We start from the raw sequence: 108,767 nt of genomic DNA on the forward strand, positions 1-108,767 counted from the left end.
CTCCAAGGTGGGTCCGACGCCGCTATTCCGGCCAGGTGATCATGGGAATGATCTTCTCGTCGCAAGCGTCATCGACGATCCGCCGCTCCAGCCGGTAGGCAAACCCGTCGAACCGCCAGGTCTCATGGGTGAAGCAATCGCCCAGACCGCGCCCCTTGTAGAAACTGTCGAGCACCCGCGTGTCGCCTTCGATCCCCCAAAGCGCCAACTCCGGCTCCGCCGCACCTTCCGGATCGACCGCCGCCAACCGCACCGGCGCCACACCATCCAGCTCCGGCCCCAGCAGATAGACCTGCGAACCGACATTATAGGCCGCCGTCCAGCATAGCTGCGACAGCACACGAACCTCCGGATGGCCCTCGATCTCCTGCGGCCCCGCCTCATTGTCCAGCACTCCGGGCAAGGGCCCGTCGCACATCTCTTCGGTGATCTTGCGCGCCTCAGCCTGCAAGGCCTCCCAGTCGGGCTGATGCAGCATGAGCCTGCGCGTGCCCATGCGCCCCTGCTGCTCCTCCGCCCAAAGCATCGCTGCCTTGATCCCGGCCAGAGACACGCCCTCGCTGAATCCCTCCGACTCATAGGCGATCTCAAGGGTATTTCCGTCGAGCAGCGGTGTCGGGAAGGCCATTGCCCTGTCTTGCTGCCAGCCCATGGCGACCCCGTCGATCAGTATGGCGCCCTCGTCCACCATCGCCCAATCGCGAAAGCTCAGCACCCAGTCGCCACTCTCATGGCCCCGCATCAGAGACAGGACCGGATAGGCCCGTGGGGTGAGTGTGCAATACTCCGGCCCGCAATGCGCCTGCCATTGCTTCGCCGTCTCGGCCCGCAGCGCCCCAGGCAGGAGCATCGCGGCACTCAGAAGCATGCGCAGAGAGGTGAAAAATCTGACACCGGAAACCATCGTTAACCCTTTTTGCAACACAGACAAAGGAAAGCCGCCAGAGATGTCCCCGCGCTTTCACTGTCACTTTTGCCAGACCGGGCGACGCGCGCCAAGGACCTCACGCGCCCCGCGTCGAAAGCTTGCGACTGATCTCCGCCAGAACGCCGAGGCAAGAGGCGGATACCCAGCTTCCTCCAAGCATCACGAACCCCATGAATATCTCGTATTCTGCATCATATCCCCCTTGCGCCGCCGAAACGATCAGAGCAACCGCCGCCAGACTCCCCAGAATCCCCACCGCCCAGGCGGTCACATAGGCAATATCGGTGAACAGGCCATGTTTGACTTCCGCCTCGCCATTCTCTGCCTGCGATTGCCGGGGTTTGGGCAGGTATTTATTAGCGGGATCGTTCTGTTTGCTCATGGTTCAACTCACATTTCAAAATAACATCTGCGACTTCAATCTCCGTGCGCCGCACCAATCTACAGGTCGACACTCAAAAAGATACGAAAAAGCCGCCCACGGGGATCATCCCCGGGGCGGCTTTCTCATTCCAATCCTCTGATCTCCCAGAGAACTTCGATCAGAGCAATTCGATCTTGTAGCTCTCGATCACCGTGTTCGCCAAAAGCTTTTCGCACATCTCGGTGATGGTCGCTTCCGTCGTGCCCTCGGCCAGATCCAGCTCGATCACCTTGCCCTGACGGACCTCGTTGACGCCCTCGAACCCAAGCGCACCAAGCGCGTGTTGCACGGCGGCACCCTGCGGGTCCAGAACACCGTTTTTCAGCATGACAAAGACGCGGGCTTTCATGAAGTCGTTCCTCTCACTGGTCCATTCACCGGACTATTCGTGGCTTTCAATTGATGATCTTGGGCGTGTCGGCGTCTTCGATCGGACCGTTCGTCGGCAGAACGCCGAGACGACGCGCCACTTCGGTGTAGGCATCGGTCAGCGAGCCGAGATCGCGACGGAACACGTCCTTGTCGAGCTTCTGGTTGGTCTCGATGTCCCACAGGCGGCACGAGTCCGGCGAAATCTCGTCGGCCACGATCAGGCGCATGTAATCGCCATCCCAGACCCGACCGATCTCGATCTTGAAATCCACCAGACGGATGCCGACGCCATACATGACGCCCGACAGGTAATCGTTCACACGCAGCGCCAGCGCCACGATGTCGTCGAGATCCTGTTGGCTCGCCCAGCCGAAGGCGATGATATATTCTTCCGGCACGAGCGGGTCGCCCAGAGCGTCGTCCTTATAGGAGAACTCGATGATCGGACGCGGCAGGCGGATGCCTTCCTCAAGCCCGAGGCGCTTCGCCATCGAGCCCGCGGCATAGTTGCGCACGATCACTTCGAGCGGCACGATCTCGCACTGGCGGATGAGCTGCTCGCGCATGTTGAGGCGTTTGATGAAGTGGTTCGGAATGCCCAGAGCGGTCAGACCGTTCATGAAGAACTCGGAGAGACGGTTGTTCAACACGCCCTTGCCCTCGATGGTCGCGTGTTTCTGCGCGTTGAACGCGGTCGCGTCATCCTTGAAATACTGCACCAGAGTGCCCGGTTCCGGACCTTCGTAGAGCGTTTTCGCTTTGCCTTCGTAGATTTTCTTGCGGCGCGCCATGGGGCCTCCAAAGCTGGTGGGGCCGGGAATCATTACGACCGGCCACTTCAAATGCGCTCTTTAGGGCAAGGCAACGCCGGGGGCAAGGTGGGCGCGACCCTCTGCAACAGGAGTTCTGCGTCACGGGCGCCCCGGATCGCCCAAAGTTTAAACAGAATATTGATCTACATCCTTGTCCGGCCCCGCCCGCGACGGCATAATCCTAAACAAGAGGTTAAAGAGGAGGAGCCTGCCATGACCACCTTCGACGAACGCGAAGCGGCCTTCGAGAGCAAATATGCACATGACACCGAGCTTCAGTTCCGCCTGGAGGCCCGTGCTGATCGCAAACTTGCGCAATGGGCGGCCGAGAAACTCGGGAAATCCGCCAGCGAGATCGACAGCTACACCGCAGAGGTGATCCGTGCCGATCTCAAAGAATCCGGCCCGGAGGACGTGATCGCTAAGGTCACCGCCGATCTCGGCGCCAGTGCCACCGCCATGGACGTGCGCGAGAAATATGCCGGCTTCCTGGCCGAAGCCAAAGCCGAACTGACCGCCAGCTAAGCCCCGGCGACACCAGTAATATCACCAAAGCCTCACCTCAAAGTGACAGGCGCAAGGGTCCGTGTCCCCATACGGACCCTTGTTTTTCTCCGCACATCTCCGACATGTTCAAGACACCCGCCTCCAGCTCCGGCCCAACGTCCCCCAAGGACAAAGGCCCCGGCAGAGGACTGGCAACTGTGCAGAGATCCTCGCCCGACCTCGTCATAGTTCAAGCGGCCGCCAAGAAACGGAGACACAGCTTTTGACGGACCGCAGGACAAGATATGAGCGCGGCATGCCCCTCGCCTTTCTCTGATGCTTCAGTGTAAAGGCGTGACGCTTTAATCGAATCTTGGGAAAGCGCGCTTATGCCTGCAAGGACCGCACACGGGGGACATCCGCCTGCGGCTCCGAAACGGCCCAGAAGAGGAGCACGGGTCCGATGCAACACAGTCCGATCGAGATCGAGAAAACCCTCGACCTGCCGCAAGCCCCGGACGCGCCGCCCCCTCAGGCGCAGCCCGCAGATCCTGCGGGCCTGCGCAAACTCATCGGCAAACAGGCCCTGCCGCTGGCCGTCATGCTGTTTTTCGGCTGGCTTCTGTGGGAAAAGGTCGCACATCTCGACATTCACGCCGTGCTCGCCACTATCGCCGGTATCGCCCCCCTGCAATGGGGCATGGCCGCCCTCGCCACGTTGGGCAGTTTCTGGGCCGTCGGCCAATATGACCGTGTGCTGCACGCCCAGCTCGGCACCGGCATTTCCGACCGCGCCGCGCGCAAAAGCGGCATCGTCGCCATCGGGCTTGCGCAATTTCTCGGCTTCGGCGCGCTCACCGGCACGCTGATCCGCTGGCGCATGCTGCCCGAACTGACGCTCTGGCAGGCCGCGCGCCTCTCCGCCGCCGTGGCGCTCTCCTTCCTTGCGGGCTGGGCCGTGGTCGCCGCCGCCGCCTTGATGTTCTTCCAACCGGAACTGCCCTGGATCAAGACCCTCGCCACAGGCGCGATCCTGTTGGCCGCCACCATGGCGATCCTGTCGATCTACCCGCCCCGCCCGCTCGTGCGCGTCCCCTGGCCGTCGCTGCGCACCATGGCCACCGTGATCGGGCTGGCCGCCATCGACACGATCTTTGCCGGTCTCGCGCTCTATGCGCTGCTGCCCGAACATCTGCACCTGCCGCTCGGGCACACGATTTCCGCCTATCTGTTCTCGCTCGGCGCCGGTCTCATCGCCTCCACCCCCGGCGGTCTCGGGCCGTTCGAGGCGACGCTCACCTCGCTTCTGCCCGATGTGCCGCTGGAGCCGCTTCTGGGCGCGGTGGTGGCCTTCCGTCTGGTCTATTACGTCATTCCGGCGTCGATCTCCGCGCTCGTCATCCTGCGCGGGCCGCGCAAAAGCAATCTCGCGCAAGAACCGAAACTGGTCAAAACCGACCCCAAGCCCTTCCTGTCTCCCCAGATCGAAGTCCAGATCTTTGCCGCGCCCCGCGCCGAGGCCGGGTTGCTCAGAACCCGCGACTTCTCGCTTCTGACCGCCAGCGATGGCACCGGCCTCGGCCTTGCCGCGCCCATCGGTCAGTCGCTCGTCATGCTCTCCGACCCGCTCGCCGCCCGCGCCTGTCCCTCCGCCACGCGCGAGGCGCTGGCCCGCGCCGCCGCCCGTCGCTACCGCATGCCCGCGATCTACAAATGCGGTGCGCGCATGGCCGCCTCCGCCCGCGCCGCCGGCTGGCGGGTCCTGCCGACCGCGGAAGAGGCCTGGCTGCGCCCCTCTGAATTCTCCCTCGACGGCTCGAAATACCGCCAGCTCCGTCGCATTCTGCGCAAAGCCGAAGAGGAGGGCATCCGCACCACAGAGGCCAGTCATCACGATCTTCCGCTCGACCATATGGACCGCGTCGCCGCCGAATGGCTCCAGTTGCGCGGTCGTGAGCGCGGCTTTTCCATGGGCACATACGATCGCGATTACATCTCGTGCCAGCGCGTCTTCCTCGCCTGGCAGGGCAGCAACCTCGTGGCCTTCGTCAGCTTTCACGAAAGCCGCAACGAGATGACCCTCGATCTCATGCGGTTCGGCCCCGCCGCCCCCGACGGCACGATCCAACTCCTGATCGCCGCCGCCATTGAGAGAGCCCGGGAGCAGGGCGTGCCGCGCCTGTCTCTGGCTGCCGTGCCGTGGCAGGGCGAGGACAGCGATCCGCTCATCCGGCGTCTGCGCGCGAAATTCCTCGCCCGCTCCGGCGCCGCCGGTCTGCGCCGCTTCAAAGCCGCCTTCGCGCCGCATTGGGAAACCCTCTATCTCGTCGCGCCTTCCCGCATCGCGCTGGCGGTCTCCGCCATGGATGTGCTGCGCCGGGTCACCGCGCCGCCGCCGAAGCCCACCGGCAACCCGATGAAGGCCGCCCGTTTCGCCACCCACAGCACCCTGCGCCTCTCGCGCCTGTTCCCCGGCCGCCACCGCTGAGTCAGGCCCCGAACGCCAATGTGTGCCGTGCCTCATGATCTTTATGACCTGATTGAATTTGATAAATCGGGTCAGACGTGGCACATCAGCCCAAACGCCCGGCGGTCTCCCGTCAGGGCGCACTCCTTTTGACCCCGCGCGCATCCTCGCGCCGCAAAACTCCGGAGGCCTCATGACCGACGCCCTGACCAAACTTCTCGAGACCCGCGACTGGCTGATGGCCGATGGCGCGACGGGCACGACGCTGTTCAACATGGGCCTGTCCTCCGGCGACGCGCCGGAACTCTGGAACGTCGACAAGCCGGAGAACATCGAAAAGCTTTACCAAGGTGCCGTCGATGCGGGCTCCGACATCTTTCTCACCAACTCCTTCGGCGGCACCGCCTCGCGCCTGAAACTCCATGGTGCAGAAGACCGTGTGTTCGAGCTGAACAAAGCCGCCGCCGAGATCGGCCGCAAGGTTGCCGATGCGGCGGGCCGCCCGGTGATCGTCGCGGGGTCCATGGGCCCGACCGGCGAGATCATGGAGCCGATGGGGCCGCTCTCCTACGAGCGCGCCGTCGAGATGTTCTATGAGCAGGCCAAGGGTCTCAAGGCGGGCGGCGCCGACATCGCCTGGATCGAAACCATTTCCTCGCCCGACGAATACAGGGCCGCCGCCGAAGGTGCCGCCAAGGCGGAGCTGCCGTGGATCGGCACCATGAGTTTCGACACGGCGGGCCGCACCATGATGGGTGTCACCTCGACCGAACTGTCGAACATGGTCGAGAAGCTGCCGACCCCGCCGATTGCTTACGGCGCGAACTGCGGCGTCGGTTCTTCCGATCTGCTGCGCACCGTTCTGGGCTTTTCCGCACAGGGCCATGACCGCCCGATCATCGCCAAGGGCAACGCCGGCATCCCCCGCTATGTCGATGGCCATATCCATTACGACGGCACGCCCGAGCTGATGGCCGAATATGCTGTGATGGCGCGCGACGCCGGAGCCCGCATCATCGGCGGCTGCTGCGGCACCACGCCCGAGCACCTCAAGGCCATGAAGCACGCGCTGGAAACCCGCCCGCGCGGGCCGCGCCCGACGCTCGAAGAGATCGCCGAAAAACTCGGCGGCTTCTCCTCCGCCTCGGACGGCACCGACGACAAGGGCCCGGCCAAACGCGAACGCTCCGGGCGTCGCCGCCGCTGAGATCATGTCGGATCTGCGGTCAAAACAGAGAGAGCTGGTCGCCCGGTTTCGGCGGCACGGCAAAGAGGTCGGTCCTGAGACCCGGCCCCTTTCGCGCAAGCCCGGTGCGGGTGAGCGCGATCTCAAAGCGTTTGGCCATCAGCTCCGCCCATTCGCCCTCGCCCTTCATCCGCTTGCCGAAGCGCGGATCGTTGAGCTTGCCGCCGCGCAACTCGCGCACCCGGTTCATCACCCGTTTGGCGCGATCCGGCACATGGGTTTCAAGCCACTCTTCAAACAGGGGCGCGACCTCCAAAGGCAGCCGCAACATGATGAAGGCCGCACTGCGCGCACCATGTGCCGCCGCTGCCGTCAGGATCGCCTCCAGCTCGTGATCGGTCAGCGCCGGGATCATCGGGGCCGCCATGACATGGGTCGGAATGCCCGCATCGCTCAAGGCGCGGATGGTCTTGAGACGCCGCGCGGGCACCGGCGCGCGGGGTTCCATCTGCCGCGACAGGCGCGAGCCGAGCGTGGTGATCGAAATCCCCACCTGCACCAATCCCTTGCGGGCCATGGGCGCCAGAATGTCGATGTCGCGCTCGATGAGCGTGCCCTTGGTGGTGATCGTCAGCGGGTGATTGTGATCGCGCAGCACCTCCAGAATGCCGCGCATGATCCGGTCGCGCGCCTCAATGGGCTGATAGGGATCGGTGTTCGTGCCCATAGCGATGGGCGCAACCTCGTATCCCTTGGCCGAGAGTTCGCGGGCCAGAACCTCCGCCGCGCCAACCTTCCGAGTCAGCCGGGTTTCGAAATCGAGACCGGCGGACAGGCCAAGATAGGCATGCGTGGGCCGGGCGAAACAATAGGAACAGCCATGCTCACAGCCCCGATACGGGTTGATCGAGCGGTCGAACGGAATGTCGGGACTGTCGTTGCGGGTGATGATCTTCTTCGGGCGCTCGTCCACCGTGGTGGTGCCCAAAGTCTTCGCCTCGACCTCCGCGTCCCAGCCGTCGAGAAAGGTCTCGCGCGCCAGCCGTTCGAACCGGCCGGAGGCATTCGACCCCGCCCCCCGCGCTTTCGGCACAAGGCCGAGCGGGAGCGTGTCGGAAAAGAAAAACGTGGATTCGTGGCTCATGCTGCGACACTAGAACAAAATGAGAACATTTGCCAAGAGCGCCTGAACGCGACCGGCACGATTTGCCTGATGAAAGGAAACGCCCATGTCTGATGAAGACGATCTGATCCTCTCTGAACTCGATGACGGCGAGCTGACCGAACAGATGATGGACGACCTCTACGACGGTCTCAAGGACGAGATCGAAGAAGGCGTCACCATCTTGCTCGACCGCAAATGGACGCCCTATGACATCCTGACCAAGGCTTTGGTGCCCGGCATGGCCATCGTCGGCGACGATTTCCGTGACGGCATCCTTTTCGTCCCCGAAGTGCTGCGCGCCGCTCAGGCAATGAAGGGCGGCATGGCGATCCTGAAACCGCTTCTCGTCGAAACCGGCGCGCCGAAAATGGGCAAGATGGTCATCGGCACCGTCAAAGGCGACATCCACGACATCGGCAAGAACCTTGTTGCGATGATGATGGAGGGCGCGGGTTTCGAAATCATCGACCTCGGCATCAACACCGAGGCTGAAAACTACATCGGCACCGCCGAGCGCGAAGGCGCGGACATCATCGGCATGTCGGCGCTTTTGACCACGACCATGCCCTATATGAAAACCGTCATCGAAAGCTTGAGCGAAAAGGGCCTGCGCGACAAATATATCGTGCTCTGCGGCGGCGCGCCTCTGAACGAGGAATTCGGCCGGGCCATCGGCGCGGACGCCTATTGCGACGATGCGGCGATTGCCGTGGAAACCGCGAAAAAACTCGTGCATGCCCGGCACAATCAGCTGTGAGCGACATCTCCCGGATAAGCGGCGAGGCCCTGACCGATGCAAACCTGCGCGATCGGGGCTTCGCACAGACCGGCACAGGCAAGACCCTCGTCATCGCCTGTGGTGCGCTGGCGCGTGAGGTCTTGGCGATCATCCGGCTCAACGGTCTGGATCACCTGACGCTCACCTGCCTGCCCGCCATCCTGCACAACGATCCGTCGAAAATCCCCGCCGCCATTGAGCGCGCGATTGACGAACACCGTGCGGATTACGACCGCATCCTCATCGCCTATGGCGATTGCGGCACCGGCGGGCTGTTACAGGCGTTGTGCGACAAAAAGGGCGTCACCATGATCGACGCCCCGCATTGCTATGCGTTTTTCGACGGGATGGACCAATTTCCTGACCGCGACGAGCCCACGACCTATTACCTCACCGATTTCCTCGCGCGCCAGTTCGACGCTTTCGTCTGGAAACCCTTGGGCCTCGACCGCTACCCGGACCTGCTTCACGCCTATTTCGGCAATTACGAGAAACTCGTCTATCTGGCGCAAACCGACGATCCGGCCCTCACCGAAATCGCCAAAACCTGCGCCGCACGGCTTGAACTGCCTCTTGAGCGCCGTTTCACCGGCTATGGCGATCTGGACCGCTTCCTGCGCACCTGACGACGTCCCGAACCCAGCGTTTCCTTTGCTGCAAAATACTCGAAAACGGCGTCAGGGTCGCTCTCCGCCTTCGGCTCAGACCGCTCGCTCCGCCGTCTCCATGATGCGTTGCACCATCGCCCGCAAGCCGTTCGAGCGCTGCGAAGACAGGTGCTCGTCAAGCCCGAGCCGCGCCAGTTCCGCATGGGCGTCCGTCGCCAGAACCTCCTTGACCGTCAGCCCAGCGAACAACTCATGCAGGATCGCGATCAGCCCCTGCACGATCATCGCATCCGACGCGCCCTGAAACTCGAACTTGCCATCCTCGATGGTTGGCACCAACCACACCTGCGAGGCACAGCCCTCGACCTTGGTCGCAGGCACTTTGAAGGCGTCGTCCAGCGGCGGAAAGGCCTTGCCCATCTCGATCACATGGCGATAGCGGTCTTCCCAATCGTCGAGAAACTCGAAGGCTTCGACAATCTCTTCAAACTCTTCGCGCGCCATGATCCACTCCTTGAACCGCTCCTGTCGTCCCGCAAATCCTTACGCGCTCACCCGGAAAAGGTCCAGCACAGCAACCTGCCCTTTTCAACCTGCCGCTTTTCGGGTAGCCCTTTGGACGTGGACGTGAAAGGGAGAGGCCGATGCGGCGTCAGGTGATCATTTCAGGGCTGGTTCTGTCGCTTCTGGCGGGCTGCGCCACGGTGAAAGAGTCGCGGTTCAACCCGCTCAACTGGTTCGGAAAATCCGAACCCGTCGCGGTCGATGCGAACGGCCAGCAGGTCGTGACGATAAAATCCCTCGCCCCGCGCAAAGGCTACCCGGTCTTCGTCGACACCCGGCCGCTCGCCCCCACGATCAGCGACGTTCAGGTCGTGCAATCCGCCTCCGGCGCCATCGTGACCGCCACCGCCGCCCTGCCCTCCACCGGCTATTTCGATGCCGAACTGGTGCCCGTGGCCTCGGAGCGCGCCGACACGCTGGTGCTCGAATTCCGCCTGCGCACCCCAGAAGGTGCCGCCCCTGCCGGCACAAGCGCCCAGCGCAGGATCACCGCCGCGCGTTCGCTGTCTTTTGACGCCATCGCAGGCATTCGCACCATCATCGTCAAGGGTGCGGACGGCGCACGTCAGGTGCGCCGCTGAACGGCCCCGAACCGCTTTGACAAAAGCAGAAACCCGGACCATCTTGGCCTCAAATCAAAAGTGAGGCGCGCATATGTCCGGATTTCCCCGCAAGATCATCATCGACACCGACCCCGGCCAGGACGACGCCATGGCGATCCTTCTGGCGCTCGGCTCGCCCGAAGAGATCGACCTTCTGGGCATCACCGCCGTCGCCGGAAACGTGCCGATTGCGCGGACCTCGGAAAATGCCCGCAAGATCTGCGAAGTGGCCGGGCGGCCCGACGTCAAGGTCTTCGCGGGCTGTGACCGCCCCCTCGCACATACGCTCGTGACCGCCGAACATGTCCATGGCAAGACCGGGCTCGATGGCATCGAACTGCCCGTCCCGACCATGCCGTTGCAGGCGCAACACGGCGTCGATTTCATCATCGAAACGCTGCGCTCGGAGCCCTCCGGCACGGTGACGCTCTGCCCCATGGGGCCGCTCACCAACATCGCGACCGCGTTTGAGAAAGCCCCCGACATCGTCGCGCGAGTGCAGGAAGTGGTGCTCATGGGCGGGGCCTATTTCGAAGTGGGCAACATCACCCCCGCCGCCGAATTCAACATCTATGTCGACCCGGAAGCCGCCGAAATCGTGTTCAAATCCGGCGTCAAACTCACCGTCATGCCCTTGGACGTGACGCATAAGGTGCTGGTCACCGCACCGCGTTTGCAGGTCTTCAAGGACTTCGGCAACCATCTCGGCGATGTGGTCGCGGGCTGGCTCGATTTCTTCGAGCGGTTCGACATCGAGAAATACGGCTCCGAAGGCGGCCCGCTGCACGATCCGACCGTGATCGCCTGGCTGATCCGGCCCGAGCTGTTCTCCGGTCGCCTGATCAATGTCGAGATCGAGACCAAATCCGATCTGACGCGCGGCATGACCGTTGCGGATTGGTGGGGCGTGACCGACCGGCCCGCAAATGCGATGTTCATGAATGAGGCCGATGCGGAAGGCTTCTTTGCGCTTCTGACCGAGAGGGTGCGACGTTTGGCCTGACCTGCCGAGTATTTGGACAGCAAAGGAAACGGACTAGATAAGCCCCATGACCCAATTCGACAATTCCTACGTCCGCCTGCCCGATCGTTTCTTCACCCGCATCGCGCCGGAGCGCGCACCTGCGCCCGAAATGGTGCTTTGGAACGCCGATCTCGCGGCGCATTTGGGCGTCGCCGATTGGGATGCGGAGATTTGCGCGGGCAATGTCATTCCCGACGGCGCCGATCCGATTGCGCAGGTTTACGGCGGTCATCAGTTCGGCAACTGGTCGCCGCAGCTTGGCGACGGCCGCGCGGTGATGCTGGGCGAGGTGGTCACGGACAAGGGGCGGTTCGACATTCATCTCAAAGGCGCGGGGCGCACACCCTATTCGCGCAATGGCGACGGCCGGGCGTGGATCGGGCCGGTGCTGCGCGAGTATATCGTCAGCGAATTCATGCATGCCGTGGGCGTTCCCACGACCCGCGCCTTGGCCGCCGTCAGAACCGGCGGGCGGGTTCAGCGCGAGCGCGCCTATCCCGGCGGCCTTCTGGTGCGCGTTGCGGCCTCGCATATCCGCGTCGGCACGTTTCAGTATTTCACCGCCCGCGAGGATTATGAGGCGGTCCGCCTCCTGACCGACCACGCTCGCGCCCGGCATTTCCCGCAGGCCACGAATACGATTGAGTTCTATCAGGAGGTGGTGCGCGCACAGGCACGGCTCATCGCCACATGGATGGGCCTCGGCTTTGTCCACGGCGTGATGAACACCGACAATATGGCCGTCTCCGGCGAAACCATCGACTTCGGTCCCTGCGCCTTCATCGACGGCTACAGTCCAAAAGCGGTCTACAGTTCCATCGACACCCATGGGCGCTATGCCTATGAGCAACAGCCGAGCATGGCGCATTGGAACCTCGCCCAGCTCGGCTCCTGTTTCGTGCCGCAGCTCGAAGACGAGCTTGGCGGACAGCAACAGGCGATTGATGCGCTGACCGAGGTGCTGAATTCCTTCCCCGGTCTCTATCAGGCGGAATGGCGTAAGGTCTTCGGAGCCAAGCTCGGCATTGCGGATGCCCGCGAAGACGATTTGCCCCTGATCCAGGATCTGCTCGGGATGATGGCCAAGGACGGCGCGGATTTCACCAATACCTTCCGCGGCTTGCTCGACGGTTCCGCGCGCGACTGGATGCTGGACCGGGAGATATTCGACGACTGGTCCGCACGCTGGCAGGCGCGCCGCAGCCCCGACTGGCAGGACATCGCCGCCAAGGCCACCCCCGCCGTCATCCCGCGCAATCATCGCATCGAAGAGGCGATTCAGGCGTCTCTTGCGGGCGATGACAGCAAGGCGAAACGTCTCGCAGAGGTGCTGTCGCACCCGTTCGATCTTGCGGAGGCGGATCGCGATCTGGGACTGCCACCGCGCGAGGATCAGATGGTGCACATGACCTTCTGCGGCACCTGAGCGTCACGCCCGGCGAAACACGCCGGGATAGTCGCGCACCAACCCGTGCTCATCGACCTCGATCTCGGCGGCAAACCCGCTGGAGAGTCCTTCATAGAGATACCGCTCCGGACCGAGGCAGGTGTAGCGCTGCGCCACCTTGCGCGGCAGGAAGCGCCCGACGCCCTCCCCCGGCGGCGGCACATAGGCCACCTCGATCTCCCGGCTCTCTCCCTCGGCCAGTCCGAGACGCCGGATCGGCAGCATGTTCGTCGCGGGGGTCACGGCGATGTCGACATCGAGACAGCCCGCAAGCGCCGGCAGCGCCTCGTCCCGCGTCGTGTCACGCCAATGGCCCTCTCCGTCACTCGTCACATGAAGCTCAGGCCCGCCGACGTATCTGACCCAGACTTCACGGGTGTGAAACGCCGCATCGGCCGCGACCATGTATTGCGCCGCATAGGCCGGAGACTGCCCGCCGCTCAGCGCCGCAGTGAGCACCGCGCCCTGAGCATCGACCAGAAGATGGCAATGCTCCATTCCCTCCGCCTCCCAGGCGTTCCAGCGAACCGCAATACGTACTGACATGAGGGCCTCCCTGGGGCTTATTTGTCCCGATATTTCGTGAAAAATTTTCCATTGCGCTGGATAAAATCACGGATCAGCCCGGCGAAAGGCGCGCGCCGGTCGCGTTTGAGATAGATCACCCCGGACAGTGCTCCGATCAGCCCGCCGCCCGCATCGACGATCAGATCCCACATCGTATCCTGAAGCCCGGATTTCTGCATGTTGGTGCCGAACATCTGGTCCATGGAATATTCGAAAATCTCCCAGAGCGCACCGATCGACATGGCAAAGCTAAAGGCAAACAATCCCATCGCCCAGGGCGGTGCGGCATAGCGGTCGCCCTGAAACAGCATGAAGATCGCCACGAACCCGACAAGACCGAAGCCCAGCGCCGAGCCGCCGTGCAGCACCACATCCCACCACCAGTAGCGATAGTAGAAATCGTCCACCTCGCCGAGAAACAGCGTGGCGAAGAGAAACAGCACGATCCCGGCCATGAAGCTGCGCGGGATGTAGATCCGGAACCGCCGCGCGAAGGCCATGGGCAAAAGCGTCAGCCCGAAAGTGCCCAGCGCGATGAAGGCCGTCGAATAGGGGCCCGTCACCAATGAGACGACGAATTCCGAAAGCAGCGCCAGCCACACCAGCCGCATAACGATCGGCTCTTGACGAAATGTGCGGAAAAACTGACGCATCTGGCCTCTACCGGGGGTGAAATGCCGACATTGTGCACCTATCTTAACCGCATGCAACCCAAAGTGGAAACAGGCGCTCTGAGGCTGGCCTCCTATAACCTGCGCAAATGTCGCGGCACGGACGGTCGGCGCGCGCCCGGTCGCATCCTCGACGTGATCAACGGCATCGGCGCCGATGTGGTGGCCCTGCAAGAAGCCGACCTGCGCCTTGGCCCCCGCCCCGCCGCCCTGCCCGCGCGGATGATCGAGAGCCACACCGATTTCATCGCCCTGCCCGTCAACACCTCGCCCGTCTCCGTCGGCTGGCACGGCAACGCCATTCTCGTGCGCAAAAGCGCCACCGTCGAGGCCGTGCATCGTCTCGACCTGCCGGGGCTCGAGCCGCGCGGCGCGGTGGCCGTCGATCTGCCGGACCTGCGCGTCGTCGGCGTGCATCTGGGGCTCTTGCGCAGTTTCAGGCAAAAGCAACTCCACGCCATCCGCGCCCATCTCGACGCCCTCGATGCCCGACCGACCGTGATCCTCGGCGATTTCAACGAATGGTCCCAAACGCAGGGCCTCGATCCGCTGAAAGACGCCTTCGAGATCACCGCGCCGGGTCGCTCCTTCCACGCCAACCGCCCGATGGCCGCGCTCGACCGCATCGCGTTTTCCGACCGGATCGAGATGCGTGACGCGGGCGTCGTGCAGACCGTGCTGTCGCAGCGCGCCTCCGATCACCTGCCGGTCTGGGCCGATCTGCGCCTGCCTGCGCCCTGACCGTCGCAGTCTCCCCTTTTCCTGACGCGTCAGAGTGCTACACAGGGCGGGATTATCCTTCCCGTGAGCCATTGCCATGACCGTTTTGCAACTCGCCTCCCTGCTGATCGTCCTCGCCGGCGCCTTCGGTGCGATCAACTACCTGTTCCTGCGTCTGCCCAGCACCATCGGCATTCTCGTTGTCTCGCTGGTCACCTCTCTGGCGATCATCGGCGTCGATTTCCTGTTTCCCAACACCGTGTTCGAAGAGGAAATCCGCGCCACGGTGCAGGCCTTCGATTTCACCGACACGCTTCTGGAGGGCATGCTCGGCCTCTTGCTCTTCGCGGGCGCGCTGCATGTCAAACTCGAAGACCTCAAGGACCAGTGGCTCCCCGTCATCCTCATGGCGACGCTCGGCGTGGCGCTGTCCACAGCCGTCGTCGGTATTGGGTTTTCCTGGCTCACCGGCATGCCTCTTTTGATCGCGCTGACCTTCGGCGCGCTGATCTCGCCAACCGATCCGGTGGCGGTTCTGGGTGTGCTCAAGGACGCGAACCTGCCGAAAAGCCTCGAGACCAAAATCGCGGGCGAAAGCCTGTTCAACGACGGTGTCGGTTACGTGGTCTATCTGATCCTCGTCGGCCTTGCCTTCGGTGCTACGTCCTCGGGGCACGGCGGCACGGGGGGAGAGGACAACATGGCGCTCGTCGTTGGCAAGCTGTTTTTCCGCGAGGCCGTGGGCGGCGCCGTTCTGGGTCTCGTCCTCGGTTGGCTCACCTTCCGCGTCATGCGCATGATCGACGATTATTCGCTCGAAGTGCTGATCACTTTGGGCCTTGCATTTGGTGGCTACGAACTTGCCGTGGCCTTGGGTGTCTCCGCCCCGATCATGGCGGTCTGTGCCGGGCTTCTGATCGGCGATGTCGGCACGAAATACGGCATGTCGGAAGAGACCCGCAAATATGTCGCCGCCTTCTGGACCATGGTCGACGAGATCCTCAACGCCGTCCTGTTCCTGATGATCGGGTTCGAGGTCTTCGCCGTGGTCTTCGACATGGTCACCATCAAGGCCGCCGCTTTCGCCATCGTGCTGGCGCTCGTCGCCCGGCTGATCTCCGTCGTCGTCCCCGCAATGCTGTTGCACAATGTCTCGCCGTTTTCGCGCGGCGCGGTGCCGATCATGACATGGGGCGGGCTCAAGGGCGGCATCTCGGTGGCCCTCGCCCTCTCCCTGCCGGACAGCGAATGGAAACCCGTGATCCTTGCCGCCACCTATGTCATCGTCGTCTTCTCGATCATCGTGCAGGGCCTGACCGTCGCGCCGCTGGCGAAACGTGTGGGCCGTGAACCGGAGCTTAAGATTTGACCCGCTATCTGACCTATGACGTCTTCACCGACCGGCCGTTTGGCGGCAATCCTCTGGCCGTGGTGCCGGAGGCCACCTCTCTCCCGGAAGATCAGCTTCAAAAGATCGCCCGCGAATTCAACTATTCCGAAACGGTCTTCCTTTATCCGCCGGAAGATTCGGCCAACACCGCGCGTCTGCGGATTTTCACGCCGACGATGGAAGTGCCCTTTGCCGGTCATCCCACCATCGGCGCCGCTGTGGCGCTCTCCGAGATGGGCCATGGACCCGATCTCCGCCTCGAACTCAAGGTCGGGCTGATCACGGCGCAGGCCGAAAACGGCAACGCACGGTTCACCGCCCGCCAGCCGCTCGAAACTCTCGCGCATCCGGATGCGGCGCTGGTCGCCAGTGCGCTCGGGCTCGAGATGGCGGATTTCAAGAGCGCTCCGATCATGGCCGGCATGGGGCTGGCGTTCACCTTCACCGAACTGACAACGCGGGAAGCCCTGTCGCGCATCGCCACCGATCTCGCGCATTTCCGTGCGGGCCATGCACGCTATCCGATGGGGCTCGATTTCGCGCAGGCCCCTTACTGGCGTGACGGAGAAACCGTGCATCTGCGCATGTTCGCACCGCTCGACGACATTCCCGAGGACCCCGCCACCGGATCGGCGGCGGCGGCACTTGGGCGGTTGCTGTTTGAGGCGACGAGAGAGGATTTGTCCTTCGAGATCCATCAGGGCGACGACATGGGCCGCCCCTCGCGCATCACCGTTTCCGTGGATGCCGGGAGCGTCACCATCGGTGGGCAGGCCATTCGGATGATGGAAGGGGCACTGGTGTTCTGAGGTGATCTTTCGGTTCGTATAGCCGACCTCTTCCCGCATCCTTCTTATGTCGGCGGGCCTCTCTGCACGCTCTCAGTCTTCTGATCATCGCGCCACTCTTCCACGTCCGCGCGGCTCTGTTTCGGCTCCCTCTGCGCCACGCGCTTCCGTTTCAGAAAGTCCTGTGTCTCGTCCCCCTTTCCACGCCTTCCACGTCCTAAGCGTCTCAAAAGGGGTCCGACAAAAGTCCGACGCAAAGCCGACGCTTTGCCGACAGGTGGTTTACGCCCTCAGACGCCCCTCACTGCGCCCCTTTGAGGATCAGTCGCGCGGTGGTGGTAAAAGCCACCTCCGCATTGGATTGCTCGTAGATCCCGCGGACATCTTCGGGCAGATCGTCGAAAAATGCCGGGCGCGGCACCGCCAGTTGCGCCGCGCCCTGAAGCGCGACGACCAGCGCATGGACGAGCTCGAACGCCTCCGTGCTGCCCATCGCCCGCGCCACGGCCATCTCGGTCGCAAGCCGCATCCCCTCGCCGCCCACCGCACGTTTGGTGGCGATCAATGTCTCCTCGCTCAGGTTCGCCTCGATGATCGTGGTCAGCCGCGCCATCAGCGGCAGGAACAGCGGCACCGCCTGTGCTTCCCGCATCATCGCGTCGATCAGCGCCGCGTCGTCCTCGAGATAGGGGATCACCGCCGAGACATACTCGGTCAACGCCTCGACAAAGAGCTGCGCGAACAGCTCTTCCTTGGTTTTCACGTAGAGATAGAGCGTCCCCTTGGCCAGCCCCGCACGTTTTGCAAGCCCCGCCATGGTCACCCCGTCGAACCCCGATTCGTCGATCATCTCTCGTGCTTCCGACAATATAAATGACCGGCGGTCAGTTTTTTCCGCCTTTGTGCGCGCTCTTTTCTTTTTTTCGACCAAAGACATAGGCCTTTACCTCTCTTTCGCTCGATCTTTGCGCTTTACAAATGACCGTCGGTCATTAATTAAATGACCAATGGTCACTTATTGCACACCTCCCCTTCACAAGTCAAAGAAAGCCCATCCGATGTCCAGCCCGTCCCCCGTTGCGAGATCCACCGACCCGAAAGTCATTCTCGTCACCGGCGCGTCCTCCGGCATCGGGCTTCAAACTGCTCTCGATCTCCTGAAACAGGGCCATATCGTGTACGGCTGCGCGCGGCGCATCGAGAGGATGGAGCCGATCCGGGCGGCAGGAGGACATGTGCTCGCGCTCGATGTGAGCGATGACGACTCGATGTGCGACGCGGTGGACGAGCTGCTCTACAGCGAAGGCCGCATCGACGTTCTGATCAACAACGCGGGCTTTGCCACCTATGGCGCGGTCGAGGATATTTCCATGGACACGGCCCGCCATCAGATCGAGGTCAACATCCTCGGGCCCGCCCGCATGACCCAACTGGTTTTGCCGCAGATGCGCAAACAGAAATCCGGACGGATCATCAACATCTCCTCGATCGGCGGCACAATCCACACCCCCTTGGGTGCCTGGTATCATGGCACGAAATTCTTTGTCGAAGGCTTCACCAACGCGATGCGCCTCGAGGTCGAGGACAAGGGCATCTTCATGGTGCTGATCGCGCCCGGGTTCATCGACACGGGGTTTTCCGGCGTACTCGCCAAGGAATTGGATCGGAACGAAAAAGCCCCGGCCTACAAGCCGCTCTATGATGCGCTGCGCCATACGAATGCGACGCCCGGCTCGCCGCCTTCCGTGATCTCGAAGGTCATTTCCCGTGCCATTTCAGACGTGAAACCAAAGACCGTCTACCGCGCCGGGAAGTATTCGAAACTGCTTTATCTCCTGCGCCGGACCCTGCCGCACCGCATGTTCGACGGAATGATGTTGTCGATGCTCAAATGAATCGCCCCCCGGGGCCGTTGCGACAGGGTGCACATGCAGTCTGGAGCAAACCGGTCTGCATTCATCTTTGAAGCCCGGCAGCGGAGCCTTCATGCCTGAGACACTCTGTGTCCGCTGCACCACCAAGGATCTGCGACGGAGCGAACCGCGTCGGTTCATCGCGACCGGCTGAGCGCTTTCCCGCATCCCCCGTCTGCGGCTCTGCGCAATTGCCAGAACGCCGCGCACAGGGCATGGCGGAAGGAGGCATTTCAAGGACAGCCCCATGCACAATCTGCGCGCCATCCTCATGATCGTCGCTTCCATGGCGTTTTTCACCGTGGAAGACATGTTCATCAAACATCTCTCCGGCTTCATGCCGGTGGGGCAGGTGCTTTTGGCCATCTCCGTGGTGAGTGTCGGGATTTTCCTGACATGGGCACTCTTGCGCGGCGATCCGGTCTTCGTGCCGCGCAACTGGCGGCCAGTGATCCTGATCCGCGCCTTGACCGAGGCCGTCGCCTCCGTCGCCTTTGTCACCGCACTCTCGCGGGTCGAGATTTCCACCGTCGCCGCAGTGTTTCAGTCGATGCCTCTGGCCGTCACGTTGGGCGCTGCACTGTTTCTCGGTGAACGCGTCGGCTGGCGACGCTGGAGCGCCATCACGCTTGGCTTTGTCGGGGTGCTGATGATCATCCGCCCCGGCATGTCCGGGTTCGAACCGCAGGCACTCTGGGTGCTCATCGCCGTGGTGGCGATCACCACGCGTGACCTGATGACCCGGGTGATGGATGCTGCCGTGCCCTCCACGGTCGTCTCCTTTCAGGCCTTCCTTGCCGTCATCCCCGCCGCCCTGCTGAACCTCTGGCTTTCCGGCGCCGCCCCTGTCGCCCCCGACCTGTCGCTGGCTTTTCAGACCCTGATCGCGATCCTTGCCGGGGCTGCGGGCTATACCCTGATCGTCGCGGGCATGCGACTTGGCGATGCCTCCGCAGTGACGCCATTCCGCTATTCGCGTCTGGTGTTCACCATGATCGGCGGCGTGCTTGTGTTCCATGAGCGGCCTGATCTGATGACGCTCGCGGGGTCTGCCCTGATCATCGCCTCGGGGCTGTACACCTTCCTGCGCGAGCGCAAGCGAGCGCGCCTGGATCGCGAGGCTCTGGCCGCCGATCTCGAGGCCCCCCGGCTCTGACAACGCTTTTGCGTGGCGCTTTTCGTGGCGCTTTCCGAAGCAAACGTCACAAAACCGTTGCATGACGCGGCTTTACGCAGGCTTGCGGACAAAGAGACGCGCCATGTTAGCGCATGCATTGTTGACCTGCCCGTTCCGGCTGATATTCAGGCATCCGACTGGCCCGCCAACCAAATTGCAAAGGGACTAAGCCATGAGCACCATCATCGACATCATCGGTCGCGAAATTCTCGACAGCCGCGGCAATCCGACCGTGGAAGTGGACGTCATCCTCGAAGACGGCACCATGGGCCGCGCCGCCGTGCCCTCGGGTGCCTCGACCGGCGCCCACGAAGCCGTGGAAAAACGGGACGGCGACAAGTCCCGTTACATGGGCAAAGGCGTTCTCGAGGCCGTCGCCGCCGTGAACGGTGAGATCGCCGAAGCCCTCGTTGGCATGGACGCAACCGAACAGGAAGCCATCGACGCCGTAATGATCGAACTGGACGGCACGCCGAACAAAGGCCGCCTTGGCGCCAACGCCATCCTCGGCGTCTCGCTGGCCTGCGCGAAAGCCGCCGCCGACTATTCCGCCCTGCCGCTTTACCGCTATGTCGGCGGCTCCTCGGCCCGCGTTCTGCCGGTCCCGATGATGAACATCATCAACGGCGGCGAGCATGCCGACAACCCGATCGACTTTCAGGAATTCATGATCATGCCGGTCTCCGCCACCAGCGTGAAAGAAGCGATCCGCATGGGCTCCGAGGTGTTCCACACGCTGAAAAAAGAGCTGTCCGCTGCGGGTTACAACACCGGCATCGGTGACGAAGGCGGCTTTGCCCCGAACATTTCCTCGACCCGCGAAGCGCTGGACTTCGTCCTCGCCGCGATCAAGAAAGCGGGCTACGAGCCGGGCGAAGACATCTACCTCGCGCTCGATTGCGCCTCGACCGAATATTACGAGGGCGGCAAATACGAGATGAAGGGCGAAGGCAAATCGCTGACGTCCGAGGAAAACGCCGACTACCTCGTCGAGCTCTGCAACGACTACCCGATCATCTCGATCGAAGACGGCATGGCCGAGGACGATTGGGCCGGTTGGAAGCTTTTGACCGAAAAACTCGGCGATAAAGTCCAGCTCGTGGGCGACGATCTCTTCGTGACCAACCCGGAGCGTCTGGCCTCCGGCATTGAACAAGGTGTTGCGAACTCCATGCTGGTGAAAGTGAACCAGATCGGCTCCCTCTCCGAGACCCTCAAAGCCGTCGATATGGCCCACCGCGCGCGCTACACCAACGTGATGTCGCACCGCTCCGGCGAGACCGAAGACGCGACGATTGCGGACCTTGCGGTTGCCACCAACTGCGGCCAGATCAAAACGGGCTCCATGTCGCGCTCTGACCGGATGGCGAAATACAACCAGTTGATCCGCATCGAGGAACAGTTGGGCGCGACGGCGGAATACGCCGGGGCGTCGATCCTGAAGAAATAAGCGCAAGCGCTTGACGACATAGAGAAAGCCCCGCCAGATTGGTGGGGCTTTTTATTCAATTAGACTTTATTTATCAAACCTAAGAACCCAATACTCACCGCTGAAAGATAGAACCAATTAATCATGAGCAGATTGACAATTAAGACTCCTAGGAGCCTAAAACTAGCGAGCCATATTTACGATCTAAATCTAGGAAAGATTCTCCTAGATAAATACGACGAGTTCCTCTTGGATATGTCTGAGACTTCCTATGGCGAGCCCTTCGCCATGCTACTTCTCGCAAACCAATTCAAGGAAATGGTCGATAAATCTAACAATACAGTGTTTCTGCTAAAGTACCCTAAGAATAACTTCGGAGGGTATGCACAACATATTGGTCTCTTTAACTACATGGGATTTGCTTTAGGAAATACTCCAGATTCCGCTACCGGATCTAAAAATTACACTCCAATTAGATCCTTTTCTATTTCGAAAATCCTCGCTGATCGTGGGGATGAGCCTGTTGGAAAATATCTCACAAGTTATTCGTCAGAACTCTCACAAGTCCTCTGCCAAGCCTCGGAAGGGGCTGCCTTCGATCTATTTGAATATTGCTTGCGCGAAATTATGAGAAACTCCGCTGAGCACAGCGAAGGAAGTAGTCTTGTGGTTATGGGACAACACTGGCCAAGCCAACACACGGCGGAAATTGTTGTCTGTGATAATGGTATCGGCATCGCGAACACTTTGTATGACAACGAATACATAGATTGTTCGACTAACCGAGAAGCGCTTAAGTTTGCTTTGCTTCCGGGTGTTTCGGGCGTATCTCGAGAAGAAAGATTTGAACAAGACGAGTTTTGGGGGAATTCAGGCTTCGGCCTCTATGTCACCAGTAGGTTCTGCTCTGAGCATGGCTCCTTCAGAATGATAAGTGGAGACAGCGGTTTAACTCTGGCTCGTGGCTATCAAACAGAGCACCCCGCGTGGGGGTTTGGTGGCACGTGCGTTCAAATGAGGTTCTCCACAAGGCAAGCAGAAAATCAAACGGGTCGCATTGCTGAAATCATTGAGGAGGGGAAATCTGACTTCAAGGGTATTCTCTCGGACTACCCAATCAAGCCCTCTGCAGCATCAAAAATGCTTGCCTCACACTTCGACAAACGATGACTGAAATCATGAGCAACGCTAAAAGCCCCCTCCCCGACGGCCTCCACGAGCTGCCCTCCGGCAAGCTCGCCGCCGTTGTCACTTACCTCGAAATGCACTCCCGCCCCGACCCGCGTCCTGCGCCGGAGCAGCCGGGGTTGGAGCTGATCCGCCATGAGGCGCCCGATCTCGAATGGTATCGCGCGCTCTATCGGCGTATCGGCGAGGATTGGCTTTGGTTTTCAAGGATGTATATGGCGGATGACAAGCTCTCCGCGATCCTGATCGACCCGAATGTCGAGGTTTATTCTGTGCGCAAAGACGGCGTGGATCTCGGGCTTTTGGAATTGGATTTCCGCGATCCCGAGAACACCGAACTTGCATTTTTCGGGCTGGATGAAAGCCTGATCGGCGGCGGCACCGGGCGGTGGCTCATGGAGCACGCTTTGGACAAGGCCTTCGCCCGTCCGATCAAGCGGTTTTTCGTCCACACCTGCACCCTCGACAGCCCGCAGGCCGTGGGCTTCTACATCCGCTCGGGATTTGTTCCCTATGGCCGCGCCATCGAGGTGATGGACGATCCGCGCATGAACGGGCCGCTGTCCGAAACCGCCGCGCCGCAGATTCCGCGCATTTAATTCCCCTTTTCTTTCCGCCACATCGCAAGGATGATCGGCAAAAAAGAGGAGATCGCCATGGGCCCCGTCACCCGTGCGGAAAAACAGGTCGGCCTGTTCACCGCCCTTTATGTCATCGGTTTCACGCTCTGGTTCTTTGCCATCGGGAATTTCGAATTCGTCATCTATGTCGTGACCATGCTGATCCTCATCGGCCTCGTCGCAACCAGCTTGCGCAAGGTCGAGTATCCGCCAAAGCTGCTCTGGGCACTCACACTCTGGGGGCTTTTGCATATGGCGGGCGGTGGCGTGCCGGTGAACGGATCGGTGCTCTATACGCTCGAACTCATTCCCTTCGTCAGCGATGGAGAGATGACCATCCTGAAATACGACCAAGTGGTGCATTTCTACGGCTTCGGCGTGACCGCCTGGCTGTTGTGGCAGATCATGACCCACACATTCCCGGTGCTCAAGGGCACGAAAACCGCCTTCGCCCTGCCCGCGCTTGGCGCGATGGGGCTTGGCGCGGTCAATGAGATCATCGAGTTCAGCGCCGTGCTGATGGTGCCCGACACCAATGTCGGCGGCTATATCAACACCGCGCTCGATCTGGTGTTCAACGCGGCGGGCGCGCTTTTTGCCATGGGTCTCGTGACGCGATTCAACGGTGCGGATGACGGAAAAAAGGCCCCATGAGGGGCCTTTTTCGTACCGGTTCACTTGTGAAAAACCCTCGCAGACCTTACGGGCAAGGCGCCGTGTAATAGGTACCGTCGCCATTGGAATAGGCACAGGTCGCGGAATTGGTGTTCTTGGCGACCATCGACCCGGCAGCGGCACCACCCAGCGTGGCCAGCACTTTCCACTCATCATTCGACCCGAGCGCATCCGCGGTCAGATAGCCGAGCCCGGCCCCGGCGGCCGCACCGAAGGCGGTGCTGGTGTCGGTGGTGCTCATGGTGGTACAGGCGGCAAGCGTCGGCGCGGCGAAGGCCAGCGCCAGAAGAATTTTCTTGGACATGGAGGTCTCCCGTTGTCTTTATCTCTGAGGGGACAACGCCTCGGGCGGCATTCGGTTCCCGTTTTTCTTCTGCGACACGGGAAAGCCTCCAAGATCATGCAAGCCGACGAGATCATCGCACATCTGAACCTCGCCCCGCATCCCGAGGGCGGACCGCCAGACATGGATCGCCAACGCCGATGCGGGAAACCGCCCCACTGGCACCTGCATCTATTTTTTGCTCAAGGCCGGAGAGCACAGCCATTGGCATCGGGTAGATGCCACCGAGATCTGGCATTATTACGCGGGCGCGCCCCTGATCCTGTCCCTAGCTGAGACAGAGGCCGGTCCGGCACGGGACCTGATGCTCGGCCCGGAGCTTGGGGCCGGAGAGACGCCACAACTCATCGTGCCTGAAGCGCATTGGCAGGCCGCGCGCACGACCGGCGCCTGGACTCTCGTCGGCTGCACCGTCTCACCGGGATTTCGATTTGAGGGGTTCGAACTGGCCGCCCCGGGCTTTGACATTGCGCGCTGATCAACTGCGATACACCCGCCCGACCAGTTGCGCGGACAGGAAAAAGGCCAAAGGCCCCACCCCCATCGACAGTAAAAAAGCGATCGGCCATGCCGTGATGTAATGACCCAGCCAGTCGCGCACCCAGCCGGGGCGAAACCCCTCGCGCAGTCCGGGGATCAACTCGCTCATGATCAGGGTCATCAGAAATGCCATGAAACAGGAAATAAACCCCTGCGCCACGAGAATGGTCATCTTGTCTTTCTTGCGTTGCCGGTCGTCCAGCATCATGCACCCCTCATCGGTTATGAGGCGGGAGGCGTGCATGAAAAAGGCACCCGTCTCCCGCAGGATATGGATGCCGTGGGATCTTGCGACAAACTCTCGGGGTCTCCGAGGGGCGGGATAACCAACCGCCCTGACATTTTCCGGCAAGCCCGGAGATAGCTGCAACACAACAACCGGTCAAGAGAGGTCATGTCAGCCGACTTTATGCGCTTGCGGGGAAAACCCACGCATATTTCCCCGCGGATTTCCGCGAATGGTAAGGTTTTCCGCACTCGCAAAAAGCTGACGTTACGTTAACCTAAGCACGTTAACAAGTGTCGGGTGGAACCTGTGACCGCTCGTTTTCCCAGTGTTCCGAGTATTTGAGGCACTGGCAGGCCAAGAAGCGGGCTTGTCCCGTTCGAACCTGCCAGTCGCCCGTTTCCATCCATTTGACGAAGGCGCCGTATCGCGCGCAATGCTCAGACCGGCTCATTCGGACGCGACACGCGTCCACCGCCGATGGCCGCACGCACGCCGGTGGTCGAGGGCGCAGAGGTCGGCAGGCCACGCAGCACGCGCACCGCGAGATAGGCAAAGGCCTGCGCCTCCAGCATATCGCCATCGAGCCCGACCTCTTCGACCGGCAGGACCGGACAATCCACCCCTGCCGCGATCATCCGCATGAGCGTCGTGTTGTGCCGCCCGCCACCGGTGACGTAGAGCGCCGCAGGGGGCGTCGGGCAATGCTCCATCGCGCGGGCGACCGAGGCAGCGGCAAAAGCGGTAAGCGTGGCGGCGGCATCGGCATCGGAGAGCGTTTCGACGGCTTCCAGCACCCCGTGGAAATCGTTCCGATCCAGGGATTTCGGCGGCATCTTGTAAAAATACGGATGTTCCAGCCCCTTGGCGACGATCTCCATATCCGGCACGCCTTCTGCCGCTAAGGCGCCGTCTGCGTCATGGGTCTCGCCCCGGCGCGCGCGCATCAGATCGTTGACGGGGGCGTTCGCGGGACCGGTATCGAAGGCCAGAAGCGCCCCCGGAGCGGACGGGTCTGCCACGGTCGGGTCGATCCACGTCAGGTTGCCGACACCGCCAAGATTGAGGAATGCCACCGGTTCGGTCGCGCCGATGTAGCGCGCCAGAGCGTGGTGATAAAAGGGGGCAAGTGGCGCGCCCTGCCCGCCCATCTCCACATCCGCGGTGCGGAAATCCCATATGACGGGCGCGCCTGTGACTTCTGCCAAAATGGCCCCGTCGCCCGCCTGATAGGTGCGGCCTTCGTCCGGGGCGTGATTGAGGGTTTGGCCGTGAAAGCCGATGAGATCGAAGCCTTCGAGTTGAGCAAGCGCTTCGGCATGGGCGGTTTCAATCAACTCGGTCAGAGCCTCAGACGCCTGCCATGTGCCAAGTTCGGCGCGGAACATCTCCTGCTCCGCCGGGTCATAGGGCCGGAAGACCGTCCCGCCAAACTCGAAGATCGTCACCCCGTCGGTCTTCAACAGCGCCACATCGACCCCGTCGAGCGACGTTCCCGACATACAGCCTGCGCCCCACAGAGGCACCGCTTTGCTCTTACCGCTCATCACACTCTTTCCCTTTGGTGCGTGCCCCGATATATCAGGCCGCGACCGACCATTGAATGGAAAATGTGAGAGATGACCTACCATCCCAAATCGGAATTCCTGCGCGTGATCATCGAGCGCGGATTTCTTGCCGATTGCACCAATTTGCAAGAGCTGGACGAAGCCCTGAGCAACGGGATGGTGACCGCCTATATCGGTTATGACGCGACCGCCGCGTCGCTGCATGTCGGGCATCTGTTGAACATCATGTTGCTGCGCTGGTTCCAGAAGACCGGCAACAAACCGATCACGCTCATGGGCGGCGGCACGACGAAGGTGGGCGACCCGTCCTTCCGCTCCGACGAACGCCCGCTGCTGTCTCCCGCGCAGATCGACGCCAATATCGACGGCATGCAAAAGGTCTTTGCCCGTTACCTCGATTATGCCGAGGACGAAACCCAGCCCGGCAACGGCGCGCTGATGCGCAACAATGCCGAATGGCTGGATGACCTCAACTACCTCGATTTCCTGCGCGACATCGGGCGGCATTTCTCCGTCAACCGGATGCTGTCCTTCGAAAGCGTGAAATCACGGCTGGATCGCGAGCAATCGCTGTCCTTCCTCGAATTCAACTACATGATTTTGCAGGCCTATGACTTTTTGGAGCTGAACCGCCGCTATGGCTGTCTGTTGCAGATGGGCGGCTCGGATCAGTGGGGCAATATCGTCAACGGCATCGACCTGACCCGCCGGGTGCTGGACAATGAGATTTACGGCCTCACCACCCCGCTTCTGACCACCTCCGACGGGCGCAAAATGGGCAAATCGCAAGGCGGTGCCGTCTGGCTCAACGCCGAGATGCTCTCGCCCTACGAATTCTGGCAGTTCTGGCGCAACACCACGGACGCGGACACGGGCCGGTTCCTCAAGCTCTACACCGATCTGCCGGTTGAAGAGTGCGAGCGCTTGGGCGCGCTCGAAGGCTCTGAGATCAACGCAGCCAAGATCATCCTCGCCAATGAGGTCACGACGCTCCTGCACGGCGCCGAGGCGGCGCAGGCTGCCGAGGCCACCGCGCGCGAGGTCTTCGAGAAAGGCGGCGTGGGCGATGACCTTCCCACCGTGGAACTGAGCGCGAGCGAGATCGGCAACGGCATTTCCATCGTCCAGCTCTTCGTCAAAACCGGCCTCGCCGACAGCGGCAAGGCGGCGAAGCGCCTGTTTGCCGAGGGCGGTGCCAAGGTGAACGATGAGGATCACAAGGACGCGGGGCTCTTGGTTACGGCCGAGATGCTTCAAGAACCGATGAAGCTTTCTGCGGGTAAAAAACGTCACGCCCTGGTGGTCTGCAAGGGCTAAACCTCCCCCGACAAACCTTCTCCAACCGTGTGCGATGCAGGTCGCACACGGTTTTTTTAACTTGAAATTCATGGATTTTTTCCGGTTTCAGGCGCAGAATAACCACCATGATCAGACTCACAGCTCTCACATTTGCTCTCGCGAGCCTCGCCTCCGCCTCACAGGCCGACACATGGCTTACCGGTGACGGCTGGATCGCACTTGGCGCGTCCAACATCGAGGATCAGGATGTCTGGCTCGGTGGCGACGGCACGTGGTCGACCACTTGGCACGGGTTGGGCCTGAGTTTTGGCGCCTTCGGCACGCTCGGGCGCACGCATGAAACCTATGGCGCACTGAGCTATAGCTTTGGCTCCGCGCGCATCGAGGCTGGCAATCCCCGTCCCGCTTACGACAGTTTCGCGCGACCTCTGATCGCCGATGTGATGTTGCCAGAGGCGCTCGCGCGCACCGACAGCGGGTTCAGCCGGTTGACCGATGGAGCAATCACCGAGAACAAATTCCTGCCCTACGGGCTGCGCTATGCAAACACCGATCTGGCTGTCTCGCTGCATTACGTCGATGACTATGACACCGCTGTGCTGAGCCTCGGTGGCGGCTGGGAGACGGGCAGCTGGCGGATTGAGACGGCGCTGGAATATGTCGACGGCGACAACTCGGACGCCAATGCGAAATTGCAGGGCAGCCGGGCGCTGGGTGCAGGCAACTTTACCGGCACGCTGTCCTATAACGAGGCCAACGATGCCTCTGCCGCGATGGAACTGGCCTATCGGCATGCCGTCAGCGACCGGGTAGCCCTGACCGAACTGGTCTCCATTCCGATTGAAGAGCCGGAAGAGGGCGTCGCGCTTCTGGGCGCGAATATCTACCTGCGGGGCGCCACCTCGCTCGATCTCTCCGGCGGCTATGGCGATGGCGACGGGCTGGCCAATGCGGCGATCCGCTTCGAGTTTTAAAAAAGGGCGCTCGGTGGCGCCCTTTCTCATCTCTCAGCTCAGCTTTCGCCGTCAGTCCGTGACCTTCACCGAGGTCATCACATCCGGCTGACCGATCACGGCACCGTTCGGGCCGCTGCCCTTCTTGATCGCGTGAACGATTTCCATGCCGGAGGTCACCTTGCCGACCACCGTGTATTGACCGTTCAGATGCGGTGCGGGCGCGAACATGATGAAGAACTGCGCATTGGCGGAGTTCGGGTTCTGGCTGCGCGCCATACCGACGACACCCTCGTCAAAGGACAGATCGGAGAACTCGGCTTTGAGGTCCGGATATTTCGACCCGCCGCGCCCGGCCATCTGCATGGAGAAATCGGGCGCGCCCATCTTGCCGTATTGCACATCGCCGGTCTGCGCCATGAAGCCGTCGATCACGCGGTGAAACACGACATTGTCATAGGCACCTTCGGCGGCGAGCTTGGTGATCTGCTCGACATGATCCGGGGCCACATCCTCGAACAGGTCGATGTGAACCACGCCATTGGCCTCGCCCGCGACGGTGATGTCGAGCCCGGTGGCAAAGGCCGGACCCGCCGCCAGAGCGGCAATCAGGGTGAGAGATTTAAGCATCGGCGGCCACCTTCACGGAGATCATTGCATCCGGAACCATCGGCGGCTCGCCACGGGTGATCTTGTCGACAGCCTCCATGCCGGAGATCACGCGGCCATAGACCGTGTACTGGCGGTTGAGGAAGTGGTTGTCGTTGAAGTTGATGAAGAATTGCGAGTTGGCGGAGTTCGGGTTCTGCGCCCGCGCCGCCCCGATGGTGCCGCGATCGTGCGGAATGCCGGAGAACTCGGCCGGAAGGTCCGGCAGATCGGAGCCGCCCGTGCCTGCGCGGCGCAGTTCGAACTCTTTGTTCTGGTTGCCGAATTTCACGTCGCCGGTCTGCGCCATGAAACCGTCGATCACGCGGTGGAACACCACGCCGTCATAAGCACCGGCGCGCGCGAGTTCCTTCATCCGCTCGCAATGTTTCGGTGCGATGTCAGGCAGAAGTTCGATGACAACATCCCCGCCGTCGAGCGTGATGATGATGGTGTTTTCGGGGTCCTTGATCTCGGCCATAAATGCCTCCTCCGGGTGGAAATGGGTCAAAATTTAGCGCAGTTTAGTGTCTGGGCGCGTCAAGGGAAAGACCGATCTGCGCGATGTGCCCGCATGCGCCTCACGCGCGGTTGACGAAGCGGTGAGGAGCCGTCAAACAGGTGACGACAGATGCCCAACCTTCTTAACAAGGACTTTTCGATATGGCCTGGAAAACCCTCGACGACATGGATCTCTCCGGCAAGGTGGTGCTGACGCGCGTCGACATCAACGTGCCCGTCAAGGACGGCAAGGTGACCGACGCCACCCGGATCGAGCGGATCAAACCCACCATCGACGACATTCTCGCCAAGGGCGGCAAACCGGTTCTGCTGGCGCATTTCGGACGCCCGAAAGGCGAGGTAGTGCCGGAGATGAGCCTCGGTCTGATCAAGGATGCGGTCGCCGAGGTTCTGGGCGTACCGGTGAAATTCGCCACCGACTGCATCGGCGGCCCGGCCAAGGAGGCCGTTGCGGCGCTTGGCGAGGGCGAAGTGCTCCTTCTGGAAAACACCCGATTTCACAAGGGCGAGACCGACAATGACGGCCAGTTCGCCGCCTCCCTCGCGGCGCTTGGCGACGTCTATGTCAACGACGCCTTCTCCGCCGCGCACCGCGCGCATGGGTCGACCGAGGGCGTGGCGAAACTCCTGCCCTCCTGCGCCGGACGCCTGATGCAGGCGGAGCTTTCCGCACTCGAAAGCGCACTTTCCACGCCGGAGCGTCCGGTGGTTGCGGTCGTGGGCGGGGCGAAAGTCTCGACCAAGCTCGATCTGCTGGGCAATCTGGTGCGCAAGGTAGACTATCTGGTAATCGGCGGCGGCATGGCGAACACCTTCCTCGCCGCCGAGGGCGTCGACGTGGGCAAATCGCTCTGCGAACACGATCTGGCCGAGACCGCCCGCGAGATCACCAAGAAAGCCGGTGAAGCGGGCTGCGAGATCGTGTTGCCTGTCGATGTGGTTGTGGCGCGCGAATTCAAGGCCAATGCCGAAAACGAGACCGTGCCGGTCACCGAATGCCCGGCGGATGCGATGATTCTCGATGCCGGACCGAAATCGGTCGAGAAGATCGCCGAAATCCTTGAAGGCGCGAAGACGCTGATCTGGAACGGCCCGCTCGGCGCCTTCGAGATCGAGCCCTTCGACATGGCGACAAATGCGGCGGCGCAAAAGGCCGCCGAGCTGTCGAAAGCCGGCAAGCTGGTGTCGGTCGCAGGCGGCGGCGACACGGTCGCGGCGCTCAACAAGGCGGGGGCCGCCGACGACTTCACCTATATCTCGACGGCGGGCGGCGCCTTCCTCGAGTGGATGGAAGGCAAAGAACTTCCTGGCGTCGTCGCCCTTGGATAAGTTTGAAAAGCCCGCCGCGCGCGGGCTTTTTCATACCCTGATCCGGCGACATGGCGGCTATGCCAAAGAGGGTTGCGTCAGATCATGCCGAATGCCCGCAAAAGGGGCTAGCTTCCGGGCGGAATCGCCCGTTAGCGCCACCAAGGAAAGAAAAACGTGACAATTCCAAGGCGTTAGCGCCACCACGATTGCGACCGAATGCCGGGCGGGTTAACCCGGTAAGGAACTCCAGAATTCCCGCACACGGGACAGATTTGAGCCAAAAGAGGAAACACATGTCCATTCAGGAAATGACCGCGAAAATCGGCGAAGGCCAGGGCTTCATCGCAGCACTCGACCAGTCGGGCGGGTCCACCCCGAAAGCGCTGAAACTCTACGGCATCGAGGAAAACGAATATTCCGGCGAAGAGCAGATGTTCGACCTGATCCACGAGATGCGCTCCCGCATCATGACCTCTCCGGCCTTTACCGGCGAGAAGGTGATCGGCGCGATCCTGTTCGAAATGACCATGGACCGTATGGTCGAGGGCAAACCGACCCCCTCCTACCTCTGGGATGTGAAGGGCGTTGTGCCGTTCCTCAAAATCGACAAGGGTCTCGAAGCCGAAGCCAATGGCGTTCAACTGATGAAACCGATGCCGGGTCTCGACGATCTTCTGGCCCGCGCGTTCAAACTCGGCGTGTTCGGCACCAAAGAGCGCTCCGTGATCAACGCCGCCAACCCGGAAGGCATCAAAGCCGTGGTGGATCAGCAATTCGCTGTGGGCGATCAGGTTATCGCCGCCGGTCTGATGCCAATCCTCGAGCCGGAAGTGACCATCACGATTGCCGACAAGGCCGAGGCCGAAGCGATCCTGCGCGAAGAGATCCTCAAACATCTCGACGCCATGCCGGAAGACAAGCAGGTGATGCTGAAACTCTCCCTGCCGACCGAGGCGAATTTCTACAAACCGCTGGTCGATCACCCGCGCGTTCTGAAAGTTGTGGCGCTGTCCGGCGGCTATGCCCGTGACGAAGCCAACGACATCCTGTCGAAAAACACCGGCATGATCGCATCCTTCTCCCGCGCGCTGTCCGAAGGGCTGAACGCCAAACAGAGCGACGCGGAGTTCAACGACATGCTCGCCGCCGCCGTGGACGGTATCTACAAGGCCTCCATCGCAGGCTGAACCGCCGCGCCCGGGATCACAGGCTAATCGGAAAATCAGGCGTCCCTCAGGGGGCGCCTTTTTCGTTTCAGCATTTTTTTGCAGATGATTCGTTTTTGGGATTCACAGAGAGAATCGCCTGTGTCATAAACAGGTTACGGAGGCGATCCGCCAAAGAGAAAGCCCCGTGAGGCAGAGCAGGTGACTTACCCATCGTGGTCAGGCACCTTTCATACAAAGGTAAGAAGCCTATCATGGCTCATCCGCGCAAACGCCCGTCGCTGACTGTGCTGTTGTACAGTGGCGTCATGGTCACCCTCGGTGGCTATTTCACCTTTGCCGCCGTGCAGGGGGAATACGGGCTGTTTCGCCGTTTGCAGATCGAGGCAGAATTGTCTCAACTGCAAACGGTGAGCGGCAAGCTCGACGATGAGCTTGCGGTGATGCGCAACAAGACCCTGCGCATGTCTGACACCTACCTCGATCTCGATTTGCTGGACGAACAAGCGCGCGACATCCTCGGGTATCTGCGCACCGACGAGATCGTCATTCGCTGACATCCCCTGCCCCGAAAGGCAAAAGATGACACAGAGAGACAGAGAATTTGCCCTCCTCCTCACCCGCCGCCGCATGATCCTCGGCGGGGCTGGCCTGTTGACACTGTCCGCCTGTGGCGGCGGCTACGGCGGCGCACCTGCAAACCCGGAAGACGCCTGTGCGATCTTCCGCGAGCGCCCCCATTACCAAAGGGCGCTTGAGGCCTCAGAACGCAAATGGGGTGTGCCGGTGCATGTGCAAATGGCGCTGATCTATCAGGAATCCACCTTCCGCGCGACCGCCCGCCCGCCGAAACGCTATGTGCTGTTCATCATCCCGAAAGGCCGGGCCAGCTCGGCGCGGGGCTATGCTCAGGCGCTCGACGGCACATGGGACGATTACCGCAACGGCCCGGGCCGCGCCGGTGCCAGCCGCAGCAACATCCGCGACGCCACCGATTTCATCGGCTGGTATGTCTCGACCAACAACGCCGCCTTGGGGATCGCCAACACCGACGCCCGCAACAGCTATCTGGCCTATCACGAAGGCCGCACAGGCTACGCCCGCGGCTCGCACAACGGCAAGACATGGCTTTTGAACACGGCGGATGGCGTGGCTGCACGAGCGGCGCGGTATGAGGCGCAGTTGGGGTATTGTCGCGGGTGAGGATCAAGGGCACGCTAAACAAGTAGAACGATCTGGAATACGACCACCACTACCGTCATAGTAGTTCACAACGCCCCCACCGTGCTGACAGGTGCCACATGGTTCATATTCAGCCTTTAATCCACCAGTACTGATTATCTTTTGCTCCAAATCAAAATAAGCTTTCGGATTACTCTCCTTCAAATTCAAAAAATCAGCACGCGTTGATGCTACCAGCGCCTCGACCGATGGGGGAAATGCCTGTGCCTCCATATCTTTTGTGAAAAGCGCTTCCGGCGAGAATTCCACTACGACCTTCATTTAGATTTCCTCCGCTTATGTTTTAGTTTTCAATATCTAGAGATTTAACTTGAGAACCAAACTCATATTACGTCAAGCCTCGCCTTCCCCCACCCCGACATTCCCCAAACGCATAGCTGCCTCCCGCAGCGCATAGCAGAAAATTCGTGCATTCAAGCCCCGCCTCCTTTATCGTATAGTTTAACACTAAACTATCAGCCGTGATCTTGGAGGAGGAGGCCTGATGGCACCCCGTAAAACAGCATCCAAACCGGCGAGCACGGCCAATGTGTCGAAAGACGAGCTGCTCGCCTATTATAAAGACATGCTTCTTATCCGTCGTTTCGAGGAAAAGGCCGGCCAGCTTTACGGCATGGGCCTCATCGGCGGGTTCTGCCACCTTTATATCGGTCAGGAAGCCGTCGTGGTAGGGCTTGAAGCCGCCGCGAAAGAGGGCGACAAGCGCGTGACCTCCTATCGCGACCACGGCCATATGCTCGCGTGCGGCATGGACCCGAACGGCGTGATGGCCGAGCTGACGGGGCGTGAGGGCGGCTATTCCAAGGGCAAGGGCGGCTCGATGCACATGTTCTCGAAAGAGAAGCATTTCTACGGCGGTCACGGCATCGTCGGCGCACAGGTGCCGATTGGCGCGGGGCTTGCGTTCTCCGACAAGTACAAAGGCAATGACAACGTGACCTTCGCCTATTTCGGCGATGGCGCGGCCAACCAGGGCCAGGTGGCCGAGACCTACAACATGGCGGAAATCTGGGACCTTCCGGTCATTTTCGTCATTGAAAACAACCAATACGCCATGGGCACCTCGACTCAACGCTCGACGAAATCCCCGTCTTACTGGGAACGCGGCGCGGCCTACGGAATCGAAGGCGAGGAAGTCGACGGCATGGACGTTCTGGCCGTGAAAGAGGCCGGTGAGCGCGCCGTCGCGCATTGCCGCGCGGGCAAAGGGCCGTACATTCTTGAGGTCAAAACCTATCGCTATCGCGGTCACTCCATGTCCGACCCGGCGAAATACCGGACCCGCGAGGAAGTGCAGAAAATGCGCGAGGAACGCGATCCGATCGAAGCCGTGCGCGCGATCCTTCTGACCGGGGGACATGCGTCTGAGGAAGACCTCAAGGCGATCGACAAGGACATCAAGGCCGTGGTCAACGAATCTGCGGAATTTGCGAAAGCCAGCCCGGAACCGGCGCTCGAAGAGCTTTGGACCGACATTTACGCGGATGAAATTCCGCCGCACAGCGCCTGATCCGGAGGAGATACGACCATGGCAACCGAACTTCTGATGCCCGCCCTCTCTCCGACCATGGAAGAAGGCACGCTCGCGAAATGGCTCGTCAAGGAAGGCGACACCGTCTCCGCCGGCGACATCATCGCAGAAATTGAAACCGACAAGGCCACGATGGAATTCGAGGCAGTCGACGAGGGCATCGTCGGCAAGATCCTTGTGGCCGAAGGCACCGAAGGTGTGAAGGTCAATGAGGTGATCGCGATCCTCGTGGAAGAGGGCGAAAGCGCCGACGATGTGGCGGCCCCTGCCCCGGCCGCTGCGGCTCCTGCGGCCGCAGAGGCGCCGGCAAGCACCCCGGCGAAAGCCGCAGCGCCCGTCGCAGTCGTCTCCAAAGCCTCCCCGGATTTCCCGGAAGGCACGAAGATGAAGACCCAGACCGTGCGCGAAGCGCTGCGCGACGCCATGTCCGAAGAGATGCGCCGGGATGAAAACGTCTTCCTCATGGGGGAAGAGGTCGCCGAGTATCAGGGTGCGTACAAAATCTCCCAAGGTATGCTGGACGAATTCGGCTCGAAACGCGTGATCGACACGCCGATCACCGAGCACGGCTTTGCCGGGATCGCGACCGGTGCGGCCTTTGGCGGGTTGAAACCGATCGTCGAATTCATGACCTTCAACTTCGCGATGCAGGCCATCGACCACCTGATCAACTCCGCCGCCAAGACGCTTTACATGTCCGGCGGTCAGATGGGCGCGCCGATGGTGTTCCGGGGGCCGAACGGCGCCGCCGCCCGCGTCGGTGCGCAGCACTCGCAGGATTACGCCGCCTGGTATGCGCAAATTCCGGGCCTGAAAGTCGTGATGCCCTACTCGGCAGCCGACTACAAAGGCCTGATGAAAACCGCGATCCGCGATCCGAACCCGGTGATCTTCCTTGAGAACGAAATTCTCTACGGCAAATCCTTCGAGGTGCCGGATCTTGAAGATTTCACCATTCCCTTCGGCAAGGCCCGCATTTGGCGTGAAGGCACGGATGTGACCATCGTCTCCTTCGGGATCGGCATGACCTACGCTTTGGAGACCGCCGACAAGCTGGCCGAAGAGGGCATTTCCGCCGAGGTCATCGACCTGCGGACGCTCCGCCCTATCGACTATGACACCGTGCTGGCCTCCGTGATGAAGACCAACCGCTGTGTGACCGTCGAAGAAGGCTGGCCGGTCGGCTCCATCGGCAACCACATCTCCGCCACGATCATGCAGCGTGCCTTCGATTATCTCGACGCGCCGGTGATCAACTGCGCCGGTAAAGATGTGCCGATGCCCTACGCTGCCAACCTCGAAAAACTCGCGCTTGTGACCACCGACGACGTCGTGGCTGCCTGCAAAGAAGTCACCTACCGCTAAGGAGAACCCGTTATGGCTATTGAACTTTTGATGCCCGCGCTGTCTCCGACGATGGAGGAAGGCACGCTGGCGAAATGGCTCGTGAAGGAGGGGGATACCATCTCCTCCGGCGACGTGATCGCAGAGATCGAGACCGACAAGGCGACGATGGAATTCGAAGCCGTGGACGAAGGTGTCATGGGGAAAATCCTCGTGGCGGAAGGCACCGAGGGCGTGAAAGTGAACGCGCCGATTGCGGTGCTTTTGGAAGAGGGCGAAGACGCCTCTGCCGCTGAGACTGTCGGCGCCTCTACGCCCGCTCTGGCGGCGGAAGAAGCCCCGAAAGCTGAGGCGCCCGCCACAGCGGCGGCCCCTGCCCCGGCAGCGCCCAAAGCGGCCTCTGGCGAGCGCATCTTTGCTTCGCCTCTGGCGCGTCGCATTGCGGCGCAGAAGGGTCTCGACCTCTCTGAGATTTCGGGCTCCGGTCCGAAAGGCCGTATCGTGAAAGCCGATGTGGAGAATGCCACAGCAGCGCCGAAAGCCGAAGCACCGAAAGCGGCTGCCCCTGCCCCGGCTGCCGCCGCAGCAGCGCCTGCTGGCCCGTCGGCGGATATGGTCGCGAAGATGTACGAGGGTCGCGAATACGAGGAAATCAAACTCGACGGCATGCGCAAAACCATCGCCGCGCGTCTCACGGAAGCCAAGCAGACCATCCCGCATTTCTACCTGCGCCGCGACATTCAGCTCGATGCGCTGATGAAATTCCGGGGCGAGCTGAACAAGCAGCTCGAAGGCAAGGGCGTGAAGCTTTCGGTCAATGATTTCATCATCAAGGCGGTGGCGAATGCGCTGCAAGAAGTGCCGACCGCCAATGCTGTTTGGGCCGGTGACCGGGTGTTGCAGATGAAAGCCTCTGACGTGGCTGTCGCTGTGGCGGTCGAAGGCGGGCTGTTTACGCCAGTGTTGAAAGACGCCGACATGAAATCGCTCTCGGCCTTGTCGAAAGAGATGAAGGATCTGGCCACCCGTGCACGCGACCGCAAACTTGCGCCGCAGGAGTATCAGGGCGGGTCCTTCGCGATCTCGAACCTCGGCATGTTCGGCATCGACAATTTCGACGCCATCGTGAACCCGCCGCATGCCGGTATTCTGGCCGTCGGCTCCGGGGTGAAGAAACCGGTGGTCGGCGCGGATGGCGAGATCAAGGTTGCGACCGTGATGTCTGTCACCATGTCGGTGGACCACCGCGTGATCGACGGGGCTTTGGGCGCGGAGCTTTTGAAAGCCATCGTCGAGAACCTGGAAAATCCGGTGGCGATGCTGGCGTAAATCGTACCACAACGTAAATCGCAAAAAAGCCCCGCCAAAGCGGGGCTTTTTTATTGTTTCCACATTAACATTGGATAACATCGGGAAATAATAAACATCATCCTTTTCAAAGGTTTCTGGTTTGAGCTTCTATTTTGCATTGAAAACCCAAAGTAAGATCACAACGGACGATATTCTCAGCGCGCTCACCAAGAGCGATGTCGCCGCCCTACAAACAGACGCCGGGACGGTCTTTTATCACCCAGGGCAATCCCTGCGCGGGGTGATCCTTTATGAAACGAATGATGGCTATGACATCGGTCTGAACGCGTTCACACCCCGCATCGACGCGTATCTGGCTCGGGAGATCGCCTCGGTCATCGCCAAGAGAACGCAAGCCGAAGTTTACGCAGAGGACGATGAGCTCGCGATACCGGCTGAACGCATTGCGGAATATGGCGGTGAGGATTGGATCGCCGCACGAGAAAACGAAGCGCAACTGCTCATGGCGCAATCTGGCAGTCAGATCACAGATCAATATTCGACCGTCTTCGGTTACAAACGCCCTTTCGCCCTCCCAACATCAAAGGCACTCAGTGCACAAGACCGCCTGAGCGAAATCGACAGGCTCATGCTGGAAGGCATTGCCCTTCAACAGATCGACGACGTCGAAGATATATATCCCGCGCAAATATTCACCATGACCTTCAAAGCGCCAAAGCGGCGTCTTTTGGATCGCCTCAAAGGCAGACCTCAGCAAGATGCGCCGCCTGATCGACATTTTTTCACAGTGACGGAAGAGACACGTACACTGACACCTGCGCCGATGAACTTTGGAGAGTTAGAGGTCAACTTGGTGGACAAGAGCAATCAAACGCGAGCCATCACTGCTGAAAATCTGTACAACCATGCGCGCAGCCTTGGGTGCAGGGAATATGGTTTCGGCAGTTTTGACCTCACCTTGTCGGGCGATGATTTCGAAAAGATTTTTGCCGAAGCTCGAGCGCTTTCTCCCCTTGCCTAACAGGTTTGTCGACGGGGAAAATATTATTCCAACATGATCCGTCTCAAATCCCCCTCCCTTCCGCCCTGTTAGAGTGCCCTTGGAAAGTGGCCTGACCTCTGAGCGGCAAGGTTCTCGTGGCAGGCCGTCACAAAGGAGGCCCATTATGGACTGGTCAAAGGAACTCGAAGGTGTGCAAAACGCCATGATGGCGTTCGGGCAAGGATCGCCTGCGGTCGGGGAAGGCTTCAACGCCCTGCACCATGCAGCGACCGCCGAAGGGGCGATCCCGGTGAAACATAAGGAGCTTCAGGCCCTCGCCATCGGCATCACCAAGCAATGCATCAACTGCATCGGTTTTCACGTCAAGGCCTCAATCGACGCGGGCGCCACACGCGAGGAAATCGCGGAAACGGTCGGCGTCGCGATTCTGATGGGTGGCGGCCCGTCCTTCATGTACGGGATCAAGGCGTTGGAGGCCTATGACGCACTGAAGGCCTGAGGGATCGGCTCGCCCCGATGCTCATGCGCTCCCCGTGGTCTCCTCGGAGAGCGCAAAGTCTTTGCGAATGGCGGCGATGCGTTCGGGGTCGGTGATTTCGAGATGGGTGAGGTAGAGCAGCTTGTCGTGGCCTTTGCGAAGCTGCATGTTGTCCCCATGGTTCACCATGTAGAGCACCGCCGGGAACGGAACCGGAGCCAATGGATAGCCGAGGCGTTCGGACCTTTTCGCGTAGTTCATATGCCCCTTGCCAAGCATGCGCATATAGAACACCGGAAAAGCCTGTTTGCCCCAGTCCACCGCGAAAAACGCGCAGGAGCCACAATGTTCCCAAAGATCATGCTCCCCGCCGATCGCCCGGCCCATCGGCGCGATGCGTCCGCTCGGCGCATCCACCATATAGCCCTGTTCGATCAGATAGCCGCGCCCGTTGTTGTCCTCCGCCACATAGCGGAACAGATCCGGATGCAGCAGATCGTCGGCGTCGAGATGCATGACATAGCTGAACCGATCGAAGCGGCGCGCCGCATATTCGGCCATCAGCCGGGCCTTCACCCGCTGATCCGAGATATTCGCCGCGCCAGTGTGGGGTGGCGCGGGCAGGAAATGGTAGCCGTCCTGATCGGGGAAATTCCCCGGTCGGTCCTGCGAGCACAGGATCACTTCGAAATTCTGGTACGACTGCGCCCGGAGCGAGGCCAGTGTGCCCTCGAGAATGTCGCACACCCTCTGCCAGTCCTGCGCCCGCGCCTTGCCGACCAGCGGGATCATCACCACGATCAACGGCGCGGGATCGGGCCGGTGCGGCTTTGCGAAAACCCGTCGATAGCCCGATGCGAGCAAAGATTTCACATCCATCGTGACGTCGTCCGTCTGCGTCTCAGCCCTGATCGCCGGTGCGCGCACCGATGAGCTGGTTCATAGAGATCGACGGCTGCGAACAGCCCGCTTCGCCCACGACCTTGGCGGGCACACCCGCAACGGTGGTGGCGGGCGGCACTTCGTTCAGCACGACGGACCCCGCTGCGATGCGCGAGCAGCAGCCGATGCGGATATTGCCCAGAACCTTGGCTCCCGCACCGATCAGCACGCCATCACCGATCTTCGGATGACGGTCCTCATCCTCCTTGCCGGTGCCGCCGAGCGTCACGTCATGCAGGATCGAGACATTGTCACCAATGACTGCGGTCTCCCCGAAGACCAGCGCATGGGCATGATCGAGGAACAGCCCCTTGCCGATCCGGCAGGCCGGATGGATGTCGACGGAAAATTGCTCGGACATGCGCATCTGGAAGAAATACGCCAGATCGCGACGGCCTTCGCGCCAGAGCCAGTTGGAGACGCGATGCGCCTGGGTCGCCTGAAAGCCTTTGAAATAGAGCAAGGGCTGAATGTAGCGGTGGCAGGCCGGATCGCGGTCATAGACGGCGCAGATGTCGGCGCGCGCGGCCTCCGCGAGCGAAGGATCGGAGACATAGGCCTGATCGGCAATCTCGCGAATGAGCTGTTCGGACATGTCGCCGGAGGCGAGTTTCTGCGCGATCCGATAGGCCAGCGCATCTTCGAGCGTCGCATGATGCAGGATGCAGGCATGCACCAACCCGCCCAGTAGCGGCTCGGCATCCACAGCTTCGCGCGCCTCGGAAACGATGCGGCTCCAGACGGGATCGAGTTCTTTGAGAGTTGTGCGGATCTTGGCCATGCGCTTTTCCTCTTTGTCAGGAGCTTACTATAGATAGGTCCGGTTTCCAAAGCGCAAGTGCACAAGACAGAAAAAAGCCCCGCGCAATTCTGCACGGGGCCGTTTCAGGGGCCTTTGGCCCTCACTCCGACGGCAGCGAGAACTGCACGCAATGGAGGGCCAGACGGATCACCCCGCCCGCGTCGAAATCGCCGCCCTCGCCGGTGAGGATCAGATCCTCGGAGCCATAGTAGGTCAGCGGATTGCCGGTCAGCCCGCGCAGCCAGCTTCCTTGAGTCAGCGACAGACCGGACCCGTAGCGGTTCGACGAGGCGGCCACACCAAGGGAAAACCCGGTCAGCCCGGTGCCGGTGATGTCCGAAAGAACCCGCCCGGTGACGCCGTAGACCACCGACTGGCCGGGGATGGCATAGCTCACCGCGGAGGTGGTGCCCGCGGTGAGCGTGTGATCCACCTCGATCACCTTTTGCACCATGCCCGCCCCATGAGCCGAAAGCGTGATGAGGCCCAGCACCCAGTCACTGCCATCGAACCCGGCCCAGCCGTTCTGATCGGCGACATAAGCGCGCATGCCGAGCGTGGCGGGCACGAAGGCCCAGCCGCCGTTAACATAAAGCGCGATGCTCCCGTCCTGACCGGCCCAGTCATTGACCGCAGAGGCCGGCACACCGTATGCCTCGCCCTCCTGCGGGGTCGTGGGCGGCGTGGTCTCGGTCACGGAGATCAGCGTGAGCTGCATCAACCCGTCGAGACGGGCCAGCGCCTCGTTCATGGTGACATGTTTCTGCGCCTGAGAGGCCTCAAGCAACGGCAGGGCGAAGCGGGGTGTGTCAGTCATGGATCTCGATCTCCCGGAAGAGGCCCACCCCGAAGCTGTCGGAGATTTGGGCAACGTGGATGTCATAAGCGCCAGTCACACCGTCGCTCGATTTCTGTCCGGCCGTGTAGGTCCAGGCCGGGCTGGTGACGGTGGTCTCGCGCAGGACAGCCCCGCCTTGCACCACCCGCACAAGATACAGTTCGATGGCCTCGCCCAGCGGCACCTCGTAGGATTGCCAACTGTCGCCGTCGATCCGCGTGCGCCGGACCCAGCTCACCTCCGTATCGCCGGAGCTTGTGTGCCGGGCGCTGAGATGCGCAGGGGCATAGGGGCGCAGGCCGATGCCGTCGAAGGCCTCGACATAATGCTCGTAGCTCGGATCGTCATAGCCCCGGCTGGCCGGGCCGATGCGGTAATGCCAGGCCAACCCGCGCGCGGATTGCGCAATGTCGATCTGCCGCAACGTGCTGTCCAGGAGCACAAAACGCGATCCGATGGACCAGCCGGGCGTCAGCCCGCCCGTGCCTAGACCGTCAGAGCCCAATTGCCCGCGCAGCCTGAGCGTCAGATCGTAGGTCAGCGGCGCGACCAGCTCGGCCGTGGCGAACTGGAACACTTCCCAATTGGCCGAGGTGCCATCGCCGATCACCGCGACATTGTCGCCATTGAGCACATCGAGCATCTCCGCGGAGGACAGCTCCCCCTTGGTCAATCGGACCCGAAGCGCAGCGCCGCGATCCCAGAGACCGGGCGTGGCCGCCTCCAGCGCCGTCAACGTGACCCCGATGGTGGACCAGATCGGCAGGAGTGTGTTCAGTTCATAGCCGCTGTCGGAAGCCGAGGCATAGACCGCCGCCGATCCCGGCCAGGGGTCCGCCGTCACCGCGATATGCGGCGCATAGGGCACCTCACTGCCGGTCAGAAGCGGCAGATCGAGAAACAGCGGATAGACCGGCACGGGGGCGGAGAAGGCCTTGGCCTCGACGATCTCCTCGACCGCCTCGGAGGGCTCATAGATCTCCTGTTCGACGCGGACCGCCTCAATCTGTTGCTGCGCGCCGAGGGTGACGTGGTCGATCCGGTAGCGCAGATCGCCCTCCGCGCTCCTGAGCATGATCACATCGCCTGCACCCACCGCCATCAGCGAAGGCGGCAGGGCGAACCGCGCCGTGTCGCGCGCCACGCGGGATTCGGACAGCCAGCGCTCGGTGATCTGCCGCCCCTCGGCCCGGCTGAGCGCCAGAGGCAATTCGGAGCGCGAGATCAGCCGGGTTTCCTCATCCGGAAAAATCGCCTCCTCGGAGCGTGCGCCATAGTCGTCATCGGCATCCACGAAGGTGAGTTGTACCCGTCCCGCGACCTCAGCCTCGGGGGCGCGCACGCGTTCCAGAATGCCGTCGAGCTCCTCGCTGTCGGCCAGTTGGTCTTCACTCAGATCGAGCATGGATTTGCCATCCCGCGACCGGAACACCAACTGTCCCTCACGCTCGATCGCCTCGAACCCATAGGCCAGCATCAGGGGTTGCAGCGCCGACCGCGCGCCGGAAATGTCGGAGACGCTATAACCGCGCAGCACGCCCCAAAGCTCAGACGTGTCAATCTCATCTACCCCGGAGCGGGCGCAGATCTCGGTCACAACATCGGCCAGTGAGCGCGCGGTGGAGCGGCCGTTGAGCCAATGACCACGGGCGTAATTGTCACCATCCGACCACACGGAGGTGGTCGACGGGAAAGTCGGGTAAGGCCGCGCATCCCAGGCCCAGAGATGGGCGCGGCTCATGTCGATCATCGCACCGCCATAGACATCGGAGGTCGGGTTATGCGCCGTATCTCCCCAATATTCGGTCATCGCCCGGACATATTGCAACTGGATGAAATCGTCGCGCCGCCCGTTCGAATAGGCCGGAAGCGCGCTTTCCGAGGATTTCGCATCGAGGAACTTGTTCGGCTCGTTGGTGCCCTTGTCGATCGCGGCACAGCCGAATTCGGTGAACCAGATCGGTTTCGATCGCGGCACCCAAAGCGACGGTGTCTCGCTGCGCACCCCATTGATCCGCTCGTGGTGGTCGTTCTGCCACCAGCCGCGCATGTCCTTGTAGCGGTACACCCAATCCTCGCCATAGGCGCCATCAGCGATCGGCGTGCGGATCTGGGCCGCGTCATGGTTCTCATGCGCGTAATACCAGTCATAGCCCTCGCCACCCTCGATATTGGATTTGAGGTAGTCGAGATTGTAAATCGAACCCCAATCCGCATCGAGGTGATCGTCACCCTCGCGCCAGTCCGACAGCGGCATGTAATTGTCGATGCCGATGAAGTCGATATTGGCGTCGGCCCACAAGGGATCGAGGTTGTAATAGAGATTGCCGTCGGCCTGATAGCCGAAATATTCCGACCAGTCGGCGGCATAGCCGATCTTGCACGCGGGTCCGAGAATGGTGCGCACATCGGCCGCGAGCTGGATCAAATGATCCACCGCCGGAAATCCCGAGACGCCGCGAATCCGGGTGAGAGAACGCATCTCGGAACCGATACAGAAGGACTCGACGCCCCCCGCCAGTGCACAGAGATGCGCGTAATGCAGGATCATCCGGCGGAAGGAAAACTCCGCAGGCCCACTATAGCTCACGGTCCGGCTCAGCGGGGTGAAATCGCTCACCTGTGCGGTGCCGAAAAACGCTGCAACCTCGGCCTCGGCAGCGGCGGTGCCGTCCGTCGTGCCCGCCACACCGGGCGCCAAAGACGTGGTGATCCGCCCACGCCAGGGCAAAGCCGGTTGCTCTTCTTCGCCGGTCCACGGATCAATCAACCCGTTGCCCTCCATCTGATCCATCAGGATGAACGGGTAGAACATCACCTCCTGCCCCGCCTCATGCAGCGCCCGGATCGCCTGCACCACCGACTGATCGGTCGGCGTGCCGCCATAGATCACCCGATCCTCCGCATCGCGCGGGATCGTGGCCGCAGTGGCGCGTGTCAGCCCGGAGACCTTCCACGCCATATCCCTGGAGTCGCGTGCCGTTTGTTCGACTTTGGGCTGAATCTGACATGTGCTACAGCGCAGATCGCTCCCGAACCACGACACCACAAGCGAGGTCGAGCCACAGTTCGGTAATTCCTCGGTCATGGTGTCGAGCGAGGTGGTGAAATCGCTCTGCCCCGAGGCGGAATTCATGTTGGAGACAAGCACACCGCCCGCCCCGTCCTTCAGATACACCGGTTCGGTCGCCAAAGCATATTCGCCGGTGCCGGGGATCATTGCCACGGCGGGCACCAGATGGGTGAGATCGGAGGGGGCCTCGGCCTGATCCGCGCGGATCACCTCGAAAGTGAACTGCGGCACGCGGTTGCCGAAGGGCGTCAGATCCACATCCTCAAGCACCACATAGGCGATGCCGCGATAGGCCGGCACCGTCCCCGCGCCCTCGACCGCCTCGATCTTGGCATCCGGCAACTGGTCCTCGGAGCCGGTGTAGGCCCGCATGGTCAGAGTGCTTTTGTCGATCTCCGAGCCATCGGCCCAGACCCGGCCCACACGAATGATCTCGCCCTCGCAAAGCGCCACGGCAAGCGAGACGGAATAGCTGTATTCCTTCACCGTCGTGCTGGGCGCGGTGCCCTTGCCGCCCACCTTGCTCTTCGATGTGTTCTCCTGAAACTCCGTCGCCCAGATCACCTGACCGCCAACCCGCATCCGGCCATAGACCTGCGCCACCGCCGTACCTTCGGAGGCACCGGTGAGGCGAAACCGTTCGACCCGTCCGGTTTCGACGGTCTGGCTGCCGACGCCCATCAGGCGCTGGTCGATGGCCTGACCGATGGTCGCGCCGATCGCCCGGCCGATCACCACGGAAGAAAGCCCGAAGACACCGCCCCCGACGGAGGCCCCAAGCGCTGCGCCTGCGGCGGAAAGTACGATCGTCGCCATCAGAGATCTCCCTCGCTGTCGTGAACGGATGGAAAGGCGAAACACCGGACGATCCGGCGACGCCAGGGCGCGCTCAGGGCATTCTCAAGAACGCCATGACCGCTATAGGCATGGATAAATGTCGGCGCGTCTCCGACCCGGCCCAGCACGCCAAGATGCTTGGCCACCGCGCCCTGCCGCATCCGGAACAGCAACACATCGCCCGAGACCATCTCGGCGAGCGGTTTCTCGATCAGAATGGACTGCGCGGCACGCAACAGGCTTTCGTCCCGCTGCGGTTCGCTCCAGTCTGCCGTATAGGCCGGAATCCCGATGGGTTCGGCACCATACACCTCGCGCCAGATGCCGCGCAGCAACCCAAGACAATCCGTCCCCGCCCCCTTGCAGGAGGCCTGATGCAGGTAGGGCGTGCCGATCCAGGCCCGGGCGCGCTCCGCAATCCTCAAATCAGTCATCTGCCTCTCCCTCAAAACGGGCTTTCAAAATCACTCAGGTCGAACAGTCCCCCGGAACGGCTGCTGCCATCGTTCTTGCCGCTGCGCACCGGATAGGAGGCCAGCCAATCATCGCCCGGAATATGCGGGAAGCCCCGGAAATTCAGGAAGTTGTCGAACTTGAGCCGACAGGTCGTCGCGCGTTTGTCACAGCCCGCTTCGATGCGGATCGTGTCGCCCGGGGCAATCTCGGCGCGCAGCTCTTCCCAAAGCTCGACCCTGCGACCATCGGCGGAGAGACGATCGTTCTTCACGAGCCCCACAAGCCCCGCCGCCGCGCCCGTTAGCACCGTGAAACGACCCCGCTCGAACCAGCGGTCGTCAAAGCCGGTGAGATCGGCGAAAGCAAAGATCTTACCCTTCTCGACACTCTCGACCGCCACTTCGGTGACATAGCCGGGCTGCAACGTGTCAAAGCCACAGCCCGTGCCGCCCAGAATGGCGGAGCACCCGGCCTGATAGACCCGGCCCTGCGGCTGGTTCAACTCCTCGGTCAGGCCGCGCAGCTCGGCGCGAAATCCGCCCGACACACGGGTGATCTCGCCAAAGCTGCCCTGAAACAGCAGCGCACGTTCAGAGACGTCGGCCCAGTTCACCAGCCAGGAGCGCACATGCGCCCCGTCGAACCGCCCGGCGCGGATGTCCTCTTCGGTCACCGCCGCAGCGGAAAGCGCGCCCAGCGCCTCGGTGTTGTCGACCGAAAGCCCGGTGGATTGCTCAAGCGCATTGGCGGTCAGGCCTGTGTCGGCCTTGAACGTCACACCCTCGAACGTCAGGTCGTTGTCGTGATCGGTGAATCCATAGGTCTCGCCATCGCGCCGCACCAAGGCCCAGGCCCGGCACAGCGTCGTCACGCCCGAGGCGAGATGGGTTTGAAGCTCTTCGGAAAAGGCCATCAGACACGCACCTCCACAACCGGCACGTTCGGCACTTCGCCCGCCTGAAACGAAGAGACCGACGTCGAAATGCTGGTGGTGTCGAACCGCACCGGCACGTCGAATTCGAAGCCTGCGGTGATCTCGGCCCCGCCAGTGGGTGGCATGCCAAAGGTAACCAGGCCGGTGGTGGTGTCCACCTCCCATTCGACCGCCTCAAACGCCTGCTGCCCGCCGACACCGATCAGAACCGTGCCCAGCACTGGTTTCTTGATCGGACGGACATAGGCGGTCGTGCCGGAGCGGTAGGTTTTCGAAAGCTGAAACACCGTGGTCTCACCATCGCCCTCGCCGATCACCTGATCCTCGAAACCGGTCGCAACGGAGGGTTTGCAGGTCTTGTAATCCGACCAGTCCTTCCAGCGAAACCCATAGAGCTGGCCTTGCCGCGCCTCGAAAAACGCAATCAGCGTTTCAATGTCGTCGAGCGAACGCATCCCCAGCCCCGCATCATAGCGGCGGCGCGAATGCGCCCAGGGCGTGTTGCGCTCTTCGAACCCGTTCGCGAGCGTCACCACATCGGTGCGCCGCTCCGGTCCGCCGACGGAGCCAAAGCTCAGATTGGCCGGAAATCTCACATCATGAAAACCCATGGTCTACCCTCCGAATGGCGCCTTAAATGTCCGATTGCGTTACTGGTTGCGCGAACCACGGCCCAAGGCGCGGCTCAACTGGGCGGCCACCTGCGACTGGCTGCGCTGGAAGCCCGCGACATCGGGCGTGGTCACATTCATCGTGATATTGACGGGCCGCGACGCCCCTGACGCCTGCACGCCAAGCTTGCCATTGGCGCCACGGGTGAGCGGCATGATCGCCTCAGCGCCGGCCTCTCCCATCAGCCCCGTGGCGCCGCGCATCGGGAAATAGGTCGGGCTGGACACCACGCCGCCGTTGGCGAAAGGCATGACCTTGCCCTGCGCAAAAGCCCCGCCCTTCTCGAAGGGCAGAAGGCTCTGGATGATGCCTTCGAGCCCGGAGCCCAACACCGATCCGAAATGGCTCGTCACCGGCGTCACGGCGGCGTTATAGGCCGCCACCAGCATCGACTGCCCAAGCCCTTTCAACGCCTCGGCCAGCGTGTCGCCGTCGAACACCAGCCCGTCGATCGCCTTCTTGAGGCCGCGCGAAATGCCGCTTTCGAGCTTCGAGACCTCACGTTGCGTCTCCGCCACCGTCGCCTGAAGCCGCAGCATTTCCTGATTGAACGCTGCCGCCATGGCCTCCGCCCCGCCGATGGCGCTCTCCATCTGTTCGACCCGATCCTCGAAGATGCTCAAGCCGTTGATATCCGTGCCGTTCAACTCGTCAGCCATGATCTTGCCCTTTCATTCCATCTTCGTCGGGAAAGGCCTTCGCCAGTTCCTCAAGCCGCGCGCGGCCCATCGGTGCCGTGCCGCTGCCCGCCCCCAGCATGAGCAAAAGCTCGGCCGGGGTGAGCGCCCAGAACTCAGAGGGCCTCAGCCCCAGCCCCTTGATCCCGAGCCGCATCAGCGCGGGCCATTCGAACCCGCCCTTGTCCGAAATCATCCCCATGACGTTCTCCCTTCGAGTTTACGCGGGCACCGTGAAGGCGCGCGCGATCAGCTCTGCGCCCACGCGGGCCGCCTCCAGCGGGCCGCCCGCGATCTCCGCGGTCAGGATGTCGTCATAGCCGCCCTTCCAGCCGCCGCCCCGGAGCCCCGCCACGACGATGCGCAGCACATCCGCCGAAGAAAACCGTCCCGCCTCGTAGCGCTCGACAAGCGCCACCAGCGTGTCGACTTCGAGCCCGGCCTCCAGTTCGGCCAAAGCCCCAAGGGTCAGTTTGAGAACGTGGCGTTCGCCGTTCAACGTCAGCGCCACTTCGCCTTGGAAGGGGTTCGCCATGGTTTACACCGCCGTGAAGCTCAGCGCGCCCGCGGACGCCATCGCCAGCTCATAGGTCGCCTCGCCATTGTACGAGCCCGCGTATTCGATCGAGGTGATCATGAACGCGCCCTGCACCGTGCCGAAATCCGGGATGATGACCTGAAACTCCGGCACTTCGCCGTCGAAAAAGATCTGGCGCGCGCGCTCGTCGGTGCTCTCGTCCTTGAACACGCCCGAGCCGGAGATCGTGGCGCTTTTCACGCCCGCACCGCCCAGAAGCTCGCGCCAGCCGCCCGAGCTTTCCAGCGAGGTGACATCGACGCTTTCCGCGTTGAAGGAAATCCGCGTGGCGCGCAGGCCTGCGATGGTTTCAAACGTGCCGGACCCGTTCATGTCCAGCTTGATCAGGAGGTCTTTGCCGTTTTGGGCAGCCATGGTCGTTTACTCCGTCTTGGAAAATCAGTTGTCTTCGACGCGCGCGCGGAATTTCAGGTCGATCCTGCGCACATCGCTGTCCTGAACGCGCCGGGCCTTGGCCGACACGAACCAGAGGCCGACAAGCGTGCCCCGCGAGAGGGTCAAATCGGCATCCACGAGGATGTCCGAAAGGCGCGCGGCCACCTGTTTCGAGGTGAGAAACCCCGCGCTGTCGGACACGACCGACACGGTGAACTCATGCCGCGCGCCATGCCCGGTCTTGTCGGAAGCGTCGGTGACATCCTCCGGCCCGAGGCTGACGTAAAGCGCCGGGATGGTGCCCGCAGGGGCCGCGTCATAGATCGCGCCGCCGACCAAGCCGTCGAGCGTCGCATCCGCGGCCAGCGCCTGAAAAACCGCCGTCTGAAGGGCCGCCGCCACTCCGTAGCTCATGACGTCACCTCCTCACGCGCATTGCAGGTCAGGTAATGTCCCTGTGCATCCATCTCTGTGACGGCGAGAATGCGAAACACCCGCCCGCCCTCGACAAAACGCTGATCCGGTTTCGGACGCCGTTTCGATCCCACCGGCGCACCGCGCACCACGATCTTCATCGGAACCCGCGAGACGGTGAGGAAATCCTCGGAGGTCTCGGACCCCGTCCCCGCCTGAATCGCCGCCCAGAGCGCGCCGAGCTGAACCCAGGTTTCGACATAACCGCCCGCGCCGTCAGAGGTGCGTTGCGCCTCCTCAAGCACCAGCTTGCGATTGAGATGCACCACCGCCGACATCAGCTCCGCCCTCCGAAGAGACGCAGGTTGCGATAGCGCTCCAAAAGCGTGCTGACACCAAACGGCATGGTCGCCTCGCCCACCACCGTCTCGTGACGGTGCTCGTAGTAATGCGCGGCCAGAAGAAACACCGCCTGCGCCAGATCGGCGGGCAGAGCGCCCCATGTATCGGCAAACCCGGCGGTGAAGGTGAATTTCGCCTGACCCGCCACCGGGATTTGCGGCAGGACAAAGCCGGTCGAAACCACACGCGACCGGTGCATATCCGGTTCCAGCATGTATTTCGCGCTGTCCACCGTGGTCTCGGCCCCAAGCCGGTCCACGATGACAAAGCTCGCCACAGCCGTGACGGGCGCCACCGGCAAAACCTGCGCGCTCAGATCGCGCCATGCGGTGACCGTGTAAAGAAAATCGCGGGTGATCAGCACCTTGTTGGTGCGCGCCTCGACCGCCGCCATGGCCGCCCGCAGAAAGCTTTCCAGAACCCCGTCCTGAACCCCGTCGTCGTCAAACCCGGTGCCAAGTCTCATATGGTCCCTGAACTCAGCGACCGGCAGCGCCGCCGTGGCCACCTGGGTCTGCTCCATCAACATCATGGTACAACTCCGTATCCGGGCCCCCTTGTTTCGTATGAACGGACGCGCGACCCCCCTTGCTGCTCGGACGGAGGGGGAGCTGCTAGACAACACGGGTGAATTGGACCGCGCATCCGCCGCCCCTGTCCCCATGCGTAAAACAGGAGGACAAGGGCATAGTCAGTCAGGGTGTCTTAGGAGACGCCGAACTTCAGAAGTTTGATCGCTGCGAAGTCGGAGACATCACCGCCCACGCGTTTGGTCGCATAGAAGAGAACATGCGGTTTCGCGGAGAACGGATCGCGCAGAATGCGCACATCCGGGCGTTCAGCGACGGTGTAGCCGGAGGCAAAGTCACCGAAGGCAATGGCCGCCGCGTCAGACGCGATGTCCGGCATATCTTCGGCGATCAGAACCGGGTAGCCCATCAGACGCGCCGGCTCACCAGCGGCCAGACCATCGGACCAGAGGAAACGGCCATCCGCATCCTTGAGCTTGCGAACCTGACCTGCGGTCTTCGAATTCATCACGAAGGTGCCGTTGGCGCGGTACTGCGCGCCCAGCGCGTAGACCAGTTCAACGATGGCATCCGCCGGGTTGGTACCGTCAAACGCACCGTCGGTGCCGGTCGCGATATAGCCCAAAGAGCCCCAGGCCCAGCTGTCATTGGCCACTTGAGTGTGGTTCAAAATGCCGGTCGGCTTGTCGACACCGTCGCCATTGATAAAGGCGGAGGCTTCGGCAGAGACGAATTTGTCGGCGATGCGACCCGCGAGCCAGCCCTCGATGTCGAAGGCGCTGTCGTCCAGCAGACGCTGTGAGGCTTTCGGCAGAGCGGAAAGCTCGTAAAGCGGGATCGAGATGCGGTCGATGGTCGGCGTCGCGGTCTCGGACAGGGTGCCGGTCTCGGTGACCCAGCCGGAGCCCAGATCGGTGGTGTCGATCAGCACGTCGTAAGAGGTTGCTTCGACATTGACGACATTGGCAATCGAGCGGATCGAGGCGGTGGATTTCAGCACCGATTTGATCACGTCGGAGGTCTGCGGATCGACGAGGTACCCGCCATCGCCATTCACGGCGGTGGACATGGATTTGCCCTCAAGCGCCAGACCGCGCAGCGCATCGTCATCGCCATTGCGCACATAGGTGGTGAAGGCCGATTTGTGGGACATATCCACCTCTTGCGCGGCAGACAGGGCCGGACGTGTCAGATTACCGGCGTAGGTGTGAGATTTACGATCAAGCATGGTCAGTCGCTCTTCCTGCTTTTGAAGTTTCGATTTGATTTCGGTCTGAAAGTAGTTGAGATCACTCATGAAACCGGCCAGCGCGGTCTTCACCTCACGGGTCAGATTTGGGGTCAGATCCGGGGCCGGACCCGACTGTCGGGCCGCTCTTTCGGGGTTGCTCATCCAAACATTCCTTTGTCCTGATGTTGGGTTTCGCGGGTGAATGCGCTGGCCTCAGTCATCCCTGAAGCCACCTCCGGCCAGCAGCTTGCGGGCGCCGTTCAAAGCATCCGCGAGATCGCGCAGCATTGCCTCAGCCATGAGCGCATCCGCGCCTTTCGCCTCCGCACTGAGCCGCGCTTCCGGCAGCATCGGAAAGGTCACCAAAGACACCTCCCAAAGCTCCAGTTCCGACAAAAGGCGTGCGCCTTTCTGATCCTTCTGGGCGCGCAGCGTCCGGTAGCCGATCGACAGACCGTCAATCGCCCCCGCCTCGATCAGCGCCACCGCCTCGCGACCCTTTTGCAGATCGGTCAGCAAACGTCCTTTGACATAGAGACCGCGCGCATCCTCGCGCACCTCGTCCCAGATCCCGATGGGCTGCGCCGGGTCGTGCTGCCACAGCATCTTGACCGAGCGCCCCTTGGCCTTGAGCGCCGCCAGAGACTTGGCATAAGCGCCCTTCACAACGATGTCGCCGCCAGTGTCGCGACACCCGAAGAGCGAGGCGTAACCCTCTATCTTTACACCGTTTTCAACCTTCACATCTTCGCCCAAACGGGCGAATTTGTGCTCAAGGCCGCTGTAGAAATCCTTCTGCATCTCAGTTCCCTTCCTCGGGCGCATCCTCGGAGCTTTCCTCCTCAAACGGCAGTTCCGGTTCGTCCTCGACCTCCTCGAAAGGCGCCTCTTCCGGCAGCTCCTCGCACTCAGGTTCGGGAAGATCGGGCATCAAAGGCGGCAGTCCCAGCATCGCCCGCTTCTCGTCATCGGTGAGGAAATCCGCGCTCGCGATCCGGTTCCATTGCGCATCGCGCTCCGTCGACAGCGCCGGCACCTGATCCAGATCGGGTTTCAGCTCGACCGCCTCGCCCGTCATCTCAGACAGCCAATGCCCGATCGCCGCCGTCACCTTCTGCACCAGCGGCAGAACGGTCAGCCGGTAAAACGCCCGGTTCGCTTCCTGATAATTCGCGTAGGTCATGTCGCCCGGAATGCCCAAAAGCATCGGCGGCACCCCGAAGGCCAAAGCGATCTCGCGCCCCGCCGCCTCCTTGGTTTTCTGGAATTCCATATCCGACGGGCTGAACCCCATCGGTTTCCAATCCAGACCGCCTTCCAAGAGCATCGGCCGCCCGGCATTGCGCGCGCCCTGATGATGGCTTTCCATCTCCGAGAGCAGGCGGTCATACTGATCCGCGCTCATCGACGCATTGCCATCCGCGCCCTTGTAAACAATCGCCCCCGAGGGCCGCGCCGCATTGTCCAGCAAAGATTTCGACCAGCGCGACGCCGCATTATGCACATCGATCGCCGTCGCCGCCGCCTGAATGGGAGAGAGACCGTAATGGTCGTCCGAGGGGTGAAACGCCTTGATGTGACAGATCGGAGAATGGCCTTCAGTCACCGCAAAGCGATGTTTGCGCCCGCTCACCGAATATTCATAGGCCACCGGCCAGCCATCCGCGCCGGGCACCAGAGCCATGCGATCCGAGCGCAGCACATGCAACTCCTGAGGCACCTGCCCCCATTCGCCAACCGCTTCGAGATAGCCGTTGCCGGACAGAAGGAAATGCGCATAGAGCGCCTCGAACAACTCGGCCCGCCCCTGCGCCGGGTTCGGACGGGTGATCACTTTCAACAGCGGATGCTCTTCAAACCGTTCCGAGCGGTTCTGCAACACCAGAGGCAGCGCCGCCGCCGCTTCCGCGATCAGCTTGACCGCACGAAACCCGACCGGGTTGCCGGTAAAGCCCACACGCGTGAGGCTCACCGTGTCCCGCGGGCTCCACGCCACGCGGCCAACGCCCGAAACCGCCGCAACAACCGGTCCGGTCGCCGAGGCTTTCGTTTCGGGCATCACCTCTGCGCCCCGTTTCAGAAAGTCAAACACCATATCCGTGTCTCTCCTCATCTTCCGGTCCAATTTCTCGACCTGCCAATCGCTCAAATCCTTGCTCCCGGACGGGGGACCGGCGTGAACATCCGCCGCGTCCAGCCCGCACCCGCCCGGGTCGCTCCCGATAGGCGCCGCCCTCGTGAGAGCCATCCGCGCCTTCGGTGAAATGAGTTCTAAAGGAGAGGGTAAAAGAAGTTCTGAGCAGGGCGTGCGCTGGGGGATGCCGCGCGCAACACCCTTGAAACCCCTTGTTTTAATGAAAAATATGAGGAAACTCTCCTTCTCTCTTGCCTCTCGGGTCTCAATCGCCTTCACTGATTTGAAATGCTTCAGAGAAAGAATTTTGCAGCGATGCGTTTCGGTTCAATACGGCCTTTGCCTCTGATCCTTCGCCTGACGGAGATCGACGCGCCACTCGAAAGACGGCATCCTGCGCTCTCGCGTCTGTCGTCAACCGAGGCAGAGAGCCTTACCTACGAAAAACTCTCTTTCAGTTCCTTAAGAGCTGCGAACTGGCTGTCTTTCGTTCTTGACGGGCACATCACTCCGCAGGCACGGCTTCGCTTGCGCTGGACATCCTGGGGCGTCTGTCAAATCCGTCTTACCTTGATCCTGCTCAGCGCCGGCGTGATACTCATCCCCTTCAGCCTGATGAAACCCGAAATCGGCTGGCTCAAACTCAGCTCAGCTCTTTCGCTCGCCCTCGGTATTGGCGGTTTCCTGAGCCTTTCCCTGCAATACGCACTTGCGCGCGCCTATCTTCACCGCACTTTAAGGACTGTCGCACAACAACAAAAAACCCCGCCCGAAGGCGAGGTCTGACATCATCCCAATGTCCTGATCCGTGGCCGCCCCACCCCGGCCGCGGGCAGAATCATCAGCTCATGCACCGCCCACACGAGCGCATCCAGCCGGTCCGGCGACCCCGGTGCCTGATAGCCCTGCGCCGTCATCTTGATCATCTGATCCTCCAGATCGCCAAGCCCGCGCGTGTGGATCACCCGCCCCTGATCGTAAAGTGCGGCCACCGGTTCCGCCCGCGCCGCCTTGCCGCGTGTCGCACGCACCGATTTATAGGGCACCAACGGGTCAATCTGCCGGATCACCGTTTCCACCAAATCACCGCCCTGGTTCACCTCCGCCACGATCTTATACCCCTCCCAACGCTCCAGCGCGTTGATCGCTGCCTCGGCCCAGACCGTCGGGGAGGAGACCGACACAGAGGCATCCTCCAACACATAGGCACACCAGTTTTGCGGCGCCCCCTTGGTCACCGCGCCGACCACGACAATCCCGCATTCGTCCGATCCCTTATGCCCGGTCACCGGCGGGTCCACCGCCACGACGATCCGGTCCAGCTCCGGCACGTCCTTGACCCGCGTCGCCTCGATCCGTGCCAGAGACCACAAGGCCCCCTCTTCCTCGTCGAGCAAAACCCCGTCCAATTCCTGCCGCCCCAGTCGCGTGCCCGCGTAGCGCGCCTTGACCTCTTCCAAGAACGACGCCGCCAGATTGGCCGCGTTCGCCTCGGTCGGCGCGTGCGTCGTCACGGTGGACCTGCGCCCCAAAAGCGATTTCAGAATCCCCACATTTCTGGGCGTGGTCGTCACCACCGCACGCGGATCGTCGCCAAGCCGCAGCCCGAATTGCAGCATGTCCCAGGCCTCCTGCGGCTTGCGCCATTTCGCCAGTTCATCGACCCAGGCGGCATCGAATTGCGGGCCCCGCAACGCCTCCGGATCATTGCCGGAAAACACCGTCGCCTCCGCGCCGTTGGGCCAAACCAACGTCCGCCGCGTCGCCGACCATTTCGGCCGCCGATCCGGCGGCGAGCAGGCCAGAATCCCACTGTCGCCAAACACCATCACCTCGCGCGCCTGATCATAGGTCTCGCCGATCAGGGCCACCCGTTTCGCGCGGCCCGGCTGTGTGGCCCGGCTCCCCTCAACCATCGCGCGCACCCATTCGGACCCCGCCCGCGTCTTGCCCGCGCCGCGCCCGCCCATGATCACCCATGTGCGCCACGCGCCCTCGGACGGCAATTGATGATCCAAAGCCCAAGCCTCGAACAGGTAAGGGAGCGCCATCAGCGCCCCCTCCCCCAAGCTCTCCAAAAACTCACTCTGCTCGGCTTGCGGCCTTGAGGCGAGCCAGCCGATCAAGGATCTCAGATCGCGCGGCGTCAAAGTCGATCTCTCCGCCGCCGAGTTCCCCACGTTTGCGTTTTTCGTCATCGAGTTTCTGCCTTTCCGTCACCGCGGCCAGTTTCGCACGCATCAGGTCGGCGATCAGAGGTTTCACCTCTTTCCCGCCCGCCTTTTTGCCCGTCAAAAGCCTGTCGATCACATCGTCCAGCGCCAAAATCGCCCAAAGCAGGCTCTGTTTCACCGACGCCTCGATCTGATCCACCGTTTCGAACTCATCCCCCACAGATGAAGTCACTTTCATGGTCTTCGCCTCTCATGCTTGGTCAAACCTCCACACGAGAGACGCAGGCGCTTTCCCGAGGACCCCACAGTCCCCTTCGATGGTTCCCGACACCCCCTCAGGTCCCGAAACGGCCATCACCCACGTCTTCCAGCACCTTCGAGATTGTCGCAAAGAGCGTAAAATTGGTTGAAACCGGCGCGCGGCGGGGTCTTCACGCGCGTTAACACTTTCCGCCGTCTCCCCGCGTCACCCAAGGGCTTGTCAGAACCCGGTTTTTCCCGCATTTCTCAGAACCGACGAGGAGACAGCACCATGGCCAGCGCCCTGCACGACAGATTGAGCGAGCTTTACGAAGGCGATACCGACCGCGCGCATCTGTTCCGCTATGTCCTTTTGGCCTTCGATCTGGTGACGATCCTCTTCGTCATCGTCACCTCGTTTTTCGTCCATCCGCTCTGGGTCGAAATCACCGATCTGGTGTTCGGTGTGCTGATCCTCACGGACTTCACCGCGCGGGTCTATGTCACCGAACACAAGCTGCGCTATCTCTCCCGCCCCTCGACACTGGCCGACATCGCCGCAATGGTGTCCTTTCTCGCGCCTCTGGCAGGCGAAGGTCTCGGCTTCCTGCGCATCCTGCGCACGCTCCGGCTTTTGCACACCTATCAGCTGATGAACCGGCTCCGGCAGGACGTCAAATTCTTCCGCAAACACGAAGAGGTCATCGTCGCCGCGATCAACCTTCTGGTGTTCATCTTCGTGACCACCGGCCTGATCTACGCGCTCGAACACGGCCACAACCCGATGATCCGCAACTATGCGGACGCGCTCTATTTCACCGTCACGACACTCACCACCACAGGCTTCGGCGACATCACCCTTCCGGGCACCTCGGGGCGGATGGTCTCCATCGCGGTGATGTTCTTCGGTGTGACCCTCTTCCTGCGCCTCGCACAGGTGCTGTTTCGCCCCACCAAGGTGCGCTACGAATGCCAGAGCTGCGGGTTGATGCTGCACGATGCCGATGCGACCCATTGCAAACATTGCGGCGCGGTGGTGCATATCCAGACCGAAGGGCTTTTGTGAGCCTCCGGCGGGAGTATTTTCCGCAGCAAAGGAGACCTATTCCACGGCGGTCCCGAACAGCGTGACCACGGCCGCAAGCGCCGTGACCGCCGCGAAAAACGCCTGTTGCCACAGAGTTCTGCCCTCACGCCGCGCCAGCATCACGGCAATCGCCCCCTGCACTGTATAATACGCCGCAAAGGCCTTGGACGCCCATGAGATGATCTGAAACACATCGAGCGCCCAGGTCAGCACCAGCCCCAGCGCCACCAAAACGGCATAGCCCGCCTTCACCGGCACCCGGCCCTTGGTCAGCTCCTCGACCAACCCACCGGAGCCGGAGGTATCCGCCACCGCCGCCGAGAACTGCGCCGCCAAAGCCGCGATTACCAGCATCGCGGGCAGGATCGGGGCCACAATCCGCATCATGTCGATGATCGCGGTTTCCGAGGTTTCGATCTGATCCGGGCGAAACACATAGGCCATGAGCACCACATAAACCATGTAGATCGCGGTCGAGACCCATTGCGCCAGCCGCATCGAGCGTACCCGCGTGCTGGCATCATATTCCTCGCCGAGATAGCGCGAGGTCTCGAACCCCTGCACCGTGACGATCAGCCCGAACAACAGGCTGATGCCCGCCCACCCCGTCAGGCTCGGAGGCGTCACGATCAGACTGCCGTCCTGCGCCTTGCCAGCAAAGAACCACCCAAGCCCCATCAAAAGCCCCGCGATGATCGCGAGTTTCAGCCCGACGGAGACCTGTTCCATCCGCTCCAGCGCCTTGAACCCGCGCGTCCAGCCCACGAGCAGGATCACGCCAAACACCGCCGAGGTGACGATACGCCCCGCGACTTGCGTGTCCCAAGGGGTGAGGCTGACGGCAAAAGCGCCCAGAAGATTGAGGTAGTAGGCGACCGAAATCACATAGGCAAAGGCCAGCGCCCAGGACGCAAGCCGCTCCATCCCCGCCGTACGCGGGCCGTGCTCCGCGCGCGCCAAAGCCGCGATGTTAAACCGCACCGCCGCCCCGATCGCATAGGCCAGCGCGCACAACAGCGCCATGGCCAGCGGTGTCCACGCCCCATACGCCTGCGCCAGAATGGGGCCCAGCACGAGGAATCCCGAACCGATGATCGACGCCAGAGGCGTGATGGTTGCCTTCCAAAGCTCCGCCCGCGCCAGCTTCGGCCAGCTCAAAAGCCCGGCCATCAAGACCGTCGCACCGACAATCGCAATGGTTTCCATCACCGCTCTCCCAAAGCAAAAGGCGCGACCCGAGCCGCGCCTTTTTCAAACCGTTTCAAGTCATTATTGGCTGGCGCGCTGCGCTTCGATCTCCCGCCACTTGGCGACATTGGCATTATGTTCGGCCAGCGTTTCGGCAAACGCATGCCCGCCTGTGCCATCGGCGACAAAGAACAGATACGGCGTCTCGTCCGGATCGACCGCCGCCTGCAGCGCCTCAAGCCCCGGGTTCGCGATCGGTCCCGGCGGCATGCCCTCGATCACATAGGTGTTGTACGGGCTGTTCGATTGCAGTTCAGACTGCCGCAGGCCACGCCCCAGGACACCGACCCCATTGGTCACACCATAGATCACCGTCGGGTCTGTTTGCAGTTTCATGCCGCGTTTCAACCGGTTCTCGAACACCGAGGCCACCTTACGTCGCTCTTCGGCGACACCGGTTTCCTTCTCGATGATCGAGGCCATGGTGAGCATCTCCTCGGGGGTGTCGAACGGCAACCCGTCCACCCGCGTCGCCCAGACCGTGTCAATGCGTTGCTGTTGCAGCGCCACCATGCGGGCGATCAGATCGTCCACATCGGCGCCCTCGCGCACCTCGTAGCTGTCGGGCGCCAACATGCCCTCCGACGGCATCTCATCCGCTTCGACAGAGCCGGTGATGAAATCCGCGCCTTTCAGGCTCTCGACCACCCGCCAGACCGTCGTGCCCTCGGCCACAAGAATCCGGTAACGTGTGTTCGCATCGGCCCGCACCTTGGTGTAGCCTTCAGGGATGGCATCGCCTTCCTCGCCCTCGGGACCGGGCTGAAACTCCGCCGTTTCGACATAGCTCTGGGTCGTCGGGTCCAACTCGCGCACCTGCATCAGGGCCCGGTTCACACCGATCCGATAGACCACTTCCGTGCCACAGGTCGACGCCCCGCCCCGGGTGATGATGTCGACGATCTCCTGCATCGAGGAGCCTTCATCGACAAGGAAAGCCCCGGCCTTAAGCTGTTGCGATTTCTCGGTATAATCCGCCCCGATCCGGAAAATCGACGGGTTGGTGATCGCACCCTGCCCGGCCAGATCGTCAGAAACGCCGCGCATCGTGGAGCCCGAGGGCACCCGCAGACAGATTGCCTGATCGAGCGGCCCCTCGGCCACATATTGCCGCTTGCCCCAGGCAATCGCCCCCGCCAGAGCGACAAGGACGACGATGAACAGGGTCAGCGCATTCGAGGCGATGGATCGCCACATATCAGCCGTCCACCTTCTTCAGAACCAGCGAGGCGTTGGTGCCGCCGAAGCCGAAGGAATTCGACAGCGCCACGTCGATCTTGCGTTCCCGCTTGGCATTGGGTGCCAGATCGAGCCGCGCGTCAATCGCCGGAGTGTCGAGGTTGATCGTCGGCGGCGCCACCTGATCGCGGATCGCCAGCACACAGAAAATCGCCTCGACCGCCCCCGCAGCCCCCAGAAGGTGGCCGATAGAGGATTTCGTCGACGACATGGTCGCGGTGTCCGCCGCATCGCCCAGAAGCCGCTCGACAGCCGCCAGCTCGATCACGTCCGCCATGGTCGAGGTGCCATGGGCGTTGATGTAATCCACATCCTTCGGCTCAAGACCTGCGCGCGCCAGAGCCGCCTGCATCGCACGGTAACCACCATCGCCATCCTCGGACGGCGCGGTGATGTGATAGGCATCGCCCGACAGGCCATAGCCCACGACCTCGGCGTAAATCTTCGCACCGCGCGCCTTGGCATGTTCGTATTCTTCAAGAACCACGACGCCCGCGCCCTCGCCCATCACGAAGCCATCGCGATCCGCATCATAGGGCCGCGAGGCGTGGCTTGGGTCGTCCTTACGCTTGGTGGACAGCGCCTTGCAGGCATTGAATCCCGCGATGCCCAGTTCGCAGATCGCCGCTTCCGCGCCGCCCGCAACCATGACATCCGCATCGCCGAAGCCGATGAGACGCGACGCATCGCCAATGGCATGCGCCCCCGTCGAGCAGGCCGTCACCACAGCGTGGTTCGGACCTTTGAAACCGTAGCGGATCGACACCTGACCGGAGATCAGGTTGATCAGCGACCCCGGAATGAAGAACGGAGAAATCCGCCGCGGGCCCTTTTCCTTGAGGATGATCGCCGCATCCGCAATCGACGAGAGCCCGCCAATGCCGGAGCCGATCAGCACACCGGTGCGCAGACGATCTTCCTCGTTCTCGGGTTTCCACCCGGCATCCGTCAGCGCCTGTTCGGCGGCGGCCATACCAAAGAGAATGAAATCGTCGACCTTCTTGCGGTCCTTCGGAGCCATCCAGTCGTCCGGGTTGAACGTGCCCTTCGTCCCGTCGCCGAATTTCACCTCGCAGGCGTAATCCGTCGCAAGCCCGCTTGCATCGAACCGCTGGATCGTCCCGGCGGCGGATTCACCAGCCAGAATTCGCGTCCAGGTCTCCTCCACACCGCAAGCCAGCGGCGAAACCATCCCAAGTCCAGTGACAACTACTCGGCGCATCCGTGCCCCCTCAATTTTCGTCTGCGTTTTCTTACACGGCTCCGCCCCCCGATGGAAGACCGAGACAGACCCCTCACCGCAAATCGGCGGAGGAATGGTAACCAGATATTGAGGGTTTCGGGCATATCAATAGGCAGATGCGCAATTATGGCCCCGATATGCGGCAGGTTCGCCCCCTCCTTTCCCTGCGCAGGCTCCGGCTTGTGCTTCCGCTTTGCCTGGCGTTCCTGCTGAGCGGTCCGTTCCTGCGCGGTGCCGTGGCCGATCCGTCCTGCGGCCTGGAAGACTGGCTCACCGCGCTCAACGACAGCGCCAATTCCTATGTCTCTGCCCTCGGCACCCCCAACGAACATGAGCGCGCACGCCAGTTCCGCACCGAAATGGAGCGCTACGACCGCGATCGTCTTTTGAAACAGATCCGCGCGGCCGATCTCGGCGCCAATGAAAAACCGCTGATGGATTTCATATCCTCCCGTCGCCATCTTCTCGACCTGCAACAGGACAACTGGAGCGAAATGGCGCAACGATATGGCGGCGATCCCCGTTTTGGCGCGCAGTCGGCCAGCCTCTCGCGCTATCTCGCCGGCACCCCCTGCGACCCGACCGCGCCCGATCACCTCAATGCCACGGAAGAGGCCAAAGGGAGCCTGATGTCCCGTCTTGCCGACGGCATGCAGGAAATCGTCGAAATCACTGCCTCCGTCACCCGCAAGGATGCCGAACCCGGTCCCGTCGATCCGAAAAATTTCGATGAATTCCGTCCGGCACGGCACAATGCACCGCGCAGCGCGCCCCCGAACATTCCGCTCAGCCCCTCCGGCAACGTCGCCTTCGTGCTCGGCCTGTTCACTTTCATCACCGCCATCTCGGCGTGGATATGGATGCGCTACGGCATCGTGCAGCGCCGCGCCATCCGCTATCCCTGCGCGTTGCCCGTGGTGATTTTCGATGGCCTCTTGCCGGTGATCGGCGAGCTTCTGGACATCAGCCAGGTCGGCTGCAAGATCGAAAGCACCCATGAATTGCACGAACGCCAAAAGGTGCGACTGACCTGCGGCCCGGTCGAGCGCAAGGCCCGCGTGATCTGGCGCAACAACCATTTTCTCGGGTTGAAATTCGACCGTCAACTGACTGAGGCGGAACTCAAGGACCTGCTCGGCCCACATGCGGCCCAGATCGCCACGGAACGCGCAGACGCTCTGGCCTCCCCCCCTTGGTCCGGCCTTCTGATCCACCGCCTGAAACCGCAGTCTCCACATCGCCCCCCGCCCCGACAGGAGGCGGCGCCACCACTTCGCCTCCCAAGGGCACGCCCTCTTCCGACCTCGCAGCCTGAAGCCTTCACATCCGCGGACCGCAAACAAAAACGGCGCGCTCGTCCGAGCACGCCGTCTTGAATTTCCGCCCCTTGCGAGGCCGACCGGTCAACCGATCAGGAAGCTTCGGTGATGAACTTCACCGCGTCGCCGAAGGTCTGGATGGTCTCGGCAGCGTCGTCCGGGATCTCGATGCCGAACTCTTCTTCGAAGGCCATGACCAGCTCGACGGTGTCGAGGCTGTCAGCACCCAGATCGTCGATGAAGGACGCGGTTTCCGTCACTTTGTCTTCTTCCACGTCGAGATGCTCGACAACGATCTTTTTCACGCGATCTGCGATGTCGCTCATGTTCTTTCCTCACAATTTCGGGCCCGATGCCCAATTTAGATCCGGCCCTCGGGCCACTCGCTCTACATGGCTCCGGAACCGGGTCTTTGCAACCCCGTCCTCGGGTCATGCACCACGCAAACACCTGCCCGCGTGGCTCAATCTGCGCTGCTCATAGCACAATCCACCCCGGTGGCAAATGTTTTGTGACGCCACGTCGGGAAGGGACTTATGCGCTCAGAGCATAGCCATGCCGCCATTGACATGAAGCGTCGTCCCGGTGGTGTAACCCGCCTCCTGCGACGCAAGATACACCACCGCTGCGGCAATTTCCTCCGGCGTGCCCATGCGCCCCGCCGGGATCTGCGCGTCGATCTTGCTCTTCTGATCGTCCGTGAGCTTGTCGGTCATCGCCGTCGCAATGAACCCTGGCGCCACACAGTTCACCGTGATGCCCCGCGTCGCCACCTCATAGGCCAGCGATTTCGACATGCCAACCATGCCCGCTTTCGACGCAGCATAGTTGCCCTGTCCCGGATTGCCGGTGGCCCCCACGATGGAGGAAATGTTGACGATCCGTCCCCAACGCGCCTTCATCATGCCCCGCAGCACACCTTTGCAGAGCCGGAAGGTCGAGGTCAGGTTCACGTTCAACACACTGTCCCACTCGTCATCCGACATCCGCATGAACAGGTTGTCGCGCGTGATGCCCGCGTTGTTCACCAGAATATCGACCGAGCCCATCGCCTCGGCCGCCTGCTTCGGCAGCGCCTCGACACTTTCCTTGTCCGAAAGATTGCAGGGCAGCACATGCGCCCGCTCACCCAATTCGGCAGCCAGCGCCTCCAAAGGCTCCACGCGCGTCCCGGACAGGGCCACGGTGGCACCGGCATCATAAAGCGCCTTGGCGATTGCACCGCCGATGCCGCCGGACGCGCCCGTGATCAGCGCATTTTTACCAGTCAGATCAAACATTTCCAATTCCTCCGAAGCTTACCGCTTCTTTTGTCCATCAATATCCCGGGTGAACCGCGCCCCTGGGCGAGGTGAGGGCAGAGCCCTTATTCCTTGAGCTTCGCAATATCCTCCGGCGCACCGATCGCCGTGCAGGCGATGGATTTCTCGATCCGCCGCACCATCCCCGACAGCGCCTTCCCCGCACCGATTTCCCAGATCTCGGTCACACCCTCACCGGCCATATAGGCCACGGATTCGCGCCAGCGCACGGAGCCCGTCACCTGCTCGACCAGAAGCGCCCGGATCAGCGCCGGGTCGGTCACCGCAGACGCCCGCACATTGGCCACCAGCGGCACGACCGGTTCGGAAATCTCGACATCGTCCAGCGCCTCGGCCATCACATCCGCTGCCGGGCTCATCAGCGCACAGTGGAACGGTGCGGACACCGGCAGAAGAACCGCGCGTTTCGCGCCCTTCGACTTGGCGATCTCCACCGCGCGTTCCACGGCCTCTTTATGACCGGACACAACCACCTGCCCCGGATCGTTGTCATTCGCCGCCTGACAGACCTGTCCTTGCGCGGCCTCTTCCGCCACCTCTTTCACGGTCGCGAAATCGAGCCCCAGAAGCGCCGCCATTGCGCCCACGCCCACAGGCACGGCCGCCTGCATCGCCTGACCGCGTGTGCGCAAAAGTCGCGCCGTATCGGCCACGGAGATCGCGCCTGCCGCCGCCAGTGCGGAATATTCGCCCAAAGAATGCCCTGCCACGAAGGCCGCATCGGTCACCGCAAAGCCTTCGACCTCAAGCGCACGCATCGCCGCAAGAGAGGTCGCCATCAGTGCCGGCTGGGCGTTCTGCGTCAGCGTCAGGGTTTCGATGTCGCCGTCCCAGATCAGCGCGGACAGCTTTTCGCCCAACGCTTCGTCCACCTCGTCGAAAATGGCTTTCGCCGCCGGATAGGCCTCGGCCAAAGCCTTGCCCATGCCGATCGTCTGGGCACCTTGCCCCGGAAACACGAATGCGCGCGTCATGCCCGCCCCTCCACATGTCTGTCTCTGTCGCACACGGGTCTAACGATCCCGCGCCGCAACGGCAAGCCGACACAGAGGGAACATGACCGGAAACAGGGGGAACACGCCTGCGCTCTCCGGATCAGCGCAAGGCCCCCGGCAGTCTCCGCACGCCCGCCACAGGCGTCCCCGCAACCGGCCTGGACGCGGCGACCACCCGCGTCGGCTGTACCGGCTCCGACGCGTCAGGATGCAGATCGCCGTTCAGATCGTACCAGACCTCGCGCATCAGACGTTCGGGTCCGACGAACAGCGTCAAGACCTCGCCCGTCCTCCCATAGCGCAGATTGAGCTGGGTCAGCCGTCCTGCGCCGGGCAGGCACCGCAGAAACACCGAACCGATCTCGGCAAAGCCGATCACCGTCTGCAACCGGGTGTCCGATTTGCGGTTACGCCAGACCAGCCGAAGCTGTTCGCGTTGCAGATCGACCTGCACCTCCCGTGCCAACCCGCGTTCCGCCAAATGACCGAGTCCCAGCCCCGCAAGCCCGAGCGCAATCGAAAGCCCGGCCTTGATGCCCAGCACCGTCAGCGAAAACGTCGATCCCGGCAGGAGCCAGAGTCCCGCCATGCCCAGGAAACATAGAACGGAACCAACGCGCACCACGATTTCCGTGCGCATCCGCATCCGTCCCAACCCGTCCTCACGCACGAGGCTGTAGCCCCAGCCACGCTCCAGACGCACGATCATCCCGCCATCGGACCCACCCTGCGTCCCGGACGGCGCCATGGAGCGCCCCTGATTTTCCTGATCGGAAGAAAGGATCATGCCTTCTTTCCTTTATTGTTGTCTCATCCACCTGAGGTTGAGACATTATGGTTAATCTGGGCGGGATTGTGGCTCGCAGACGGAGATTTCGCGCCATTGCGCCCTGCCGTTGCGGCAGCCGCCCGCACAAGCCCGCCCCCCGGGGGCACGCCACCAAACATCGCGGCGCAACACCCGGAATTCTCCCTTGCGCCAAAGCCCGGGATGCGTATAAAGGCGCATCCTTTTCGCAAGACACGTATGAACCGCGCAGTCTCTCGTGGACGGGCCGCGAAAAGGCCAAATGCCCGCCCTATGAAATGCGCTTGAAATGAACTGGAGTCTCCATGCCGCTTTACGAGCATGTCTTCATCTCGCGTCAGGATCTGTCCAACGCGCAGGCCGAAGGTCTCATCGAACATTTTGGCACCGTGCTTGCGGACAACGGCGGTAAAGTCGTCGAATCCGAGTACTGGGGCGTCAAAACGATGGCCTACAAGATCAACAAGAACCGCAAGGGCCACTACGCCTTCCTGCGCACCGACGCCCCGTCGGACGCCGTGCAGGAAATGGAACGCCTGATGCGTCTGCATGACGACGTGATGCGCGTCCTGACCATCAAGGTCGACGCTCACGAGGAAGGCCCCTCCGTCCAGATGCAGAAACGCGACGACCGCGAAGAGCGTCGTCCGCGTCGTCAGTAATCTTGTTAGGAAAGGACCTAACCCATGGCCACTAAACCGTTTTTCCGTCGTCGCAAAGTGTGCCCGTTCTCCGGCGAGAACGCGCCTGCCATCGACTACAAGGACACCCGTCTTCTCCAGCGCTACATCTCCGAGCGCGGCAAGATCGTCCCGTCCCGCATCACCGCAGTCTCCGCGAAGAAACAACGTGAACTGGCTCGCGCCATCAAACGTGCCCGCTTCCTCGCCCTGCTGCCCTACGCCGTGAAGTAAGGAGTAAGCACATGCAAGTTATCCTTCTCGAACGCGTGGCCAAGCTTGGCCAGATGGGCGATGTCGTGTCCGTCAAAGACGGCTACGCCCGCAACTTCCTGCTGCCGCAGGAAAAAGCACTGCGTGCCTCCGAGGCGAACATCAAAGCTTTCGAAGCTCAGAAAGCTCAGCTCGAAGCCCGCAACCTCGAAACCAAAAAAGAGGCCGAAGCGGCTGCCGAGAAACTCGACGGTCAGAAGTTCGTCGTGATTCGCTCTGCGTCCGACGCTGGTTCGCTCTACGGCTCCGTCACCCCGCGTGACGCCGCCGAAGCTGCAACCGCCGGTGGTTTCTCCGTCGACCGCAAACAGGTCGTCCTGAAAGCCCCGATCAAAGAGCTCGGCCTGCACGAAGTGCACGTCCTGCTGCACCCGGAAGTCGATGCGACGATCATCCTGAACGTCGCCCGCTCCCTGGAAGAAGCCGAACTGCAATCCGCAGGCAAATCCATTCAGGAACTTGCCGCCGAAGCTGAAGCTCAGGCTGAATTCGAGATCGCCGAGCTGTTCGACGACATCGGTGGCGCCGCCTCCGACGACGACGATTTCGCCGCTCCGGCTGCCGAGGCCGAAGAAGAGTAATCTTCTCCCCCTCCACAATTTGGAAAGCCCCGCTCACCGGCGGGGCTTTTTCTTTGCGTCCGCTACAAACGGCGAGCTTCCGCCGATGCCAACTCTGCGGACTTGGCAGATTCAGCCAAACATGGTCAATAAACCCAGTTCAATTTTCCAAGAGCTCAAGCATGACAGCAGTCGCCCGTCGGACCTTCCTTTTGTCCGCTCTCGCTCTCGCCGCCTGTGGCAACAAGGCCGAAGTGTCCCGCGCCAAAGGCTTCAACCCGCCGCTCTACCCCAATGAGACGCCGCAACTGCGCGCGCAGATCAACAAATGGGCCGACTATTACGACATTCCGCGTGAGCTGGTGCACCGTCAGGCTATCCGCGAAAGCACCCACAATCCTGCCGCCCGCAACGGTCCCTACTGGGGCCTCCTGCAAATCCTGCCGCAAACCGCCCGCACCATGGGCTTTCAGGGCGAGCCGAAAGAGCTGCTCAATGCCGATGTGAACCTGAAATACGCGGGCAAATACCTGCGTGGCGCCTATCTCGTCTCCGGCGGTGACATCGACGGCGCCATGGGCTGGTACGCCCGCGGCTATTACTACGAGGCCAAGAAACAGGGCCTGCTCTACGAAACCGGTCTGCGCAGCTAAAGCGTTTCTTTTGTCCGGAAATATCCCGGGGGTGAGCGGAGCGAAGGGGCAGAGCCCCCTTTTTTCACGCGTCTCTGCCCATGGAAAAGGCCGCCTCCTCCCGGAAGCGGCTTTTCTTATTGTCTCAAATCGCCTTTGAGGATCAATCCTCGGTCGTCGACACCAGCTTCCAGAGCACCCCGCCAATCACCGCACCGGCAAGGGGCGCAACCCAGAACAGCCAGAGCTGGCCCAGCGCAGCCGTCTCCGCAAACAAGGCCACCCCCGTCGAACGCGCCGGGTTCACAGAGGTGTTGGTCACCGGAATGGAGATCAGATGGATCAACGTCAGGGCAAGGCCGATCGCAATCGGACCAAAACCCGCCGGTGCGCCTTTGGAGGTGGACCCCAAAATGACGAAAAGGAAACCTGCCGTCAGGATGATTTCGATCACCAGAGCGGAGGTCATGGAATAGCCCTGCGGCGACAGTTCGCCATAGCCATTGGAGGCGAAACCGCCCGCCCCTTCGAACCCGGTCATACCGGAAGCGATAAGGTAAAGTCCGGCGGCGGCGATAATGGCACCGACGATCTGCGCGCCCCAATAGGCCGGCAGATCTTTTACAGGATGACGCCCCGCGACGACGAGTCCCAGTGTCACCGCCGGATTGAAATGTCCGCCGGAGATATGGCCAACGGCAAAAGCCATGGTCAGAACGGTCAGGCCGAACGCCAGCGCCACCCCCGCGTAACCGATCCCGACATCCGGCACGCCGGCCGCGTAAATCGCACTGCCACACCCTCCGAAAACAAGCCAGAAGGTACCAAACCCCTCCGCAAGAAGTTTCTTAATCATTCAAAATTCTCCTGTTCAGATTGACGGTGGAGTAGCACTCTCCGCATTGCGAAACAGGGGGAATTTCTATTCCTGAACACTCATACCCCACGGTTCAGAAGACGCGTCACGTCACATCCTCTGCCCAAAACCCGCCCCCCCTTCCTCGACATCAGCCCGTGCCGGGGTGCTCTGCCTCGAAGACAGGGGCCTCTCAGAATGTCTGATCATATAGGAAAAGGCCGCCTCCTCACGGAAGCGGCCCTCTGTCCCTCGCTCGATGCGAGATGCCCTGTTCGGGCTTATCTTACTCTTCGTCGAGCGCTTCGACGGCTTTCTCGAGGTCCTCTTTCGAGACCTCTTTTTCCGTCACCTGGGCGTTCTCGGCGATGTAGTCGACCACTTTGTCTTCGAACAGCGGGGCCTGGATCTGCTGACGCATCTGCGGGTTTTGCTGAACGAATTCAAAGAACTGACGCTCCTGACCCGGGTATTGACGGGCTTGGGTCAGCACGGCTTGGGTGAACTCGGCGTCGGTGACCTGAATCTCTTGCTTCTGACCGATGTCAGCCAGCAGCAGACCAAGGCGCACGCGGCGTTCGGCCAGTTTGGTGTGCTCTTCGGTGGTCTCGATTTCCGGGTGATCGTGACCGTGCACGTCCGGGTTTTCCTCGTGCCAGAGCTGGTGAGCGATCTGGTTGGCTTCGGCTTCGACGAGGCTCGGCGGCAGCTCGAAGGACACTTTATCGTCCAGTTGATCGAGAAGGCCACGTTTCATGATCGCGCGGGCGGCACCGGCATATTCGGCTTCGAGACGCTCGGTGATCTGGTTTTTCAGCGTGACGAGGTCCTCGACACCGAATTTCTTCGCCAGCTCGTCGTCGATCTCGGCGGCAACCGGGGTTTTCACGGCTTTGACGGTGCACTCGAAGGTGGCGTCTTTGCCAGCGAGGTTCTCGGCGCCGTACTCTTCCGGGAATTTCACTTCGACGCTTTTCGCGTCGCCGGCTTTCAGACCGACGAGCTGTTCTTCGAAGCCCGGGATGAAGGAACCGGAACCCAGAACCAGCGGGTAGTCTTCCGCTTCGCCGCCTTCGAAGGCTTCACCATCGACGAACCCTTTGAAGTCGATCACGACCTGATCGCCATCGGCGGCCGCGCCGTCTTTGTCTTCAAAGTTCTGCGCGGTGGCCGCGAGGTTTTTCAGCGCGTCTTCGATTTCTTCGGCGGAGGCTTTCACCACGAGTTTCTCGAGCGTCACGGTGGACAAATCGGCTTCCGGGATCTGCGGCAGAGCTTCGTAGGTCATGGTGACCACGACGTCATCGCCCTCTTTCCACTCTTCGCCGCCGTCCATGGTGACATTGGGCTGCATCGCCGGTTTGTCGCCAGAGGCTTCGAAATGGTCATTCATCGCCGCATCGACGGTTTCCTGCATGGCTTCACCCAGAACGCGCGGGCCGAATTGCTTTTTCAGCAGCGCCAGCGGCACCTTGCCTTTGCGGAAGCCTTTCATTTCGACTTCCGGCTGCGCCTCTTTCAGCTTGGCATTGACTTTGTCGTCCAGCTCGGCGGCGGTGATGGTGATCTGATAGCCGCGCTTCAGACCTTCGTTCAGGGTCTCGGTGACCTGCATCTTGGCGTCCTTCTTACGTCTTGTACGTCCAGTCGGGCCGCAACAAAGGCGACCGTGTAAATCAGTCGCCCTTCTAGGCGGTCAAAGCCCATCGTGCAAGGCGATTCCGTCCTCCGCGCCCCCGCCCCTGCCCTGTTCACATCTGACGCGGTCAACCCCGCTTCGCTCCCCGGTTTGCGCCACATCAAATCCAAAAACATATTTAAAATATATATCTTTTCTGACCAAAGATTCGAACCGGCAAAGACATGCGCGACCTTCCAGACACCTTCTCCCTGCCCCAGCGCCTCCTGCACTGGACGATGGTGGGGTTAATCCTTCTCAACCTGCTGTTTCCCCAGAAAATGTGGTACTTGCTCATTCCCGGGTTCGAACAGCCACTCTCCATGCACATCGTCATCGGCCTGGCCGTATTGCTGCTCGCCGTGCTGCGCCTGTTCCTGCGCCTGGGCTTCGGCGTACCACCCGAACCCTTGGGCGCGCCTTGGTTCTTCCGCGTCTTTGCCCGCACCGGGCAATGGATTTTCTACCTGTTCTTCTTCGCCATGCCGCTCACCGGCCTCTTGGCGCATTACGGCCACCTGCCCTTCGCGCTCACGCTGCACACCCGTGTGATCCAGCCGCTGTTCTGGGTCTTGATCCCGATCCACGTCTCTCTGGCGCTGGCGCATCAGTACCTCTGGAAGACCGACATGCTCGGCAAGATCCTCCGCGGCTGAGCCATGCTGCCCCGTTTTCATTGCGACTGTCCGAAGAGGAACGCACCCGGCTTGAAGCGCAGGCCGGGGCGATGTCTCTGGCAGCCTATATCAAGTCGGTCGTGCTGGCGGAGGATGACACTGTTTCTGCTGCGGGCGATGCAGAATGTGTGATCACACGTCCAAGGCATGGTCTGTTTCCCTCTTTTTGTTCTGACAGGTTGCGCATGCAACCGCCTGGCCTCCGCCGAGGAGCGGGTGTGTAAGGAGCAAAGGCGTGGGAACCACGGGACCGGAGCCACGCGGAGCTGCAACGAAGAAAAGCGAGCATGGCGAGGACGCCCAAAGATCGCGCGGCGGCGTTCACAACGCAGCATACCGAAGCCGAAATTCGAAAGTTCGTCAAAGAACTTTGGGCGGGGGCCGCAGTCAGTTGGCTCGGGATATTGCTGCCAGCCTCAATCGCACCTCACGGTTTCAGGTTGAAATTGAACAAAAGACCCATGCCCACAATCGGCCCCGCCCTTTCGGGTTAAGTCGCGGGCCATAGAGTCATGACAAGGTTTGCCATTCATTTTGACAAAGATTGCCAATATGCGCTATACTAACCCCATGAAGGAGACCTCCATGGCCACAATGAATGTTTCCCTGCCGGACGGCATGAAGTCTTGGGTTGAAGACCAATCGACCACGGGCAGTTTTGCCAACGCCAGCGATTATGTCCGCCACCTGATCCGCAAAGATCAGGAGCGCCAATCGGCGATTGCGATGCTGCAAGGCGCGATCACCGAAGGGCTGGAGAGCGGCCCGGCGGAACCGTTTGAGATGTCCGGCTTCAAAGCCAGCCTCAAGGCCCGTCATGACGAATGAGCCGCTCGCGCTGCATCTGACGCCAAAAGCCAGAACTGACCTCGAAGAGATTTGGGCCTATACGGTAGAAACGTGGAGCGAGGCCCAAGCCGAACGCTATCTCGATACGATTTCCGAGAGCTTTGATATGCTCTGCGCGATGCCGACTATGGCCCGCGAATATCACGAGTTCACCCCACCCGTGCGCATCCACCCGATTGGTCCGCATCTGGTGGTTTATATGGCGGACGATGCGAAACTATCGGTGATCCGGGTTCTGGGCGCAAAACAGAACTGGCGGGCCGTGTTGGAACAGGTGGAAAGTTAGGAAGAATCGGCCCTAAGCTGCCATCCGAGAACTGTTCATCAAAGGTCCGCTTCCGCCTCCCCCCAATCGACACATCCCCCGACCCACTCCACACGCTGCCACCACAGTCGATGGCGTCGCCAACGCGGCCTGCCGGTTTGCCGTTGATGAACACTGTCCCAGACCCGCCCGAGAGGCTGCGCCCGTGCGGAGGATGTTTGGGTTTGGCATGGGGGGCAAAGCTGTCTCCTTGGCGGAGCGCAGGCTGGCCATTGATGCTCACATCCCCGCTGCCTGATGTGGCAGGGGGTGGCGGGAAGCCGTCGTGATCCGATCCTGTGTCGCCCTGCGCCATAGGCATTGCGATTAGCTTTCGCCTTTTCAAGAAACGCCTCCATGCTTTCAAAATAAAAGCCGGTAGCTGACAGGTCATAGGGTTGGGCATGTAAATATGGCATGGTCTTTTCTCCTCTTTGGTTTTGACGGGTTGCGCATGCAACCGTCTGGCTTGCGCCGAGCAGTGGGGGAGAAAGGATCAAAGGCGTGGGAACCACGGAACCGGAACCACGCGCAGCTGCAACGAAAAAAAGCGAGCATGGCGAGGCCCCACCCTTTGATCCGCGCCCGGGGCGGCAGTCCCAAGACTTGGGATGTGCGGCAGACATTCCCTAAAAATCATTTGACGTTGTTCGTCATACTGTTCAGGCTTCGCAATGACCCAATTGCGATTTTCTGCATGAATGTCACCGACGCTTATGATAGAATTCCTTTAAATAACTGATAGTTGAGTATGAGTTTATTTGAGCCATGGATCGGCAACGGCATTTTTCGAAATGATAAAACCGGGGTCGCATATCAAAGTCTTATCGCCGTGTGGTCCGATGGATATGCGACCTATCGCTCAGGGATTGAGGCAGAGATTTTATACCGCGACCTAACGCTCGTCCGACTCGAAAACGTCTCTCCTGTCCGTGAATGTCAAAACCAAACGTCGCCACACTTCAGCGCACTGGTACAGGCTGTTCATTCCGGCAATCCCGTGGAGATGGGGTCCTTGGAGCCCTTCACAAACACGGACACGCAACAGAATTATTTGACCGTCGAGGAATTCTCCGTCGCGCCGCTGGACCGACAATCGGGCGTCTGGCCGATGAAAAATGTGCCCGATGCACTTTATGATCCGCTTTTCGGGCAGCCCGCACCGACCGAGGCAGAGATTGCGCATTACGGCGGCGTCGAATATGTCCCACCGATGAAAACCTATGCGATCCTCGATGCAGGAAAGTTCCAGTCCGGCCTGAGCGAATTCGAAGACTGCGGCCTGCCGTTCCGTTGCCTGTTCAAAGGAGACGCCGCTGAGGAGCAAAAAGACGTTACGCCTTACCTGTTCGAACTTTCCCCGGACAGCTCCTTTGTCCGCCGCCTGTTCACCCATCTGCCGGATATGTCGGAAACGATGACGACGGTGCATATGTGGCATCGCGAGCCGGGAATATATCTACGCTCCCGCGCGGAGTTCGACGATGTCTGGAAGCATTTTCGGAAGTTTACCAAGGTGCAGGATGAAAATGGGAAGTGGTATTATTTCAGGTTCTGGGAGCCAGAAATGCTCTATTCCGCCGCAAAAATAATTTCTGAGGTTCCTGTTTTATCCAAACATAGAAAATTGTTCTCAGCTCTCATATCAGAAGGCAAAATCGTTTTAACCAATTCCGATAAAGCCACTATACTAACAACAAACGCACAGAATGACGGCTTTAAGATCATCTTGAATAGAGATTTTTTCTCATTCCTATACCCTTTGGTTAAGTCTGGAATAGACTATTCCGCATTTGATTTTGAAGTGATTTACAGCAGCTTACCAAAGCTATGGGAGGCAGGAATTAGAAAACCTCATACCATCATGGCGTATCTTAAATTGTCCAATTCTCGTGGATTAAAGGTGATTGCCGACAAAGTCATTGAAGGACGAAATGTGAGAAAAAAACAAAAGAGCTTACAGTTGAATATTTATCAGGATTGGTGTGATGGGACTATTTGATAGATGTAAACCAGATTTCTCTATTATTTGCATATGGCCAAGATATCCAATTGATATTGGATGGGGGCCGGAAAAGTTAGGCTTGCAGCCTAAAATTGGAGCCGAAGAGCACCCAGACTTTGGCATAGACAATGAAGGACATTATAATATTCCTTTGGGACATGCTGGGATTGTTCTCGTTCAGGGAGGAACAGGCCAAACCCGATATTATGAGTATGGTCGTTATTCTCGCGACAGTGAAGGCAATCACATTGGCAGTGTAAGAAATGTATCGGTTCCAAACTTATCGTTAGAGGAAAGTGGGTGGCCGACGGTATCATCTCTTCACAATCTCGCCAAAAGCATTACTGGTCGATCCGGGAAAAACACTCACTTGCATGGCAACTTTGACCACAATTGCGGGGGCTATGATCAAGCGGTAGACTTCGCTGAATCTTATAACAATTCAGAGTATAGCTTTACTTCGAATAGTTGCATAACATTTGCGCACAAAGTAAATGCTGCTGGAGGTTTTTCTTGGTTTGGACCGGTTCCGATATGGGATAGTTTCCCTCCCAATGAACAAGATATGATGCCTTGGCAGAATTATATTACGTACTGGCCGACAACCGATACCTTCAAAGAATTTGTATGGCAGATTTCAGAATGAAAAAAATTGCTTTAGGCGCGATAGGCGTATCAATTTTGATTGTAGGTGTTGCCATTTTTCAGATGGCTACCAAGAATAATACGAGTGAAACGAGTTCTGATCCCATGACCATTGAACGCCCAGAGAATGTACCTTTAGATGCAGTTTTTCGGGGAGGTCTAGACGGCGGTTTTTTCATTTCCTTGGAGCGTAGAGATCTCGTCTTAAAGGATGGGATTAAAGTTCCTGCCTATTGGATAGAAGCCTACGACAGTTACTCTGGCATTGCCGAATACAAGGGGATGGGTATCTTTATTTCAGATAGGGAAATGTCCTCCGATGGAGAGACATATTTCTACGCCCCACCTTCCGTAGAGGACATTTTGTCTTCCGGTTATTTTGACGGAAGTGAGCTGGCGTTTGACATTGATGGTCATGCAAAAGTGGGCCGGATCATTCCAGTCGATATTAACCTTGACCATTAGAATGCGTAGGTAGAGGCCCTGATTGGCGATCAATCGACCAATGGATTGTGCATGGTTCGGTGCAGGTGGAGAGGTCACGTCTCCAAGCCCTGCGAGGGGGCTCCAAGGGGAAACGATAGTCGTAGAGCTTTTGGCTTTTATCCCGTGCAAGCTTGCCATTGCGCAGATTGGCCATATCGCCCAGTTATGATCGGAAGGCTGTCCCAGTGCCGTATTCAGCAACACCTCAAGCGCTGTGCCGGTTGCAGAGGTGACCTGCTCCCCTGAAAAGTCCTCGATTTGAGGTTAGCCTGTTCTCCAACTGAGGAGACAGACGATGAAGAGAAGCCGTTTCAGCGAAGAGCAGATCATTGGCATCCTGAAGGAACACCAGGCTGGTCGCCCATTTCGGCGCTTTGGCCGCGTAGTGCCAGCTTTCCGCGATGGTGCCGCAGAGCGTGCATTTCGCCCGGAACGGTTTGTTGGGGTTGGCTTTCGACATATTGGTCCTGCGTGGCAATAGCTGGAATTCGAGGAGCGAGGACAGCCGCTCATGGCGCGCCGTTCACGAACTCCTCTGCGGCCTGATTGAGCTGCGCCCAGTTTCGCACCCGTTCCTTCAGTTCCGCAAGCCGTGCGTCTTCTGCCGGAGTGCGGGGGCGCCCGCAAAGGTCAGCCAGTTCCTTACGGTCGGCTTGGTGTTTTGGGCTGTCGATCCAATGAGTTTCCATGAGGGGGCTATCCTATTCCTTGCGGTGCCAGGGTTGGTGTGAAAGGTCCGCCCTCCATGCCCAGACAAGGACGAGGGCGCTCAGCACGATAAGGGGCACGCCCCACATACTGGGGCCGCGCCCCGTACCGACGAATGTGGTGCCAAAGCCGAAAAAGGCCAGCAGACCTCCGAGGAAGAAAACCTTTACGCGCGCAACTCCGGGTGGCGTCGTGTCTTTGACCGCGTGGCAATTGCTACAAACCGTGGCGCGACCGTCCATCTCGGTGTAGCAGAACGGGCAGGTCTGGGTTTCTGGTGCAGTGTCGGTCATGGTGTCACAGGTCCATATCGGCGGGCGCGACCGGCGTGTCGTCCGTCAGCGCTTCGAGGATCTGGCGGTCCACCTCGGCCACATGCTGACGGATCAGATCGAAATCGGTCAGCGAAAAGCTGATGGTTGAAGTCTGCGCGCCGCCGTTGAAGCTGACCGAGAACAGCGCCGTACACCCCGGCATGATCTGTGTTGCGCGGTGCTGGCGGAAACGGTATTCGGCATCGCCACTGAAGCCGCCTGAACAGGGCCGATACTGCGTCGTCTTGCGGGAGCCGAAGCGATCAACTGTCGTGATCTCGTGCAGCGGCTGACCGTCAAGATCGGCAATAAATCCCTCATCCCCCCAAGCCCAGGTTGCACCATAGGCCGTGCGTTGCGACGGCGGAGGAATACAGGGCGGAGGTGAGATCAAACTCATTGTCTTGGACATCATACCAATCCCCCAGTCGGTTTTTATATGAGCGGCCTGTTTCCTCAGATTCTTCTATAATTTCTTCAATAAACTCAGAAACATCTTTCAAATAGAAGTCCCAGTAGTCTTTACCTTTTCGAATATCTCTCATCGGTCTTCTTCCCTCCAAACTCTATTTTCCAAGCTCTCGCGAGTAACATTTCCATCTTTATCGACACGAAGAATTTCAGCCTCATAACTATTTAAAATTCTCCTTGCTTCTCTTTTAGAGAAGGAATCTTTGACCCTCGGTCTAATCCAAGCTGGCGACATTTGCACAGTAAGATCCTTCAACTTACCAAGTCCGGCTGTCCCGCATTTTGCATCCGTTACAAAATAATCGGGAGGGGGATTAGGGTTTGTATACACAGAATCCAACCCCGTGTGCCCCGGGGTGTCCATGGTCGCATTCGGCCCGTTGACCTTTTCCCAAGCTGGTGTCTGATTGGCGGCCCAATCGTCCGCCATCGTCTCACCAAAGCGTCATACGCGCGGCAAATGAGCGTTTGGGATGCGAAAATACCCGTTGCGTAAAGATATATTGAAAGGAAAAACAGGGGGCCTTAATCCTGTCTCACCCCGCCCCGCCGACAATCAGAAGCGTATTGTCCTTGGTGAAGTCGATACGGTGCCCCATGAGCCAGAGCCTAGCCGCCGGTTCATCATTCATCGGATAGCGCAGGATCGGCCCCAAGAGATACCGCGTGACCTCCGGGATGGTGGTCATCATGTAAACGGCTTCCCGAAGCCCTCGAATCCACTTTGGTCTTTCAGAAGCAACATCAATTGCATCATCACCGATAGTCATCGTCGCATCCAGAAGACCCAATGCCCCGGCTTTATACCCCGCATCGTAGTCGTCACTGGAAATCAGCTTGACAGGTTGCTTGCGAATGTAGGACGCATCATCGTTCCCTAGTTCGAACAGGCGATCTGCCACCGCATCCCGATAGGCCTCGGCAAGGGCGATTGCATCCGCGTCCACCTCTCGCGGCTTTGCCAAAAGGTAGGTGCCGTTGAAATCGGCATCCTTGCGTAGTTGTTCAATTCGCTCGATAAACGCCCACCCTCCGGGCAAACCAGCAAAGGCCGCCTCTAGGTCTTTTCGCGTCTCCAATTCAAGCATCAGACTTTCAAAATGATGTTTGTTAAAACGCGACGGGTTTTCGACATATGACAGCCAGTCATCCAATAACGACATTTTCACCTTCCAGCCCGTAATATAGCGAACGCAACCCCCTCAGGCAAACCATTGCCCCCTCCGTCAAGGTATTGGTTTGCAAAATAGCCCATCCGTCGCAAGAACTCATTTCTTGTACTCGGGGGAGGGGGCGTAGAGGGCATCCAGTGAATTGTGCGTTACCCAATGTCGCCCTGTCGTCCTGCTGCTGGCATATCTGTCGCTCTCGCTCCTAAGAACCGTTCCGAGACCATACTGCGCGCGACCCGCGTTTGTGAAGTCGCCTCATATCTGAAAAATCTGGCTTCAATTCCCGGATCTTCGTCTTGTAATTTTCCTCGGTCACCATCCAGCGATAGGGATCGTTATACTCGTAAAAAAGACGCAGATCCGGCTCCGCTCGACCGAACTGCAAAAGCACGGTCTTCCACGGATGCGTCTCCTGTTCGGGATGCATCAGGCGCAATGTGGACAGCGGCGTCAAAACAGCTTGCAGCGGGAATGAAAATCCCGTGGCATAGCCCAGACGGTCGAACACATAAGCCCCGCCGCCGCAGCCCTTGTCCGTGTCCGAAAGCCACAGCCAGGCGGAGACGGAGGCCCAGTCGGGGCGGAAATTTTCGGGGATTTCCGCCTCGATCATTTTGGCGATCTTGCGCGCCTGGACTTCCTCTTCGAAGGTCATTGGTCGAACTTTGGCCGAAGCTCTTCGATATAGCCATTGATGTCCGCCGGGCGGACCCGCCAGCGGCTGTCGTCTTTGTCCTCGAACTCTGTTTTGTAACGGCCAGACAGGCGGTCGAATTGCACCAGCATTTTGATCGGCAGCTTGTCGTTGCCGTAGATGTCTTTGAGGTAGGCGGCAACATCGTCCTCAAATGCAAAGAAATCCGGAGCAATAGCTATGTAATCATCATGTGTGTAAAGGTAGCCATTCGAACTTTCAGGGCGCCCTTTTGTGTCGATTCCAAATATTGCAGAAAACGAAACCCATTCGTTTGCAAATTCTTCCTCATTATCGACAATTGCCTGGATGAGATTGTTAATCGAAGCCATTCTTACCTCGCATAGTTTTGTTGCATTTCACGCCATGTTATTCGTTTAAAGCTTTGACCAGGCTCGTTTTCAAACCTCTGTCTGCCTCGATAGACGGTTTTTCCCGTTTGCGGATCTTTCACCAGATACTGAGTTCTAAATTCATCCGGTCGCACGGCCCCCGGCGGATAAACGTCGATCTTGAAATCGACCTCATAGCCCATCTTTGTCCAGTCGGCCCATTCATTCTCCATGGTCCGCCACGCGCCCATATTGAGGTTCCCGGCCTGAGGTGCAATGCCCTGATCCGGCGTGTCACCGAAAAAACGGTGTGCACCAAGGTGGCCGCCCTGATCCCCGTCTTTGCCAAGCTTTCCGACGCCCGTTGCACCATCCCCGCGCCGGGTCGATCCGAAGTCTTGCCGGATCGTGCCCTCACTGTTCATCGGACGCCCCGTCGTCTCATCATACTGGATGATTTCTTCGTTGGTGCCGCGTTGGTGACGGGTAACCACATCACTCAGCCAGGCCAGAAGCTCCGCCTGGCCGATCCATTGATCGCGGACCTTCCCATCCAGCCAGCGCACCAGCGAATTCGGCGTCCAGTCGTCCACGTCGATATCCAGCGAAAGCTGCTCGGAACTGTCCGCCGCCGAGATTGACAGGTGGTTGCCGTCTAGATCGATCTCGAAGGTGTTGGTCGTCTCGACAATATCGAACTCTGCCTTGGTCAGCCGTGCCGGATGATCGGCCAGCGACCAGTCGTGATATTCCATCAGGATATCGGTATCGCCAAAGACCAGCTCACCCTGCACATACGCCATCAGTCGCGGCACGGTGAATTCTTCACCCAGATGGGCGGGGGCCAGATCATCGACGTGCTGCGCCTTGAACGCATCCAGTTTCTCACGCAGCACGCCATGCAAGCGCTCAGGGGCCATCTTGAACAGTCGCTCTTCATCCTTGGGCTTGGGCACGCCGGTGAACTCGATCCGGGTCTTGCCGTCATCTCCCGCCGACACCGTGATCTTGCCGGGCGCGACACCGCCGATCTCCTTACGTTCCGCCTCGGAGGCGTCCAGCTCCACCGTCATAGTCGGACGCGGCCGGGTTTGCCGTCCGAACAGCCCGTCATCAAGCCCCGGCTGCTCTGCCTCGATATTGTCTTCCGCTTCGCCCTCTTCGAACCCCATATCGACCAGCTTGTCGCGCAGACTGACAGCGGCCTCAGAGAAATGCTTCGACACCAACTTGGCGTAGGACTTATTCAGCGCCGGTTCCTTACGCTTCGTCGCATAGGGCAAAGGCTAACGAGCGGATCGCTGTGCTGTCGATCCTCCTGCAGCGGGCAATGGATCTTGAGTGGGTTGACCGCAATCCAGTGGCAAACATCCGCAAGCTCAAGGGCGGCTCTTATAAAGCGTGGCCTGCAGCCACGTTGGAAGCATATGAGCAGCACTGTGAAGATCATGGTCTGTCGGTCGCTCGGACAATCTATGAACTTGCGATCGGCACGGGCCAGCGGCTCGGGGATTGCGTAGCGATGAAGTGGGATGGTTTTGACGGTGAATATATGTCGGTCGTTCAGCAAAAGACGGGCGCTAAGATCGACGTTTACTGCCCGGCGCGATTGCAGGCCTATCTTGCTGGGCTTCCCCGGCGCGGAAAGCACATTCTTGCCAAGAACGCGACCGAACCGCTTGGCAAGCGGCAGGTGCAGAAGGCCGTAGAGAACGTGCGCGAAGCGATTGGCGTCAAGGATGGGGATGACAGGTTGGTGCCCCACGGGTGGCGCTACACGGCAGCCAAGGAGATGGCCGATGCGGGTGTCGATATCCGCGGCATCCAATCGGTGACGGGGCACAAGACCCTTGAGATGGCTCAGAAATATGCTTCCGGCGCGGATCAGAAAAAGGCGTCGAAACGGGCGCAACAGAAGCGGGAACAAAACAGCGACAAACCCGGAAAGTGCGAAACAAATTGCGAAACTTCGCCGGTGTCGCGGGGGCAAACAAAGGAGAATCCTGAGAATGATCAATAATTTCAAAGTGGTGCGGGTGAAGGGACTCGAACCCCCACGCCAAAGGCGCCAGAACCTAAATCTGGTGCGTCTACCAATTTCGCCACACCCGCATGAGCGTGCTGATAGCAAAAGCGCAACACTAGGAAAAGAGCCAATCGCCCGCGAGGCGGCGAGCCAAGAAAATCCTGTGCGTTAACACAAAATTACCATATTCTCGGGACCATATGAGGCAGAGACATTCAGAGGCCCTGACATGACCTATAAAGGCAGCGGGCACGATCATGAGCAGGACGGCGGGCGAAATCCGTCGAGACCGCTCCACGTGCGTGACATTTTACCCAATCACGACAAGGGCTTGCCCCTTGGCACCAAGGTGATGACCGCCGATGGCATCCTGCCGGTCGAGTTTCTCGAACCCGGAGATCGTGTGATCACACGGGCCGGCATGCGGACTCTTTTGGGCATAGACACACCCGCACCGAAGAGGTTCAAGCTGACCTTCGAGCGTGAAGAAATCATCTATGCCGACGGGCTGATGGTGATGAGCGAGACGGGAGTACCCTTCGCCGCCTGATTTTTACGCAGTCTGAGCGATGTAATAAAAAGCCGCCCTTTCGAGGCGGCTTTTGTTTTGAGTATTTGTGGCAGCAAAGGAAACCGAAAGTCAGAGCCCCAGCGCCCGGAAGACCTTTGGCAATTCTTCGGGCAGGTCCTCAGCGATCAGACCGGGGCCAAAGCTGCGGGCCGCTTCGACATGGAGCCAGGCGGCGGTTTCCGCAGCATGATGTGGGGCAAGCCCGCGCGCCAGGAGACCGGTGATCAGCCCCGCAAGGACATCGCCGGAGCCAGCGGTCGCGAGCCACGGCGCGGCGCGATCGTAGACGGCGGCGTTGATCGAACAGCGCCCGTTCGGCGAAGCGATCACCGTATCGGGGCCTTTGAACAGCACCGTGCAGCCGGCGCGTTTGGCCGCCTCACGCGTGGCATCGACTTTGCTATAGGCCGGGCCCTTGATGGGCGGCTCGGCCAGTTTGGTGGCAAGGTCTGGGAAGAGACGCTTGAACTCGCCCGCGTGGGGCGTGAGGACGCAGTTTGCGTGCAGGTCGGCAAAGCCGGTTTCACTTTCCGAGAGCGCGGTGAGCGCATCGGCATCGAGCACGGTGGCACGTTTGGCGGCGAGCGCATAGGGCAGGAACTCCCCTGCCCGTTCGACGCCAAAACCGGGACCGATGCAGAGCGCGTTGAGGCGTTTGTCGGTCAGGACGCGGGTTAGAATTTCCGGCGTATCGATTTCGGTCAGCATGATGGTGGTGATCTGTGCGGCGACTTCTGTGACGGCCTCATGCGGGGTGCCGAGCGTGACGAGGCCCGCCCCCACACGGAGGGCGGCACGGGCAGAGAGACGCGCGGCGCCGGTCTTGCCGGAGAGACCGGAGAGGATCAGGGGGTGGCCGTGAGTGTATTTGTGGTCTTGGGGATCTTTCCCCCAAAGCATAAGCGGCTGCGCAAAGGATCTGTTTTCCTTCACAATCGGCGACATGTGAACAAGACAGACCTCGGGGCGACGGACAAGCTTGGCGGCACGACCAGTCTTCTGGCCGCTCTTATCAAGAATATCTCTGCGCGAATTTTCACGGAAGTCCTGCACACCAATATCAACCACACGCAACTTGCCGCAAAGGAATGGGCCATCATCCAAAAAGTGACCGCACTTCGGGCTGTCGAAAGTGACGGTCAGCGCCGCAAAGCCAATCCCTCCATACGGATAACGCGAACGAGGCAGTTGATTGAGTTGAATGGGTAAGTCAGCCAGCGCCGGATTTGACGGTTGCGCCAAGACCCTGCCGCTATCGAGGCACAACCCCGACGGACAATCGACGCATACTATTTTATCGTAGCGATCGCCATTTGCCCCCGCCAATTGCGACATTGTCGAGAGAGCCTCACCACTCAAAGCGCGCGACACCCCAGTCCCGAACAAAGCATCCACAACGACATCGCAGTCACTGTGCCTAAATTCTCGCGTGTTCAGCGGAGCAACCTCCCCCACCTCCCGCCACCGCTCATAATTCGCCTTCGCATCCGGCGGGAGTTTCTCAGGATCGCCATAGAGGAACACCTCCACCTCCCAGCCGCGTTGCTTCAACAGGCGCGCGATGACGAATCCGTCGCCGCCGTTGTTGCCGGGGCCGCAAAGGACCACGGCTTTGTAAGAAGAAAGCGCCAGTTCTGGCCATTCCTCGAAAATCGCCGCGACGACGCCCTGCCCGGCACGCTCCATCAGCTCGAGCCCCGAAACCTCCCCGCTGTCAATTGCCGCTCGCTCAACGGCGCGCATTTGTGCACTGGTCAGCAATTCTGCCATGTTTTGCCTCAAAAGTTTTCAAAATGCCCTTTTTAAACTCGCTTGGCACAAATATTGTGCATGCATATGCGAATCCTGTGGGCGTTTCACGCCCCCTCAGGTTAGTCGATTGTGACCGCATAAGAGAAATGGTCTGACAGTCAGCGAACAAAGTTTAGGGAGTCGAAGGTCCATGAAAAAGATCGAAGCTGTGATCAAGCCCTTCAAGCTCGACGAAGTGAAAGAGGCGCTGCAGGAGATCGGCGTGCAAGGTCTTTCCGTGGTCGAGGTCAAAGGGTTCGGGCGCCAGAAAGGCCACACGGAGCTGTACCGCGGCGCGGAATATGTCGTGGACTTCCTGCCGAAAGTGAAAATCGAGGTCGTCCTCTCCGACGATCAGGTCGACGGCGCCATCGAGGCGATCGTGACCGCGGCCAAGACCGACAAGATCGGCGACGGCAAGATTTTCGTCTCGCCTGTCGAACAGGCGATCCGTATCCGCACTGGCGAGTCTGGCGAAGACGCGCTGTAAGGGAGGCGCCGGGCGTGTTGCAGGGGACCCTGGCCACACGCCTCTCGCCACAAACACAATAACTCAACCAAAGGGATAAGGTCGAATTATGAGCATCCAAGACGTTCTCAAGACCATGAAAGACGAAGACGTACAGTACGTCGACGTCCGTTTTACCGACCCGCGCGGTAAGCTGCAGCACGTGACGCTGCGCCACACCGAAGTGGACGAAGACTTCTTCGAAGAAGGCTTCATGTTCGATGGCTCCTCCATCGCCGGCTGGAAGTCGATCGACCAGTCCGACATGAAACTGATCCCGGACCCGGCGTCTGTTTACATCGACCCGTTCTACGCCGAGAAAACCCTCTGCGTGCACTGCACCGTGGTCGAGCCGGACACCGGCGAATCCTACGACCGCGATCCGCGCGGCTGTGCGCAGCGCGCCGAGGCCTACCTGAAATCCTCCGGCATCGGCGACACGTTCTACTGCGGTCCGGAAGCTGAATTCTTTCTGTTCGACGACGTGCGTTACGCCGTGACCCCGAACAAGGTGGCCTATGAAATCGACGCCGACGGCGCCGCCTGGAACACCGACGCCGAATTCGAAATGGGCAACCTCGGTCACCGTCCGGGCTACAAGGGTGGCTATTTCCCGGTGAACCCGTCCGACGACGGCCAGGACATCCGTGGCGAAATGCTGACCACCATGGCCAACATGGGCATGAAGGTCGACAAACACCACCACGAGGTGGCGACCTCCCAGCACGAACTCGGCATGATCTTCGGCACGCTCACCGAACAGGCCGACAACCTTCAGAAATACAAATACGTGATCCACAACGTGGCTCTGGCCTATGGCCGTTCCGCGACCTTCATGCCGAAACCGATCAAAGGCGACAACGGCTCGGGCATGCACGTGAACATGTCGATCTGGAAAGACGGCAAGCCGCTCTTCGCTGGCGACAAATATGCCGATCTCTCCGACGAAGCCCTGTGGTTCATCGGCGGCATCCTGAAGCACGCGAAAGCGCTCAACGCCTTCACCAACCCGTCCACCAACTCCTACAAGCGTCTGATCCCGGGCTTCGAAGCTCCGGTTCTGCGTGCGTATTCCGCCCGTAACCGCTCTGGCTGCGTGCGTATTCCGTGGGCGGAATCCCCGAAAGCGAAACGTGTGGAAGCCCGCTTCCCTGACCCGTCCTCGAACCCGTATCTGTGCTTCGCCGCCCTGCTGATGGCTGGCCTCGACGGCATCAAGAACAAGATTGATCCGGGCCCCTCGTCGGACAAAGACCTCTACGATCTGCCGCCGGAAGAACTGGCCGAGATCCCGACCGTCTGCGGTTCGCTGCGTGAAGCGCTCGAAGAGCTGGAAAAAGACATGGACTTCCTGCTCGCCGGCGACGTGTTCACCAAGAGCCAGGTCGAAGGTTACATCGACCTCAAGTGGGAAGAGGTCTACGCCTTCGAACACACCCCGCACCCGGTCGAGTACGAAATGTACTACTCCTGCTAAGCGGGCATCGGTCTTCAGACTTGGAAAGGGCTCCCTCTCGGGGCCCTTTTCTTTTGCTCTTCTCTCGGGCTATCTCTCCCCATGATCCACCTGCGCCCCCATCATCTCCTCTGTCTGCTCACCTATGTCGGCAAAGGGTACTCCCCCGCCTTCGTCGCAGGCTACGACCGGATCGTCGCGCGGTTGAACGCAGGCGAAGAGATCGAAATCGTGGAGGGCCCGGACGACATTTGCGCCCCCATTGCCTGTGATATGAGCGAACATTGCCACGGCAGTTCGGTGATCTCACGGGATGCATTGGCGGCGCGGGAAGTGGGCCGGGTTCTGGAGCAGGGCATCTCTCAGGGCACCAAACTGGTGCTTGGCCCCGAGAGGCGCGCGACGCTGAGGGCCGCCTTTGCCCAAGGCGATGTCCGAACCGCCTGCCGGGGCTGCGAATGGTCCGATCTGTGCACGCAAGTTGCCCGGTCCGGGTTTTCGAATGTCCGTCTCTTGAGCTGATCACCCGCCTCTGACCGGCGAGCACGCGCTTCCGTCCGGTGAATCGTTTACCTTTTGTTAACCTTTGTTAAGATCAGACGTCATTTGAACGGACCCATTGCCATGAAACCCCTTCTCCTGGCCCTTTGCCTGCTCGCTCCTGTCGCAGCTTTCGCCGACAGCACTCCAAGATCCACGACGCCCGACCACCAGTCAGAACTCCGGCCCGATCTCTTGCAAAACCTATTGTCACCTGAGGCGCAGAACGGGGCAACGCTCTACCTCGCCGCCTGCTGCAAAGTGTGCCGCAAGGGCAAAGCCTGCGGCAACAGTTGCATCAATCGCGACAAGGCCTGTCATCAGCCTCCGGGCTGCGCCTGCGACGGCTGAATTGCGAGACACTTACGTAATCCTTGCGCGGGCCCTTGACCCGCCACTCTGCCGTCCAGAGCGGCCAGCCGGAGAAATCGTAGCGCACAGCATAGGCATCCGGGGCACAATCGTGATCGGCCCGTGGGATTGCTGCGTTCGGATCGAAGCGGTGAAAGAACCGGCCATCGTCGAAAAAGACCGCGATCCCCGCCGGATCGCTGCGCCAGAGATAGCGCCGTTCCGCCGAGAGGCTCGCCTGCCCCGGCACCGTCAAAGTCCCGCCTTCGGTACAGAGCAGCCCCTCGCCATCGCGGTCAAACCGGCAATAGCCCTCAAGCCGCGCCGTGCCCCCCGCCAGAGCATCCTCAATGTGTCGGGACAGCCGCCACATGCCCGCGAAATCGTCCAGTGTGATCATGCTGCCTTATAGCCCGCCGTGTCGCGCCTTGGCGAGGCATTCGAGCGCACGGGCACTGTCACGCACGAATTGCACCTCTTCATGGCTCCAATGACGGCGGTGGCTGTCGACTGCGGAAATTCCACCGAACACCTGCCCCCGGAACCGACAGGGCACTCCGATATAAGCCATGATCCCCATCACGGAGACAGCCCCCGTGTCCTTGATCAGCGGATGCACCAGAGTGTCGTCGATGACAATCTCACGGGCAAGGTCGACCACCAGATGACCGATGGTGTTCTCCGGCATCAGCACGCGTTCAAGATGCCGCCCCACCGGATGGTCGGTGTTGGCCAGCACCTCAAGCTGCGTGCCCGAAGCTGTCGGCAAGGCGCGAAAGGCCAGCACACCGGAGGGTGCGATCTGCGCATGAAGAGAAAATGCGATCTCCCTCACCTGAGGGTCACCGGAATCGAACATGGGAAATATGGCCTCATCCCTAAAGCCGAAAAGCACTTCGCAACGGGTCTGAGCCATAGCCATCACATCGGGCCGGTTGCGAAAGGCTTTCATCTTGCGGCAATCTAGCATGATCGGGCCCTGTCCCAAAGTGTTTTGCACGGTACGGCGGCTTGCGCGCGAAGCCCCTTCGCCGTAAGAGACCCGCAACGCGTTCTGTATAGGAAAGGCCTGCCGATGATCCCCCGTTATGCCCGCAAAGAGATGGTCGACATCTGGGAACCCGCCACCAAGTTCAAGATCTGGTACGAGATCGAGGCCCACGCCTGTGACGCTCAGGCCAAGCTTGGCGTGATCCCGCAGGAAAACGCGGATGCGGTGTGGAAAGCCAAGGATGTCGAATTCGACGTCGACCGCATCGACGAGATCGAAGCTGTCACCAAGCATGACGTCATCGCCTTTCTGACCCACCTCGCCGAACATGTCGGTTCTGAGGAGGCCCGTTTCGTCCATCAGGGCATGACCTCGTCCGACGTGCTCGACACCTGTCTCAACGTCCAGCTCGTGCGCGCCGCCGACCTCCTTCTGGCCGGCGTCGACAAGGTTCTGGCCGCGCTCAAGACCCGCGCTCTGGAGCACAAATATACCGTGCGCGTCGGTCGCTCTCACGGCATCCACGCCGAACCGACCACCATGGGCCTGACATTCGCGCGTTTCTACGCCGAGATGGATCGCAACAAGAATCGTCTCGAAAAAGCCAAATGGGAGATTGCCACCGGCGCAATTTCCGGCGCGGTCGGCACATTCGCCAATATCGACCCGGCGGTCGAAGAGCATGTCTGCGAGAAAATGGGCCTGCGCCCGGAGCCGATCTCGACCCAGGTCATCCCGCGTGACCGTCACGCCATGTTCTTTGCCACTTTGGGCGTGATTGCGTCGTCGATCGAAAACATCGCCATCGAGATCCGCCACATGCAGCGCACCGAAGTCCTCGAAGGCGCGGAATTCTTCTCCATGGGCCAAAAAGGCTCCTCGGCGATGCCGCACAAGAAAAACCCGGTTCTGACCGAAAATCTCACCGGTCTGGCGCGTCTGGTGCGCATGACCGTGGTGCCCGCGATGGAAAACGTGGCGCTCTGGCACGAACGCGATATTTCTCACTCGTCTGTGGAGCGCGGCATCGGCCCGGATGCGACCGTGACCTTGGACTTCGCGCTCAACCGTCTCGCCGGTGTGGTCGAGAAGATGCTGATCTTCCCGGACAACATGCTGGCCAACATGAACAAATTCCCGGGCCTCGTGATGTCCCAGCGCGTACTGCTGGCGCTGACCCAAGCCGGTGTGTCGCGCGAGGATGCCTATACGATGGTGCAGCGCAACGCCTTGAAAGTCTGGGAAGATCGCGTCGATTTCCGCGAACAGCTTCTGGCTGACAAGGACGTGGTCGCAGCCCTTGGCGTCGACGGGATCAATTCGAAATTCGACATGGACTACCACACCAAACACGTCGACACGATCTTCAAGCGGGTTTTTGGCGAGTAAACTCGCCGGGCTGGGTGTTCGGCGAATAAGCCCGACACAGCGCCAAGTGCAAAAACCTGAGAAAATCACCGATTCTGTGATACGATCTCCCGAAGGCCACCACGCTTTCGGGAGATTTTCATGTTGAAATACACGCTTCTCGCCCTCGCCCTGCTCATGCCCCTTTCCAACCCGCTCGCCGCGCAGGATTTCACCTGCCCGCATGAACAAAAGCTCGCTTCCTGCGCTGAGGGTTACACTTGGGACAAGGAAACCGGCACCTGCGTCGAGCAGATCGTCGGCTAACTCACAATTTTCGGCAAATTTCCGTCCACCGGTCACCTCCCGTTAAGCCTCATCAACGATACTGGGCAGAACCAAGGACTGAATCGCGAGTGAGGCGCGTGTGGACGGATTGCCGCAAATGAATGACATGGGAAACCTGCCCGATCTCGGCGATTTCGGCGGCATGACGGATTTCGACATGCCCTCGCCCGCGTCCCACATGCCCGCACGGCTGTCGAAAAAGGCCAAGGCCGCGATCATCGTCAAATTGTTGGCCGCGCAGGAGGTCAAACTGCCGCTCGCCAATTTCCCCGAAGAGCTGCAGGTCGAGCTGGCGCATCAACTGACCGAGCTGCGCTATATCGACAAGCACACGCTCACCTCCGTCGTCGAGGAATTCCTCGAAGAGATCGAGGCCATCGGCCTCTCCTTCCCCGGTGGCCTCGAAGGCGCCCTGAAGGTGCTCGATGGCACGATCTCCCCCACCACCGCCTCGAAACTGCGCTCGAACGCCGGGTTCTCCCTGACCGGCGATCCTTGGCAACGCATTTCCGACGTGGAAATCCCCCGGCTTTTGCCGATCCTGCAAGAGGAAAGCGTCGAGGTGGGTGCGGTGCTCTTGTCGAAACTCAAGGTCTCGAAAGCCGCCCAGCTCATGTCCATGCTGCCCGGCGAGCGCGCCCGCCGTGTCGCCTATGCGGTCTCGCTGACCTCCGGCGTCTCCCCCGAGGTGGTGCAGCGCATCGGCATTTCGCTTGCCGCCCAACTCGACGCCCAACCCTCCGCAGCCTTCCCCGAGGAGCCGCCGGAACGGGTCGGCGCGATCCTCAACTTCTCGTCTTCCACCACCCGGGACGGTGTGCTCGAAGGGCTCGATGAAACCGACAAGAATTTCGCAGACGAGGTGCGCAAGAACATCTTCACCTATGCCAATATCGCCACCCGCATCGACCCGCGCGATGTCGCCAAGGTGGTGCGCGCCGTGGAACAGGATATTCTGATCAAGGCGCTGGCAGGCGCCATCGGCGAGGCGGCGGCCTCCACCGAATTCATCCTCACGAACATGTCGAAACGCATGGCCGAAAGTCTGCGCGAAGAGATGGACAATCTCGGCAAGGTCAAGGACAGCGATGCCGAAGAGGCGATGAACGCCGTGGTTGCGGGTATCCGCGATCTCGAAGCGACCGGGGAGATTTTCCTTCTGACCGGGGACGACTGACCCCACGCCCCCCCGACAGCACAGTTCGGCGGCGATTTGATCGTATGGACAAACCCGCCGCGCGCCCCTAGCGTCGCCCGATGATCTGGTTTTCCCGCCTGCCCGCGCAATCGCGTGGCATCCTCTATATGCTGATTTCCGTCACCGTCTTCTCCTCGATGGACATGACCGCCAAGCTCCTGGGCCAGCGGGTGGATCTTTCGCAGGTGCTCTGGGCACGCTACGGTGGCCAGCTTCTGGTGCTGGTGCTGATCTTCGCGCCGCGTCTCCCCCGCGCCCTCAGGACCGAGCATCCCTGGCTACAACTGGCGCGCGGGCTGATGCAACTGGGGGCCGCCGCCTGTTTCTTCAGCGCGCTGCGCACGCAGGGTCTGGCGGAGACCACCGCCATCGCCGATCTGGCCCCCGTGTTCATCACCCTCGGCGCGGCGCTTTTTCTGGGCGAAACCGTCGGACCGCACCGCATGACAGGGATCGTCGCAGCGCTGATCGGTGCGCTGATCATCATCCGCCCGGGTGCTGCGGTATTCGCCCCCGCCTCGCTCTGGCCTCTGGGCACCGCTGCCTGTCTCGCGGGCTACGCTCTGGCCACCCGCTACATCGGATTGAAGGAAAGCCCGCTCACCGGGCTCCTCTATTCCGGGCTGATCTGCACCGGGGTCATGAGCCTGATTGTACCGTTCCGCTGGATCGCCCCGGACAGCACGGCCCTGATGCTCATGCTGCTGATCGGTTGTCTCGGCACGGTCGGGCAATTGATGATGATCCGCGCCTATGCGGTCGCGGAAGCCTCGGCCATCGCGCCGTTTTCCTATGCCGGGCTTCTGGCCGCTGCAGGCTGGGGGCTTCTGGTCTTCGGCACGGTGCCGGACCGCTGGACCGTCCTCGGTGCTCTTGTGATCGTGACCGCCGGGCTCTATGTCTGGCACCGGGAACGCAGGAACGGCACGGCAGACCCCGTGCCCGAGGAAATGGGGCAGCCATGAAGGTCAAACGCGGAGAGATCGAGGGCACATTGGGGCAGTACCTTGGCAATCTCGCCACGCGCGGGCTTTTGTCCATGGCACTTGCCCTGCCCTATCGCAGCCGCGTGCGTGCCATGGGCTGGTTCATGTCACATGTCTTTGCGCCACTCGCGGGCTACAACACACGGGTGCGCGGCAACCTGCATCATGTGTTGCCGCAGATGCCGGAGGCGGAGGTCAAACGCCTGATGCGCGCGGTGCCGGACAATGCCGGGCGCACCCTGATCGAGATCTATTCCGGTCCCGAATTCATCGCCCGGATGAAGGACATCCGCTTTGAGGGGCCCGGCGCCGAGATCCTGCGCGAGGCGCGTGACAATCGCCGCCCCGTGATTCTGCACACCGGGCATTTCGGCAATTACGACGTACCACGCGCCGCCCTCATCGCCCATGGCTATGACGTCGGGTCGCTCTACAACCCGATGAAGAACAAGTTTTTCAACGAACATTACGTCAAGGCGATCGGCACCATCGGCCAGCCGCTGTTCCCGCGCGGACGTCGGGGCTATGCGCAATTGCTCAAACATCTGAAATCTGGCGGGATGATCGGGTTTCTCTCGGATGTCTATGTCAACCAGGGCGCGCTCCTGACGTTCTTCGGCCAACCGGCGCCCACCGCCCTGTCCGCGGCGGAACTCGCCTTGAAATACGACGCGCTTCTGGTGCCGATCTATGGCGTGCGGCTCGAGGACGGGTTGAATTTCCGGGTACAGGTCGAGGCCCCCATCCCTCATTCCACCCCCGAGAAGATGGCGCAGGCACTCAACGACAGTCTCGAAGCGATCACGCGCCAGCACATGGAACAATGGTTCTGGATTCACCGCCGCTGGAAGCCTGAGAAACAGGCGCGCAGACAGGCGAAACTCGAAGCCGAAAAACGCCGCGCCGCGGAAGATCGGGCAGAAGAGTAAGGCAAGCTGCCGAAGCGGGAGCCTCAGTCGAGACGGCTCGCCGCCAGGATCGGACCGGGTCCCGTCGGGGTTGCCGCCTGCAGGATCACCGCAACGCTTTCCGGCCCGCGCGCATCGACCGTCACGGCCAGCGGCGCAAGCCCGTTCCATTCCGCCAACGGTCGCCATTCGGTGACGATATTGCTGTAATCCACCACTTGCCCGGCGTTTTCGCCGCGTTCGATGGTGACCCGCTCATGCGGATCGAAGCGCACGACCTGAAGTCGCATCGCGGGTGGCAGAGGCCCCTCGGGCACCGCCGTGATCGACAGGCGCTCGCCCTCGCGGGTCACGGTGAGATCGACCGGCGCCGGCGGCGCGCTCATCTGATGCATCACCATATCGGCGAGGTGCATCGGCTTGGCACCGACGAGAAAATCCGCCCCCTGCACGATGATCTGAGGCGTGTAGATCGTGCGTTTGCCGATGGCATGGGCATAGGATTTCTGGCGAATGGTGAATTGCGGCTGGGCGAAATGATCGCGCCAGCCGATATAATCCCAGTAATCGACATGCAGCGACAGCGGCAGAATGCCCTCACGCGTCGCCAGCTCGCGCATCATTTCGTCGGCGGGCGGACAGGAGGAACATCCCTGCGAAGTGAAGAGCTCGACCACCACGAGATTGTCGTCCGGGTCGGCCAGCGCAGGTGCGGCGGACAGCGTGGCCAGAACCCCGGCAGCCAAAAGCCTCCCACGGGTGTGGGGGAGAAAATCAGTCAGGGCTGCCAGAATCTGTCGCATAGAGGCTCCGTCGGTTGCCTTACAGGTCTAAGCCGGGATGGGCGCTGAGGCCAATCAAGGATTTGCGAGAAGCTGTTACAGCGTCGCGAACCTGTCCCGAAAGACAGGTCCAAAAGACGGAAAAGGGCGGCATTTCTGCCGCCCTGCGTCTGTTTTGCGTTGCGAAACCGGAAATCCGATCAGAAATGCGCAGATTTCGCCGTGCTCGGCACCTGAAGCGGCGGTGCGAATTTGGTCAGGTCGATGCCCTCGACCGCCTTCTTGTACTCGTCGAGCGTGGGCGTGCGGCCCAGAATGGCGGAGAGAACCACAACCGGGGTCGACGCGAGAAGGCTTTCGCCTTTCTTCTCGGCGCTGTCTTCCACGACGCGGCCCTGGAACAGGCGGGTCGAGGTGGCCAGCACGGTGTCGCCCTTCTCGGCTTTCTCCTGGTTGCCCATGCAGAGGTTACAGCCCGGGCGTTCGAGGTAGAGCGTATTCTCATACTCGGTGCGCGCCTGCGCTTTCGGGAAGAGATCGTCGAACTCGAAGCCGGAGTATTTCTGCAGCACTTCCCAGTCACCTTCGGCTTTCAGCTCGTCGATGATGTTGTAGGTCGGTGCGGCGACCACGAGCGGCGCTTTGAATTCGACCTTGCCGGTCTCTTTCTCCAAGTTCTTGAGCATCTGAGCGACGATTTTCATGTCGCCCTTGTGCACCATGCAGGACCCCACAAAGCCCAGATCCACCTTCTTCTCGGCGCCATAATAGGAAACCGGACGAATGGTGTCGTGGGTGTAGCGCTTGGAGACGTCGGCGTTGTTCACGTCGGGATCGGCGATCATCGGCTCGTCGATCAGGTCGAGATCGACAACAACCTCGGCGAAGTATTTCGCACCTTCGTCCGGGGTCAGTGCCGGTTTCTCGCCGGATTTGATCTCGGCGATGCGCTTGTCGGCTTTGTCGATCAGGCCTTGAAGCGTTTTCGCCTCGTTGTCCATGCCCTTGTCGATCATCACCTGAATGCGCGATTTCGCCAACTCAAGAGACCCGATCAGCGTCTCGTCGTTGGAGATACAGATGGAGGCCTTCGCCTTCATCTCAGCGGTCCAGTCGGTGAAGGTGAAGGCCTGGTCCGCGAGCAGCGTGCCGATGTGCACTTCGATCACGCGGCCTTGGAAGACGTTGTCCCCGCATTGCTTGAGCATCTGCGCCTGGGTCGCATGAACAACATCGCGGAAGTCCATGTAATCCTTCATTTCGCCTTTGAACGTCACTTTGACGGACTCGGGGATCGGCATGGTCGCCTCACCGGTCGCCAGCGCCAAAGCCACGGTGCCGGAGTCGGCGCCGAAGGCCACGCCTTTGGACATCCGGGTGTGGCTGTCGCCGCCCACGATGATGTCCCAGTCATCCACGGTGATGTCGTTCAGCACCTTGTGGATCACGTCGGTCATGGCGTGGTAGTGGTCTTTCGGGTCACGCGCGGTGATCAGGCCGAATTTGTTCATGAAGGACATGAGTTTGGGGATGTTGGCCTGCGCCTTTTTGTCCCAAACGGACGCCGTGTGACAGCCAGACTGATAGGCGCCGTCGACGGAGGGCGAAATCACGGTGGCGGCCATGGCTTCGAGTTCCTGCGAGGTCATCAGACCCGTGGTGTCCTGAGAGCCAACGATGTTGACCTTCACACGCACGTCGGAGCCCGCCAAAAGCGGCTCTTTCGCCAGAACGCCCACGGCGTTGCGGTTGAAGATTTTCTCAACAGCAGTAAGGCCCTGGCCCGGGTTGGTGATCTCTTTCGACGGCGCGAAGACCAGCGGCGCTTCGACGCCCAGCGTCTCGGCAGCGATGGTCTGAAGTTTCTTGCCGAAGACGACGGCGTAGGAACCACCGGCCTTCATGAACTCGACCTTTTGCGGCGTGAAGGCGGAGGAGACGTCGGCCAGCTCGGTGCCGTCGGCATCGTAGAGTTTCTTCTCTTTGGTGTTGATGGTCAGCACCTTGCCGGTCTCGACAGAGTATTTCTGCTCAAGGATCGGGTCGCCATTCTCATCGAGAACCGGCTTGCCGTTCTCGTCGAGTTTCTTGACCCAGTTCTTGAGATCGAGGCCAATGCCGCCAGTCACGCCCACGGTGGTGAGGAAGATCGGCGAAATGCCGTTGGTCCCGGCCACGACCGGGGCGATGTTGACGAAGGGCACATAGGGGGAGGCCTGTTTGCCGGTCCAGAGTGCGACGTTGTTCACACCGGACATCCGGGACGAGCCCACACCCATGGTGCCTTTTTCCGCGATCAGCATGACGCGGGCCTCGGGGTGTTTCTTTTGCAGTTCCTGGATTTCCGCCTGCGCTTCCGGCGTGATCATGCATTTGCCGTGCAGCTCACGGTCGGAACGCGAGTGCGCCTGATTGCCCGGGGACAGAAGGTCGGTGGAAATGTCACCCTCGGCGGCGATGTAGGTGACGACTTTGATCTCTTCTTCGACATCCGGCAGTTTGGTGAAGAATTCGGCCTTGGCGTAGCTTTCCAGAATGTCTTTTGCGACCGCGTTGCCGGCCTCATAAGCGGCTTTCAGACGGTTCGTGTCGGCCTCGTAGAGGAAGACCTGGGTCTTGAGCACATCGGCGGCCTTGGCGGCCAGAGCGGCATCATCCCCCAGCGCGATGTCGAGCAGCACTTCGATGGACGGCCCGCCCTTCATGTGGGACAGCAGTTCAAACGCGAAATCCGGGGTGATTTCGGCGACAGTGACCTCGCCCAGAATGATTTTCTTGAGGAAAGCCGCCTTCACGCCCGCCGCCGAGGTGGTGCCCGGCAGGGTGTTGTAGATGAAGAAGTTCAGCGCGTCCTTGCGGTATTCGCTGCCCGTGTCTTCGATCAGGGAAATCAGCTCGGCAACCAGCGCGCCATCGTCGATGGGCTTCGGGTGCAGCCCCTCGCCTTTGCGCGTTTCGATCTCGGTTAGGTAGTCGGTGTACAAGCTCATGACGGTCCCTGACAATTGGTGACAGAAGGTGGTGACGGAAAGAGGGAAAGCCGGGACCGCCAGCATGGCGCGAAACCCGACTCTCCGATTTGTATGCAAAAGTATACCATGCGAAATCCGGTTGCAAGATGTTCAGCACCGGCAAGGCGTATTCTCTGCGATATTTTCCAACTTTCTCTGCACGAAGACACAGCTCCCGCGCAAGCACTCAGTGCACTGTGCGGGAAAGCTCAGCATCATGGACAAACCTCGCAAAAGGACTAAGTTTCCCCCAGCACCACGCAGGCGGAATCACGATGGTTCCGCCACGCAGTTTCACATATCCGGAGGTCCCCATGACAGTTGTTGTCGGTCAAGATACCGCAAAAACCCGCCGCGAACTTGAGGTGAACGGACAGAAAATCGCCTATTACTCGATCCCCGCCGCACAAGAGGCCGGTTTTGGCGATTTCTCCAAGCTCCCCGCCTCGCTGAAAGTCGTTCTGGAGAACATCCTGCGGTTCGAGGATGGCGGTTTCTCCGTCTCCACGGATGACATCAAGGCCTTTTCTGAGTGGGCCGAGAAAGGTGGGCAGAACCCGCGCGAGATCGCCTATCGCCCGGCCCGCGTGTTGATGCAGGATTTCACCGGCGTGCCCGCAGTCGTGGACCTTGCCGCCATGCGCGACGGCATTCTGGGCCTCGGTGGCGACGCCAAGAAAATCAACCCGCTCGTCCCCGTCGATCTGGTGATCGACCACTCGGTGATGATCGACGAATTCGGCAACCCGCGCGCCTTCCAGATGAACGTCGACCGTGAATATGAACGCAACATGGAACGCTACCAGTTCCTCAAATGGGGCCAGACCGCGTTCGAGAACTTCCGCGTCGTGCCGCCGGGAACCGGGATTTGTCACCAGGTGAACGTCGAGTACCTCGCGCAGACCGTCTGGACCGACAAGGATCAGAACGGCGTGGACGTCGCCTATCCCGACACGCTCGTGGGTACCGACAGCCACACCACCATGGTCAACGGGCTTGCCGTTCTGGGCTGGGGCGTTGGCGGGATCGAGGCCGAAGCCGCCATGCTCGGCCAGCCGATCTCCATGCTGATCCCCGAAGTTGTGGGCTTTAAACTCACCGGCGAGATGGTCGAGGGCACCACCGGAACGGACTTGGTGCTCAAGGTCGTGGAAATGCTGCGCAAACACGGCGTTGTCGGCAAATTCGTTGAATTCTACGGCGACGGTCTCGACAAGCTGCCGCTCGCGCAACGCGCCACCATTGCCAACATGGCGCCCGAATATGGCGCGACCTGTGGCTTCTTCCCGATTGACGCGGAAACCCTGCGCTACCTGCGCCAGACCGGCCGCGACGAAGACCGTATCGCCCTCGTCGAGGCCTATGCCAAGGAAAACGGATTCTGGCGCGGTGCGGATTACGAACCGATCTATTCCTCCACGCTGCATCTCGACATGGGCACCATCGTTCCTGCGATCTCCGGCCCGAAACGTCCGCAGGATTATGTCGCACTGACCGACGCCGCTTCGTCTTTCGCGAAAGTGGTCGCGGATTATCGCGGCATCGACGTCTCCGACGCCGCCAAGGACATGCTGGACGAAGGCCCCGCGGCAACGAAATCTGTCGACATCCGCAAATCGCACCCCGTGAAGGGCAAGGAGTTCGATCTGCATGACGGCTCGGTCGTGATCGCCTCGATCACGTCCTGCACCAACACCTCGAACCCCTATGTGATGATCGGCGCGGGTCTTGTCGCCCGCAAAGCCCGCGCGCTTGGCCTCAACCGCAAACCTTGGGTGAAAACGTCGCTGGCACCGGGCTCGCAGGTGGTGACCGAATATCTTGAGGCGGCCGGTCTGCAAGAGGATCTCGACGCCATCGGCTTCAACCTTGTGGGTTATGGCTGCACCACCTGTATCGGCAACTCCGGCCCCATCGCGCCCGAGTTCTCCGAAGCCATCGCGGAAGGCGATCTGATCGCCACCTCCGTTCTGTCAGGCAACCGCAACTTCGAGGGCCGTATCAGCCCCGACGTACGCGCCAACTACCTCGCCTCCCCGCCGCTCGTGGTGGCCTATGCTTTGGCGGGCGACATGAACATCGACCTCAGCTCCGAGCCGCTCGGGCAGGACAAGGACGGCAACGATGTCTTCCTGAAAGACATCTGGCCGACCAACGCCGAGATTTCGGAACTCGTCGACAAGACCGTGACCCGCGAAGCCTTCCTCAGGAAATACGCCGATGTGTTTAAAGGCGATGAGAAATGGCAGGGCGTGAAAGTGTCTGGCGGCGAGACCTACGACTGGCCGCCAGAGTCGACCTATATCCAGAACCCGCCCTATTTCCAGGGCATGGGGGCGGAGAAAGGCTCGATCAAAAACATCGAGAACGCGAAAGTGATGCTCATCCTCGGCGATATGGTCACCACCGACCACATCTCGCCCGCCGGTTCGTTCAAGGAAAGCACCCCTGCGGGCAAATTCCTCACCGAACACGGCGTGCCGGTGCGGGAGTTCAACTCTTATGGCTCGCGCCGCGGCAACCACGAGATCATGATGCGCGGCACCTTCGCCAACATCCGGATCAAGAACGAGATGCTCGACGGGGTTGAAGGCGGCTACACCAAAGGCCCGGACGGCGAACAGACTTCGGTCTTCGAGGCGTCCATGGCCTATCAGGCCCAAGGCACGCCACTCGTGGTCTTCGGCGGCGAACAATATGGCGCGGGGTCCTCGCGCGACTGGGCCGCGAAAGGCACGGCGCTTTTGGGCGTCAAAGCCGTAATCGCCGAGAGCTTTGAGCGCATCCACCGCTCGAACCTGGTGGGTATGGGGGTTGTGCCCTTTGAGTTCACCGGTGGCGACACCCGCAAAACGCTGGGCCTCAAGGGCGATGAGACCATCACCATTCTGGGCCTCGACACGGTCAAACCGCTTGAGACCCTCGATTGCGCGATCACCTATGGCGACGGCTCGACCAAAACGATCAAGGTCAAGTGCCGCATCGATACCCAGCCGGAGATCGAATATATCGAGAACGGCGGCGTGCTGCATTATGTGCTGCGGAATTTGGCGAAGTCGTAAGCAAAGCGCGCCTCAGAGATGTGAAAGCCCCGCGGAAACGCGGGGCTTTTGTTTTGAGTATTTGTGCAACACAGGAAACGGGTTAGGTTTTCCGAAAAGGAGAACGCGATGCGGATTGGAACGATCTTGGCGGGCGGGCTGATGCTTTGCGCGCAGGGGGCTTTTGCAGACTATGACACCTGTGTCGGTCTCAATGCCAATCCGCGTCCAGTCGAGGTGATCGACGCCTGCACGGTCGCGCTGGCGACAAAACTGTCGGATTATGAACGCGCAGAGGCTTTGGCCGCGCGCGGGGTGGCGTGGCGGCAACTTGGCGAAAATGGAAAATCTCTCAGGGACTTGCGACAGGCCAAACATCTTGAGCCCTCGCACAATACGCAGCGGATGCTGGCGTGGACCTGGCATGAGCTGGGCTATGACAAGACCTCGGAATGGCTTTACACGCGGGTGTTGAAAGAGGCGCCGACGATGCAGGGGTATCTATCGCGCTGTGTGGTGCGGCTTGATCTCGGCAAGTATGATCTGGCGGTTCAGGATTGCGGCGAGGCGATGGATCTCGACAGCGAAAGCGAGGACGTGACCTATTTCTACGCCCGTGCGCTGAATATGACGGAGCGCCCGCAGGTCGCGCTTGAGGTGGCGGAGCGGGGGCTGGAGTTTCATGCCAAGACCAGCGCGCGGCTTTATGTGCAAAAGGCGATTGCGCTGGTCGGTCTTGAGCGGCCGGATGAGGCGATTGCGACCGCCAAGGCTGCGCAGAAACGCTTCCCGCAGGACGAAAGCCTCGCCAAGTTTCTGGCGCTCTCCAAAGAGTGGTAATCAGACCGGATTGATCAGTCCGCGAGGCGGATCGGGCGTTCGTCCAAGGCAGCGGCCTGTTCCGGGCTCAGCGCTTCGGGCAGCACCACCTGCGTGTGGATGGTAAACACCACCGCGCGGCTCTCCGGCAGGCGCACGAGGCTTTGGCGTTCGACACGGATATATTTCGAAGTGTTCGTGCCATGGCGCAGCTCGCCCTCGGACCGCGGATCGCAGAGATGCGCATCGGAGCGCGAGGCGGTGCCGCGCATCAAGCCGCGCCCGACCTGCACGCCGTTCATCATCCGTTGCACGCGCGTAGCAAGATCGGGAGTGTAGGCTTCGATGGGTTGGTGAATGCGTAGCATCGGCTTCATGAATTTCTGCGGCAGGCGCCACCCGGAGGGAAAACACAGCGCCGCGCCGGTCAACACGCTCTCATCGGTTGCACCGCTCGGATCGGGCTGCATCAGGCAGATGTCGCATTGCAGCAGACGCCCCATAGTGTGCATCGGTGCCTCGCGGTCCAGGGCCACGGCGACACCATCTGGGCGGATCGCCTCTGTCTCCGACATCCCGAAGCCAAGCCCCGGCAACAGCCCGAGCAGCAACTCGAACAGCTCCAGTGCTGCGGGCCGGGCACTTTCATCGAGAGCCACAACCTCCTCCGGCGTCGTCAGGATCAGGTGGTCGCGGAGCGCCATTTGCGCGCCGTAAGCCGTATCGACTTCAAGCCAGTCGGAAAGTTCAAACGGGATCACCCCCGGCAACCGCGCCGTGCGCGGGTCGGCCCAGGGGGCAAAGCTCAATTTTGTCTGTAGAATCGGGTCCATGACAGAATGCTGCGCCGGAATTCCACGCATCGGAAGGGGCCAGAGAGGCGTATCCCTGAGGCCAGCTCCTCAGCTCTTGAAAACCGCCTCCAAATCCGGCGCGGTGAGCACGAACTGATCGTCGGAGCCTACGTAATTGTCACCATGCAGGCGCGCGATGGGCCGGTAGACCTCCGGGTTCACATAATGCCCCTCGGCATCGAGACAGTCACGCCGCACATGCATCTGCACCACCCCGCCGATCACCAGAACCCGGTTCGGCCAGTCGAGCAGACGTTCGGTGCGGCATTCGAACACACAGGCGGCGCCCTTGATTTTCGGCGCGGAAATCATTGTACAAGGCTCGGTCTCGACGGCAGCCAAAGCCAGTTCATCGACGCCCGAAGGCACCGGCAGCCCGGCGATCAGCATGGCCTCGGACAGCGCCATATCCACCATGTGAATGGCGAATTCGCCGGTGCGGCGGATGTTGGCAGCGGTGTCCTTTTCCTGTTCGGGTTTGGACGCGATGCCAAGCACCAGAAGCGGCGGCTCAGACGACATTACGTTGAAAAAACTCATGGGGGCCGCGTTATACGAACCGTCCGCGTTCACCGTCGTGACCAAGGCGATCGGTCGCGGCCCGACGAAATTCGTGAGCAACCGGTAGCGGTCGCGGGCGGGAAGCGTGGTAAAATCGAACTGCATCTCATGTCTCTCTGACCGGGGTACGGCCAGAGAAACAGAGAGCCACGCGAATGTCCATCAGGCCGGGGCAAGCCCCATCTCTTCTGCGGACCTGGCATCGAATTCCATGGACCGCGCGATGCAAGGCTGAGCCGCACAGCGCGCCACCCAGTCGCGGATTGCGGGCACATCGGGCGTGGCCTCGGGGAACCATAGAAACGGCGAAGCGATCAGCAGGTCGGCGACACTGTTGCGGTCGCCCAAAAGGAACGCCCACCCATCGAGGCCGGCCGCCAGATAGGCAACGGCCTCCGGCATGCCCCGGAATGATGCGCTCAGAACCGGATGGGAGAGCCCGGCGAGCCGATGCATATAGACCGGCTCCAGAACATTGCCGTACCAGAACAGCCAGCTCAGATAAGCCCCCCGCCCCGGCGCGCCGACCTCGGGTGCAAGATCGGAGGGAAACCGGTCGGTGAGATAGAGCAGGATCGCATTGCTTTCCCGGATCATCTCGCCTTCCTCCGTGACCAGAAGCGGCACCTTGCCCTCGGGATGCGGATTGTTCGGATCGCGCGCGCCAGAGCCATCCTGACGCGGGATGTCGGTGAGCCGGATGTCGACCCGGTCGAGCGCGTCGAGCGCCATGAGCAGGGTGACGATCCGCGAACTGCGGCTGTTCGGAGCGTGGTACAGGGTCAACATGGGAGATCCTTTCAAGACTATGCAACTGCGGCGGATCATGGCAGGCTCCTGCTGTCAGAAACCGTCAGCAGGGCTCTGGCATCTTTGGCTGTGAAAGGGGGCCACATGGCCAAGTCGGATCGTCTGTTTCGCCTGATGCATCTCATGCGCAGCCTGCGCCCGCCGGTGACGGCCGGCGATCTGGCGCGGGAACTGGGCGTGTCGCAACGCACGCTCTATCGCGACATCGGCGCGCTTCGGGCCTCGGGTGCGCGAATCGAGGGGGAGGCGGGTTTCGGCTATACGCTGACAGAAGATTATGCCCTGCCGCCGCAGAGCCTGAGCCAGATCGAGATCGAAGCGCTGGTGCTTGGCCTCTCGGAGGTGCGGCTGCGCGGCGACCCCGCTCTGTCAGAGGCGGCGCGCAATGCTTTGGCGAAAATTACGGCGAGTTTGCCCGAGGAAAAGCGTGCACAAATCGAACATTCTGTGGGGTTGGTCCACCGGTATTTGCCACAAAAACAGTACGAAGCCGACCTTTCCCTGATCCGACAAGCCTGCTGGCAGGAACGTGCGCTCCGGCTGGGCTATCGGGATCGGCAGGGCCGGGAAACCCTGCGGGAGATCTGGCCGCTGGCCATTGTCTATCTCGACAAGGAGCTGATGCTGCTGGCCCATTGTCGGTTACGCGACGCGTTTCGGCAGTTTCTTGTCGGTTCGATCCTGTCGCTCGACTGGGGGCAGACATCCTTTCGCCCGCGGCGGGTGCCGATGCTGCGCGACTATCTTGCAGAGCTTCGCTCCCGCCATGAGATCTCGCCCTATTGTGAAGAAGGCCGCCAGATGATGGCCGAGAAAGAGATTACAGCACCGCCTTGACGGCCTCCGGCGGGCGACCGAGCGCCACGCCCTTGTCGCTTTCCACCACCGGACGCTCCATCAGCCGGGGATGCGCCGCAATCGCGTCCAGAATCGCCTCCGGATCGGAGGATGCGGTAATCCCGAGTTCCTTGGCCTCCGCCTCTTTCGCCCGCAGAAAGGCGCTGACCGGCAGGCCGGAATGTGCCACCAGTTCCGCAAGTTTCTCCCGAGACACCGGTGTCTCCAGATAAAGCACCACTTCGGGGCTGATCCCCGCCGCCTCGATCAGTTTCAGCGTTTCGCGCGATTTCGAACAGCGGGGATTGTGATAGATGCGTGTCATTTCGACCTCTTTTCCGGGGCGGTCCTCCCGTCCCAAGCCCTTTGGAACAAAGAAGAAACAGAATGTTTCCGGTCTGCCCCCGATTCAAATGATGTTCGATTAACCTTTAGCGCCTATTTCTACCGGCATGAAACAGATCTTTGCCGACATTCCTCTTCCCGCGACGGAACTCCTGCTGCTCCTGTGCTTCTTCATCGTGATGATGATCGTCTGATGCGTCGCGCGAAATGCGCCGCGAACCATGTGGCACGCCCCGTGCCAGTCACATCCCCGCCTCATAATCTTCCTGAACAGTCTGACGGTTGAAACCCTCCCACCCCGGGCGTAATGTCGCAGGGATTTTTCGATTTGGGAGGACAAGATGTCCGAGAAAAAACAAGGCTTTGACACCATTCAGGTGCATGCGGGCACGGCCCCCGATCCGGCCACCGGCGCGCGTCAGGTGCCGATTTATCAAACCACCGCCTATGTGTTCAAGGACGCCAAGCACGCGGCGCGCCTCTTCAATCTCGAAGAGGTCGGCTATATCTATTCCCGCCTGACCAACCCGACGATCTCCGCCTTGCAAAATCGCATGGCGGCGCTCGAGGGCGGTGCCGGCGCCGTGTGCTGTTCCTCCGGTCACGCCGCGCAGATCATGGCGCTTTTCCCGCTGATGGCGCCGGGCAAGAACATCGTCGCCTCGACCCGGCTCTACGGTGGCACGCTCACCCAGTTCACCCAGACCTTCAAACGCTTCGGCTGGTCGGCGACCTTCGTCGATTTCGACGATTTCGACGCGGTGCGCGCGGCCATTGACGAGAACACCCAGGCGATCTTCTGCGAAAGCCTTGCCAACCCGTCGGGAGCGATCATGGATCTCGACGCGCTGGCCGAGATTGCCGACACGGCAGGGATTCCGCTGATTGTCGACAACACCTCGGCGACACCCTACCTGTGCCGCCCGATCGAGCATGGCGCGACCCTTGTCGTGCATTCGATGACGAAATTCCTCACTGGCAACGGCACCGTGACCGGCGGCTGTGTCATCGACAGCGGCAAGTTCGACTGGGCAGCCTCCGGCAAGTTCCCGTCACTCTCCGAACCGGAACCCGCCTATCACGGTCTTGATTTCCAAGACACTTTCGGTCCGCTCGCCTTCACGTTCCATGGCATCGCCGTGGGCCTCCGCGATCTTGGTATGACGCTCAACCCGCAGGCGGCGCATTACACGCTGATGGGAATCGAAACCCTGTCGCTGCGCATGCAGAAACACGTCCAGAACGCGCGGGAGATTGCAAACTGGCTCGAAGGCGACGACCGTGTCGAGGCGGTGACCTATTCCGGCCTGCCCTCCTCGCCCTATTATGATCGGATGACCCGGATCTGTCCGCGCGGCGCCGGGGCGCTGTTCACCGTGGCCTTGAAGGGCGGCTATGACGCCTGTGTTCAGACCGTGTCGAAACTCGAGCTGTTCTCCCATGTGGCCAATCTCGGCGACACCCGCTCGCTGATCATTCACCCGGCCTCGACAACCCACAGCCAGTTGACACCTGAAGACCAGGTCAAAGCCGGCGCCGGTCCGAACATCCTGCGCCTGTCGATCGGGATCGAGGATGCCAACGATCTCATTGCCGATCTGGATCAGGCGCTGAGCTGATCCCTGCATCCCGGGAAAACTGCAAAACCCGCCGGAGTTCGGCGGGTTTTTCTTTGTGCACTCATGCGGACTGCACGCGGGACAATCGCCACCCGATCCAGATGATCGACAAAGCGATGAAGAGCAGCACCCAGAACGGCCAGAAGATGAACACGATCATGATCATGGCGCCGGTAGTTTGCGAACATCCCGTCGTGTTCATGCCGCAGCCCATGGCGATCAGCCAATATGTCCCATAGGCGATCAGCGGGATCAGAACCGCACCGAACACCATGAGGAAGGCGCCAAACCTCTGTTTCACTCCGCCGCCTTCGCGATCTCCGGCTTGATATATTTCTCCGCGATCTCCGCGGTGATCGGCCCGGCGAAGCGGTAGGCGATCTTGCCCTCGCCGTCGATGATATAGGTCTCCGGCACACCGTAGACGCCCCATTCCAGCGCCGTGCGGCCCGGTTCGTCCTGCGCGATGGCGGCATAGGGATTGCCAAGTTCACCAAGGAATTTCAGGGCGTTGGCGGCCTCGTCCTTGTAATTGATGCCATAGATCGTGATGCCCTCCTCGGCCAGCACCTCGAGTTGCGGGTGTTCGACCCGGCAGGGCGCGCACCACGAGGCCCAATAGTTCACCAGCTTGACCTTGCCGTCGCGCAGCATCTCGTCGGTGAGCGGCGGCAGCTCGCCCAGCGGTGTCACCGAGGCGATGGAGGGCGCATCGCGACCGATCTGCGAGCTTGGCAATTGCTGCGCGTCCTCACGCCCCATGCCGAACATAAACAGGCCTGCGAGACCGGCAAAGAACACCAGCGGCAGGGCAACGAGAGGATTGATCTTAGCCATGGTTGCGGCGCTCCTCGGCCTCTTTCAAAAGACGTTTCATTTTCGCGGAGCGCGCCAGAGAGCGCCAGATCAGCGCTGCCAAGAGCAGCAGGGTCACCCCATAGGCCATCAGGACATCGCCCGCGTATTTCCCAAGATCCGGCATCATTGCTGCGCCCTTTCCCGCATGTCCAGCGCGTGCAGACGGCGCGCACGGATTTCGGTCCGGGTCCGCAGCAGCACGAGCGTGATGAACAACAACACGAACCCCGCAATTGCCACCAGCGCCGGATACCAATAGACATCTGCCACGTTTTCTTCGGCGTCCATCGAAAGCGAAGCGCCCTGGTGAAGCCCTTGATTCCAAAAGAGAACCGCATAGCGCGACAGGATCGCAAACACCGAACCGACAAGGCAGAGCACGGAGGTCAGATCGGCCGCTGTGTCCGGGTTATCAATCGCCTCCCAAAGCGCCATATAGCCGAGATAGAACAGCAGCAGGATCAGAAACGAGGTCAGCCGCGGGTCCCACTCCCAATAGGTGCCCCACATCGGCTTGCCCCAGATCGCCCCGGTGAACAATGCGATCAGCGTCATCGTCATGCCGATGGCGGCGGCAGATTTGGCGGCCAAGGCCGACACATGGTGCCGCCGCACGATCCAGATCAGCGAGGCCACCAACATCATCGCCCAGATGTTGATCGCCATCATCGCGGAGGGCACATGGAGGTAGAAAATCTTCACCGTCGCGCCTTGGCGATAGTCATCGGGGGTGAAGAAAAAGCCCCAGACCAGCCCGGAGGTCAGGACCAGAGCCGCCAGAACCGCGAAATAGGGCAGCGCCCGGTCGGTCCACCACATGAATTTCCGTGGATTTGCCCATTCCCAGAAGGCATTCCAGTTGATGGCCATAAGCTGTCTCTCTCCCCAATGATCCGCGCCAGCCTAAGCGGAAGCGCGACACATCTCAACTCACCTTAAAGCGACACGAATGGCCGCCGCTGCGGCAAAGGGCAGCAAGGCCACGGCCCCGAGCGTGATCCCCGCCTGCATCGCAAGCGGCGTTCCGACCAGAAAGCCCCCGGCCCCGCGCCGAACCACTTCGGCGCCGAAAATCAGCGTCGGAATATAGAGCGGCAGGACCAGAAGGCTCAAAAGCAGCCCGCCGCGTTTCAACCCCACGGTCAGCGCCGCCCCGAAGGCTCCGATGAAGGACAGCGCGGGTGTCCCGATCAAAAGCGTGACGATCAGCCAGCGATAGGCGGCGCTGTCGAGATGCAGCAACAGCCCGAGCGCGGGCGCGGCGATCACCAAGGGCAGACCCGTGGTGATCCAATGGGCAAATGCCTTCATCGCGACGACACCCTCGAGCGGGATCGGTGCCGTGGCTAGGAGATCCAGCGAACCGTCCTCGAAATCGAGCGCGAAAATGCGGTCGAGCGACAGCAGACAGGCGAGAAGCGCACCGACCCAGAGAATGCCCGGCGCAATGGCCGAAAGCATCTCCGCATTCGGCCCGACACCGAAGGGCACCAGAGTGACAAGGATCAGGAAAAACCCGAGGCCAAGGCCGAAGCCGCCGCCCGAACGAAACGCCAGGGTGATGTCACGCCAGAACAGCCGGATCATAGGAAACTCTCGTCAAAATCGTTGCGAATGACATCGTGGCGCGCCTTGTAGGGCGTCACGTCGAACACGGTTTCCTCGAAGCCGAGATGAATATGCGTCGCGATCACCGCCGCGCCGCCACCGTCCACATGGCCCTTCACAGCCTTGGCGAAAAGCTCGACGGAAGCAACATCGAGCGACACGGTCGGCTCGTCCAGCACCCAGACCGGACGTCCGGTGACCATGAGCCGCGCGAGCCCGAGACGGCGTTTCTGCCCGGCGGACAGGTTCCCGGCCGGCCGGTCACGCAAGGTCTCGAGATTGAAATCCCGCAACGCCGGCGCAATGTCCTGCCCACCATAGACACCGGCCCAGAAGGCAAGGTTTTCCGAGACGGTCAACGTCGCCTTCAGCCCGTCCGCATGGGCCGCATAGGCCACCGCATCGGGCGCAGCCTCGACCGTTCCGGCATAGGGCGGCTGAAGGCGCGCGAGGGTGCGCAGCAGTGTGGTCTTGCCCGCCCCGTTCGGCCCGCGCAGCACAAGAATTTCTCCCGGCGAGACGGCGAAATTCAGCCCTTCGAGGACCGGCATGCCGCCCCGGGAGACGGTCATATCTTTGACGGAAATCAAACTCATGGGCGCCTTTTTACAGCGATTCTAATATTTCGACCTGACGTGTGTCAAAGCCCGGCTCAAACCGGCAGCAACGCGACCGCGACGCGGCGCCCCTCTGAGGCCAGCACATTATAGGTCCGCGCCGCCGTGGGCGTGGCCATATGCTCAAGCCCCAACCCCGCCGCGTCCATCGGCGCGCGGAAGGCTTGCGGCAGATGGGTCATCTCCGCACCGGTGCCGACGATGACGAAATCGACCCTCGCGCGGATTTCCAGCAACGCTTCGGTGTCGGCATAACCGCCCCAGGGGATCACCTGTTCGCCACAGATCAGCACCGCCCCCTCATAGACCTTGCCGCCGACACGAAACATGTTCGGCCCGTAACCATCGACCGGCACGGCATCCTGAAACGGCATCTCGTTGAACTGCATGGCGCTCTCCTCTTGCGAAAAGGCCCGCGACACGCGCGAGCCTCTCCTTTGTGCTTAAAATACTCAATCCCGCGCGCGCGTCAAACCGCACTGCCGTCGGTCTGAATGCCCGGCGCGGGCTCTTTCTTGTCCCAGTCGCGTTTGACGCCGAGCCACAACAGGATGTTGGAGGCAACAAACACC

Annotated in this window: 124 protein-coding genes, 1 tRNA gene and 2 pseudogenes (1 of these 127 cut by a window edge); 56 read left to right on the forward strand and 71 right to left on the reverse strand. The window is 60.8% G+C overall.

What is annotated here, in order from left to right; all coding sequences use genetic code 11:
* Positions 1-22 precede the first annotated feature (22 nt).
* The 4 genes from CEW89_RS06120 to purC form a co-directional block, all read right to left on the reverse strand.
* The gene (locus tag CEW89_RS06120; protein ID WP_096805293.1) at positions 23-904 is read right to left on the reverse strand and encodes a DUF1176 domain-containing protein; all 882 of its coding nucleotides are present in this window, start codon (positions 902-904) and stop codon (positions 23-25) included.
* Between the two features lie 100 nt (positions 905-1,004).
* Positions 1,005-1,310, reverse strand: a complete 306-nt coding sequence (locus tag CEW89_RS06125; protein ID WP_096805294.1) for a hypothetical protein — start codon at positions 1,308-1,310, stop codon at positions 1,005-1,007.
* A gap of 160 nt (positions 1,311-1,470) precedes the next feature.
* A complete protein-coding gene (gene purS, locus CEW89_RS06130; RefSeq protein ID WP_066710610.1) occupies positions 1,471-1,701 on the reverse strand; it encodes a phosphoribosylformylglycinamidine synthase subunit PurS in 231 nt (76 codons plus the stop codon).
* A gap of 46 nt (positions 1,702-1,747) precedes the next feature.
* Positions 1,748-2,515 (reverse strand): phosphoribosylaminoimidazolesuccinocarboxamide synthase, encoded by a 768-nt coding sequence (purC, locus tag CEW89_RS06135; protein WP_066710611.1) that lies wholly within the window; start codon positions 2,513-2,515, stop codon positions 1,748-1,750.
* Between the two features lie 234 nt (positions 2,516-2,749).
* Between purC and CEW89_RS06140 the strand changes: the two genes are divergently transcribed.
* The 3 genes from CEW89_RS06140 to bmt all read left to right on the forward strand — a co-directional run bounded on the left by CEW89_RS06140 (position 2,750) and on the right by bmt (position 6,696).
* Positions 2,750-3,061, forward strand: a complete 312-nt coding sequence (locus CEW89_RS06140) for a DUF1476 domain-containing protein (RefSeq protein ID WP_096805295.1) — start codon at positions 2,750-2,752, stop codon at positions 3,059-3,061.
* Positions 3,062-3,485: 424 nt separating this feature from the next.
* On the forward strand, positions 3,486-5,510 hold the full coding sequence (locus CEW89_RS06145; protein WP_096805296.1) for a phosphatidylglycerol lysyltransferase domain-containing protein: 2,025 nt from the start codon (positions 3,486-3,488) through the stop codon (positions 5,508-5,510).
* 172 nt (positions 5,511-5,682) lie between these two features.
* Positions 5,683-6,696: a betaine--homocysteine S-methyltransferase gene (bmt, locus tag CEW89_RS06150; protein ID WP_096805297.1), complete on the forward strand. Its 1,014-nt coding sequence runs from the start codon at positions 5,683-5,685 to the stop codon at positions 6,694-6,696.
* 19 nt (positions 6,697-6,715) lie between these two features.
* On the opposite strand, the gene CEW89_RS06155 is transcribed toward bmt, so the two are convergent.
* Entirely contained in the window at positions 6,716-7,819 is a 1,104-nt protein-coding gene (locus CEW89_RS06155; protein ID WP_096805298.1) for a PA0069 family radical SAM protein, read from the reverse strand.
* Between the two features lie 85 nt (positions 7,820-7,904).
* Here CEW89_RS06155 and CEW89_RS06160 point away from each other — a divergent pair, with 85 nt between their 5' ends.
* Both CEW89_RS06160 and CEW89_RS06165 read left to right on the forward strand, forming a co-directional pair.
* On the forward strand, positions 7,905-8,597 hold the full coding sequence (locus CEW89_RS06160) for a corrinoid protein (protein WP_096805299.1): 693 nt from the start codon (positions 7,905-7,907) through the stop codon (positions 8,595-8,597).
* The gene (locus tag CEW89_RS06165) at positions 8,594-9,244 is read left to right on the forward strand and encodes a DUF1638 domain-containing protein (protein ID WP_425321023.1); all 651 of its coding nucleotides are present in this window, start codon (positions 8,594-8,596) and stop codon (positions 9,242-9,244) included. Before CEW89_RS06160 ends, CEW89_RS06165 begins: the two co-directional genes overlap by 4 nt.
* 75 nt (positions 9,245-9,319) lie before the next feature.
* Here the strand turns inward: CEW89_RS06165 and CEW89_RS06170 are convergent, their stop codons facing one another.
* A complete protein-coding gene (locus CEW89_RS06170; protein WP_096805300.1) occupies positions 9,320-9,730 on the reverse strand; it encodes a SufE family protein in 411 nt (136 codons plus the stop codon).
* Positions 9,731-9,870: 140 nt separating this feature from the next.
* On the opposite strand from CEW89_RS06170, the gene CEW89_RS06175 reads away from it, so the two are divergent.
* The 3 genes from CEW89_RS06175 (at position 9,871) to CEW89_RS06185 (ending at position 12,842) form a co-directional block, all read left to right on the forward strand.
* A complete protein-coding gene (locus tag CEW89_RS06175) occupies positions 9,871-10,371 on the forward strand; it encodes a hypothetical protein (protein WP_096805301.1) in 501 nt (166 codons plus the stop codon).
* A gap of 73 nt (positions 10,372-10,444) precedes the next feature.
* Positions 10,445-11,395 (forward strand): nucleoside hydrolase, encoded by a 951-nt coding sequence (locus tag CEW89_RS06180; RefSeq protein WP_096805302.1) that lies wholly within the window; start codon positions 10,445-10,447, stop codon positions 11,393-11,395.
* Between the two features lie 46 nt (positions 11,396-11,441).
* On the forward strand, positions 11,442-12,842 hold the full coding sequence (locus CEW89_RS06185; protein WP_096805303.1) for a protein adenylyltransferase SelO: 1,401 nt from the start codon (positions 11,442-11,444) through the stop codon (positions 12,840-12,842).
* Between the two features lie 3 nt (positions 12,843-12,845).
* Here CEW89_RS06185 and CEW89_RS06190 read toward each other — a convergent pair whose 3' ends face one another.
* Positions 12,846-13,409: a putative glycolipid-binding domain-containing protein gene (locus CEW89_RS06190; RefSeq protein WP_066710642.1), complete on the reverse strand. Its 564-nt coding sequence runs from the start codon at positions 13,407-13,409 to the stop codon at positions 12,846-12,848.
* A gap of 17 nt (positions 13,410-13,426) precedes the next feature.
* Positions 13,427-14,041 (reverse strand): DUF2238 domain-containing protein, encoded by a 615-nt coding sequence (locus tag CEW89_RS06195; RefSeq protein ID WP_238379806.1) that lies wholly within the window; start codon positions 14,039-14,041, stop codon positions 13,427-13,429.
* 93 nt (positions 14,042-14,134) lie between these two features.
* Between CEW89_RS06195 and CEW89_RS06200 the strand changes: the two genes are divergently transcribed.
* The 3 genes from CEW89_RS06200 to CEW89_RS06210 all read left to right on the forward strand — a co-directional run bounded on the left by CEW89_RS06200 (position 14,135) and on the right by CEW89_RS06210 (position 17,020).
* Positions 14,135-14,842 (forward strand): endonuclease/exonuclease/phosphatase family protein, encoded by a 708-nt coding sequence (locus CEW89_RS06200; RefSeq protein WP_096805304.1) that lies wholly within the window; start codon positions 14,135-14,137, stop codon positions 14,840-14,842.
* 76 nt (positions 14,843-14,918) lie between these two features.
* Entirely contained in the window at positions 14,919-16,190 is a 1,272-nt protein-coding gene (locus CEW89_RS06205) for a cation:proton antiporter (protein ID WP_096805305.1), read from the forward strand.
* A complete protein-coding gene (locus tag CEW89_RS06210) occupies positions 16,187-17,020 on the forward strand; it encodes a PhzF family phenazine biosynthesis protein (protein WP_096805306.1) in 834 nt (277 codons plus the stop codon). The genes CEW89_RS06205 and CEW89_RS06210 overlap by 4 nt, the downstream gene beginning before the upstream one ends.
* Positions 17,021-17,300: 280 nt before the next feature.
* Here CEW89_RS06210 and CEW89_RS06215 read toward each other — a convergent pair whose 3' ends face one another.
* On the reverse strand, positions 17,301-17,936 hold the full coding sequence (locus CEW89_RS06215) for a TetR/AcrR family transcriptional regulator (protein WP_096805307.1): 636 nt from the start codon (positions 17,934-17,936) through the stop codon (positions 17,301-17,303).
* A 121-nt stretch (positions 17,937-18,057) separates the two neighbouring features.
* On the opposite strand from CEW89_RS06215, the gene CEW89_RS06220 reads away from it, so the two are divergent.
* The 6 genes from CEW89_RS06220 to CEW89_RS06245 all read left to right on the forward strand — a co-directional run bounded on the left by CEW89_RS06220 (position 18,058) and on the right by CEW89_RS06245 (position 23,980).
* Positions 18,058-18,894 (forward strand): oxidoreductase, encoded by an 837-nt coding sequence (locus tag CEW89_RS06220; RefSeq protein ID WP_096805308.1) that lies wholly within the window; start codon positions 18,058-18,060, stop codon positions 18,892-18,894.
* 265 nt (positions 18,895-19,159) lie between these two features.
* Positions 19,160-20,068 (forward strand): DMT family transporter, encoded by a 909-nt coding sequence (locus CEW89_RS06225; protein ID WP_096805309.1) that lies wholly within the window; start codon positions 19,160-19,162, stop codon positions 20,066-20,068.
* A 193-nt stretch (positions 20,069-20,261) separates the two neighbouring features.
* A complete protein-coding gene (gene eno, locus CEW89_RS06230) occupies positions 20,262-21,539 on the forward strand; it encodes a phosphopyruvate hydratase (RefSeq protein WP_096805310.1) in 1,278 nt (425 codons plus the stop codon).
* Positions 21,540-21,662: 123 nt separating this feature from the next.
* Positions 21,663-22,688 (forward strand): ATP-binding protein, encoded by a 1,026-nt coding sequence (locus CEW89_RS06235; RefSeq protein ID WP_096805311.1) that lies wholly within the window; start codon positions 21,663-21,665, stop codon positions 22,686-22,688.
* Between the two features lie 8 nt (positions 22,689-22,696).
* On the forward strand, positions 22,697-23,305 hold the full coding sequence (locus CEW89_RS06240; RefSeq protein ID WP_096807149.1) for a GNAT family N-acetyltransferase: 609 nt from the start codon (positions 22,697-22,699) through the stop codon (positions 23,303-23,305).
* 57 nt (positions 23,306-23,362) lie between these two features.
* Complete coding sequence (locus CEW89_RS06245; RefSeq protein ID WP_066710674.1) at positions 23,363-23,980, forward strand: DUF2238 domain-containing protein; 618 nt, start codon at positions 23,363-23,365, stop codon at positions 23,978-23,980.
* A 46-nt stretch (positions 23,981-24,026) separates the two neighbouring features.
* Here the strand turns inward: CEW89_RS06245 and CEW89_RS06250 are convergent, their stop codons facing one another.
* Positions 24,027-24,305: a glycine zipper 2TM domain-containing protein gene (locus tag CEW89_RS06250; RefSeq protein WP_066710677.1), complete on the reverse strand. Its 279-nt coding sequence runs from the start codon at positions 24,303-24,305 to the stop codon at positions 24,027-24,029.
* Between the two features lie 96 nt (positions 24,306-24,401).
* Between CEW89_RS06250 and CEW89_RS06255 the strand changes: the two are divergent.
* A pseudogene (locus CEW89_RS06255) lies at positions 24,402-24,822 on the forward strand (cupin domain-containing protein).
* Here CEW89_RS06255 and CEW89_RS06260 read toward each other — a convergent pair.
* Positions 24,823-25,092 carry a DUF2798 domain-containing protein gene (locus CEW89_RS06260; RefSeq protein WP_244906166.1) on the reverse strand — a complete coding sequence of 90 codons (270 nt, stop codon included), beginning with the start codon at positions 25,090-25,092 and terminating at the stop codon, positions 24,823-24,825.
* 458 nt (positions 25,093-25,550) lie between these two features.
* On the reverse strand, positions 25,551-26,657 hold the full coding sequence (locus CEW89_RS06265) for an anhydro-N-acetylmuramic acid kinase (protein ID WP_096805312.1): 1,107 nt from the start codon (positions 26,655-26,657) through the stop codon (positions 25,551-25,553).
* Positions 26,658-26,729: 72 nt separating this feature from the next.
* Here CEW89_RS06265 and tyrS point away from each other — a divergent pair, with 72 nt between their 5' ends.
* Positions 26,730-27,995, forward strand: a complete 1,266-nt coding sequence (tyrS, locus tag CEW89_RS06270; RefSeq protein WP_096805313.1) for a tyrosine--tRNA ligase — start codon at positions 26,730-26,732, stop codon at positions 27,993-27,995.
* A 107-nt stretch (positions 27,996-28,102) separates the two neighbouring features.
* Positions 28,103-28,951, forward strand: coding sequence for a hypothetical protein (locus CEW89_RS06275; protein ID WP_096805314.1), 849 nt, complete (start codon positions 28,103-28,105; stop codon positions 28,949-28,951).
* Between the two features lie 51 nt (positions 28,952-29,002).
* On the opposite strand, the gene CEW89_RS06280 is transcribed toward CEW89_RS06275, so the two are convergent.
* Both CEW89_RS06280 and CEW89_RS06285 read right to left on the reverse strand, forming a co-directional pair.
* Positions 29,003-29,560, reverse strand: coding sequence for a peptidylprolyl isomerase (locus CEW89_RS06280; RefSeq protein ID WP_096805315.1), 558 nt, complete (start codon positions 29,558-29,560; stop codon positions 29,003-29,005).
* Positions 29,553-30,059 (reverse strand): peptidylprolyl isomerase, encoded by a 507-nt coding sequence (locus CEW89_RS06285; protein WP_096805316.1) that lies wholly within the window; start codon positions 30,057-30,059, stop codon positions 29,553-29,555. The genes CEW89_RS06280 and CEW89_RS06285 overlap by 8 nt, the downstream gene beginning before the upstream one ends.
* Before the next feature lie 182 nt (positions 30,060-30,241).
* On the opposite strand from CEW89_RS06285, the gene CEW89_RS06290 reads away from it, so the two are divergent.
* From CEW89_RS06290 to CEW89_RS06305, 4 genes are all read left to right on the forward strand, one after another.
* The gene (locus CEW89_RS06290; protein WP_096805317.1) at positions 30,242-31,429 is read left to right on the forward strand and encodes a phosphoglycerate kinase; all 1,188 of its coding nucleotides are present in this window, start codon (positions 30,242-30,244) and stop codon (positions 31,427-31,429) included.
* A gap of 275 nt (positions 31,430-31,704) precedes the next feature.
* Complete coding sequence (locus CEW89_RS06295; protein ID WP_096805318.1) at positions 31,705-32,598, forward strand: fructose bisphosphate aldolase; 894 nt, start codon at positions 31,705-31,707, stop codon at positions 32,596-32,598.
* A gap of 233 nt (positions 32,599-32,831) precedes the next feature.
* Positions 32,832-33,134 carry an FtsB family cell division protein gene (locus CEW89_RS06300; RefSeq protein ID WP_066710702.1) on the forward strand — a complete coding sequence of 101 codons (303 nt, stop codon included), beginning with the start codon at positions 32,832-32,834 and terminating at the stop codon, positions 33,132-33,134.
* A gap of 73 nt (positions 33,135-33,207) precedes the next feature.
* Entirely contained in the window at positions 33,208-33,780 is a 573-nt protein-coding gene (locus tag CEW89_RS06305; protein WP_066710827.1) for a transglycosylase SLT domain-containing protein, read from the forward strand.
* A 3-nt stretch (positions 33,781-33,783) separates the two neighbouring features.
* Here the strand turns inward: CEW89_RS06305 and CEW89_RS20695 are convergent, their stop codons facing one another.
* Positions 33,784-34,080, reverse strand: coding sequence for a hypothetical protein (locus CEW89_RS20695; protein ID WP_157779771.1), 297 nt, complete (start codon positions 34,078-34,080; stop codon positions 33,784-33,786).
* A gap of 223 nt (positions 34,081-34,303) precedes the next feature.
* On the opposite strand from CEW89_RS20695, the gene pdhA reads away from it, so the two are divergent.
* From pdhA to CEW89_RS06330, 5 genes are all read left to right on the forward strand, one after another.
* Positions 34,304-35,329, forward strand: a complete 1,026-nt coding sequence (gene pdhA, locus CEW89_RS06310) for a pyruvate dehydrogenase (acetyl-transferring) E1 component subunit alpha (protein ID WP_096805319.1) — start codon at positions 34,304-34,306, stop codon at positions 35,327-35,329.
* A gap of 18 nt (positions 35,330-35,347) precedes the next feature.
* The gene (locus CEW89_RS06315; protein ID WP_096805320.1) at positions 35,348-36,715 is read left to right on the forward strand and encodes a pyruvate dehydrogenase complex E1 component subunit beta; all 1,368 of its coding nucleotides are present in this window, start codon (positions 35,348-35,350) and stop codon (positions 36,713-36,715) included.
* Between the two features lie 12 nt (positions 36,716-36,727).
* A complete protein-coding gene (locus tag CEW89_RS06320; protein WP_096805321.1) occupies positions 36,728-38,023 on the forward strand; it encodes a pyruvate dehydrogenase complex dihydrolipoamide acetyltransferase in 1,296 nt (431 codons plus the stop codon).
* Between the two features lie 121 nt (positions 38,024-38,144).
* A complete protein-coding gene (locus CEW89_RS06325) occupies positions 38,145-39,026 on the forward strand; it encodes a hypothetical protein (protein WP_096805322.1) in 882 nt (293 codons plus the stop codon).
* Positions 39,027-39,171: 145 nt separating this feature from the next.
* Positions 39,172-39,507: a carboxymuconolactone decarboxylase family protein gene (locus CEW89_RS06330; RefSeq protein ID WP_066710717.1), complete on the forward strand. Its 336-nt coding sequence runs from the start codon at positions 39,172-39,174 to the stop codon at positions 39,505-39,507.
* A gap of 21 nt (positions 39,508-39,528) precedes the next feature.
* Here CEW89_RS06330 and CEW89_RS06335 read toward each other — a convergent pair whose 3' ends face one another.
* The 17 genes from CEW89_RS06335 to CEW89_RS06415 all read right to left on the reverse strand — a co-directional run bounded on the left by CEW89_RS06335 (position 39,529) and on the right by CEW89_RS06415 (position 54,362).
* Positions 39,529-40,365, reverse strand: a complete 837-nt coding sequence (locus tag CEW89_RS06335; protein ID WP_096805323.1) for a glycosyltransferase family A protein — start codon at positions 40,363-40,365, stop codon at positions 39,529-39,531.
* 22 nt (positions 40,366-40,387) lie between these two features.
* Positions 40,388-41,209, reverse strand: coding sequence for a serine O-acetyltransferase (gene cysE / locus CEW89_RS06340; protein ID WP_066710723.1), 822 nt, complete (start codon positions 41,207-41,209; stop codon positions 40,388-40,390).
* Positions 41,210-41,330: 121 nt separating this feature from the next.
* On the reverse strand, positions 41,331-42,047 hold the full coding sequence (locus CEW89_RS06345; protein ID WP_096805324.1) for a DUF2793 domain-containing protein: 717 nt from the start codon (positions 42,045-42,047) through the stop codon (positions 41,331-41,333).
* A complete protein-coding gene (locus CEW89_RS06350; RefSeq protein WP_096805325.1) occupies positions 42,040-45,957 on the reverse strand; it encodes a baseplate multidomain protein megatron in 3,918 nt (1,305 codons plus the stop codon). Before CEW89_RS06350 ends, CEW89_RS06345 begins: the two co-directional genes overlap by 8 nt.
* Positions 45,957-46,412: an NlpC/P60 family protein gene (locus CEW89_RS06355; RefSeq protein WP_096805326.1), complete on the reverse strand. Its 456-nt coding sequence runs from the start codon at positions 46,410-46,412 to the stop codon at positions 45,957-45,959. The genes CEW89_RS06350 and CEW89_RS06355 overlap by 1 nt, the downstream gene beginning before the upstream one ends.
* 11 nt (positions 46,413-46,423) lie before the next feature.
* Positions 46,424-47,347, reverse strand: coding sequence for a DUF2163 domain-containing protein (locus tag CEW89_RS06360; RefSeq protein ID WP_096805327.1), 924 nt, complete (start codon positions 47,345-47,347; stop codon positions 46,424-46,426).
* Complete coding sequence (locus CEW89_RS06365; protein ID WP_096805328.1) at positions 47,347-47,979, reverse strand: DUF2460 domain-containing protein; 633 nt, start codon at positions 47,977-47,979, stop codon at positions 47,347-47,349. The genes CEW89_RS06360 and CEW89_RS06365 overlap by 1 nt, the downstream gene beginning before the upstream one ends.
* A 39-nt stretch (positions 47,980-48,018) precedes the next feature.
* Positions 48,019-48,699 (reverse strand): phage tail tape measure protein, encoded by a 681-nt coding sequence (locus CEW89_RS06370; RefSeq protein ID WP_096805329.1) that lies wholly within the window; start codon positions 48,697-48,699, stop codon positions 48,019-48,021.
* Entirely contained in the window at positions 48,692-48,919 is a 228-nt protein-coding gene (locus CEW89_RS06375) for a rcc01693 family protein (RefSeq protein WP_096805330.1), read from the reverse strand. Before CEW89_RS06375 ends, CEW89_RS06370 begins: the two co-directional genes overlap by 8 nt.
* Before the next feature lie 18 nt (positions 48,920-48,937).
* The gene (locus CEW89_RS06380; protein ID WP_096805331.1) at positions 48,938-49,252 is read right to left on the reverse strand and encodes a gene transfer agent family protein; all 315 of its coding nucleotides are present in this window, start codon (positions 49,250-49,252) and stop codon (positions 48,938-48,940) included.
* Positions 49,253-49,255: 3 nt separating this feature from the next.
* Complete coding sequence (locus CEW89_RS06385) at positions 49,256-49,669, reverse strand: phage major tail protein, TP901-1 family (protein ID WP_066710745.1); 414 nt, start codon at positions 49,667-49,669, stop codon at positions 49,256-49,258.
* A gap of 24 nt (positions 49,670-49,693) precedes the next feature.
* On the reverse strand, positions 49,694-50,104 hold the full coding sequence (locus tag CEW89_RS06390) for a DUF3168 domain-containing protein (protein ID WP_096805332.1): 411 nt from the start codon (positions 50,102-50,104) through the stop codon (positions 49,694-49,696).
* A complete protein-coding gene (locus CEW89_RS06395; protein WP_096805333.1) occupies positions 50,101-50,442 on the reverse strand; it encodes a head-tail adaptor protein in 342 nt (113 codons plus the stop codon). Before CEW89_RS06395 ends, CEW89_RS06390 begins: the two co-directional genes overlap by 4 nt.
* A complete protein-coding gene (locus tag CEW89_RS06400; RefSeq protein ID WP_096805334.1) occupies positions 50,442-51,038 on the reverse strand; it encodes a head-tail connector protein in 597 nt (198 codons plus the stop codon). The genes CEW89_RS06395 and CEW89_RS06400 overlap by 1 nt, the downstream gene beginning before the upstream one ends.
* 173 nt (positions 51,039-51,211) lie before the next feature.
* Positions 51,212-52,429 carry a phage major capsid protein gene (locus CEW89_RS06405; RefSeq protein ID WP_198403511.1) on the reverse strand — a complete coding sequence of 406 codons (1,218 nt, stop codon included), beginning with the start codon at positions 52,427-52,429 and terminating at the stop codon, positions 51,212-51,214.
* 51 nt (positions 52,430-52,480) lie between these two features.
* Positions 52,481-53,068 carry an HK97 family phage prohead protease gene (locus CEW89_RS06410; RefSeq protein WP_096805335.1) on the reverse strand — a complete coding sequence of 196 codons (588 nt, stop codon included), beginning with the start codon at positions 53,066-53,068 and terminating at the stop codon, positions 52,481-52,483.
* Position 53,069: 1 nt separating this feature from the next.
* Entirely contained in the window at positions 53,070-54,362 is a 1,293-nt protein-coding gene (locus CEW89_RS06415) for a phage portal protein (RefSeq protein WP_096805336.1), read from the reverse strand.
* A 354-nt stretch (positions 54,363-54,716) separates the two neighbouring features.
* On the opposite strand from CEW89_RS06415, the gene CEW89_RS06420 reads away from it, so the two are divergent.
* Positions 54,717-55,187 carry a hypothetical protein gene (locus CEW89_RS06420; RefSeq protein ID WP_096805337.1) on the forward strand — a complete coding sequence of 157 codons (471 nt, stop codon included), beginning with the start codon at positions 54,717-54,719 and terminating at the stop codon, positions 55,185-55,187.
* A gap of 2 nt (positions 55,188-55,189) precedes the next feature.
* Here CEW89_RS06420 and CEW89_RS06425 read toward each other — a convergent pair whose 3' ends face one another.
* Both CEW89_RS06425 and CEW89_RS20700 read right to left on the reverse strand, forming a co-directional pair.
* Positions 55,190-56,452 (reverse strand): DNA-packaging protein, encoded by a 1,263-nt coding sequence (locus CEW89_RS06425; RefSeq protein ID WP_244906167.1) that lies wholly within the window; start codon positions 56,450-56,452, stop codon positions 55,190-55,192.
* A gap of 31 nt (positions 56,453-56,483) precedes the next feature.
* On the reverse strand, positions 56,484-56,813 hold the full coding sequence (locus tag CEW89_RS20700) for a hypothetical protein (protein WP_157779772.1): 330 nt from the start codon (positions 56,811-56,813) through the stop codon (positions 56,484-56,486).
* Positions 56,814-57,107: 294 nt separating this feature from the next.
* Between CEW89_RS20700 and CEW89_RS06430 the strand changes: the two genes are divergently transcribed.
* Positions 57,108-57,881, forward strand: a complete 774-nt coding sequence (locus CEW89_RS06430; protein WP_198403512.1) for a potassium channel family protein — start codon at positions 57,108-57,110, stop codon at positions 57,879-57,881.
* Positions 57,882-57,917: 36 nt separating this feature from the next.
* Here the strand turns inward: CEW89_RS06430 and CEW89_RS06435 are convergent, their stop codons facing one another.
* The 3 genes from CEW89_RS06435 to fabF all read right to left on the reverse strand — a co-directional run bounded on the left by CEW89_RS06435 (position 57,918) and on the right by fabF (position 61,611).
* Complete coding sequence (locus CEW89_RS06435; protein ID WP_096805339.1) at positions 57,918-59,108, reverse strand: APC family permease; 1,191 nt, start codon at positions 59,106-59,108, stop codon at positions 57,918-57,920.
* A 63-nt stretch (positions 59,109-59,171) separates the two neighbouring features.
* Positions 59,172-60,347 carry an endolytic transglycosylase MltG gene (gene mltG / locus CEW89_RS06440; protein ID WP_096805340.1) on the reverse strand — a complete coding sequence of 392 codons (1,176 nt, stop codon included), beginning with the start codon at positions 60,345-60,347 and terminating at the stop codon, positions 59,172-59,174.
* Between the two features lies 1 nt (position 60,348).
* The gene (gene fabF, locus CEW89_RS06445; protein ID WP_096805341.1) at positions 60,349-61,611 is read right to left on the reverse strand and encodes a beta-ketoacyl-ACP synthase II; all 1,263 of its coding nucleotides are present in this window, start codon (positions 61,609-61,611) and stop codon (positions 60,349-60,351) included.
* A 203-nt stretch (positions 61,612-61,814) separates the two neighbouring features.
* On the opposite strand from fabF, the gene CEW89_RS06450 reads away from it, so the two are divergent.
* Positions 61,815-63,008 carry a PilZ domain-containing protein gene (locus CEW89_RS06450; protein ID WP_157779773.1) on the forward strand — a complete coding sequence of 398 codons (1,194 nt, stop codon included), beginning with the start codon at positions 61,815-61,817 and terminating at the stop codon, positions 63,006-63,008.
* 35 nt (positions 63,009-63,043) lie between these two features.
* Here CEW89_RS06450 and CEW89_RS06455 read toward each other — a convergent pair whose 3' ends face one another.
* The 4 genes from CEW89_RS06455 to CEW89_RS06470 form a co-directional block, all read right to left on the reverse strand.
* Entirely contained in the window at positions 63,044-63,277 is a 234-nt protein-coding gene (locus tag CEW89_RS06455; RefSeq protein ID WP_009571390.1) for an acyl carrier protein, read from the reverse strand.
* Positions 63,278-63,493: 216 nt separating this feature from the next.
* Positions 63,494-64,231, reverse strand: a complete 738-nt coding sequence (gene fabG / locus CEW89_RS06460) for a 3-oxoacyl-ACP reductase FabG (RefSeq protein WP_066710777.1) — start codon at positions 64,229-64,231, stop codon at positions 63,494-63,496.
* A gap of 86 nt (positions 64,232-64,317) precedes the next feature.
* A complete protein-coding gene (gene fabD / locus CEW89_RS06465) occupies positions 64,318-65,247 on the reverse strand; it encodes an ACP S-malonyltransferase (RefSeq protein WP_096805343.1) in 930 nt (309 codons plus the stop codon).
* A gap of 121 nt (positions 65,248-65,368) precedes the next feature.
* Positions 65,369-66,055, reverse strand: coding sequence for a hypothetical protein (locus tag CEW89_RS06470; protein ID WP_096805344.1), 687 nt, complete (start codon positions 66,053-66,055; stop codon positions 65,369-65,371).
* 326 nt (positions 66,056-66,381) lie between these two features.
* Here CEW89_RS06470 and rpsF point away from each other — a divergent pair, with 326 nt between their 5' ends.
* The 4 genes from rpsF to CEW89_RS06490 all read left to right on the forward strand — a co-directional run bounded on the left by rpsF (position 66,382) and on the right by CEW89_RS06490 (position 68,242).
* A complete protein-coding gene (rpsF, locus tag CEW89_RS06475; protein ID WP_096805345.1) occupies positions 66,382-66,738 on the forward strand; it encodes a 30S ribosomal protein S6 in 357 nt (118 codons plus the stop codon).
* A gap of 24 nt (positions 66,739-66,762) precedes the next feature.
* The gene (rpsR, locus tag CEW89_RS06480; protein ID WP_036700444.1) at positions 66,763-66,990 is read left to right on the forward strand and encodes a 30S ribosomal protein S18; all 228 of its coding nucleotides are present in this window, start codon (positions 66,763-66,765) and stop codon (positions 66,988-66,990) included.
* Positions 66,991-67,001: 11 nt separating this feature from the next.
* The gene (rplI, locus tag CEW89_RS06485) at positions 67,002-67,610 is read left to right on the forward strand and encodes a 50S ribosomal protein L9 (RefSeq protein WP_096805346.1); all 609 of its coding nucleotides are present in this window, start codon (positions 67,002-67,004) and stop codon (positions 67,608-67,610) included.
* A 161-nt stretch (positions 67,611-67,771) separates the two neighbouring features.
* On the forward strand, positions 67,772-68,242 hold the full coding sequence (locus tag CEW89_RS06490) for a transglycosylase SLT domain-containing protein (RefSeq protein WP_066710792.1): 471 nt from the start codon (positions 67,772-67,774) through the stop codon (positions 68,240-68,242).
* Between the two features lie 142 nt (positions 68,243-68,384).
* On the opposite strand, the gene aqpZ is transcribed toward CEW89_RS06490, so the two are convergent.
* Both aqpZ and tig read right to left on the reverse strand, forming a co-directional pair.
* Positions 68,385-69,077 (reverse strand): aquaporin Z, encoded by a 693-nt coding sequence (aqpZ, locus tag CEW89_RS06495; RefSeq protein ID WP_096805347.1) that lies wholly within the window; start codon positions 69,075-69,077, stop codon positions 68,385-68,387.
* 286 nt (positions 69,078-69,363) lie between these two features.
* Entirely contained in the window at positions 69,364-70,692 is a 1,329-nt protein-coding gene (tig, locus tag CEW89_RS06500; protein WP_096805348.1) for a trigger factor, read from the reverse strand.
* A 248-nt stretch (positions 70,693-70,940) separates the two neighbouring features.
* Here tig and CEW89_RS06505 point away from each other — a divergent pair, with 248 nt between their 5' ends.
* The 3 genes from CEW89_RS06505 to CEW89_RS21195 all read left to right on the forward strand — a co-directional run bounded on the left by CEW89_RS06505 (position 70,941) and on the right by CEW89_RS21195 (position 72,567).
* Positions 70,941-71,411 (forward strand): cytochrome b, encoded by a 471-nt coding sequence (locus CEW89_RS06505; RefSeq protein WP_096805349.1) that lies wholly within the window; start codon positions 70,941-70,943, stop codon positions 71,409-71,411.
* Positions 71,412-72,017: 606 nt separating this feature from the next.
* A complete protein-coding gene (locus tag CEW89_RS06515; RefSeq protein ID WP_096805350.1) occupies positions 72,018-72,260 on the forward strand; it encodes a type II toxin-antitoxin system ParD family antitoxin in 243 nt (80 codons plus the stop codon).
* Positions 72,250-72,567 carry a type II toxin-antitoxin system RelE/ParE family toxin gene (locus tag CEW89_RS21195; RefSeq protein ID WP_096805351.1) on the forward strand — a complete coding sequence of 106 codons (318 nt, stop codon included), beginning with the start codon at positions 72,250-72,252 and terminating at the stop codon, positions 72,565-72,567. The genes CEW89_RS06515 and CEW89_RS21195 overlap by 11 nt, the downstream gene beginning before the upstream one ends.
* A 100-nt stretch (positions 72,568-72,667) precedes the next feature.
* Here CEW89_RS21195 and CEW89_RS21200 read toward each other — a convergent pair.
* Positions 72,668-72,991 (reverse strand): annotated as a pseudogene (locus CEW89_RS21200) (PAAR domain-containing protein); the annotation flags it as partial.
* A gap of 345 nt (positions 72,992-73,336) precedes the next feature.
* Here CEW89_RS21200 and CEW89_RS06530 point away from each other — a divergent pair.
* The 3 genes from CEW89_RS06530 to CEW89_RS06535 are packed head-to-tail and all read left to right on the forward strand — an operon-like array spanning position 73,337 to position 75,700.
* Positions 73,337-74,587 (forward strand): DUF4123 domain-containing protein, encoded by a 1,251-nt coding sequence (locus CEW89_RS06530; protein ID WP_096805352.1) that lies wholly within the window; start codon positions 73,337-73,339, stop codon positions 74,585-74,587.
* A complete protein-coding gene (locus CEW89_RS20705) occupies positions 74,574-75,236 on the forward strand; it encodes a hypothetical protein (RefSeq protein WP_157779774.1) in 663 nt (220 codons plus the stop codon). Before CEW89_RS06530 ends, CEW89_RS20705 begins: the two co-directional genes overlap by 14 nt.
* The gene (locus tag CEW89_RS06535) at positions 75,218-75,700 is read left to right on the forward strand and encodes a hypothetical protein (protein ID WP_096805353.1); all 483 of its coding nucleotides are present in this window, start codon (positions 75,218-75,220) and stop codon (positions 75,698-75,700) included. Before CEW89_RS20705 ends, CEW89_RS06535 begins: the two co-directional genes overlap by 19 nt.
* A gap of 226 nt (positions 75,701-75,926) precedes the next feature.
* On the opposite strand, the gene CEW89_RS21000 is transcribed toward CEW89_RS06535, so the two are convergent.
* The 9 genes from CEW89_RS21000 to CEW89_RS06575 form a co-directional block, all read right to left on the reverse strand.
* Positions 75,927-76,181, reverse strand: a complete 255-nt coding sequence (locus CEW89_RS21000) for a hypothetical protein (protein WP_096805354.1) — start codon at positions 76,179-76,181, stop codon at positions 75,927-75,929.
* A gap of 49 nt (positions 76,182-76,230) precedes the next feature.
* A complete protein-coding gene (locus tag CEW89_RS06545) occupies positions 76,231-76,410 on the reverse strand; it encodes a hypothetical protein (RefSeq protein ID WP_096805355.1) in 180 nt (59 codons plus the stop codon).
* 12 nt (positions 76,411-76,422) lie between these two features.
* A complete protein-coding gene (locus CEW89_RS06550; RefSeq protein ID WP_096805356.1) occupies positions 76,423-76,722 on the reverse strand; it encodes a hypothetical protein in 300 nt (99 codons plus the stop codon).
* A 4-nt stretch (positions 76,723-76,726) separates the two neighbouring features.
* Positions 76,727-77,158, reverse strand: coding sequence for a hypothetical protein (locus CEW89_RS06555; protein ID WP_096805357.1), 432 nt, complete (start codon positions 77,156-77,158; stop codon positions 76,727-76,729).
* Between the two features lie 126 nt (positions 77,159-77,284).
* A complete protein-coding gene (locus CEW89_RS20715) occupies positions 77,285-77,644 on the reverse strand; it encodes a hypothetical protein (protein ID WP_157779776.1) in 360 nt (119 codons plus the stop codon).
* Between the two features lie 106 nt (positions 77,645-77,750).
* Entirely contained in the window at positions 77,751-78,377 is a 627-nt protein-coding gene (locus tag CEW89_RS06560; protein ID WP_096805358.1) for a hypothetical protein, read from the reverse strand.
* A 211-nt stretch (positions 78,378-78,588) separates the two neighbouring features.
* Complete coding sequence (locus CEW89_RS06565; protein WP_096805359.1) at positions 78,589-79,041, reverse strand: hypothetical protein; 453 nt, start codon at positions 79,039-79,041, stop codon at positions 78,589-78,591.
* Positions 79,038-79,412, reverse strand: coding sequence for a hypothetical protein (locus CEW89_RS06570; protein WP_096805360.1), 375 nt, complete (start codon positions 79,410-79,412; stop codon positions 79,038-79,040). Before CEW89_RS06570 ends, CEW89_RS06565 begins: the two co-directional genes overlap by 4 nt.
* A 2-nt stretch (positions 79,413-79,414) precedes the next feature.
* A complete protein-coding gene (locus CEW89_RS06575) occupies positions 79,415-80,695 on the reverse strand; it encodes a DNA/RNA non-specific endonuclease (protein ID WP_096805361.1) in 1,281 nt (426 codons plus the stop codon).
* Between the two features lie 20 nt (positions 80,696-80,715).
* Between CEW89_RS06575 and CEW89_RS06580 the strand changes: the two genes are divergently transcribed.
* Entirely contained in the window at positions 80,716-81,432 is a 717-nt protein-coding gene (locus tag CEW89_RS06580; protein ID WP_244906168.1) for a site-specific integrase, read from the forward strand.
* Between the two features lie 8 nt (positions 81,433-81,440).
* Here the strand turns inward: CEW89_RS06580 and CEW89_RS06585 are convergent.
* A tRNA-Leu gene (locus CEW89_RS06585) sits at positions 81,441-81,524 on the reverse strand.
* A 143-nt stretch (positions 81,525-81,667) separates the two neighbouring features.
* Here CEW89_RS06585 and CEW89_RS06590 point away from each other — a divergent pair.
* Positions 81,668-81,988 carry a Hint domain-containing protein gene (locus CEW89_RS06590; RefSeq protein WP_066708977.1) on the forward strand — a complete coding sequence of 107 codons (321 nt, stop codon included), beginning with the start codon at positions 81,668-81,670 and terminating at the stop codon, positions 81,986-81,988.
* A 90-nt stretch (positions 81,989-82,078) separates the two neighbouring features.
* On the opposite strand, the gene CEW89_RS06595 is transcribed toward CEW89_RS06590, so the two are convergent.
* A complete protein-coding gene (locus CEW89_RS06595) occupies positions 82,079-83,779 on the reverse strand; it encodes an NAD(P)H-hydrate dehydratase (protein ID WP_096805362.1) in 1,701 nt (566 codons plus the stop codon).
* A 172-nt stretch (positions 83,780-83,951) separates the two neighbouring features.
* Between CEW89_RS06595 and CEW89_RS06600 the strand changes: the two genes are divergently transcribed.
* The 3 genes from CEW89_RS06600 (at position 83,952) to CEW89_RS06610 (ending at position 86,286) form a co-directional block, all read left to right on the forward strand.
* Positions 83,952-84,290, forward strand: a complete 339-nt coding sequence (locus tag CEW89_RS06600; protein WP_066708988.1) for a P-II family nitrogen regulator — start codon at positions 83,952-83,954, stop codon at positions 84,288-84,290.
* An 88-nt stretch (positions 84,291-84,378) separates the two neighbouring features.
* The gene (glnA, locus tag CEW89_RS06605) at positions 84,379-85,785 is read left to right on the forward strand and encodes a type I glutamate--ammonia ligase (protein WP_066708991.1); all 1,407 of its coding nucleotides are present in this window, start codon (positions 84,379-84,381) and stop codon (positions 85,783-85,785) included.
* A gap of 81 nt (positions 85,786-85,866) precedes the next feature.
* Entirely contained in the window at positions 85,867-86,286 is a 420-nt protein-coding gene (locus tag CEW89_RS06610; RefSeq protein ID WP_096805363.1) for a DUF1284 domain-containing protein, read from the forward strand.
* Between the two features lie 316 nt (positions 86,287-86,602).
* Here the strand turns inward: CEW89_RS06610 and CEW89_RS06615 are convergent, their stop codons facing one another.
* Together CEW89_RS06615 and CEW89_RS06620 are read right to left on the reverse strand one after the other, a co-directional pair.
* The gene (locus CEW89_RS06615) at positions 86,603-87,055 is read right to left on the reverse strand and encodes a DUF6314 family protein (protein WP_066708996.1); all 453 of its coding nucleotides are present in this window, start codon (positions 87,053-87,055) and stop codon (positions 86,603-86,605) included.
* 6 nt (positions 87,056-87,061) lie between these two features.
* Positions 87,062-87,625 carry a GAF domain-containing protein gene (locus CEW89_RS06620; RefSeq protein ID WP_096805364.1) on the reverse strand — a complete coding sequence of 188 codons (564 nt, stop codon included), beginning with the start codon at positions 87,623-87,625 and terminating at the stop codon, positions 87,062-87,064.
* A gap of 105 nt (positions 87,626-87,730) precedes the next feature.
* Here CEW89_RS06620 and purB point away from each other — a divergent pair, with 105 nt between their 5' ends.
* The 5 genes from purB (at position 87,731) to CEW89_RS06640 (ending at position 92,454) form a co-directional block, all read left to right on the forward strand.
* The gene (gene purB / locus CEW89_RS06625) at positions 87,731-89,035 is read left to right on the forward strand and encodes an adenylosuccinate lyase (RefSeq protein ID WP_096805365.1); all 1,305 of its coding nucleotides are present in this window, start codon (positions 87,731-87,733) and stop codon (positions 89,033-89,035) included.
* A 120-nt stretch (positions 89,036-89,155) separates the two neighbouring features.
* On the forward strand, positions 89,156-89,320 hold the full coding sequence (locus CEW89_RS20720) for a hypothetical protein (protein WP_155846202.1): 165 nt from the start codon (positions 89,156-89,158) through the stop codon (positions 89,318-89,320).
* Between the two features lie 118 nt (positions 89,321-89,438).
* A complete protein-coding gene (locus CEW89_RS06630; protein ID WP_342352349.1) occupies positions 89,439-90,518 on the forward strand; it encodes a flagellar motor switch protein FliG in 1,080 nt (359 codons plus the stop codon).
* 80 nt (positions 90,519-90,598) lie between these two features.
* Positions 90,599-91,504: a DMT family transporter gene (locus tag CEW89_RS06635; protein WP_096805366.1), complete on the forward strand. Its 906-nt coding sequence runs from the start codon at positions 90,599-90,601 to the stop codon at positions 91,502-91,504.
* Positions 91,501-92,454, forward strand: coding sequence for a lysophospholipid acyltransferase family protein (locus CEW89_RS06640; RefSeq protein WP_096805367.1), 954 nt, complete (start codon positions 91,501-91,503; stop codon positions 92,452-92,454). The genes CEW89_RS06635 and CEW89_RS06640 overlap by 4 nt, the downstream gene beginning before the upstream one ends.
* A 23-nt stretch (positions 92,455-92,477) precedes the next feature.
* On the opposite strand, the gene CEW89_RS06645 is transcribed toward CEW89_RS06640, so the two are convergent.
* Together CEW89_RS06645 and CEW89_RS06650 are read right to left on the reverse strand one after the other, a co-directional pair.
* Positions 92,478-93,236 carry a DUF1223 domain-containing protein gene (locus CEW89_RS06645; RefSeq protein WP_198403513.1) on the reverse strand — a complete coding sequence of 253 codons (759 nt, stop codon included), beginning with the start codon at positions 93,234-93,236 and terminating at the stop codon, positions 92,478-92,480.
* Positions 93,237-93,415: 179 nt separating this feature from the next.
* Entirely contained in the window at positions 93,416-96,205 is a 2,790-nt protein-coding gene (locus CEW89_RS06650; protein ID WP_096805368.1) for a bifunctional aconitate hydratase 2/2-methylisocitrate dehydratase, read from the reverse strand.
* A 335-nt stretch (positions 96,206-96,540) separates the two neighbouring features.
* Between CEW89_RS06650 and acnA the strand changes: the two genes are divergently transcribed.
* Together acnA and CEW89_RS06660 are read left to right on the forward strand one after the other, a co-directional pair.
* Positions 96,541-99,288: an aconitate hydratase AcnA gene (acnA, locus tag CEW89_RS06655; protein WP_096805369.1), complete on the forward strand. Its 2,748-nt coding sequence runs from the start codon at positions 96,541-96,543 to the stop codon at positions 99,286-99,288.
* A 108-nt stretch (positions 99,289-99,396) separates the two neighbouring features.
* Positions 99,397-100,107: a tetratricopeptide repeat protein gene (locus CEW89_RS06660; RefSeq protein WP_096805370.1), complete on the forward strand. Its 711-nt coding sequence runs from the start codon at positions 99,397-99,399 to the stop codon at positions 100,105-100,107.
* Between the two features lie 14 nt (positions 100,108-100,121).
* Here the strand turns inward: CEW89_RS06660 and CEW89_RS06665 are convergent, their stop codons facing one another.
* From CEW89_RS06665 to CEW89_RS06675, 3 genes are all read right to left on the reverse strand, one after another.
* The gene (locus CEW89_RS06665; protein ID WP_096807155.1) at positions 100,122-100,919 is read right to left on the reverse strand and encodes a heme-dependent oxidative N-demethylase subunit alpha family protein; all 798 of its coding nucleotides are present in this window, start codon (positions 100,917-100,919) and stop codon (positions 100,122-100,124) included.
* Positions 100,920-100,988: 69 nt separating this feature from the next.
* Complete coding sequence (locus tag CEW89_RS06670; protein ID WP_066709019.1) at positions 100,989-101,606, reverse strand: flavin reductase family protein; 618 nt, start codon at positions 101,604-101,606, stop codon at positions 100,989-100,991.
* A 57-nt stretch (positions 101,607-101,663) separates the two neighbouring features.
* Positions 101,664-102,290 carry a glutathione S-transferase family protein gene (locus CEW89_RS06675; RefSeq protein ID WP_096805371.1) on the reverse strand — a complete coding sequence of 209 codons (627 nt, stop codon included), beginning with the start codon at positions 102,288-102,290 and terminating at the stop codon, positions 101,664-101,666.
* Between the two features lie 105 nt (positions 102,291-102,395).
* On the opposite strand from CEW89_RS06675, the gene CEW89_RS06680 reads away from it, so the two are divergent.
* Positions 102,396-103,148 carry a helix-turn-helix transcriptional regulator gene (locus tag CEW89_RS06680; protein WP_096805372.1) on the forward strand — a complete coding sequence of 251 codons (753 nt, stop codon included), beginning with the start codon at positions 102,396-102,398 and terminating at the stop codon, positions 103,146-103,148.
* Here the strand turns inward: CEW89_RS06680 and arsC are convergent.
* Entirely contained in the window at positions 103,132-103,473 is a 342-nt protein-coding gene (gene arsC, locus CEW89_RS06685) for an arsenate reductase (glutaredoxin) (RefSeq protein WP_066709030.1), read from the reverse strand. The two genes, CEW89_RS06680 and arsC, sit on opposite strands and share 17 nt — an antisense overlap.
* 361 nt (positions 103,474-103,834) lie before the next feature.
* Here arsC and CEW89_RS06690 point away from each other — a divergent pair, with 361 nt between their 5' ends.
* Positions 103,835-105,112, forward strand: coding sequence for an O-acetylhomoserine aminocarboxypropyltransferase/cysteine synthase family protein (locus CEW89_RS06690; protein ID WP_066709033.1), 1,278 nt, complete (start codon positions 103,835-103,837; stop codon positions 105,110-105,112).
* Positions 105,113-105,173: 61 nt separating this feature from the next.
* Here CEW89_RS06690 and CEW89_RS06695 read toward each other — a convergent pair whose 3' ends face one another.
* The 8 genes from CEW89_RS06695 to secD all read right to left on the reverse strand — a co-directional run.
* On the reverse strand, positions 105,174-105,413 hold the full coding sequence (locus CEW89_RS06695; protein ID WP_096805373.1) for a hypothetical protein: 240 nt from the start codon (positions 105,411-105,413) through the stop codon (positions 105,174-105,176).
* Entirely contained in the window at positions 105,410-105,949 is a 540-nt protein-coding gene (locus CEW89_RS06700; RefSeq protein WP_096805374.1) for a DsbE family thiol:disulfide interchange protein, read from the reverse strand. Before CEW89_RS06700 ends, CEW89_RS06695 begins: the two co-directional genes overlap by 4 nt.
* Positions 105,942-106,097, reverse strand: coding sequence for a heme exporter protein CcmD (ccmD, locus tag CEW89_RS06705; RefSeq protein WP_066709038.1), 156 nt, complete (start codon positions 106,095-106,097; stop codon positions 105,942-105,944). The genes CEW89_RS06700 and ccmD overlap by 8 nt, the downstream gene beginning before the upstream one ends.
* A complete protein-coding gene (locus CEW89_RS06710; RefSeq protein WP_066709040.1) occupies positions 106,094-106,840 on the reverse strand; it encodes a heme ABC transporter permease in 747 nt (248 codons plus the stop codon). The genes ccmD and CEW89_RS06710 overlap by 4 nt, the downstream gene beginning before the upstream one ends.
* A 60-nt stretch (positions 106,841-106,900) precedes the next feature.
* Positions 106,901-107,557: a heme exporter protein CcmB gene (gene ccmB, locus CEW89_RS06715; RefSeq protein WP_066709042.1), complete on the reverse strand. Its 657-nt coding sequence runs from the start codon at positions 107,555-107,557 to the stop codon at positions 106,901-106,903.
* Complete coding sequence (gene ccmA, locus CEW89_RS06720; RefSeq protein ID WP_096805375.1) at positions 107,554-108,174, reverse strand: heme ABC exporter ATP-binding protein CcmA; 621 nt, start codon at positions 108,172-108,174, stop codon at positions 107,554-107,556. Before ccmA ends, ccmB begins: the two co-directional genes overlap by 4 nt.
* Before the next feature lie 56 nt (positions 108,175-108,230).
* The gene (locus CEW89_RS06725) at positions 108,231-108,584 is read right to left on the reverse strand and encodes an Mth938-like domain-containing protein (protein WP_096805376.1); all 354 of its coding nucleotides are present in this window, start codon (positions 108,582-108,584) and stop codon (positions 108,231-108,233) included.
* Between the two features lie 80 nt (positions 108,585-108,664).
* Positions 108,665-108,767, reverse strand: partial view of a protein translocase subunit SecD gene (secD, locus tag CEW89_RS06730; protein WP_066709051.1) — the 3' portion only. 2,525 nt of this gene lie beyond the right edge of the window; only the last 103 of its 2,628 coding nucleotides appear in the window; its start codon lies off the right edge, out of view; it ends in the stop codon at positions 108,665-108,667.

The organism is Celeribacter ethanolicus, assembly GCF_002407265.1.
Taxonomy (GTDB): domain Bacteria; phylum Pseudomonadota; class Alphaproteobacteria; order Rhodobacterales; family Rhodobacteraceae; genus Celeribacter; species Celeribacter ethanolicus.

Coding starts and splice junctions, on each gene's coding strand:
- CEW89_RS06120 (WP_096805293.1), bottom strand. CDS start 904: ATGGTTTCCGGTGTCAGATTTTTCACCTCTCTGCGCATGCTTCTGAGT.
- CEW89_RS06125 (WP_096805294.1), bottom strand. CDS start 1,310: ATGAGCAAACAGAACGATCCCGCTAATAAATACCTGCCCAAACCCCGG.
- purS (WP_066710610.1), bottom strand. CDS start 1,701: ATGAAAGCCCGCGTCTTTGTCATGCTGAAAAACGGTGTTCTGGACCCG.
- purC (WP_066710611.1), bottom strand. CDS start 2,515: ATGGCGCGCCGCAAGAAAATCTACGAAGGCAAAGCGAAAACGCTCTAC.
- CEW89_RS06140 (WP_096805295.1), top strand. CDS start 2,750: ATGACCACCTTCGACGAACGCGAAGCGGCCTTCGAGAGCAAATATGCA.
- CEW89_RS06145 (WP_096805296.1), top strand. CDS start 3,486: ATGCAACACAGTCCGATCGAGATCGAGAAAACCCTCGACCTGCCGCAA.
- bmt (WP_096805297.1), top strand. CDS start 5,683: ATGACCGACGCCCTGACCAAACTTCTCGAGACCCGCGACTGGCTGATG.
- CEW89_RS06155 (WP_096805298.1), bottom strand. CDS start 7,819: ATGAGCCACGAATCCACGTTTTTCTTTTCCGACACGCTCCCGCTCGGC.
- CEW89_RS06160 (WP_096805299.1), top strand. CDS start 7,905: ATGTCTGATGAAGACGATCTGATCCTCTCTGAACTCGATGACGGCGAG.
- CEW89_RS06170 (WP_096805300.1), bottom strand. CDS start 9,730: ATGGCGCGCGAAGAGTTTGAAGAGATTGTCGAAGCCTTCGAGTTTCTC.
- CEW89_RS06175 (WP_096805301.1), top strand. CDS start 9,871: ATGCGGCGTCAGGTGATCATTTCAGGGCTGGTTCTGTCGCTTCTGGCG.
- CEW89_RS06180 (WP_096805302.1), top strand. CDS start 10,445: ATGTCCGGATTTCCCCGCAAGATCATCATCGACACCGACCCCGGCCAG.
- CEW89_RS06185 (WP_096805303.1), top strand. CDS start 11,442: ATGACCCAATTCGACAATTCCTACGTCCGCCTGCCCGATCGTTTCTTC.
- CEW89_RS06190 (WP_066710642.1), bottom strand. CDS start 13,409: ATGTCAGTACGTATTGCGGTTCGCTGGAACGCCTGGGAGGCGGAGGGA.
- CEW89_RS06195 (WP_238379806.1), bottom strand. CDS start 14,041: ATGCGGCTGGTGTGGCTGGCGCTGCTTTCGGAATTCGTCGTCTCATTG.
- CEW89_RS06200 (WP_096805304.1), top strand. CDS start 14,135: ATGCAACCCAAAGTGGAAACAGGCGCTCTGAGGCTGGCCTCCTATAAC.
- CEW89_RS06205 (WP_096805305.1), top strand. CDS start 14,919: ATGACCGTTTTGCAACTCGCCTCCCTGCTGATCGTCCTCGCCGGCGCC.
- CEW89_RS06215 (WP_096805307.1), bottom strand. CDS start 17,936: ATGTCTTTGGTCGAAAAAAAGAAAAGAGCGCGCACAAAGGCGGAAAAA.
- CEW89_RS06220 (WP_096805308.1), top strand. CDS start 18,058: ATGTCCAGCCCGTCCCCCGTTGCGAGATCCACCGACCCGAAAGTCATT.
- CEW89_RS06225 (WP_096805309.1), top strand. CDS start 19,160: ATGCACAATCTGCGCGCCATCCTCATGATCGTCGCTTCCATGGCGTTT.
- eno (WP_096805310.1), top strand. CDS start 20,262: ATGAGCACCATCATCGACATCATCGGTCGCGAAATTCTCGACAGCCGC.
- CEW89_RS06235 (WP_096805311.1), top strand. CDS start 21,663: ATGAGCAGATTGACAATTAAGACTCCTAGGAGCCTAAAACTAGCGAGC.
- CEW89_RS06240 (WP_096807149.1), top strand. CDS start 22,697: ATGAGCAACGCTAAAAGCCCCCTCCCCGACGGCCTCCACGAGCTGCCC.
- CEW89_RS06245 (WP_066710674.1), top strand. CDS start 23,363: ATGGGCCCCGTCACCCGTGCGGAAAAACAGGTCGGCCTGTTCACCGCC.
- CEW89_RS06250 (WP_066710677.1), bottom strand. CDS start 24,305: ATGTCCAAGAAAATTCTTCTGGCGCTGGCCTTCGCCGCGCCGACGCTT.
- CEW89_RS06260 (WP_244906166.1), bottom strand. CDS start 25,092: ATGATGCTGGACGACCGGCAACGCAAGAAAGACAAGATGACCATTCTC.
- CEW89_RS06265 (WP_096805312.1), bottom strand. CDS start 26,657: ATGAGCGGTAAGAGCAAAGCGGTGCCTCTGTGGGGCGCAGGCTGTATG.
- tyrS (WP_096805313.1), top strand. CDS start 26,730: ATGACCTACCATCCCAAATCGGAATTCCTGCGCGTGATCATCGAGCGC.
- CEW89_RS06275 (WP_096805314.1), top strand. CDS start 28,103: ATGATCAGACTCACAGCTCTCACATTTGCTCTCGCGAGCCTCGCCTCC.
- CEW89_RS06280 (WP_096805315.1), bottom strand. CDS start 29,560: ATGCTTAAATCTCTCACCCTGATTGCCGCTCTGGCGGCGGGTCCGGCC.
- CEW89_RS06285 (WP_096805316.1), bottom strand. CDS start 30,059: ATGGCCGAGATCAAGGACCCCGAAAACACCATCATCATCACGCTCGAC.
- CEW89_RS06290 (WP_096805317.1), top strand. CDS start 30,242: ATGGCCTGGAAAACCCTCGACGACATGGATCTCTCCGGCAAGGTGGTG.
- CEW89_RS06295 (WP_096805318.1), top strand. CDS start 31,705: ATGTCCATTCAGGAAATGACCGCGAAAATCGGCGAAGGCCAGGGCTTC.
- CEW89_RS06300 (WP_066710702.1), top strand. CDS start 32,832: ATGGCTCATCCGCGCAAACGCCCGTCGCTGACTGTGCTGTTGTACAGT.
- CEW89_RS06305 (WP_066710827.1), top strand. CDS start 33,208: ATGATCCTCGGCGGGGCTGGCCTGTTGACACTGTCCGCCTGTGGCGGC.
- CEW89_RS20695 (WP_157779771.1), bottom strand. CDS start 34,080: ATGAAGGTCGTAGTGGAATTCTCGCCGGAAGCGCTTTTCACAAAAGAT.
- pdhA (WP_096805319.1), top strand. CDS start 34,304: ATGGCACCCCGTAAAACAGCATCCAAACCGGCGAGCACGGCCAATGTG.
- CEW89_RS06315 (WP_096805320.1), top strand. CDS start 35,348: ATGGCAACCGAACTTCTGATGCCCGCCCTCTCTCCGACCATGGAAGAA.
- CEW89_RS06320 (WP_096805321.1), top strand. CDS start 36,728: ATGGCTATTGAACTTTTGATGCCCGCGCTGTCTCCGACGATGGAGGAA.
- CEW89_RS06330 (WP_066710717.1), top strand. CDS start 39,172: ATGGACTGGTCAAAGGAACTCGAAGGTGTGCAAAACGCCATGATGGCG.
- CEW89_RS06335 (WP_096805323.1), bottom strand. CDS start 40,365: ATGGATGTGAAATCTTTGCTCGCATCGGGCTATCGACGGGTTTTCGCA.
- cysE (WP_066710723.1), bottom strand. CDS start 41,209: ATGGCCAAGATCCGCACAACTCTCAAAGAACTCGATCCCGTCTGGAGC.
- CEW89_RS06345 (WP_096805324.1), bottom strand. CDS start 42,047: ATGACTGACACACCCCGCTTCGCCCTGCCGTTGCTTGAGGCCTCTCAG.
- CEW89_RS06350 (WP_096805325.1), bottom strand. CDS start 45,957: ATGGCGACGATCGTACTTTCCGCCGCAGGCGCAGCGCTTGGGGCCTCC.
- CEW89_RS06355 (WP_096805326.1), bottom strand. CDS start 46,412: ATGACTGATTTGAGGATTGCGGAGCGCGCCCGGGCCTGGATCGGCACG.
- CEW89_RS06360 (WP_096805327.1), bottom strand. CDS start 47,347: ATGGCCTTTTCCGAAGAGCTTCAAACCCATCTCGCCTCGGGCGTGACG.
- CEW89_RS06365 (WP_096805328.1), bottom strand. CDS start 47,979: ATGGGTTTTCATGATGTGAGATTTCCGGCCAATCTGAGCTTTGGCTCC.
- CEW89_RS06370 (WP_096805329.1), bottom strand. CDS start 48,699: ATGGCTGACGAGTTGAACGGCACGGATATCAACGGCTTGAGCATCTTC.
- CEW89_RS06375 (WP_096805330.1), bottom strand. CDS start 48,919: ATGGGGATGATTTCGGACAAGGGCGGGTTCGAATGGCCCGCGCTGATG.
- CEW89_RS06380 (WP_096805331.1), bottom strand. CDS start 49,252: ATGGCGAACCCCTTCCAAGGCGAAGTGGCGCTGACGTTGAACGGCGAA.
- CEW89_RS06385 (WP_066710745.1), bottom strand. CDS start 49,669: ATGGCTGCCCAAAACGGCAAAGACCTCCTGATCAAGCTGGACATGAAC.
- CEW89_RS06390 (WP_096805332.1), bottom strand. CDS start 50,104: ATGAGCTACGGAGTGGCGGCGGCCCTTCAGACGGCGGTTTTTCAGGCG.
- CEW89_RS06395 (WP_096805333.1), bottom strand. CDS start 50,442: ATGTCGGCGGTGGTGCATCTCAATCGCAAGCTGGTGCTTGAGGAGGCG.
- CEW89_RS06400 (WP_096805334.1), bottom strand. CDS start 51,038: ATGATGTTGATGGAGCAGACCCAGGTGGCCACGGCGGCGCTGCCGGTC.
- CEW89_RS06405 (WP_198403511.1), bottom strand. CDS start 52,429: ATGAGCAACCCCGAAAGAGCGGCCCGACAGTCGGGTCCGGCCCCGGAT.
- CEW89_RS06410 (WP_096805335.1), bottom strand. CDS start 53,068: ATGCAGAAGGATTTCTACAGCGGCCTTGAGCACAAATTCGCCCGTTTG.
- CEW89_RS06415 (WP_096805336.1), bottom strand. CDS start 54,362: ATGGTGTTTGACTTTCTGAAACGGGGCGCAGAGGTGATGCCCGAAACG.
- CEW89_RS06420 (WP_096805337.1), top strand. CDS start 54,717: ATGCGTTTCGGTTCAATACGGCCTTTGCCTCTGATCCTTCGCCTGACG.
- CEW89_RS06425 (WP_244906167.1), bottom strand. CDS start 56,452: ATGGCGCTCCCTTACCTGTTCGAGGCTTGGGCTTTGGATCATCAATTG.
- CEW89_RS20700 (WP_157779772.1), bottom strand. CDS start 56,813: ATGAAAGTGACTTCATCTGTGGGGGATGAGTTCGAAACGGTGGATCAG.
- CEW89_RS06430 (WP_198403512.1), top strand. CDS start 57,108: ATGGCCAGCGCCCTGCACGACAGATTGAGCGAGCTTTACGAAGGCGAT.
- CEW89_RS06435 (WP_096805339.1), bottom strand. CDS start 59,108: ATGGAAACCATTGCGATTGTCGGTGCGACGGTCTTGATGGCCGGGCTT.
- mltG (WP_096805340.1), bottom strand. CDS start 60,347: ATGTGGCGATCCATCGCCTCGAATGCGCTGACCCTGTTCATCGTCGTC.
- fabF (WP_096805341.1), bottom strand. CDS start 61,611: ATGCGCCGAGTAGTTGTCACTGGACTTGGGATGGTTTCGCCGCTGGCT.
- CEW89_RS06455 (WP_009571390.1), bottom strand. CDS start 63,277: ATGAGCGACATCGCAGATCGCGTGAAAAAGATCGTTGTCGAGCATCTC.
- fabG (WP_066710777.1), bottom strand. CDS start 64,231: ATGTTTGATCTGACTGGTAAAAATGCGCTGATCACGGGCGCGTCCGGC.
- fabD (WP_096805343.1), bottom strand. CDS start 65,247: ATGACGCGCGCATTCGTGTTTCCGGGGCAAGGTGCCCAGACGATCGGC.
- CEW89_RS06470 (WP_096805344.1), bottom strand. CDS start 66,055: ATGATCCTTTCTTCCGATCAGGAAAATCAGGGGCGCTCCATGGCGCCG.
- rpsF (WP_096805345.1), top strand. CDS start 66,382: ATGCCGCTTTACGAGCATGTCTTCATCTCGCGTCAGGATCTGTCCAAC.
- rpsR (WP_036700444.1), top strand. CDS start 66,763: ATGGCCACTAAACCGTTTTTCCGTCGTCGCAAAGTGTGCCCGTTCTCC.
- rplI (WP_096805346.1), top strand. CDS start 67,002: ATGCAAGTTATCCTTCTCGAACGCGTGGCCAAGCTTGGCCAGATGGGC.
- CEW89_RS06490 (WP_066710792.1), top strand. CDS start 67,772: ATGACAGCAGTCGCCCGTCGGACCTTCCTTTTGTCCGCTCTCGCTCTC.
- aqpZ (WP_096805347.1), bottom strand. CDS start 69,077: ATGATTAAGAAACTTCTTGCGGAGGGGTTTGGTACCTTCTGGCTTGTT.
- tig (WP_096805348.1), bottom strand. CDS start 70,692: ATGCAGGTCACCGAGACCCTGAACGAAGGTCTGAAGCGCGGCTATCAG.
- CEW89_RS06505 (WP_096805349.1), top strand. CDS start 70,941: ATGCGCGACCTTCCAGACACCTTCTCCCTGCCCCAGCGCCTCCTGCAC.
- CEW89_RS06515 (WP_096805350.1), top strand. CDS start 72,018: ATGGCCACAATGAATGTTTCCCTGCCGGACGGCATGAAGTCTTGGGTT.
- CEW89_RS21195 (WP_096805351.1), top strand. CDS start 72,250: ATGACGAATGAGCCGCTCGCGCTGCATCTGACGCCAAAAGCCAGAACT.
- CEW89_RS06530 (WP_096805352.1), top strand. CDS start 73,337: ATGAGTTTATTTGAGCCATGGATCGGCAACGGCATTTTTCGAAATGAT.
- CEW89_RS20705 (WP_157779774.1), top strand. CDS start 74,574: ATGGGACTATTTGATAGATGTAAACCAGATTTCTCTATTATTTGCATA.
- CEW89_RS06535 (WP_096805353.1), top strand. CDS start 75,218: ATGGCAGATTTCAGAATGAAAAAAATTGCTTTAGGCGCGATAGGCGTA.
- CEW89_RS21000 (WP_096805354.1), bottom strand. CDS start 76,181: ATGTCGAAAGCCAACCCCAACAAACCGTTCCGGGCGAAATGCACGCTC.
- CEW89_RS06545 (WP_096805355.1), bottom strand. CDS start 76,410: ATGGAAACTCATTGGATCGACAGCCCAAAACACCAAGCCGACCGTAAG.
- CEW89_RS06550 (WP_096805356.1), bottom strand. CDS start 76,722: ATGACCGACACTGCACCAGAAACCCAGACCTGCCCGTTCTGCTACACC.
- CEW89_RS06555 (WP_096805357.1), bottom strand. CDS start 77,158: ATGATGTCCAAGACAATGAGTTTGATCTCACCTCCGCCCTGTATTCCT.
- CEW89_RS20715 (WP_157779776.1), bottom strand. CDS start 77,644: ATGGCGGACGATTGGGCCGCCAATCAGACACCAGCTTGGGAAAAGGTC.
- CEW89_RS06560 (WP_096805358.1), bottom strand. CDS start 78,377: ATGTCGTTATTGGATGACTGGCTGTCATATGTCGAAAACCCGTCGCGT.
- CEW89_RS06565 (WP_096805359.1), bottom strand. CDS start 79,041: ATGACCTTCGAAGAGGAAGTCCAGGCGCGCAAGATCGCCAAAATGATC.
- CEW89_RS06570 (WP_096805360.1), bottom strand. CDS start 79,412: ATGGCTTCGATTAACAATCTCATCCAGGCAATTGTCGATAATGAGGAA.
- CEW89_RS06590 (WP_066708977.1), top strand. CDS start 81,668: ATGACCTATAAAGGCAGCGGGCACGATCATGAGCAGGACGGCGGGCGA.
- CEW89_RS06595 (WP_096805362.1), bottom strand. CDS start 83,779: ATGGCAGAATTGCTGACCAGTGCACAAATGCGCGCCGTTGAGCGAGCG.
- CEW89_RS06600 (WP_066708988.1), top strand. CDS start 83,952: ATGAAAAAGATCGAAGCTGTGATCAAGCCCTTCAAGCTCGACGAAGTG.
- glnA (WP_066708991.1), top strand. CDS start 84,379: ATGAGCATCCAAGACGTTCTCAAGACCATGAAAGACGAAGACGTACAG.
- CEW89_RS06610 (WP_096805363.1), top strand. CDS start 85,867: ATGATCCACCTGCGCCCCCATCATCTCCTCTGTCTGCTCACCTATGTC.
- CEW89_RS06615 (WP_066708996.1), bottom strand. CDS start 87,055: ATGATCACACTGGACGATTTCGCGGGCATGTGGCGGCTGTCCCGACAC.
- CEW89_RS06620 (WP_096805364.1), bottom strand. CDS start 87,625: ATGCTAGATTGCCGCAAGATGAAAGCCTTTCGCAACCGGCCCGATGTG.
- purB (WP_096805365.1), top strand. CDS start 87,731: ATGATCCCCCGTTATGCCCGCAAAGAGATGGTCGACATCTGGGAACCC.
- CEW89_RS20720 (WP_155846202.1), top strand. CDS start 89,156: ATGTTGAAATACACGCTTCTCGCCCTCGCCCTGCTCATGCCCCTTTCC.
- CEW89_RS06630 (WP_342352349.1), top strand. CDS start 89,439: ATGAATGACATGGGAAACCTGCCCGATCTCGGCGATTTCGGCGGCATG.
- CEW89_RS06635 (WP_096805366.1), top strand. CDS start 90,599: ATGATCTGGTTTTCCCGCCTGCCCGCGCAATCGCGTGGCATCCTCTAT.
- CEW89_RS06640 (WP_096805367.1), top strand. CDS start 91,501: ATGAAGGTCAAACGCGGAGAGATCGAGGGCACATTGGGGCAGTACCTT.
- CEW89_RS06645 (WP_198403513.1), bottom strand. CDS start 93,236: ATGCGACAGATTCTGGCAGCCCTGACTGATTTTCTCCCCCACACCCGT.
- CEW89_RS06650 (WP_096805368.1), bottom strand. CDS start 96,205: ATGAGCTTGTACACCGACTACCTAACCGAGATCGAAACGCGCAAAGGC.
- acnA (WP_096805369.1), top strand. CDS start 96,541: ATGACAGTTGTTGTCGGTCAAGATACCGCAAAAACCCGCCGCGAACTT.
- CEW89_RS06660 (WP_096805370.1), top strand. CDS start 99,397: ATGCGGATTGGAACGATCTTGGCGGGCGGGCTGATGCTTTGCGCGCAG.
- CEW89_RS06665 (WP_096807155.1), bottom strand. CDS start 100,919: ATGGACCCGATTCTACAGACAAAATTGAGCTTTGCCCCCTGGGCCGAC.
- CEW89_RS06670 (WP_066709019.1), bottom strand. CDS start 101,606: ATGCAGTTCGATTTTACCACGCTTCCCGCCCGCGACCGCTACCGGTTG.
- CEW89_RS06675 (WP_096805371.1), bottom strand. CDS start 102,290: ATGTTGACCCTGTACCACGCTCCGAACAGCCGCAGTTCGCGGATCGTC.
- CEW89_RS06680 (WP_096805372.1), top strand. CDS start 102,396: ATGGCCAAGTCGGATCGTCTGTTTCGCCTGATGCATCTCATGCGCAGC.
- arsC (WP_066709030.1), bottom strand. CDS start 103,473: ATGACACGCATCTATCACAATCCCCGCTGTTCGAAATCGCGCGAAACG.
- CEW89_RS06690 (WP_066709033.1), top strand. CDS start 103,835: ATGTCCGAGAAAAAACAAGGCTTTGACACCATTCAGGTGCATGCGGGC.
- CEW89_RS06700 (WP_096805374.1), bottom strand. CDS start 105,949: ATGGCTAAGATCAATCCTCTCGTTGCCCTGCCGCTGGTGTTCTTTGCC.
- ccmD (WP_066709038.1), bottom strand. CDS start 106,097: ATGATGCCGGATCTTGGGAAATACGCGGGCGATGTCCTGATGGCCTAT.
- CEW89_RS06710 (WP_066709040.1), bottom strand. CDS start 106,840: ATGGCCATCAACTGGAATGCCTTCTGGGAATGGGCAAATCCACGGAAA.
- ccmB (WP_066709042.1), bottom strand. CDS start 107,557: ATGATCCGGCTGTTCTGGCGTGACATCACCCTGGCGTTTCGTTCGGGC.
- ccmA (WP_096805375.1), bottom strand. CDS start 108,174: ATGAGTTTGATTTCCGTCAAAGATATGACCGTCTCCCGGGGCGGCATG.
- CEW89_RS06725 (WP_096805376.1), bottom strand. CDS start 108,584: ATGCAGTTCAACGAGATGCCGTTTCAGGATGCCGTGCCGGTCGATGGT.